Genomic DNA, 94,755 nt, shown 5'->3' with positions numbered 1-94,755 from the left:
GCTATACCCTTATCTCCAAGGTAGAAGCCCATCCGGTTAAGGTTCTTCTGATCGGTTTGCACCGCGGATGGGCTGAGTCCTCTGGTGCTGCAGAGGAGGGCAGGCAATTGCTGCTTGCCCTGCCGATTTTACGGGGAGGGTGAGATAGTGTCGTTGACCTATGTCCGGTTTTGACCTACCCCAAACCAATGGTTATATTCACCAGCCAACCATTCGAGAACCACTTATGAAAAAACTGACAGCCGCTATCCTCGCCGCAGCACTGCTGCCTGGGTGCTCCCAGCGAGTCATTGACTTCACTGTCCTGTCTACCAAGAACATTGACCTGAGTCGCAGCGCAGACCTGAAGAGGGTTCAGAAGCGAGTGAAGGGTGAGGACATCGTGCCGGTCGTCCTGCTCCCGTTCGGCATCCCGAACGCCAAGACGGCCATCGACAAAGCCATAGAATCCACGCCTGGGGCGGTGGCCTTGACAGATGGTGTGATCAATCAACGGATCACCCTTTTCTTCGGAATCACGGGGTTTGAGGTTGAAGGCACCCCGCTGGTTGACCCCAAGCAGGCAGCGGGGAAGCTGTAATCAGCGCTCCTTCCTATTCACCCTCCTATTCACCGAACCTTCGGAGACCGCATGAAATCTGCTCTTCCCCTGCTCGCCTTTCTATTCATTCCGCTGGTCACCCACGCGGACATACCCATCTGCTACAACCCGAACACGGGCAAGGCCCGGCTCGTGGCCAAATGCAACGCCAAGGAGCAGAGACAGATGCTGGTGACAGCGGGAGCGGATGCGCCGGCGCCAGGTGGAAGTCTGCCGGTGTGGGCGGTGAGGAAGGAACTGACAGTGAAAGCGGGGACAGCTGCACAGGAGACGATAGTCGGGCCGGCCTGCAGCCCGAAGGGGACCATCGGTATGAGCAGCATCGAGGTGCGACAGCCTGCCGGTACAGAAAGGTGGGTGCGGTGTGACAGGGCAGTCCCCTGGCGGTTCGCCGATCTCCCCGGCTATAGCTACGGCACCCCGGAGTATGACCCGGAGCGGGTCGACCTCAACTGCTTTCAAGGGAGCGGGTACGACGATCAAGGTAGGCTCCTATACCTGCCAGTTCCTGAAGATAAACAGGTTCTGATCACCCTGCTCTGCCTCGGCGAGTAAGAGCAGATAGCAGAGGGAAGAGCCCGCTTCGCGCGGGCTTTTTCATGCGCAGTGGGTTCGGACAGAAGGTCTTTCCGCCTCTTACCTGAGCCGGCCGACTCAGTCCTCCACCCCGAATTCCTCGCAGAAGCTGGCGCTCTGGTCAGCCCCTCCGAACTCTTTCCGCAGAAGCTGGCGCTCATGCAGAGGAAGGCGTCTTCATGTCGGCATGGGACAGCCTCTGGCACCTGCCGCTGCCGGAGCAGGAGCCGGTCCTGAAACGGATGCTGGACGCCCTGATGCCGGGCGGTGTCTGCCTCTTCACCATGGGCGGGCTGGATGCCCCGCAGGAAAAGGTGGATTCCGCCATGGGGCCCCGGATGTATTACAGTACCCTGGGCATTCCCGGAATGCTCGGCGTGTTGTCGGACGCCGGCTGCAGGTGCCGGCACCTGGAATATGACCAGTACCCGGAACCGCATCTTTATGTCATCGCGCAAAAACCGTGACCGGGTGTCCGGAATCGCTCACCCCATGCGCCGGGCGGTCAAAAACCCAGGCTCTCGGCTCGTCCACCACGCGATAACCACAACCATGAGCCAGACAACTTGAGGCATGCATGCCGGTACCAGGATTTCAGGATATGACCCTTCCCATGCTGAAGCTTGCTGCAGATGGCACCACGTGGTCACTCGCCGATGCGCGTGCTCGCCTGGCTATAGGCTTCCAGCTGTCCACTGAAGAGCAGGAGGAGCTTTTGCCCAGCGGCAAGCAATCACGGTATGCAAACCGGGTGGCGTGGGCCAAGGTCTATCTGGAAAGAGCCGGCCTGATTGCGTCTCCCGCGCGAGGGAAGTTTGCCATTACCCAGCGTGGCCGGGAAGTTCTGCAACATCCACCAGAAAGCATAACAATAGAGTTCCTTGGCCAATATCCGGAATTTCAGGAATTCCGCAGCCGCTCGACAAACCAGGCACAGGAGAAACAGCAACAGCCCGACAGCGTCCAGTCGCCTGAAGAGGCACTTGAGTCGGCATATCTCACCATTCGCCAGAATCTGGCTTCAGAAATTCTGGCAAGGGTCAAATCATGTAGCCCGCGCTTCTTTGAAAACCTTGTCGTTGAACTGCTATTGCAAATGGGCTACGGGAAGGCTGGCGGCAACGGTGAACGGGTGGGTCAGTCTGGGGATGAAGGCATTGATGGCATCATCTCTGAGGACAGGCTTGGCTTGGAAATGGTTTATCTGCAAGCAAAGCGCTGGGAGGGAACCGTCGGCCGACCGGAGATCCAGAAATTCGTAGGCGCCCTCCATGGCAAACGCGCCCGCAAGGGTGTCTTTATCACAACAGGCAGTTTCTCGGCAGAGGCTGTCAGCTATGTACAGCATATTGACCCCAGAATAGCGCTCATTGATGGCGCCCAGCTGGCGGACTTCATGATTGATGTCGGCGTGGGTGTCTCCTCATCCCGCACGCTTGAATTGAAGCATATCGATTCGGACTTCTTCGAGGAGCAGGACGCATAACAAGGTTTGCGCTTGCCGCCAGTCATGCGGTCATGCCCCTCTGCCGGCGGTATAGGACCTGGCCGCCGGCCTCCTCGACGAACCCCACCTGATCCAGACAACACCTGAACGTGGCCACCATACGTTTCGCACGGGTCGGCAAGACCTATCCCAACGGCTGCACGGCCATTTGCGGACTGGATCTGGAAATCCGCGACGGGGAGCTGATGGTGGTGGTCGGCCCCTCGGGCTGCGGCAAGTCGACGTTCCTGCGCCTGCTGGCGGGTCTGGAAGCCATCAGCAGCGGCACCTTGTTGATCGACGGCGCGGTCGCCAACGACCTGACGCCGCAGGCCCGCAACATTGCCATGGTGTTCCAGGACTACGCCCTGTATCCGACCATGACGGTACGGGAGAACCTCGCATTCCCCCTGAAGATGCGCCGACTGCCGCCGCCGGAACGGCAGCGCCGCGTGCGCTGGGCGGCGGAACTGCTGGACCTCGGTGGCGTACTGGAGCGGTTGCCCCGCGAGCTGTCCGGCGGACAGCGGCAGCGGGTGGCCATGGGGCGGGCGCTGGTGCGCGAACCTTCGGTGTTCCTGCTGGACGAGCCGCTGTCCAACCTGGACGCCAGGCTGCGCACCCAGGTGCGCACGGAAATCAGCGACCTGCAGCAGCGCACCGGCACCACCATGGTCTACGTCACCCACGATCAGGTGGAAGCCATGACGCTGGGCCAGCGCATCGCCGTGCTGAATCGCGGCGAACTGGAACAGCTGGCCGACCCGCAGACGCTGTATGACGCACCCGCCACCCCCTTCGTCGCCGGTTTCATCGGCAGTCCGCCAATGAATCTGTTCCGGGCAAGCCTGCTGCCGGCAGCGGATGGCGCCGGGCGGGTGATGGTCGGCGACCAGCCGGTCGCCACGGCCAGTCCCGAGCAAACCAGCGCCCTGCTGCACCGGCTGCCACCGCCCGGCATGGCGCCGCCTGTCTGCCTCGCCGGCATCCGCCCGGACCATCTCCGGGCGGCCGGGGCGGACGAGGCGGGCTTCACGGTCGAGGTGATCGCCAGCGAGTATCTCGGTCACGAAACGCTGGTGCACTGCCGGCCGGCCAGCGAACTGCCGGCCGCACCGGATGCCAAGCCCTGGATCGTCCGCTGGCCCGGCGGCGCGGCACCCGCTCGCGGCGCGCGGCTACGGCTGGCGCGGGTCGCGCCGGCCCATCTCAGGCTGTTCCCGCTCGCAAGCTAGCCGTCCACCGCGACGCGGACGGCAGGCTCAGATGCCGCCCTCGTGATCGCGGATGTACTCGATCAGGGCCTGAACCAGCCGCCACGAGGCATACAGCATGACCGCATAAATGGCCCACTCCTCCAGGGAGACGGACGTGGGATCGCCATCCAGCAGCGACATGCCGATGGCGCCGGCAACGATCAGCAGGACATAGTTGAGCATCTTCATCGTCGGTCATGCGTTGGGTCGGTCACAGCGAAAACCTTTCAGCCCACCTTGCCCAGCACCCAGTCCAGGGCCCGCGTGGGCAGGACGCGCTTGAGGGCGCCGAACAGATAGGTGGGAAAGGTCACATAGTAACGGGCCTTCGGCCGTGGCGACTCCAGCGCGTGGATCACCTTGGCGACCACTGCCTCGGGTCCCAGCGTGAAGGGCACGGCCGGCCCCGTCTTCTGCAGGCGCGCCTCCATCGCGAGATAGGTCTCGCGGTGCGGGCTGTGCGTCGGGTCGATGTGCTGCCGGTACTTGGCGAAGGCATTGTCGCGGAACCGGCTCAGTATCGGTCCCGGCTCCACCAGCGACACCTGCACGCCGCTGCCGGCCAGTTCCAGCCGCAGCGTGTCGGCCAGCCCCTCCAGGGCGTACTTGCTGGCGTTGTAGGCGCCGCGGAAGCGCATCGCCGCAAAGCCCAGCACCGAGCTGTTCTGGACGATGCGACCGCCACCCTGGCGGCGCATGACCGGAATGACGCGCTGGGTCAGTTCATGGGTACCGAACAGGTTGGTTTCGAACTGTTCGCGCAGCACTTCGCGGCTGAGGTCCTCGACGGCGCCGGGCTGGCCATAGGCGCCATTGTTGAAGAGTCCGTACAGCGTGCCGCCGGTCGCGTCCAGCACGGCCTGCACGGCGGCCTGGATGGAGGCCGAATCGGCCAGGTCCAGCCGCACCGCCTCGAAGCCGAGGTCGGCCAGGCGTCGGACATCCTCGTCGCGGCGGGCCGAGGCAAAGACGCGGAAGCCACGCGCGCGCAGGCCGTGGGCGGCGCACAAGCCGATGCCGGAGGAGCAGCCGGTAATGAGAACGGGTCGGGGCGTGGTCATGGCAGTCAGACAACAGACACAATCAGAACAGATCGTCGGCGGATGCTGGGGATTTCGCGGGCTTGCCGCCGCAGCTGGCGCTGCGGTCGGGCTCGGTGCCCTGCCGGAAAGGCAGGCGGATGACGCCCGGGCAGCCTTCCGCGGAACGGCCGCCGCGCTGGGCATCGACCCACAGGAGATCGACGTTGTCCGGCCGGTCGAGTTCCAGCGGTTCGCGGCTGACCCGCTGCATCACCGTCGCCCAGATGCGCAGCGCGCCCTCCGCGCCGGTGTAGCCGGTCGGCTGGTTGTCATCCCGACCGATCCAGACCACGCCCAGGTAATCGCCGGTGAAGCCAGCGAACCAGCTGTCGCGGAGGTCGTTGGTGGTGCCGGTCTTGCCGGCCGGTTGCAGGCTGGCCGGCATCAGGCTCAGCGCCGGCCGGCCGGTGCCGCTGCGCATGACCTCCTTGAGCAGGGTATTGAGGATGTAGACCGTGGCGGCGTCGAAGGCCTGCCGCACGTCGAGACCGAAGCGCTGCAGGAGCTTGCCCTCCGGCGACACCACGGCCTGGATGGCCCGCAGCGGGGTGACGAAGCCATCGCTGGCCAGGGTCTGGTACATCTGGGCGACCTCCAGCGGCGAGAGCGTGGCCGTTCCCAGCAGCAGCGAGGGCACCATCTCGACCGGCCGCTCGACCCCCAGCCGGCGCAGGGTCTGCGCGGTGTGGGCGATGCCAAGGTCCATGCCCAGCCGCACTGTGGCCAGGTTGTAGGAATGGGCCAGGGCGCGGAACAGGGGGACGGCGCCATGCTCGCGGCCATCGAAGTTCTTGGGCGTCCAGATGGAGCCGGGGATCTTCAGCTGGATGGCGGAATCCTGCAGCAGGGTGGCAACCGTGTAGCGGTCGGATTCCTCCAGCGCGGTCAGGTAGACCACCGGCTTGTACAGCGAGCCGATCTGCCGCACGGCATCCAGCGCCCGGTTGAACCCGGTGGACTCGGGATCGCGGCTGCCCGCCAGCGCGGCGATCTCCCCGGTACCCCGGCGCGTGAGGATGGCCGCGGTTTCCAGCGGGGATGCCCGCCGGCGCTTGTCCAGCGCATCGAGATTGGCCGTGATGGCGAGTTCGAGCTGTCGCTGGAGATTCACGTCCAGCGTCGTGAAGATGCGCAGGCCCTCGGAGGTCAGGTCCTCGGGGCGGTACTCCTTCTGCAGTTGCCGGCGGACCAGATCCATGAACGCCGGGTAGCGGGTGACCGACTGGTGCGGGTCGGCGACCACGTCCAGCGGATGCGACTTGGCCTCCGCCGCCGCCTCCGGCGCGACATAGCCCTGCGCCACCATCTCGTCGAGGATCAGGTCGCGACGTTTCTGCACCCGCTCGGGGAACCTGTAGGGGTCGTAGTAGGAGGGCCCGCGCACCAGCGCCACCAGCAGGGCGATATGGTGCAGGTCCAGCTCCTCGACGGAACGGCCGAAGTAGTACTGGCTGGCGAGGCCGAAGCCATGTACCGCGCGACTGCCGTCCTGGCCCAGATAGATTTCGTTGAGATAGGCTTCGAGTATCTCGTCCTTGGAGTAGCGGGCATCCAGGATGATGGCCATCGCGATCTCGTTGAGCTTGCGCCACCAGGTGCGCTCCGAGGACAGGTAGAAGTTCTTGACCAGCTGCTGGGTCAGGGTGCTGCCGCCCTGGACGATGCCGCCGGCGCGGACATTGGCGAACAGGGCGCGCAGGATGCCGCGCAGGGAAACGCCGGGATGGCGATAGAAGTCGCGGTCCTCGCTGGCGAAGAGGGCATTGAGGAGATTCTTCGGTGCCTGGCCGAGCTGGATGAGCACCCGGTCCTCGCGCCGGGCCGGATAGAAGCTGCCGATCTGCGGCGGCTCCATGCGCAGCAGGGCAACGGATTTGCCGCTGTTCATGTCTTCCAGCAGGATGATCTGCCCGTCGGTGAACTGGGCCCGTAGCTCGCGCGCCGGCTCCGGCTTGTCCGGGAACTGGAACTCGCGGGTCTTGAAAACGACTTCGTCACCCAGGCGGACATAGCTGCCCTGGGTCGCCAGCTGCGCGTCCCGGCGGTACTTCAGCTGCCCCAGCAGCCACTCGAAGCTGTCGGCATCGTAGGCGGCGCCGACGAAGATCTCGGCCGGGCTGGCATAGACGCGGGCCGGCAGGGCCCAGCGCTTGCCCTCGAACTGTTCACGGACCAGCCGGTCCTGGTAGTCGACATAGGCGGCCAGGGCGGCAAGCAGGAAAGGTAGCGGATACAGCAGGAGACGCGCGAAGTCCCCCAGGAACGAGCGTCTCCGCCGGGGCGGACGGCGGGCGGGCGGGCGGGCGGCGGTCCTTGCGGCGCGCATCGTCAGGCGACCGGAGCCGGGGGCGCGCGGCGGGACGGTTGTCCGTCCCGGCTGGCAGGCCGGCAGGCCGATGGGCGGGGCGGGCCGGCCACGACAGGCCTAGCGGTTGATGAGGTTGAGAAACTCGGAGCGGGTGCTGATCTGCCGGCGGAACAGGCCCAGCATGGACGAGGTGGTCATCACCGAATTCTGCTTTTCCACGCCGCGCATCATCATGCACAGGTGCTTGGCCTCGATGACCACGGCGACGCCGGCGGGATTGATGGCGGTCTGCAGGGCCGTGGCGATCTGGTTGGTCAGCCGCTCCTGGATCTGCAGGCGGCGGGCGTACATGTCGACGATGCGCGCCACCTTGGAGAGCCCGATGACCTTCCCCTTGGGCAGATAGGCGACATGGCACTTGCCGATGAAGGGCAGCAGGTGGTGCTCGCAGAGGGAATACAGCTCGATGTCCTTGACGATCACCATGTCCTCGGTATCGGCCTCGAAGATGGCGTTGTTGAGGACATTCTCCAGGCTGCGGTTGTAGCCGTTGTTGAGGAAGCGGAACGCGGCCGCCGCCCGCTTGGGCGTGTCGAGGAGACCTTCGCGGGTCACGTCCTCGCCGATACCCTGGATCAGCCGGGAGAAGAGTTCTTCCATTTCCGTGTTTTGCATCTCTATCACCTTGATGGGAAGGGCGGTCAGTATACCCCGCACGGCTCGCCGGCTGGCTGCGAGACCGGGGCGGCGCGAGGGTCCGCCGGCAGCACCGCGAGGATATCCGCCACGCCGGCATCCTTGCGTGTCGCGGCCTCGCCCAGCCGCCGGCGCCAGAGGCGACCGCCGGGCTGGCCGTGATACAGGCCCAGCATGTGGCGGCTGATGGCATGCAGGCGGGTTCCGCGCTCCAGTTGCCGCTGGATGTAGGGCAGCATGCGCTCGACCACCTCGCGCCGGGAGGGCGCGGGGTCGCGCCTGCCGAACAGCCTGCCGGCTTCCGCCAGCAGATAGGGGTTGTGGTAGGCGGCGCGGCCGATCATCACGCCGTCGAAGGTCTCGAGGTGGCGGGCCGCCTCGTCGAGGTTCTGGATGCCGCCATTGAGCACGATCTCCAGCCCGGGAAAATCGCGCTTGAGCGCGGCGGCCATGTCGTAGCGCAGCGGCGGAATCTCGCGGTTCTCGCGGGGCGAAAGGCCGCTCAGCCAGGCCTTGCGGGCATGGATGACGAAGGTCTGGCAGCCAGCGGCGGCCACGGTGGCCACGAAATGAGCCAGTTCCTCGTAGGAATCGCGCGCGTCGATGCCGATGCGCGTCTTGACGGTCACCGGGACCGACACCGCCTGCCGCATGGCCGCGACGCAGTCGGCAACCAGTTCCGGCTCGGCCATGAGGCAGGCGCCAAAGCGCCCCTGCTGGACACGGTCGCTGGGGCAGCCGACGTTGAGATTGATTTCCCGGTAGCCCCAGGCCTCGCCTATCCGCGCGCAGGCGGCCAGATCGGCGGGGTCGCTGCCGCCGAGTTGCAGGGCCAGCGGCTGCTCGTCGGGATCGAAGCCCAGCAGGTGCTCGCGATTGCCGTGCAGGATGGCGGCGGTGGTCACCATCTCCGTGTACAGCAAGACCTGCGGCGCGATCCGTCGCAGGAAATAGCGGCAATGCCGGTCGGTCCAGTCGAGCATGGGCGCCACGCAAAGGCGCCGGGAGAGGCCGCTGGCCTCGATGGCGGGGGAATTCAACACAGCCTGGCGTTGCGTTTGTCGATGCGGCGCCCACCGGCCGATGGCCGGGTGCTCTGGGGGAATCAGCCGGTGCGCCGGTTCCGGGGCAGCAGGGCGGTGCGCGGGCGCGCGGGGTTCTTGAGCGCCGGCGTGGCGCGATGGGCGAGCCAGGAGCGGGCGGCCAGGAAACCGCCACCGGCAACCAGTCCGGTCAGGCAGAGATACAGCAACAGGCGCAGGCGCGAGATTTCCCGCAGCAGCTCGCTCTGGCTGACGACCGCCGCCACGGCGCCCGCCGCTTGGTAGCGGGGATGCTCGCGGCCGGCATCGTCGAGGCCGGCGGGACCATACGCCTCGCTGTAGCTTTCCAGCGCCTTGAGATCCTGTTGCAGCGTCTGGAACAAGGCCAGATCCTCGGCATTGATCCTGCCCGAGGACAGGCTGCGCTCAAGCGACTTCAGCCGCATCTCCACGGAGTCGGCCATGAGTCCGTGCAGCCGCTCGCGCAGGACGCCCATCTGCCGGCCCATGGCCTGCAGCCGCTCGCCACCGGCCGGCTGGCTCAGCAGGCGCGCCTCCAGCGTGTCCAGCTGGGTATGGAACTGATACAGCAGGCCGAGCAGCGCGAACAGGACCAGCAAGCCCAGGGCAAAGGCCCGGAAGCTCCGGGCAGGTGCCGCCAGGCGCGGCGCCGACAGATGGCGCACGGGGCGATGGCCCGCGGCTTCAGACTGGTGACGTGGTTCAGGCATGCCTTTGAGGACGGCGCAGTTCGCGGGACGGCGCGGCAGTGACGGCGCAGGGTCCAGAACCGGATCTCCGCACCCGCGGAGGACGCGGTCTGGCGCGCCATTGGGTTGCCTCGCCGGAAAAGCCGTGCGGTCTCCGAGTACCCATTGAATGGTCAACTATCCCAGAAGCCCGGGCGGGGGTCAATCAAATGGCCGACCGGGCCGTCTGCATGATGGCCTTCATGTCGCGCACGGCCTGCTCCAGCCCGGAGAACAGCGCCCGGGCGATGATGGCATGGCCGATGTTGAGTTCGCGAAACTGCGGGATGCGGCAAATCCCGGCAACATTGTGGTAGTGCAGGCCATGGCCGGCGTTCACGCTCAGCCCCAGACCGGCGGCCTGCTCGGCGGCCTGGCGCAGGCGATCGAGCTCGGCCATGGCGGCTTCGGGAGTGGCCGCATCGGCATAGTGGCCCGTATGCAGTTCGATCACCGGCGCGCCCGCTTGGTGGGAGGCCTCGATCTGGTGCGGCTCGGCATCGATGAACAGCGACACCTCGACGCCGGCGGCGCCTAGCTGCCGGCAGGCCGACGCGATACGCGGGAAATTGCCGGCGACATCCAGGCCACCTTCGGTGGTCAGCTCCGCGCGCTTTTCCGGGACCAGGCAGCAGGCGCCCGGCCGCACCGCCAGGGCGATTTCGACCATCGCGTCCGTCACCGCCATCTCCAGGTTCAGGCGGGTCTGCAAGAGGCTCGCCAGCAGGTAGATGTCGCGGTCCTGGATATGGCGCCGGTCTTCCCGCAGGTGCGCGGTGATGCCATCCGCGCCGGCCTGTTCGGCCAGGAGCGCGGCATGGACAACCTCGGGGTACCGGGTTCCCCGCGCCTGGCGGACCGTGGCGATGTGATCGATGTTGAGGCCTAGGTAGATGGGCGATCTAGTCTGCACGTCGGTATCGGGTCGGGTCTGATTGAAAGAGTTCGCGGCTTTTCAGCGGTCGGCCGTCCAGATGGTGCTGGATGACGGCGCGCATCAGGCGCTTGGCCTCGCCCTGCTGGCCGGCGCTCAGGGGCGCCCGCTGCCACAGGGCCAGGAGCGTGCCGCCGGCGACGGCATCCGGCTGGTTGGCGGACGCCGCCAGCGCACCCTGCTCCGGGTGATAGCGATAGCGCCGCCCGGCCTGGATCGGCAGGCCCTCGGCGTCGGTATCCAGCTGCAGTCCGTAACCGAGCGCCTCCAGCAGGGCCAGTTCGAAGTGCCGCAGACAGCCCGCTTCGTCATCGCCGGCTGCCAGCCGGACCAGGACCTCCAGGCTCAGGGCCAGAACCATGGGCTGCGGATCGCCCAGCGGCAACAGGCGGTGCAACAGCTCGCCGATGTAGAACCCGCAATAGAGCGCCCGGCCCTGCAACGGAAGAGCCGGCTCGGCGGCCTCGACCTGGGTCAGCAGCGGCAGTTCGCCTCGCCCCAGCCAGCCCAGCCGGACCGGATTCAGCGGCCGCAGGATATGCGATTGCGGATGCCGGCCCCGGCGTGCGCCCCTGGCCAGGCAGCGCACCCGGCCATGCCGCTCGGTCAGCGCCTCGACCAGGAGACTGGTTTCCCGGTGGGGCCGCACATGCAGGACCAGCGCCCGCTCGAACCCTTCCCGTTCCACCCCGCTCAATCCGCGTAGCCGAGGCTCCGCAAGGCCCGTTCGTCATCGGACCAGCCTTCCTTGACCTTGACCCACAGCTGCAGGAACACCTTGCCCTCCAGCATGCGCTCCAGATCATGGCGGGCACGCTCGCCGACCTTCTTGAGCACTTCGCCCTGCTTGCCGATGACGATGGCCTTCTGGCCCGGGCGCTCGACCCAGATCAGGGCGCTGATGCGGGTCAGCGCGCCGTCCTGCCGGAACTGCTCGATCTCGACGGTGATGGCATGCGGGACTTCCTGTCCCAGCGCCCGCAGCAGCTTCTCGCGGACGATCTCGGCGGCCATGAAGCGCATGGAGCGGTCGGTAACCTGATCCTCGGGGAAAATCGGATCACCCTCCGGCAGCAGGTCCATGATGGTGCGGTCCAGTGTCTCCAGATTGGTACCCTTGAGCGCCGAAAACGGGATCATGGCCGCGAAATTATGGCTGGCGGCGGCCTGCTGCAGGAAGGGCAGGAGCGCATCCTTGTCCTCCAGCCGGTCGATCTTGTTGATCGCCAGGATCACCGGCACACCGGCGGCCTTGATCCGCTTCAGCACCAGTTCATCCTCCGGCAGCCAGCCGGCGCGATCGATCAGCCAGACGACCAGGTCGACATCGCCCAGCGCCGAACCGGCGGTCTTGTTGAGATAACGGTTCATGGCCCGCTTCTCGCTCGCATGGATGCCGGGGGTATCGACATAGACCGCCTGCCCCGCCTCGGTAGTCTTGATGCCATGAATCCGGTGCCGCGTGGTCTGGGGCCGCCGAGAGGTGATGCTGATCTTCTGCCCGACCAGATGATTCAGCAGGGTCGACTTGCCGACGTTCGGCCGACCGACGAGGGCGACAAATCCCGCTTTCATGCTTGCAACCCCGCGTTCAAGCTATGGCTCACTGTGTTGATTCCAGAATGTGTGTGGGTGCAGAGGTGGCTGCTGCGCATGAATCAGAGCATAGCACGGCTGCATCCACCCCCCTCCGCCGCAACCACCGCCGACGCCAGAAGACGGGCAGGACGCTTGCCCCGGGATACCACCCGACCGGACATGAGCATTCTGATGCTGGACCCATCCGGAACCCGCCCCTAACATCTTGCCCTGGCGGCCATCCGGCAGCCTGCGCAGACCCCTGAATGCCTACGGAGAAACCATGCAACGTCTCGTCCTCGCGCTCGCCGCCTCGTGGCTGCTGAATCCGCAAGCTGCCAGCGCCGACCCCGTCCTGGCGGGAACCCAGTGGCCAGTGAAGATGAACACCGATCTCGTGCTGAAGAAGACCTGCCCCAACGCCGCGAAGCGCACCGCCAGCAGCGTGAACGGTGCCCGCGGCAGCCTGGCGTTCCGCGCGGATGGAACCTATGCCTTGAGCTTCCCGCCCGGCAACGTCATCAACGCCGGTCGCTATGTGCAGGAAGGTGACCGGGTTCTGCTCAAACCCGACGGCGACTGGCTCACGCTCAACGGCATCGGCGGCTATCCGGGTGGCCAGGGCATACTGCTGGCCGCGCGCCGCTACACGCCGGCCAGGCGCAATCCGCCAGCCATCGCCGAAACCTTCGAGGGCGACATCAGCGAGCCCCTGCCCGGCATCAGTCACCTCAACCTCGCCGAACAGCGTCGCTACCGCTACAGCACGGGCAATGCCCCATCCACCTGCATGACCCTGCTCGAGCTGAACGAGGATATCGGCGGCGTCCTGACGCTGCCGCCAGCTCCCTGAGCGGCTGGCAAGGCTCAGGTCTTGAGGCCGAATTCCTCGGCCAGCTTGGCCAGCATCTTCTCGGCAGAGGCCTGCTCCGCCCGCTTGCGCGAGGAACCCCGCCCCTCGCAGGTCTCCTCGGTCAGCGATACCCGGCATTCCACCACGAAGCTCTGGTCATGCGGCTGGCCCACGACCGAGCGCAGCGTGTACATGGGCAATTGCAGGCCGCGGGCCTGCATGGATTCCTGCAGGCGGGTCTTCGGATCCTTCTTCCAGTCGCGGATGGACAGTCCCTCGATCTGCTCGGCAAACAGCTTGAGTATCCACGTCCGGCAGGCATCCATGCCCTGATCCAGCAGCAAGGCGCCGATCAGCGCCTCCAGCGCGTCCGAAAGGATGGAATCCCGCCGATAGCCGCCGCTCTTGAGTTCGCCGGAGCCCAGGATGAGATGGTCGCCCAGGTGCAGCTGCCGGGCGATGTTGGCGAGCGCGGTCTGGTTGACCAGCGTGGCCCGCAAACGGCTCAGGACACCTTCATCGGCACCGGAAAACTTCTGGTACAGCCGCTCGGCGATGACGAATCCCAGCACCGAGTCACCAAGAAACTCCAGCCGCTCGTTGTTGTCCGCCGCCGCACTGCGGTGGGTGAGCGCGCGCCGGACCAGGTCCGGATCGGAGAACCGGAGGCCCAGCTTGCGGGCCAGCTTTTCGGGTTCGTGCGTCAACGCGGTTCCGCCTCGATCGCGTCATCGAAATGGACGAGCAGTTCGATGTTGCGGATAAACGGACGAGCGACATCGTAGGCGATGCGCACCCGGGTCAGGCGACCCTCGCTGCTGATCGTCACATCGGGTGCTGTCACGTAGGTGACGGAATCGACCTCCCAGCGCTTCTGCAGCGTGGCGAGGACTTCCTCCCGCGAACGCGACGGCCAGTCCGGCTGGGCCTGCAGCGACTCCAGAGCCGCCACGACCTTGAAATGGTCGAGGTAGACCGGTAGCAGGCTCAACAAGAGTTTGCCGACCAGGGCGGCCACGGCCGCCAGCAGCAGAAAGCCGGTCAGGGTGACACCCGCCTGTCGCCGACCGGGCGAACGGTCACTCATTCCAGGATGGTGCCGATGCGGTTGAAGGCGATGCCGGGCTTGCCGGAATCCCAGCTCATCCAGATGAAGAATGCGCGCCCGACCAGGTTGGCCTCGGGCACGGCACCCCAGAAGCGGCTGTCGTTGCTGTTGTCCCGGTTATCACCCATGACGAAATAGTGCCCCTCCGGCACCACGAACTCACCCTCGCGGGCCGAGGGTTCGCCAGCCCGAACCAGGATGTCGTGATGGACCGCGCCAAGCTCCTCGTTCAACAGGGCCTCGCCGTCCATGCTGCCGCCCTGGCTGCCACCCGAATAGACGCCCAGCGGCGTCTGCTTGATGGCGGTGCCGTTGACGAAGACCTGCTTGTTGTAATAGCCGATGCGGTCTCCCGGCAGGCCGATCACGCGCTTGATGTAGTCGACGGTCGGATCCTTGGGAAAGCGGAACACGACGATATCGCCGCGCTCGGGCGCGCCATTTTCGATGATCTTGGTGTTCAGTACCGGCAGGCGCACGCCGTAGGTGAATTTGTTGACGAGGATGAAGTCGCCCACCAGCAGCGTCGGCATCATGGATCCGGAGGGGATGCGGAACGGCTCGACCAGGAAGGACCGCAGCAGCAGCACGATCAGCACCACCGGAAAGAAGGACCGCGCGTATTCCACCAGTACCGGCTCAGGCTGCCCTGCCTCGACCAGCCGGTAACGCTGCATCAGCGCATACACACCCCAGACGATGCCGGTGACAAAGGTCCCCAGCACCAGGAAGAAGGAAAAATCGTAGTCCATCTATGAGTCCTTGTTGACGCGCAGCACGGCCAGGAAGGCTTCCTGGGGAATGTCGATCTTGCCCACCTGCTTCATGCGCTTCTTGCCGGCCTTCTGTTTTTCCAGCAGCTTTTTCTTGCGGGTGATGTCGCCGCCATAACACTTGGCGAGGACGTTCTTGCGCATGGCCTTGACCGTGGAGCGGGCGATGATCTTGGAGCCGATCGCCGCCTGGATGGCCACCTCGTACATCTGCCGCGGAATCAGATCCTTCATGCGCTCGACCAGATCGCGGCCGCGGGTCTGGCTGATATCACGGTGGGCAATCAGGGACAGGGCGTCGACCCGCTCGGTGTTGATGAGGATGTCCAGCTTGACCAGGGGCGCCGCCTGAAAGCGCAAAAACTCATAGTCGAAGGAAGCGAAGCCACGACTCACGGATTTCAGCCGATCGAAGAAATCCAGCACCACTTCGCTGAGCGGCAGCTCGAAACTGATGGCTACCTGGCCGCCCATGAACTGCATGCGCCGCTGCACGCCGCGCTTCTCGATGCACAGGCTGATGACGTTGCCCAGATAGTCCTGCGGCACCAGGATGTTGGCCTCGATGATCGGCTCGCGGATCTCGACGATCTCGTTAGGTGGCGGCAGCTTGGACGGATTGTCGATCTCGATCGTCGTCTCGTCGGTCTTCAGTACCTCGTAGACCACGGTCGGCGCGGTGGTGATCAGGTCGAGGTCATACTCGCGCTCCAGCCGCTCCTGGATGATCTCCATGTGCAGCATGCCGAGGAACCCGCAGCGGAAGCCGAAGCCCAGCGCCTGGGAGGTCTCCGGCTCGTAGTGCAGCGCCGCGTCGTTGAGATGCAGCTTGTTCAGCGCCTCGCGCAGATCCTCGTAGTCGTCGGAGTCCACCGGATAGAGTCCGGCAAACACGCGCGGCTGTACCTGCTGGAAGCCGGGCAGGGGTTCCGCGCAGGGCTGATCGGCGGCGGTGATGGTGTCGCCCACCGGTGCGCCGAAGATGTCCTTGATACCAGCGATGACGAAGCCGACCTCGCCCGTCTCCAGTGTCTCCTTGTTCAGCGACTTGGGCGTGAATACCCCCAGCCTGTCGGCCAGATGACTCTTGCCGGTCGACATCAGCAGGATTTTCTGTTTGCGATGGATCGAGCCGTTGACCACCCGCACCAGCGACACCACACCCAGGTAATTGTCGAACCAGGAATCGATGATCAAGGCCTGCAAGGGTGCGGCGGGGTCGCCCTTGGGCGGCGGCACCTTGGCGACCAGTTGCTCCAGCAGTTCGTCGACGCCGAGACCGGTCTTGGCGCTGATCTTCAGGGCCTCGTCCGCCGGCACGCCGATGATCTCCTCGATCTCGGTGCAGACCCGCTCCGGCTCGGCCGAGGGCAGATCGATCTTGTTGAGCACGGGGATGACTTCCAGCCCCTGCTCGATCGCGGTGTAGCAGTTGGCGACGCTCTGCGCCTCCACGCCCTGGGCCGCGTCGACGACCAGCAAGGCGCCCTCGCAGGCAGCCAGGGAACGCGACACCTCATAGGAGAAGTCCACATGCCCGGGCGTATCGATCAGGTTCAGCTGATAGGTTTCGCCATCCCGAGCCTGGTACGCCAGGGTCACGCTCTGCGCCTTGATGGTGATGCCGCGCTCGCGCTCGATGTCCATGGAATCGAGCACCTGCGCCGACATTTCGCGCTCGCTCAGGCCGCCGCAGGTCTGGATGAAGCGATCCGCCAGGGTCGATTTGCCATGATCGATGTGGGCGATGATGGAAAAGTTGCGTATGTGCTGTTGATCCGCCACCGGCTCAATCCTTCAGCTTGATGGCAAGGAACTGCGAGCCAGCCCGGCGCTGCACCAGCACGGCGACGGTCTTGCCCTTGGGCAGGCCGTTGACCAGGTCGGCCAGGTGCTTGGCATCGCGGACCGGCTGATCCTGCACGCGGAGTATGACGTCGCCGCGACGGATGCCGGCCTCGGCGGCAGGTCCCGGCTTCACGCCGGTGATCAGGGCCCCGCCGGTCTTGGGCAGTTCCAGCTGCTCGCGCTGCGCGTCGGTCAGGTCGGCAAGGGTGACGTTCAGGCGTTCGACCTTGTTGCCGGCACCGCTTTCCTCGGCGCCACCGGCTGCCGGTGGCTCCTCGTCGGGCAGCATGCCGATCTTGATCGGCACCTCCATGCTCTTGCCCTGCCGCAGCACCTTGAGTTTGGCGGTCTCGCCGATCTTGGTGGCGCCGACCATCGGCGGCAACGCGGCGGAGGATTCGATCTCGCGCCCGTTGAACGCCTCGATGATGTCGCCGATCTGCAGCCCGGCCGTCTCGGCCGGGCTCTTGGGCAGAATCTTGGCCACCAGCGCGCCCTGCGGCTTTTTCATGCCGAAGGATTCGGCCAACTCCCGCGTCACATCCTGGATCTGCACACCCAGCCAGCCACGGGATACCTTGCCCTGGCTCTTGAGCTGTTCGACCACCTGCATGGCCACATCCATGGGGATGGCGAAGGACAGCCCCATGAAGCCGCCGGTGCGGCTATAGATCTGCGAATTGACGCCGACCACCTCACCGTCCAGATTGAACAGGGGCCCGCCGGAATTGCCGGGATTGATGGCCACGTCGGTCTGGATGAACGGCACGTAATTGTCGCTCGGCAGGCTGCGGCCCTTGGCGCTGACGATGCCGGCGGTCACGGAGTGATCGAAGCCGAACGGCGAACCAATCGCCAGGACCCACTCACCGACCTTGAGATCCTCGGAGGAACCCAGTTTCACCACCGGCAGTTCCCTGGCCTCGACCTTCAGCAGGGCAATGTCGCTGCGCTTGTCGGAACCGACGATACGGGCCACCAGCTCGCGGCGATCCTGGAGCCGGACGACAACCTCGTCGGCATCCTTGATCACATGATGATTGGTGATGATGTAGCCGTCCGGCGAAATGATGAACCCCGACCCCAGCGACTTGGACTCGCTCGGCTCGCCGCCAGGCCCGCCAGGTCCGCCGGGTCCTCCCGGCATGCCGGGCACGCCTTCGCCGAAATAGCGTCGCAACAGGTCATCGAAAGGTGTTCCTTCGGGAATTTCCATGCCCTCGGGAAGCTGCGGCTGCAAATCGTTGGCCGCCACTTTCTGGGTCGTGCTGATGTTGACCACGGCAGCATTGTTCTGCTCGACCAGGGCGGTAAAGTCGGGAAGCTGCGCCTGTCCGAAAGGCGCGAACAGCGTCACGGACACCAGCAGCAGGACTCGGGACCAGTGGGCTTTAGGCATAGTAGGGTAGCTCTGGAGAGGCACGGAAGGAGGGCTATGGAAATACGGGATCGAACGGCTGTCCATCGACCGGCAGGTTGTCAGGGAGACTCCGGGCCCCGGGAATCAGGGCGCCGGCGCCTTCGGCTGTATGCCGCTGGCGATGAGCCCTACGGTCTTGGCCGGCACTTCGCCCATCACCGTCACGACATGGTCGCTCAGGGCGGCGGTCTCAACGTTGACGGCGCCCAGCCGGTAAGCGCCGGCATTGACGGGATTGCCGCGCTTCTCGATATACACGGAGACGGTCGAGAAGCCATCGCTCAGCAAGACATGTTCGATGGGCTGGTTGGCCGGAGGCCGCATGAACAGGGAATAGGAGACAATCTGGAAGCCCTCCGGCACCCGGCGCAGCGACCAGTTGAGGCTCTCCAGCGGCCGCGCCTCACGGTGGCTGACCTGGGTCACGGCGGATTGCGTCCGGGACGAGGGCTGCAAATCCTCCGGGGCGATCGGGTTCCGGGTGTCGATGGTGGTGAAGACCATCTGCTCGACCGACTGGCCATCCTCGTTCAGCACGTCCAGCTTGAGCGGCAGGCAGGTTTCGGTGTCGATCCACAGGAGGCGGCTGTAGCGGTAGCCATCCTTCGGCTCCAGGGCAACCACCTGGGTCAGTGCCCCGGCGACATATTCCCGGCCCCGCAGGTGAACGCGATAGAGGCGTTCCAGGGTTGCCGAGTCCTCGGGAAGGTTGATCAGGACGGACTGGCTGGCGGGCTTGGTCTCGACCACCACCCGCTGGTTCTCCCCCGTGTAGCGGGCCAGGTTGCCGTCCGTGCGAACCACCTCGCGGTAGGGGCTGTTCATGGCGACCAGTCGCTCCTGTTCATGCCCGTCCCGGACCTGATGGTAGAGCTTGAAGCTGTCGACCTGCTGGTCCTTGATGTAGGCGACCACGCCCTGATAGGTCAGTGTGCTGGCCGCCTTGCGCATGCCGGCCAGCCACTCCAGGCCGGATGCCGGTGCTGCGGCGTGATCTTCTCCGGCCAGTGCCCACAGGGGGATCAGCACCAGCATGAGGCCCAGAAAGGTTCCTCGGGATTGTTTTGGCAGCCCGCGCATCACGTGGAAGGTTCCCGAATGACTCAATGTCCGGACTGACCGCTTACCAGCCGGACCGAAGGCAGCATGCCCTGGGCGCCCGAAAGATAGGTGGATTCGTTGTGCAGGGCGACGAAGTCCTGCAAGTCCGGGTCCACGCCGGCCCTGACGACTGGCGCACTGAGCGGGGCCTGCGCCAGCATTTCTCCGCCCTGCCAGGGCGCATGCTGACTGATGGAGCGCCCCACCAGCAGGGCCAGCGCCGCCACCGAGGCGGCCAACGCCAGCGTCGTGACCTTCTCGCGGTAGCGGGACCGCCAGCTGCGCGGCGCGAGCACGACCGGTTCGTCCGCCAGAGCCGCCTGCACACGGTCGGCGAACCCCGCATCCGGCACCAGGGCGGAGGAGGAGCGCATCAGTTCGCGGGCAACCGCGTAGCGGTACAGCTTGGCCGCGACCTGCGGGTCCGCCTGCACGCGGGACATGACGCCCAGCGATTCGTGGTAACCCAGCTCATCGTCCAGGTACGCGCTCAAGTTTTCTTGCATGTCGTTGTTCATGGTCGTTCACCTAATCAAGGGTTCGAGGCGCTTGTCGATGGCTTCGCGCGCCCGGAAAATTCGCGATCTGACAGTACCCACGGGACACCCCATGACCTTGGCAATCTCGTCGTAGCTCAAGCCGTCGAACTCCCTGAGCGAGATGGCCATGCGCAGCTCTTCCGGCAGCTTCCTGAGGGCATCCTGAATGGCAGCCGCGATTTCCTCGGTCAGCAGCATCCCCTCGGGTGTCTCGTAGTTTCTGAGACGCCCCCCCGATTCAAATTGTTCCGCGTCCTCGATCTCGATCTCGTCATCCGTGGGGCGACGGCTGCGCATCGAGAGGTGATTCTTGGCCGTATTGATCGCGATTCGATACAGCCAGGTGTAGAAGGCGCTGTCCCCGCGAAACCCCGGCAAGGCGCGATAAGCCTTGATGAAGGTCTCCTGCGCGACATCCAGCGCCTCGTGCTGGTCCTTGATATAGCGATTGATGAGTTGCGCGATCTTGTACTGGTATTTGCGAACCAGGCTGTCGAAGGCCTTCTTGTCACCCTGCTGAACACGTCTGACCAGTTCCTCGTCGAGTTCCTCTCCCATCCGGGAAACCTTCCTGACCTAAATGAGCCCGTTGATTTTGGTGTGTCGCCGAGGTGTTTCAGCACAAAGCCTGCTGGACAGCCGGCCGATCACCCGGAATGGTCCAGCGCGTTCCGGACCCTGACAGGGTTGAGCATGGCAACGAATGCGTCATTATCTTTGTTTGTTGCCTGCCATTCAATCGAAACCGCCGCCACGGGGACGCCCCGCCCCTCGCCCCGACGATGGCCGGGGATTTTTTTTTACAGTACGATGAAATTCCGATTCATCCAGCGACCGCGCGCATGCCCTCCCCCTGGTACGACGTTCTCATCATAGGCAGCGGTGCCTCCGGGCTGAGCCTTGCGTTGCGGCTCGCCGACCAGATTTCGGTCGCCGTCATCTCCAAGACGGCACTGATCGAATCGAACACCCTCTATGCGCAGGGCGGCATCTCGGCGGTTCTCGACGCCGAGGATTCGATCGAATCGCACATCCAGGACACGCTCGAGGCCGGCGCCGGCCTCTGTGATCCGGACACGGTCCGGCTGGTCGTTTCGCACGGCAAGGCCTGCATCGACTGGCTGCTGGACCAGGGCGTTGCCTTCACGGAAGTCGCATCCGACAGCGGCATGCATCAGCTGCACCTCACCCGCGAGGGTGGGCATACCCATCGGCGGGTCGTCCATGCGGCCGATGCCACCGGGCGGGCCGTGGAAACCTCGCTGGAACGACGCGCGCGCGAACACCCCAACATCCACCTGTTCGAGTACCACAACGCCATCGACCTGATCACGGGAGCGAAACTGGGCCTCGGCGACCTCGGGGTATTGGGCGCCTACGTCCTGAACGGCCAGACCCAGCAGGTGGAAACCTTCCGCGCCCGCTTCGTCGTGATCGCCTCGGGTGGCGCCAGCAAGGTCTACCTCTATACCAGCAACCCGGACATCGCCACCGGCGACGGCATCGCCATGGCCTGGCGGGCCGGCGCCAGCGTGGCCAACCTGGAATTCATCCAGTTCCACCCGACCTGTCTGTACCACCCGCATGCCCGCTCCTTCCTGATCTCGGAGGCGGTGCGCGGCGAAGGCGGGCGCCTGCTGCTGCGCGACGGCACGCCATTCATGCAGCGCTTCGACCCGCGCGCCGAGCTGGCCCCGCGCGACATCGTCGCCCGCGCCATCGACCACGAGATGAAGCGGCTGGGCGCCGACTGCGTGTTCCTGGACATTTCCCACCGGCCGGCCGACTTCATCGTCCAGCATTTTCCGACCATTCATGCGCGCTGCCTGGAACTCGGCATCGACATCACCCGCGATCCGATCCCGGTCGTGCCGGCCGCGCATTACACCTGCGGCGGCATCCTGAGCGACCATCGCGGCTGCACCAGCGTGGCGGGACTGCTGGCGATCGGCGAAGCCGCCTGCACCGGCCTGCACGGCGCCAACCGCATGGCCAGCAACTCGCTGCTGGAGTGCCTGGTGTTTGCCAGGCAGACCGCGGAATACATCCAGGCCAACCTGCACCAGCGCCCGCCGCCACCGCCCCTGCCGGACTGGGACGAGTCCCAGGTGACGGATTCGGACGAGGAGGTGGTGGTGGCCCACAACTGGGACGAAATCCGCCGCTTCATGTGGGATTATGTCGGCATCGTCCGCACCGACAAGCGCCTGCAGCGAGCCTTGCGGCGGGTGGAACTGCTGAAGCAGGAAATCGCCGAATACTACGGCAACTTCCGCGTGACCAACGACCTGCTGGAACTGCGCAACCTGGTCATCGTCGCCGAGCTGATCATCCGCTGCGCCCTGATGCGCAAGGAGAGCCGCGGGCTGCACTTCACGCTCGACCATCCGGAGACCGACACCTCCGCGCCGCCGCGCAACACGGTCCTGCATCCCCGCAAAGCCTGAGCGGACATCCATGCCGGTACCCGCCATCCCTGCACGCATGCGCGCCGTGGCCGTCGACTTGCCCGGCGAGCACTATGCCCTGGCGTGCCGGGACGAACCCGTGCCGGTGCCCGGACCCGACGAGGTCCTGATCTGGGTTGCGGCGGCGGGCGTCAACCGGGCGGACATCATGCAGGCCCGGGGGCTTTATCCGCCTCCGCCGGGCACACCGGCCACGCCGGGACTCGAGGTCGCGGGCACGGTGGTCATGACCGGCCCCGGCGTCCACCAGCCAGCCGTCGGCGAGCGCGTCGCCGCGCTGCTGCCGGGCGGTGGCTATGCCGAGTATGTCCGCGCCGCCGCCGCGCTGTGCCTGCCGGTGCCGGACAGCGTACCCCTCGCGGAAGCGGCCGCGCTGCCGGAGGCCCTGTTCACCGTCTGGGCCAATGTCTTCGAGAGCGGCGGGCTGCGGACCGGCGAAACCCTGCTGATCCAGGGCGGTGGCAGCGGCATCGGCACCACCGCGATCCAGATGGCGCGGCTGGCCGGGGCGCAGGTCATGGCGACGGCGGGCGGCGCCGAAAAATGCGCGGCCTGCGAGCGGCTGGGCGCCAAAGCCATCGATTACCGGCACGATGACCTCAGGACGCGGGTGCTCGAGCTGACGGAGGGCAGAGGCGTCGACGTCATCTTGGACATCGTCGGCGGCCCCTCTCTCAAGGACCATCTGGCCATCCTGGCGCCCGGCGGACGCCTGTCCCTGATCGCCGTGCAGGGCGGCCCCAGGGCCGAGATCAACCTCCTGCCGATCCTGCTCAGGCGGCTGACGATCACCGGCTCGACCCTGCGCTCGCGCTCGCTGGCGGAAAAGGTCCGGCTGGCCGCGGTCATCCGGAAACGTGTCTGGCCCTGGGTGTGCGACGGCCAGCTGCGCGCCGTGCTCGATCGCCGCTTCCCCCTCGCCGGCGCCGACGACGCCCACCGTTACCTGGCCAGTGGGCAACACTTCGGCAAGCTCGTCCTGACCCTGGAGGGCGACTGATGCGATGCGCACCGTTCTGGCCGGGGCTAGCGGGACTTTTCCTGGCCACCGGACTCGCTGCGGCCGATTTCGCCAAGGGCATGGCTGCGGTCGAGGCTGGCGACTGGGACCGGGCCCTGGCAGAATTCCGCCCACTGGCAACGCGCGGGGATCCGGACGCCCAGGTCAACCTCGGCAACCTGTACATGCGCGGACTGGGCGTGGAGCAAAGCTACGAAAACGCCCACCAATGGTATGAGAAGGCCGCCCGCTCGGGACAGCCGGTGGCCTTGGGCAAGCTGGGGCTCATGCACTTCTACGGGCTGGGTGCGCAGGAGGACCACGCCGAGGCCGCGCGCTGGTTCCGCCAGGCGGCCGATGCGGGAAACGCCGACGCCGCCCTGATTCTGGCGGAAATGTATCGGCAGGGTGACGGCGTCGGCGCCAACCGGTCCGAGGCCTATCTCTGGTATTCGGTCGCCGGCGAACTCGGCAAGGACGAGGCCAGGACGCCGCGCCAGCAACTGGCCGAACAACTGTCGCCGTCCGAGCTCAACACGGCATTGACCCATCTGGAAGTCTGGCACCAGCAGCACCGCCACCGGGACGCCATGCGGTCGGAAGCGACGGTGGAATCGACCACGGCACCGGCACGGACGCCGCCCCGCCCCAAGGCCAGCGCACGCCAGGCGGCTTCACCGGCGACACCGGCAAAATCCCGGCGCTAGGCCACGCCCGATGGGCCGTCTGGAGTCACTCGCCGAAGTGGCAGACGTAGTCCAGCAACTCGATGGTCTCGATATCAAAACGGCTGTTGCCCGGAATACTGAACGATTGGCCGGCGCCGTACGCCTGCCAGCCCGTCTCGCCATCCAGGCGAACGCGGCAGCGGCCGGCCACAACCTCCATCACTTCCGGCGCCGCCGTGCTGAAAGTCAGGATCGAGGGAAAGATCACGCCCAGGGTCTTGCGGCTGCCATCGGCGAACAGCACGGTATGGCTGACGCACTTGCCATCGAAGTACACATTGGATTTCTTGACGACACTGACCTGTTCGAACTGCGACATCGATACAACCTCGTGAGGATGGGTGGATAACTCGGGTTTTCCAGGGTAACAATCGAAAGCCTGGCTGAGACACCGGCGCCGGCATCAGATCAGGATGACCAGCAGCCCCAGCAGGATGAGGCCCGCCAGCAGCCGGTAGGGCCAGGCCAGTTCGCCCCAGGCCAGCCGGACTTCCAAGTAGCGAAGCCCGGCCCAGCGCTTGAGTCGCGGCCAGAGCGTCCGGCGGCCGTACCGCCAGCCCCAGCGGACGGCCAGAAGGATGAGGACGATCTTCAACGGCGTGAGCCCGATCGCCGTTGTCACCTCGGAGTAGCGATGGGCATCCTGGGGGAAGTGCTGCTTGAGCCAGTCGGCCAGCAGATCCTCCAGCATCTCCTCGGGTGCCTCGATGAGCACCAGCCACAAGGTCTCGATGACCTCCAGCACGATATCGAGGAAGAATTCGCCCAGTACGATCAGCACCGTCAGCGCGCCAACGAACCAGTACAGCGGTGTCCAGCTTGGCTGGACACCCTCGGCGGAGAGCTCGCGCAGCCCCTCTGTCGGCGTGGTTTCGTGCAGGTCAGGCTCGGTCATGCTCGTCGCGACTTGTGGGAGAATCCAAGGTGTCCGGCCGGTGCGCAAGCGCCCCGGCACCCGTCCCGGCGGACCCCCGACGACCGTCATCCACAGCGGGAAGACGGGGCCTTGGGGCCAATTCTAACTATGATATAGTTCCCCGCCGAAAATTGCTGGATGCGCAATTTCCCGACCGACGAGCGCGACTGCCGATCCCGGACATCAAGGCTTCCCCAAGAGAGCTAGAGGCGTTCAACAGCCCAAAACCTAAACCATCCCATCGAGAGCTTCATGGAAATCAAAGAGTGGCTGCAGGTTTGGCAGTTTGAACACAATCCCTTCGTCATCTTCGACGCCGACCGGGATCCCTACCTGCAAACCTCGATGGTGGAGAACACCTCCCTGCGATCGGTGCTGCTCCATATCGACAAACCCAGCCCCTATGTGATTTTCGCCATTCGCGGCGCCGGCAAATCGTCGATGCGCATCGACACCGAGCGCTATCTGAACGATTACCGCGACCAGGTGCTGGTCATTTCCTACGTGGAGTTCAACGAGCTGCTGGCCGAGGTGGCACGACCGCGCAACCTGCCGATTGGCTATGCCGCCGACAAGTCGGCCCTGGCACGGCTCTTCAAGCGCAAGAAGCAGATCCCCTTGGGCCGTGAAACCAAGATGACCCTGGACGATCATCTGGACTACATCCTCAAGCTGGGCATCGAGGAACTGTACCGGACCATCGTCGACACGCCGCGCGAGGACCTGCTGAAAAACAACCGGGAAATCGCCGAGAAATTCCTCCTGCTGGCGGCGCTCTACTACGCACCCAACGATCTTTCCAGCAAGGTGGCGACCCTGCGCAAGCTGATGGGCATCGCCAGCTACGAGAGGAAAGTGCCGTTCTTCATGAACAAGCAGGCCAAGATGCTGGCTGGCGAGATCTACCGCCACATCCGCGGGGTACCGGTTTCCCTTGAGGGCATGGTCAAGACCATCCAGGAAATCGGCGTGGGACTGTTCGAGTTCCACGGCATCCCGCGCAACACGGAAAACCGTTTCACCTTGCTCAAGAGCTTCATGGAACTGGTGCGGTATTTCGGGCTGTCCGGCGTCTACCTGCTGGTTGACCGTGTCGACGAGCCGACCAGCATCAAGGGTGATCCGGAAAAGATGCGCGAGCTGGTCACCCCCATCCTCAACGACCAGCTGTTCCAGATCGACAACTTGGGCATCATCCTGTTCCTGCCCTACGAACTGCACGATCTCAAGAAGTATTACCGCAGCGACCGCATCAAGACCATCTCGTCGATCAACTGGTCGCCCGACAACATGATCCGGCTGATCGAGAAACGGATGAATGTCGGCCGCAAGCCCGGCAGCCCGCCCATTCACCTGGCCGACCTGTTCGAGGAAGAGGGTGGCAGCAAGGCCAACTTCATCGTCCGCCAGCTGACGCCGCGCAATGCCTTCCGCCTGCTCAGCATCATTCTCGAGGAGCACTGCCAGACCGTGGTTTACGGCGTGAAGATCTCCACCGAAGTCTACGAGTCCGCCGTGCAGCGCTACCTGATCGAGAAGGAAGGCTACTGATCGTCCGCCGGGCGGCCCGCCAACCAGAGACGCAGACGGATTCCCCAGGAGGAGGTATAGCCGCTCGCGACGGAGCGGATATCGCCTTGCCGGTCGATGAAGAACAGTGCCGGAACCCCGCGAATCCCGAACCGTCGAGCGATCCGACCATCCTCATCGACCAGGGTCGGCACATGAAAATCGTGTGCGGCCATATAGGCGGACACGGTGGCACGATCCCCCGACTGCGTCGCCACGGTAACGAGTGCGTGCGTCTTGGCCAGTTCGTTGAGCGTACCCTGCATCGCCCGACAGACACCGCACCAGCTGGCCCAGATGTAGACCAGGGCCGGCTTGGGCAGTTGCGCGATTCCGGCAAAGACCTGCCCGTCCGTCTGCTGCCCGCCCAGCGCCGGCACCCTGCCGCCATCCACCATGCCGCGGGTCAGGAAGGCCTGCAACAGGCCGATCAAGGCCAGGGTGATTACCCAACCGAGGACCGATCTCGCCCCCCGGCCAGCCCCTCGACCGCTCATGCAAATCGCCGCAACAGCGCAACGCCATGCTGCTTCAGCCAGGCTCGGCGGCGGGGCCAGTCCGGCAACAGCTCGGACACCAGCATCCAGTAGGCTTCGGAATGATTGCGGTGGCGGATATGGCAAAGTTCATGCACAACGACATACTCCAGCACCGCCGGCGGCGCAAAGGCCAGCACCCAGTTCAGGTTGATATCGTTGGCGGGGCCACAGCTGCCCCAGCGCGTGCTCATGCGCTTGATGCGTATGGCTCGCGGCAGCAATCCCGGCTCCTCGCCATGCCATGACGCCAGCCGTCGCGCCTCGCCCTCCAGCCAGCGCCGTATCCAGGCAAACAGGGCTGCCCTGACCTGCTGCTCGGCGCTGCCGGAATACCCCGCCGGCAGCGTGATTTCGAAGGCTCCATCATCGCGGCGAAGGATTTGCAGACGCCGGGACAATGCCGAGGGCGTGACAATCAGGGGCGTCGCCTGCCCCTGAAAGGGCACGGCGCCTCCCCGCGCCAGCGGCGCATCGGGCTCGATCCGCGCCGCGCGTTCGCGGATCTCGGCCAGCTTGCGCTCGGCCCAGGCACGATGACGCTGGAAGAATGCCAGCGCCTGGGTCTCGCCGATCCCATCCGGGATCACCAGCTCGATTCCCTGGGGTTTCACCACCAGGCGCAGCTGCCTGGCGCGCGGACTCCGGCGCAGCGTGACCCCGGCAGGCGCGCTCACCGGCGTCAGCCTCCGTTGATCGCCAGGATTTCCAGCTCCCTGTCGCCGGCCGGGCGCCGCCAGGTCACCACGTCGCCGACACGGGCATTCATCAGCGCCTTCGCCAGCGGCGATACCCAGCTGATGCGCCCGGTCGCGACATCGGCCTCGTCCTCGCCGACGATCACCACCGTCATCCGCTCACCCGTGGCGTCCTCGACACACACGCTGGCGCCAAAGTGGACGGCATCGTCCGCCATCCGGGGTTCGACCCGCACGGCCCGACTCAGGCGCTCACTGTAATAGGCCAGCTCCCGGTCCAGCTCCCGCAACGCCGGCTGACTGGACAGATCCTCACGCCCCGCCAGCGTTTGGCGTGCCGCAGCCAGCTCCTCGACCTTCTGCCGCAACAGCGCCAGCCCCCTGGGCGTGACGTAATTGATGTGCGGGCTCTGCGGCCGGACCGGTGTTTCACGGTCGGCCTGGTCATCCTGCTCCTTGACGAATGCGCGGCTCATGCGGTGCTTGCCAATGTCAGAAAAAAGTCGAGACGAAACGGGCTGGCCCGGGACACTCAGGATGCCGGCGCCCTGCCGAGCAGTCTGGCCGCCAGTCGCGCCAGCTCGGCCGAGCCGTCGCGATTCCCCAGTTTCTCGCGAATCGCCCGCAGCTCGGTCCGCATCCGCTCCGCATAGGTGGCATCCGTGAGCAGGCGTCGGACCTCGGCCGCAATATTGTCGGGCGTGGCGTCGGCCTGGATGAATTCCCGCACCACACCGTGGCCCGCCAGGATGTTGGGCAAGCCGATGAAGGCCACCTTGACCAACAGCCGTCCCAGCCAGTAGCTCAGCGGCGACAGCTTGTAGACGATGGCCATGGGCACCCCAAGCAGTGCCACTTCGAGGGTGGCGGTACCCGACACGGTCACGACCGCATCGCAGCATTGCAGGACATCGTAGTCCTGGCCACGGATGACGCGAATGGTCAGCGCATGCTGCGCCAGCGCCGCCTGCAGGGCAGCATCATCGACCGAGGGTGCCTGAAAGAGCAGGAAACGGGCCTGACCGAATTCAGCCGCCAGACGGTCGGCCGCCGCCAGGACCACCGGCAACAGGCGCCTGATCTCGTTGCCGCGACTGCCCGGCAGCAGGCCGATGACGGGCACGCCCGCCTCCGCGCCCGGCAAGTCGTATTGCCGCCTGGCCGCCGCCACGGACAAGGCCGGTTTGACCTTGCCCGCCAGCGGGTGGCCAACATAGGTGGCCGGCACGCCATAGGCCTCGTAGTAGGGCAGCTCGAAGGGAAAGATGAGCGCCATGTGATCGACGATGCGGCCATAGGTGCGAACCCGTCCGGGGCGCCAGGCCCACACCTGCGGGCTGACATAGAACAGCACCCTGATGCCGGCGGCCTTGGCGGTCTGCGCCAGCCGGAAGTTGAACTCCTTGTAGTCGACGCAGATGAGCAGGTCCGGCCGGTACTGGTGCAGGGCGCGCCGCATTGTCGCCAGGGCGGCACGGATTTCCCCGTAATGCCGGAGGATCTCGGCAAGACCGATCACACCGATGCCCGAGGAGTCGACGCACAGCTCGACACCCGCTTCGCGCATGGCCGAGGCCCCCATGCCGACGCCCCGGACACCGGGCAAGAGCTGGCTGAGTTCCCGGAACAGCGTGGCACCGTGGCGGTCGCCGGAGGCCTCGCCGGCGGAGATCATGACCAGCGGCGAGTGACCGGCTCCCGCCTGCACGGGATTCCCGCCGGCAGCCATGGCCGGGTCGGCGCTAGGCATTCAGGGCCGAGCGGATCGCCTGCACCACGTCCCGCACCTGCTCCTCCGTCAGTTCGGGGAAGATCGGCAAGGACAGGCAGCGGGCCGCGACCGCCTCGGTATGCGGCAGCGCCACACCCCGGCAGGCATCGGCGAACACGTTCTGCCGGTGCAGCGGCACCGGATAGTAGATGGCGCAGGCGATACCGGCACCTTGCAGCGCGGCCATGATAGCGTCGCGATGGTCGGTCAGCAGCGTGTACTGGTGATAGACATGCACGCCCACGCCATCCTCGAAAGGGGTTTCCAGCGGCAGATCGGCCATCCCTTCGGTGTACAGCCGGGCGGCCCGGCGGCGACCGGCATTGAAGCGGTCGATGTGTTGCAGCTTCACCCGCAGCACCACGGCCTGCAGCTCGTCCAACCGGCTGTTGTAGCCGATCGCATCGTGGTAGTAGCGCACCTCGGAACCGTGGTTGCGCAGCTTCCTGACCTGGGCGGCAATGGCATCGTCATCCGTTGTCACCAGACCACCGTCGCCATAGGCGCCCAGATTCTTGCTGGGGAAGAAGCTGAAGCCGGCCGCGAGGCCGAATCCACCGGTCTGCCGCCCACCGATGGTCGCGCCGAAGGACTGGGCACAATCCTCGATGAGCTTCAGGCCATGCCGCTCGGCAACGGCCAGGAGAGGCGCCATGTCGCAGGGCTGGCCGAACAGATGCACCGGCATGATGGCCCTGGTCTTCGGCGTGATGGCGGCCTCGACCCGGGCGGCGGTGATGTTGAAGGTTCTGGGATCGATGTCCACGAACACCGGCGTCGCTCCCACGTAGCGGATGGCCTCGGCGGTGGCGATGAAGGTAAAGGCGGAGGTGATGACCTCGTCGCCCGGCCCAATGCCGGCGGCAAGCAGGGCCAGATGCAGGGCCTCGGTACCGTTGGCCACACCGATGGCGTGCCTCACGCCCAGATAGTCAGCGACTTCCCGCTCGAACGCCTGGACGTTGGGCCCCATCACGAAGGCGGTATTCTCCAGCGCTGCCAGCAGGCCGGCATCGATCTCATCTTTGAGCTGGTGATACTGGGTCTTCAGATCGACCATTGGGATCATGATGAAGGGTGCTCCTTGTGTTGCGGGAAGAGGTCGGTTACCGGAGGGGACGAGTTGCAGGTACCCGAGGGCCCCGGCAGGCCGGGCGGGGTCCTCACGCCCTGAGCAGGCGCGTGATCTCGATGGCCGTAGCCAGGGCCCGGCGCCCGGCGACGCCCGACACCAAGGGATCTCGGCCGGCGCGGATGCAGGCGACGAAATGCCTGATTTCCTCCATCAGGGCATCTCCGTTCTCGAACACCGACTCCTCGCTGAGAATCTCCGGCACACCCGGAAACATCTCGCGCTCACCCTTGCGGTGCTGGGCCAGCACCCGGTTCTGGAAATCCACCGAAAGGTAACGGTTGGGCATGAACATGCGCATCTTCCGCTCAACCTTGAGGCTGGCGCGGCTGGCCGTGACATTGGCGACGCAGCCGTTGCGGAAGGTCAGTCGGGCATTGGCGATGTCGGTGTCGGCAGTCAGGACCGTCACCCCCTTGGCGTCGATGCGTTCGACCTCGGAGTCGACGAGGTCGAGGATGATATCGATATCGTGGATCATCAGGTCCAGCACCACGCTGACATCGTTGGCGCGCGGATTGAAGGGCGCCAGCCGGTGCGACTCGATGAAAAGCGGCTTTTCCTGAACCAGGTCCAGCCCGAGCAGGGCGGCGTTGAAACGCTCCAGATGCCCCACCATCAGCCGCCGATCGTGTCGCCGGGCCAGCTCGATGAGTTCGTCCGCTTCCTCCAGGGTCACCGTGATGGGCTTTTCCACCAGCACATGCGCCCCGGCGGCGAGGAAATCGCGCGCGACAGCATGATGCAGGCGGGTAGGCACGACGACGCTGACGGCGTCGACCTGCCCGAGCAACGAACGGTAGTCGGTCAGGGCGCGGGTCCCATGCTTCCCGGCAACGGCCTGTGCGGCCTCGGGGTCGACATCGACCACCGCCACCAGCTCGCAGTCCGCCAGCGCGGCATATTTTTCAGCGTGGAAGCGGCCCAGATAACCGGTACCGACGACGGCACAGCGCAGTCTGGAATCCGTTTGTGACATCAGATGCCTCCCTCGCCACCATGGCGATACCCGTCAATCCTCATCGCGGCTCCTGGCCTCGATGAAGCCCAGCCAGCCACCCCGCCTGGAACCTGCGGCCAGCCAGGCGCGCAGATACCCGAGTTCAGGGGTCTCGGGTAAACCGTCCAGCGACTGCCGGGCCTTGATCCGGCGAAAGGCGGCGGATACCGCCTTCAGGCGGTCCCCGTCGACGCCGGCTCGCCGCAGACCGACAAGGTTGAGCCGGTAATGCTTGCCGGGACGGCCACCCACCATCGCGAACGGCAGCACATCCTTGTTGATGCCCGCGAGCCCCTGGAGGATGGCGAAGCTGCCGACGCGGCAGAACTGGTGCACCATCACCCCGCCCCCCATGAAGACGCGGTCGCCCACCTCGACATGCCCTCCCAGGGTGGCGCCGCTGGCCAGGATGTTGTTGTCGCCGAGCGTACAGTCGTGCCCCACATGGCTGTTGTTCATGAAATAGTTGCGGGACCCCACGCGCGTGGCGGTTCCCGCCCGGGTGGCCCGACTGAGGGTGACGCCCTCGCGAAAGACATTGCCGTCGCCAGCCTCGAACCAGGTCTCGGTGGCGGGATCGAAAGCCAGATCCTGCGGCAGTCCACCCAGTACCGCATGGGCGTGCACGCGATTGTCGCAGCCCAGCCGCACGAAGGGGCGAATCACCGCATGCGGGTCGATCATGCAGCCAGGGCCGAGATGGGCGGGGCCTTCGATCACGGCAAAGGCACCTACCGTGACGCCGGCGCCCAGTTCGACAGCGGGACCGATGAGGGCGGTGGGATGAATCATGGCGTGGCGGAGGCAGGCGGGCGGCGGTCGGTTTCAACCACGGGGATGACAGCGGGCATGCAAGTCCTTCAAACGTTCCTGGGCGACGTGAGTATAAATCTGTGTGCTGGACAAGTCGCTATGCCCTAGCAACAGCTGAACCACGCGCAGGTCGGCGCCATGGTTGAGCAGGTGGGTGGCGAAGGCATGCCGCAGCGTGTGCGGCGAAAGCGGCTTGCGTATGCCGGCCTGGATGGCGTAGCGCTTGATGAGATGCCAGAACGCCTGCCGGGTCATGGCCGCCCCCCGCGCCGTGACGAACAGGTCGTCGCTCTGCCGCACCCCCAGCAACGCCGCCCGGGCCGTGGCGACATAGCGCCCCACCCAGTCCTCGGCTGGCTCGCCCAGGGGCACCAGCCGGTCCTTGCTGCCCTTGCCGAGCACACGCACGACGCCCTGGCGCAGGTTCACCTGGCCGAGTTGCAAGGAAACCAGTTCGCTGACCCGCAGGCCAGTGGCATAGAGCAGTTCCAGCATGGCACGATCCCGGCAACCGAGGGTATCGGCAACGTCCGGCGCCGCCAGCAGCGCATCCACGTCGGCTTCGGTCAGGGTGGCGGGCAGCGGCCTGCCGGTGCGCGGGGGCTCTATCCCCAGCGTCGGATCCTGGCCGAGGTCGCCCTCGCGGACCAGATAGCGGAAGAATCTTCGCAGGCTGGAAACCAGTCGCGCCATGCTCCGGCTACTGGCGTTGTCGCGATATTTGCCGGCCAGATAGGCCTCGATATCCGCTGTCTCGACGCCTTCGGGCGAGTGTCCCCGTTTCTGTTCGGCCCAGCCGAGAAACTGCACGAGGTCGCTGACGTATGCCTTGCGGGTGTTCTCGCTGAGCCCGTCCTCCAGCCACAGCGACTCCTCGAAGCGTCGCACCAGCGGATACTCAGCCGGCATCCGGGACATCCGCCCGATAGCCTTCGTGACGCAGCAGCCAGCGCTTGATATCCAGCATCGGGCCAGTCCGTGCGCCGCAATAGCCACCGAGATCGTGACGCGCGACCACGCGATGGCAAGGCACGATGATCGGAAAGGGATTGGCCCGGCAGGCCGAGGCTACTGCCCGCGGACCGCTTTGCTCCTGGGCGGCCAGAGCGGCATAGCTGCGAACCTCGCCTACCGGGATAGCGCGCAAGGCCCGCCACAGCCGCTGTTGATAGGCCGTGCCCAATTCCGCGAGAGGCAGATCGAACACGCAGGCCGGCTGCGTGAAGTAGCGCTCGAACTGCCGTATCACCTCGGCCAGCAGGGCATGCTGCGGCCGGCGCTCGGCCTCCGGTCTGGCCACGTCGGCCGGATGCAGGTCGATGCCGGTCAGCCGCTCGTCACGCGCCTCGAATGCCATCCAGCCAAACGGGGTTTCCATCCAGGCCTGGCTGACGGGCCCGGCGGGCAGCGTTTCAGCCATCCGGACAGCAGACGCACAGAAGGGCGGTCAAGCCGCCCTTCCGCAGAAACGATCGAACCGCGCGCGCCACGCGCCGTGATAACTAGATCTTTTCCTTGATGCGCGCCGCCTTGCCGGTGCGATCGCGGAGGTAGTAGAGCTTGGCCCGGCGCACGTCGCCCCGGCGCTTGACCAGGATCTCCTGCACCTGCGGGCTGTAGGTCTGGAATACGCGCTCGACGCCTTCGCCATGGGAGATCTTCCGCACGGTAAAGGCCGAATGATAGCCGCGGTTGCGCTTGGCGATGACGACGCCCTCGTAGGCCTGCAAGCGCTCGCGGTTACCTTCCTTGACCTTCACCTGGACAACGACGGTATCGCCAGGGCCAAAGGCGGGAATGACCTTGCCGGCCATCCATTCGGTTTCAAGTTGCTGAATGATGTTTGACATAGCAGTTCTCTTTATCTCAGTTCCTGTCGGTCAAGCCGTTCCGTTCCAATTCCTCAAGCAATGCCCGCTGTTCACGATCCAGGCTGGCCTTCCCCAGCAGATCCGGGCGACGGAGCCGCGTCCTTTGCAGCGATTCGCGCAAGCGCCATCGGCGTATCGCTTCATGGTTGCCGGACTGCAGCACCGCCGGCACGCCCCGCCCGTCAACGACCTCGGGCCGCGTGTAGTGGGGGCAATCCAGCAGTCCGGCCATGTGCGAATCCTGCCGTGCCGATTCGGCATCTCCAAGCACCCCCGGTAGCAGCCGTACGACCGCGTCGAAAACCACCAGCGCCGCCAGCTCCCCGCCGCTCAACACGTAATCGCCGATTGACCACTCTTCGTCGATCTCGCTCTCGATCAGGCGCTCGTCGATACCCTCGTATCGCCCTGCCACCAGAACCAGGCGGGGACAACGCGACATCTCGATCACGGCGGCCTGATCAAGGAGCCGACCTTGCGGGCTCATGTAGAGCACACGGGCCGGATTCTCGCTGTCCCGCCTTGCTGCCCGGATGGCGTCGCGCAGGGGCTCGACCTTCATGACCATCCCCGGACCACCGCCATAAGGGCGGTCGTCAACCGTGCGGTAGCGATCCTTCGCAAACGAGCGGGGATCCCACAATCGCAAGTCAACCAGTCCCCGGGCGACAGCCCGCCCCGTCACGCCCTCGCCGGTCATGCGCCGGACCAGATCGGGAAACAGGGTGACGATATCAAACCGCATCGCAGCCCCGCGCCATCAGAAATCCGGATCCCAATCCACGACCAGCCGGCCCGAGTCGAGGCAAACCTTCTTCACATACTGGCCCTGGACGAAGGGAATCAGGCGATCACGATCGCCTCGCACGTCCAGCACATCGTTGGCCCCTGTCTCCAGCAGGCCATGCACCTGTCCCAGCGACTGGCCCGATTCGGTCAACACCTCGAGTCCGACCAGATCCGCCCAGTAATAACGGCCATCGCTCAAGCGCGGGAAGCGGTGCCGGGGAACGCTGATGGAAACGCCCCTGAGCGCGACCGCCTCATCCCGAGTCTCGACACCCTGCAGCTGGACAACAACGAAACCACCGTGGACGCGCCCCGCCATGACCCCGACCGTCTTGGCCTCACCGCGAAGGTCCAACAGCCAGGGCGAGTAGCCGAGGATGTTCCCAGGAGGGTCGGTAAAACTTCTGATCTTGACCCAACCCTGCACACCAAAGGCACCGACCACATCGCCGACCTTGACCGGCCTGGACACAGCGCCAACCCAGCCGGTGGGCGATCAGGCGGCAACTGCCTCGCTTGCCTTGCGGAATTCCTTCAAGAGACTGTGAACACGATCGGTCGCCTGTGCGCCATGACCCAGCCAGTACTGGATGCGCTCCTCGTTCAGCGACAGACGCTCGGCCTTGCCGGTTGCCACCGGATTAAAGAAGCCCAGACGTTCGATGTAGCGGCCGTCACGCTTGTTGCGGCTGTCGGCAACCACCACATGATAAAACGGACGCTTCTTGGCGCCACCGCGAGACAATCGAATCGTAACCATCAGTTTCCCTCAAACAAGTACGGCACGGCCGAAAAATCCGCGCATTATAGCCAAAAAAAACGAAACACAGAAGCCCTCGCGATCCGTGACCACATCCGGGAGCCTGCGGGGAACGAAACCACCCACTCACACGCGACAAGGCAACAGCTTGGCGCATGGCGGCGGCCACCCAGGGGAATGGCGGAGAGAGAGGGATTCGAACCCTCGATAGAGCTTTTAACCCTATACTCCCTTAGCAGGGGAGCGCCTTCAGCCTCTCGGCCATCTCTCCGAATAGGGGAATTGCTTACTGTCGACCGAGCCTGCCAACCGGAAAGACCGATCAGTCGTGCTGATCGCCACCTGCCTCGTCGGCATGGTGCTCTCGCTTGATGCGCTCGTATATCTCCTCGCGATGCACCGAAACATCCTTGGGCGCATTGACACCGATACGCACCTGATTGCCCTTGACACCCAGGACCGTCACGGTGACATCGTCACCTATCATGAGCGTCTCACCGACCCTGCGCGTCAATATCAGCATAAAACCGTCCCTTTGAGTTTCGAGCGCCTGCCTGTCGATGCCACGCCCGGCTACGGGAATTCTGCGATCGACGTGTCACGCACCGAACGAGAGCGCCATTGTAGCACTTTTCGGCTGGCCGAAAATGATTATTTTCTCAGCCCGACACAGCCGCCTTGTCCAGTTCGAAGGCTTCATGCAGCGAGCGCACCGCCAGCTCCAGGTATTTTTCGTTCAGCACCACGGAAATCTTGATCTCCGATGTCGAGATCATCTGGATATTAATGCCCTCGGCGGCCAGGGTATCGAACATCTTGGCTGCGATACCGGCATGCGAGCGCATGCCGACACCGACGATCGAAACCTTGACGATGGAATCATCACCCAGCACCTCGCGGGCGCCCAGCTCGGCGCTGATCGTCCCGAGGATCGACAGGGCGCGGGCATAGTCGCCGCGGTTGACGGTGAAGGTGAAGTTCGTGGTGCCATCCTCGGACACATTCTGCACGATCATGTCCACCTCGATATTGGCCGCGGCGACCGGCCCCAGGATGCGCGAGGCGATCCCCGGCCGATCCGGCACCCCGAGCATCGTCAGCTTGGCCTCGTCGCGATTGAAGGCTATCCCGGAAATCAGGGGCTTTTCCATGCTGTCATCCTCATAGCTGATCAAGGTGCCGGCGCCTTCCTGGAAACTGGAAAGCACGCGCAGGGGCACATTGTATTTGCCGGCAAACTCCACCGAGCGGATCTGCAACACCTTGGAGCCGAGACTGGCCATTTCCAGCATCTCCTCGAAGGTGATCCTCTCGAGCCGGCGGGCCTTGGGCTCGACACGCGGATCGGTGGTGTACACGCCGTCGACATCGGTATAGATCAGGCATTCGTCCGCCCGCAACGCCGCCGCCAGCGCCACCGCCGTGGTATCGGAACCGCCCCGCCCCAGCGTGGTGATATCGCCCGACTCGCTCACCCCCTGAAAACCCGCCACCACGACCACCCTGCCAGTCGCGAGGTCGGCCCGTATGCGCTGTGTGTCGATGTCGAGAATCCGGGCCTTGGTGTGCACCTTGTCGGTCACGATCGCAACCTGCCCGCCCGTGTAGGACGTGGCCTGACACCCCCGCTGCTGCAGCGCCATCGCCAGCAGCGCGATGGTGACCTGCTCGCCAGTGGCCAGCAGGACATCCATCTCGCGCGGATCGGGAGCGGGCTGTATCTCCCTGGCCAGGGTAACCAGACGGTTGGTCTCGCCGCTCATCGCCGAAACGACGACGACGATATCCTCGCCACGCTGCCGCGCCTGGATGACATTGTCGGCCACATGCTGTATGCGCTCGGCACTGCCGACCGAGGTGCCGCCATATTTGTGTACGTATAAGGCCATGGTATCCGATGGTTTCCGCGTCTGCTCCGTCAGGCCAGGGCCTGCCTGACCCAGTCCTGGACACTCGCAAGGGCGGCATCGAGGCATGCCGGGTCGGTGCCACCCGCCTGGGCGAGGTCCGGGCGCCCGCCGCCCTTGCCGCCAACCTGGGTCGCGACCGCATTGACGAGCTCACCAGCCTTGATGCGCCCGGTCTGGTCCTTGGAAACACCGGCAATCAGGCTGACCTTGCCGTCGGTCACACTGCCGAGAACCACCGCCGAGCTGCCCAGCTTGTTGCGCAGCTGGTCCACCAGCTCGCGCAGCGCCTTGGCATCCATGTCGTCCACGCGCGCCGCCAATACCTTGAGGCCATCCAGCTGTACCGCCTGCGTCGCCAGATCATCGCCCGAGGCGCTGGCCAGCCGGCCTTTCAGTCGTTCCAGCTCCCTCTCCAGGCCACGATTCCGCTCCAGTATCTGTCCGAGCTTTTCCTCCAGCTGCTCGCGCCCCGCCTTGACCCGCTCGCCCAGCGCGACGATCAGCCGCTCGCCCGACCTGACCCATTCCCAGGCTCCGGTGCCGGTCACGGCCTCGATGCGACGCACCCCGGACGCCACGCCCGATTCGCCGACGATCTTGAAGAAACCGATATCCCCGGCCCGCTGCGCGTGGGTGCCACCGCACAGCTCGGTGGAAAAATCGCCGATGCGCAACACGCGCACCTGATCGCCATATTTCTCGCCGAACAGGGCCATGGCCCCGACCTTGAGCGCCTCGTCCTTGGCCATGACATCGGCCCGGACCGGGCTGTTCAGGCGAATCTGCTCGTTCACCAGGCGTTCGATGGTCTCGAGCTGTGCCGGCGTAACCGGCTCGAAGTGAGAAAAGTCGAAGCGCAGCCGCTGCGCGGAAACCTGCGAGCCCTTCTGTGCGACATGCTCGCCCAAGAGGCGCCGCAAGGCCGCGTGCAGAAGATGCGTAGCGGAATGATTGAGCGTCGTCGCCAGACGATTGTCGGCATCCACCTCGGCGCTGACCTCGTCGCCGACACCGAATGCGCCCACCGTGACACGCCCGGCATGCACGATGACATCCGCCCCCGGCTTCTGGGTGTCGGCCACCTCGAAGCTGGCGGCAGCCGAGCGGATCATGCCCCGGTCGCCGGCCTGGCCGCCCGACTCGCCATAGAAAGGCGTTTTCGCCAGGATGACGGTGCCGCTCTCGCCTGCCGACAGGCGCGCCACCACCTGCCCCTCGCGATACAGGCCGACGATCCGGGTATTCTCGCGCAGATGCTCATAGCCGGTGAATTCGCAGGGCTTGTCGACATGCACCTCGTGCGAATAGTCCACGGCGAAATGGCTGGAGGCACGCGCCCGTTCGCGCTGCGCCGCCATGGCCTGCTCGAAACCGGCGAGGTCCGCCACCAGCCCGTGCTCGCGGGCGATGTCGGCGGTCAGGTCCATGGGAAAGCCATAGGTGTCGTAGAGCTGGAACACGATGTCACCCGGAATCATGCCCCCCCGCACCTGCCTGAGCTGGCTGTCGAGGATGCGCATGCCCTGCTCCAGGGTCTCGGCGAAGCGTTCCTCCTCCTTGCGCAACACCTGCTCGACTGTCGTTCGCGCCGCTGCCAGTTCCGGATAGGCCGACCCCATCAGCTCGCACAGCGGCGCCACCAGGCGGTGGAAGAAATTTTCCCGTATGCCCAGCTTGTAGCCATGGCGGATGGCGCGGCGAATGATGCGCCGCAGCACGTAGCCGCGCCCCTCGTTGGACGGCAGCACACCGTCGGCGATCAGGAACGAACAGGAACGGATGTGATCGGCCAGCACCCTCAGGGAACTGTGATCCGTGCCATCGAGCCCGGCCAGGCGCGCGGCAGCCGCCACCAGCGGCCTGAAGAGATCGGTGTCGTAATTGCTGTGCACGCCCTGGACGACGGCGGCGATGCGCTCCAGCCCCATGCCCGTGTCCACCGAAGGCTTGGGCAGCGGCGTCAGGATTCCGTCCGCCGAGCGGTCATACTGCATGAAGACGAGATTCCAGATCTCGATGTAGCGGTCGCCCTCTTCGTCGGGAGAACCAGGCGGCCCACCCGGAATGTGCTCGCCATGATCGTAGAAGATCTCGGTGCAGGGACCGCAGGGACCGGTATCGCCCATGCTCCAGAAATTGTCCCTGGTGCCGATGCGCGAGAAGCGCGCGGGATCGACCCCCACCTCCTGCAACCAGATACGCTCGGCCTCGGTATCCTGGTCGTAGATCGTGACCCACAGGCGCTGCGGCGGAATCCCGAGCACGTCGGTGAGGAACTCCCAGGCATACTGGATGGCCTCGCGCTTGAAATAGTCGCCGAAGCTGAAATTCCCCAGCATCTCGAAGAAGGTGTGGTGACGCGCCGTGTAGCCGACATTCTCGAGATCGTTGTGCTTGCCGCCGGCGCGCACGCAGCGCTGGGAGGAAGCTGCCCGCACATAGGGCCGTTCCTCGCGCCCCAGGAAGACATCCTTGAACTGCACCATGCCCGCGTTGGTGAACAGCAAGGTCGGGTCATTGGCCGGTATCAGGGGGCTCGAGGCCACGGGCTTGTGCCCGCGCGCCTCGAAGAAGCGTATAAATAGGTTCCGCAGTTCCGCGCTGGTCATGGTTCAGCCGTTAGTCCTTGTTGATGCTGGCGTCAATCGTCTGTGCCGCCTTCGCGCAGCCGCCGAAAGAGGCGTCCTATATCGTCTCGGGAAAATCCCCGCCGCAGCAGATAGCGCTCGCGCGCGGCCCGCTCCTGTGGCGATTGTGGCACGCCATCGCCATAGCGGCGGCCATGGACGCGCTCCAGCAGCCCTTCGCCCGCCTCCGCCCAGGCCGCCGGCTCGACGAAGGCCCGCGCGTCGATGCCGCGTTGCCGCAGCTCCTGCTCGATCCGCAGGCGACCATAGCCACGGGCCAGACGCGCGCGGACGAAGGCTTCGGCAAAGCGGCGATCGCTCTGCAGTCCGCGTTGCTGAAAATCGGCCAATACCTCGTGGATTCGGGCCGCGGGATAACCCTTGTGAACCAGTTTCTGCATCAGCTCGCGCGCGCTGTGCTCGCGACTGGCCAGATACCCGAGACAGGCGTTTCCGATCGCCTGCCTGAGTTCGTCCGCCTCGGTCAGAAATCGCCCTCCGGCTCGGCGGCCACCGCCGCAGGGCCCGCCGGCCGGACCGCCGTGGTACCGAAGGCCTTCTCGCGAATCCTGCCCTCCAGTTCGCTGGCAAGATCGGGGCGCTCCTTCAGGTAGGCGCGGACATTGTCCTTGCCCTGCCCGATCCGATCGCCGCCATAGCTGTACCAGGAGCCCGACTTCTGCACCAGCTCGTAGCCGACCCCCAGATCGACCAGTTCACCCTCGCGGGAAACACCCTCGCCGTAGATGATCTCGAATTCGGCGTTGCGGAAGGGTGGCGCGACCTTGTTCTTGACCACCTTCACGCGGGTTTCGTTGCCCACCACCTCGTCACCGCTCTTGATGGCGGCCAGCCGGCGGATATCCAGCCGCACCGAGGCATAGAACTTGAGCGCATTGCCGCCCGTGGTCGTTTCCGGGCTGCCGAACATGACGCCGATCTTCATGCGGATCTGGTTGATGAAGATCACCAGGGTATTCGAACGCTTGATGTTGGCGGTGAGCTTACGCAGCGCCTGCGACATCAGGCGCGCCTGTAGGCCCACGTGGGAGTCGCCCATCTCGCCCTCGATTTCCGCCTTGGGCGTCAGCGCGGCCACCGAATCGATGACGACGACATCGATGCCGCCGGAGCGAACCAGCATGTCGGCAATCTCCAGCGCCTGCTCACCGGTATCGGGCTGGGAAACCAGCAGGTCACCCAGGTTGACGCCGATCTTCTCGGCGTAGCCCGGATCCAGCGCATGCTCGGCATCGATGAAGGCCGCCACACCGCCGAGTTTCTGCGCCTGGGCGATGACCTCCAGGGTCAGGGTGGTCTTGCCCGAGGACTCGGGGCCGTAAATTTCGACGATGCGCCCGCGCGGCAGTCCGCCGCAACCCAGGGCGATGTCCAGCGTCAGCGAACCGGTGGGAATCACCTCGAGGTCGCGGTTGGCCGGGATATCGCCCATGCGCATGACCGAACCCTTGCCGAACTGCTTTTCGATCTGGGACAGGGCCGCGTTGAGCGCTCTTTGCTTGTTCTCGTCCATCGAGATGACTCTGGGCTGGGTGATGAGGAGGCGAAAAAAGAATTATGTCACAGGGTCTTGGCCACCGGGTATCCCTGCGCCTGCGCCGCCGGCAAGACGCCAGCTGTCGAGGCAGCGGTAACGCGCGCCATCCGGCTGCGGGGCCGACTGCACCAGGCGGAAGCCGCGAATAGCCAGCGCGATCGGCTCGACCGGGGGCTCGTCGACGGTTGCCGGCCGGACGTCGCGCGCCAGCGTCAGGTGCGGACGATAGGAGCGCCCCTCCGGTGCGCGACCGGCCTCGCTCAACCCCGCCTCGAGCCGCCCGACCAGCAGCGCCAGCTCTGCCGGCACGTGCGTGGGCGTCAGGCACAGGGCCCGGCCGCGCCCCCAGCATTCGAGCCGATCCAGCACCAGCGCAAAAGCCGGCACGGTGATGGCCCCCGCCAGTTTGCGCAAGCCCGGCAACCCGGCCGCCGCGACCGGGCCCAGGAAAACCAGCGTCACATGGCAATCCTCCGCCCGCAGCCAGCGACCGGCGATCTGGCGCCGCAGGGCCGCGCGGCGCAGCGCGAGGCGAGCCACCGCCGCCGGATCGGGCCACAGGGCGAAGAACAGCCGCAGGGGCTCAGCCGCCCGGCCCGACATGTTCCAGCACGCCATGCAAGGCCATCGCCACGGCCTGTCGGCGCACGGCCCGGCGATCGCCGCCGAATCGCGCGCAGCGGGCGAGCGGCTCGCCGCCGGCCCGCTGCCAGGCCAGCCACACCGTTCCCACGGGCTTCTCCGGTGTGCCGCCGCCCGGCCCGGCGATACCGCTCACCGCCACCGCCAGCTGTGCCCGGCTGTGATGCAGGGCGCCGGCCACCATGGCCCGCACCACCGCCTCGCTGACCGCGCCCTGCGATTCGATCAGCTGCGGCGCGACGCCCAGCATCGCCGTCTTCGCCGCATTGCTGTAGGTCACGAAACCGCGGTCGAACCAGGCCGAGCTGCCGGCGATGTCGGTCACGCACTGGGCGATCCAGCCGCCGGTGCAGGATTCGGCCGTCGCCAGCATCAGCCCAGCCCGCACCAGCACCGCCCCCACCCGGTCGGCGAGGTCATACAAGTCTTTCGCATCGTCCACCCGTTCCTCCCTTCCCGCTCCCGCCGGATGCAACCGGCAACGGCCAGCCATCCGGCCACCCCGGCCCGGCAGCCCGCATCGAAGCCGGTAAGCCGGACCTATAGAATACCCACCCAGCCGCCGCAGCATTGCCAAGCCCCAGCCAGCCCTGTCCACATGCGCACGCCCGAGAAGCCCCAGCCGTCGCCCCAGCATACCCCGCTGATGCAGCAGTACCTGCGCATCAAGAGCGAACACCCGGACCGTCTGGTCTTCTTCCGCATGGGCGATTTCTACGAACTGTTCTACGATGACGCCCGCAAGGCCGCCCGGCTGCTGGACATCACACTGACCACGCGCGGGGAATCGGCCGGTCAGCGCATCCCGATGGCCGGTGTGCCCTACCACGCGGCCGAGGGCTATCTGGCCCGGCTGGTGAAGCTGGGCGAATCGATCGCCATCTGCGAGCAGATCGGCGACCCGGCGACCGCGAAAGGCCCGGTCGAGCGCCGCGTGACGCGCATCGTGACACCCGGCACCGTGACCGAGGAAGCGCTGCTGGAGGACCGTCGCGACAACCTGCTGGTCGCCGTCGCACCGCTGGGGAAAGTCTTCGGCCTGGCGGCGCTGGATCTTGCCGGCGGCCGCCTCACGGTACAACAGCCGGAAACCGCCGAGGCACTGTTCGGCGAGCTGGAACGGCTCGATCCGGCCGAGCTGCTGGTCAGCGAGGACTGGCCGCTGCCGGCGGCGCTGTCGCAGCGCCGCGGCCTCGCCCGCCGGCCAGCCTGGCACTTCGAGCCGGAAAGCGCCCGCCAGCTGCTGCTGCGGCAGTTCAGCGTGCATGATCTGGCGGCGTTCGGCTGCGCGGATCTGCCGGCGGCCATCGCCGCGGCGGGCGCGCTGTTGCAGTATGTCCGCGACACCCAGCAAGCCGCGCTGCCGCATGTCCAGGGCATCCGCCTGGAGCGCCACACGGAGGTAATCACCCTCGACGCCGCCAGTCGCCGCAACCTGGAGCTGGACACCCACCCCTCCGGGCGAACCGACCTCACCCTGTTCGGCGTGCTGGACCGCACGGTGACCGCCATGGGCGGGCGGCTGCTGCGGCGCTGGCTGCACCGCCCGCTGCGCGATCAGGCGACGCTGCGCGAACGTCACGACGCCGTCGCGCTGCTGCTGGACACTCTCCAGTATCCGCGCCTCAGGGACAGCCTGCGGGCGATCGGCGACATCGAGCGCATCGTCTCCCGCATCGCCCTGAAATCGGCGCGCCCGCGCGATCTCGCCACCCTGCGGCTGACGCTGGCCAGCCTGCCGGCCCTGCATGACATGCTGGGAAGCCTGGAAGCGCCCCGACTGCAGACGCTGGCCATGGCCATGCCGCCGCAACCGGAGCTGGCCGATCTGCTGGGCCGCGCCCTGATCGACAACCCGCCCATGCTGATCCGCGATGGTGGCGTGATCGCGCCGGGCTACGATGCCGAATTGGACGAGTTGCGCCACCTCAGCCACAACCACGAGCAGTTCCTGCTGGAACTGGAGCAACGCGAGCGCGAGCGTACCGGCATCGCCACGCTCAAGGTCGGCTACAACCGCGTGCAGGGCTTCTACCTGGAGTTGTCCCGCGCCCAGGCCGACCGGGTGCCGGTGGACTACGTCCGGCGCCAGACCCTGAAAGGGGTGGAACGCTACATCACGCCGGAACTGAAGCAATTCGAGGACAAGGTGCTGGGCGCCCGCGAACGCTCGCTGGCCTGCGAAAAGGCGCTGTACGAGGCCCTGCTGGACCGGCTCGGCGGGCATATCACCGAGCTTCAGGCAACGGCGCAGGCACTGGCCGAGCTGGATGTGCTGGCCAATTTCGCCGAGCGGGCCGAGAGCCTGCGCCTGTCGCGGCCGCAGCTGAGCGACGAGACCGGCCTCCGGATCACCGGCGGCCGCCATCCGGTGGTGGAGGCGGTGCTCGACACCCCGTTCGTGCCCAACGACCTGGAGCTGTCGCCCGAGCGGCGCATGCTGATCATCACCGGCCCCAACATGGGCGGCAAGTCCACCTACATGCGGCAGGCGGCGGTCATCGTGCTGCTGGCGCATATCGGCAGCTTCGTACCCGCCGAGCATGCCGCGATCGGGCCCGTCGACCGCATCTTCACCCGCATCGGCGCCGCGGACGACCTGGCCAGCGGCCGCTCGACCTTCATGGTGGAAATGACCGAGACGGCGCACATCCTCCACCATGCCACACCCAGCAGCCTGGTACTGATGGACGAGATCGGCCGCGGCACCAGCACCTTCGACGGCCTGTCACTGGCCATCGCCACCGCCGAGCAGCTGGCGCGGCAGATCCGCGCCCTGACGCTGTTCGCCACCCACTATTTCGAGCTGATCACGCTGGCGGACGACTACCCGGAAGTGCGCAACGTGCATCTGGACGCCATCGAGCACCAGGACGGCGTGGTGTTCCTGCACGCCGTCAAGGAAGGACCGGCCAACCAGAGTTACGGCCTGCAGGTCGCCGCCCTGGCCGGGGTGCCCCCGGTCGTCGTGCAGCGGGCGCGGGAGAAGCTGGCGCAGCTGGAGCGCCAGTCGCAGGCCGAGCACCCGCCCCGCACCCGGCAACTGGATCTCTTCGAACAGCCAGCGGCAAACCCGGTGCTGGCCCTGCTGAAGACCAGCGATCCGGATACGATGGCGCCGCGCGAGGCGCTGGACCTTCTCTATCGGCTCAAGGCCCTGCAGAACGGCCAGCCGGACATGAGCTGAGCGATATCACGCAATCATCTGCGCCATATGGCGCAATCCGCCCCGCCCATCTTCGCCGGTGCGTCGGCACAGGCTGGCCGGCCGCCGGGGTCGCCGCCCCCGACGCCGAGCCGGGCGAGCAATGCTCGCTGGCTGGCTGATTCAGGCATCTTTCATGCTTGGGGTCCCGCGGCAGCCGTACCGGCTGCCTCCACCTCATCACGCAGCCAAGGAAACCACCCTGCATGAAACGACGCCTGCCTCCCCGCCGACCGTCCTGGCTCCTTTTGTTCTGGCTGCCGCTGTGCGCATTGCTGCTGCCGGGCCTGGCCCGGGCCCTGACCCACGCGGAGCTCATGATGCTCCAACCCCAGCCGAACGTGAAACAGCACGGGGTCGGCATCTATGTCTACAACGGCATGAACGCCATGGATTTTCTCGGTCCCATGCAGGTCTTCGGCGCGGCCGGACTGAAACCTTTCCTGATCGCCAAGGACACGCGCCAGCCGGTCGTCGCCAGCAACGGGCTCAGCATCAACGTCAGCCGTTCGATCGCCGAGGTGTCGCAGCTGGATATCCTGGTGGTGCCGGGCGGAACCCTGGAAACGGCCGCGCAGACCCGCGACGAAGACCTGCTGGACTGGATCCGGCGGATCGACCGGACCACCGTCTACACGACCAGCGTCTGTACCGGTGCCTGGATTCTGGGAGCCGCCGGACTGTTGAAAGGCAAGCAGGCCACCAGCAACTGGTATCGCGCTGCGGAAATCCTGACCAAATTCCGGGCCATCCCGCGCCCGGGCCAGCGCTATGTCTTCGACGGCAAGCTGGTCACCGGCGCCGGCGTGACCGCGGGCATCGACATGGCGCTCGCCATCGTCAAGCAGCTCTATGCCCATGACGGCCATGGCGGCAGAGACTACACGCAGGCCGTGATGCTGGAGCTGCAATACGACCCGCACCCGCCGGTGCGCGGCGGCAGTCCGGCCAAGACCAACCGCTTCGTCCGCAGTGCCATGCAGGAGATGTACGACATGTTCCTCTACAACCCCGATGTTCCCGGCTATGACTGGGCCCTGAGGCTCGCGCCGCTGCCCTGACGGAATCCGGGGGCGCAGCGCGCCGGCGCGGCCGTCGCCGCGGATGCTTTCTCTCCCGGCCTCCCGGGAGACTCACAGCAGGCCGTGCTCGGCGAACGAGTAGGCGTGCTCGCCGTCGCCGACGATGAAGTGATCCAGCACCCGGATATCGACCAGTCCCAGTGCCTGCCGGAGCCGCTGGGTGATGAGCCGGTCGGCCTCGCTGGGTTCGGCGACGCCGGAGGGATGGTTGTGGGCAAAGATCACCGCGGCCGCGTTGCAGGCCAGTGCCGTCTTAACCACCTCGCGCGGATAGACGCTGGCGCTGTCGATGGTACCGCGGAACAGTTCGCGGAAGTCGATGACCCGGTGCTGGTTGTCGAGCAGCAGGCAGGCGAACACCTCGTGCGGATAGGCACGCATCTGGGCGGCAAGATACTGGCGGGTCAGGTCCGGGCTGGTGAGGGCGTTGCCGCGCTGCAAACTCTCCCTGAGATGGCGGCGGGCCATTTCCAGCACCGCCTGCAACTGGGCGTACTTGGCCATGCCAAGTCCCGGGCTCTGGCGGAAACGGGCGAAATCGCTTTCCAGCAGGGCGCGCAGCGAGCCGAAGTCCTTCAGCAGGTCGCGCGCCAGATCGACCGCAGTCTTGCCCGGAATCCCGGTGCGGAGAAAGATCGCCAGCAGTTCGGCATCGGACAGGCTGCCGGCTCCCCGCGCCAGCAGCTTTTCGCGGGGGCGTTCCGCATCGGGCCAGTCGGTGATGGGCATAGGCTTGCTCCGCCGTTCGGTATCCGTCAATCGGCCTGAAGCATAGAAGGCTCGCGGCAAACTTGCCATAATGCCGCCCCCGTCATCATCCCTTCCGGACCCTTAGCGTGAGCCCCCTGAGCGGCCAGAACATCCTGCTTGGCGTCACCGGCGGCATCGCCGCCTACAAGGCGGCCGAACTGCTGCGCCTGCTGCGCGGCGCCGGCGCCGAGGTGCGCGTAGTCATGACCCCGGCCGCGGCCGAGTTCGTCGGCCCCCTGACCTTCCAGGCGCTCTCCGGCCATCCGGTATCGAGCGAACTGCTGGACCCGGCGGCGGAATCGGCCATGGGTCACATCGCCCTGGCACGCTGGGCCGACCGCATCGTGGTGGCCCCCGCCTCGGCCGACGTCATGGCCCGGCTGCGGGCCGGCCTGGCGGACGACCTGCTGACCACGCTCTGTCTCGCCGCCACGGCGCCGGTGATCCTGGCGCCGGCCATGAACCAGGCCATGTGGCAACACCCCGCCACCCGGGAAAACGCCGCCGTCCTGCGCCAGCGCGGCATCTGCCTGCTCGGCCCGGCCACCGGCGAGCAGGCCTGCGGCGAAACCGGCCCCGGCCGCATGCTGGAACCCGCCGCGATCCTCGCGGCTCTGATCACAGCGGAGCCTTCCGGCCGGCTCGCCGGCGTGCGCATCCTCATCAGCGCCGGACCGACGCGCGAGGCCATCGATCCGGTGCGCTACCTGACCAACCGCAGCTCGGGCAGGATGGGTTACGCGCTCGCCGCCGCCGCGACGGCACAGGGCGCGCGGGTCAGCCTGGTCAGCGGGCCCACCGCCCTGCCCCGCCCCGACGTCGAGCGCCACGTCGCCGTGGAATCCGCCGCCGAGATGGCTGAAGCCGTGCTGGGACTGGCACCCGCCAGCGACATCTACATCGGGACCGCCGCCGTCGCCGACTACGCCCCGGCACCATCCGCGGACAAGATCAAGAAGGACGCGGACACGCTGACCCTGACGCTCACCCGCACCCGGGACATCCTGGCGGCGGTGGCCGGCCTGCCGGAGCGTCCGTTCACGGTGGGCTTCGCCGCCGAGACCCGCGATCTCGAAACCTACGCCCGAGCAAAACTGGCGGCCAAGCGGCTGGACATGGTGGCCGCCAATGCCGTCGGCGCGGGGCTGGGCTTCGAGGTGGACGACAACGCCCTGCACGTCTGCTGGCCGGATGGCGAAACCCGCCTGCCGACCGCGCCCAAGACCGTACTGGCCCATCAACTCCTGGACCTTATCGCCGACCGTTACCATGCACACCATCCAGCTCAAGATCCTCGATGACCGCCTCGGCCGCAAGATTCCCCTGCCGGACTACGCCACACAGGGCTCGGCGGGGCTGGATCTGCGCGCCTGCCTCAGCGAACCGCTGACCCTGCAGCCGGGCGAGACACGGCTGATCCCGACCGGCCTCGCCATCCACATCGACGACCCCAATCTGGCCGCCGTGCTGCTGCCGCGCTCCGGCCTCGGCCACAAGCATGGCATCGTGCTCGGCAACCTGGTCGGCCTGATCGACTCCGACTATCAGGGGCAGGTGTTCGTGTCGTGCTGGAATCGCGGCCCGGTGGCCTTCGACATCGGCATCGGCGACCGCATCGCGCAGATGGTATTCGTGCCGGTGTTGCAGGTCCAGTTCGAGCGGGTCGAGGCGTTCACCGCCAGCCATCGCGCCGAGGGCGGCTTCGGCCATACCGGCCACCGCTAGGCGTCCCTTCCACCCACGTCAGGAGCATCCGTGCAGAAACAAGCCGCTCTGGAAACCGAATCCGCCGCCCGCATCGCGCATGTCCTCATCGAGGCGCTGCCCTACATCCGGCGCTTCAAGGGCAAGACACTGGTCATCAAGTACGGCGGCAACGCCATGACCGACGACCGCCTCAAGCACAGCTTCGCCCGCGACATCGTGCTGCTCAAGCTGGTCGGCATCAATCCCGTGGTGGTGCACGGCGGCGGGCCGCAGATCGGCAACCTGCTGCAGCGGCTCGGCAAGACCAGCCAGTTCGTGCAGGGCATGCGGGTCACCGACGCCGAGACCATGGACGTGGTCGAGATGGTGCTGGGCGGCCTGGTCAACAAGGAGATCGTCAACCTCATCAACCAGCATGGGGGTTCGGCCGTGGGCCTGACCGGCAAGGATGGCGATCTGGTCCGGGCCGAGAAGATTTCCGTGACGCAGCGGTCGGCGGAGACCGACGAACCGGAAATCATCGACCTCGGCCATGTCGGCCGGGTGCGCAGCATCGATCCCGGCATCGTCGACACCCTGATCCAGAGCGACTTCATCCCCGTCATCGCGCCCATCGGCGTCGGCGACGACGGCTTCTCCTACAACATCAACGCCGACCTGGTGGCCGGCAAGATGGCCGAGGTATTGCGGGCCGAGAAGCTCATGCTGCTGACCAACACCGCCGGCATCCTGGACCGGCAGGGCGAACTGCTGACCGGGCTGTCGCTGCCGGAGGTCGACGACCTGATCGCCGACGGCACCATCAGCGGCGGCATGATCCCCAAGGTCAACTGCGCCACCGATGCCCTCAAGGGCGGCGTCAAGAGCGTGCACATCATCGACGGCCGCATCGAACACGCGGTACTGCTGGAACTGCTGACCGACCGCGGCATCGGCACCCTGCTGATGCCGTCCCGCATCGGCGCGCTGTCGGCCTGGGTCTGAGCCCCCGCCGCCGCCACCCGCAGATCAGGGCGTCGTCACACCCGGTCGCGCGGTGCCGGTGGCGGCGCCCGCCGCCGGCAGGGCCATGGATGCCCGGAAGCGTTCGTGCAGCTCCCGCGCACGCTCGCTCTTGCAGAGCTGTTCGCCGATCGTCGTCGGCCGGCAGATGACATCCATGAACACCATCTGGTGGGGGTTCCCGGGGATGCGGGTGATGGTGATGCCGAAATCGGTTTCGTTGCGCGGATAGGGGGTCTGCAGGATCTTGTCGGTATCGACCGATACCCGATAGCCATACTCGCGGCCCAGCAGTTCCCGCGCGAGTTCCCAGTAGCGGTCGCACTGGCGCGTGTCGGCGCACTCGACGGCACTGATGAGGATGTCGCTGTTGCTGTCGCCGCTGGCCTTGACCACGGCATGGGTCCAGTCGGCATTGGGATTTTCGTTGCGCGCCTGCATGGCCCTGATGGCCTGGAAGCGCCGCAGGTCGCGATTGTAGCGGTCGACGGTGGCCAGCTTCTCGTTCTCCAGGCGCTGCATCTGCGCGCGGTAGGCATCCAGGCGCCGGCCCAGAGCGTGCAGGGACTGGCGCAGGGGTTCCGGAACCGGCTGCCCCCGGGCCCCCAGGTCGCGGACGCGCTGATCCTGGACCCGCAGGTGGGCCTGGTCGCGCTGGAGACTGGCCTCGGTCAGCTTGATGCTGCCATCGAGGCCATCCAGCTTGATCTTCAGCGCCGCGAGAATCTCGTCGCTGCTGCGATAGGTCCGCATCAGCGCCCTGTCCTGCTCGCGCTGCTCGCTGAGAACCTTTTCCTGCTGCGCCCGCAGCTGCTGCAGCAGCTGTTCGCGCTGGAGCTGCTCGCGCGTCTTCGGCGCCTCCAGCACCTCCACCTCGAAGCCCAGCGAATTGATCCGGGCGCGGCGATTTCTGGCCTGCTCGGGCGGCACGCGATCGGAATAGTTCACGCCACCCCTGTCGTCCGTCCAGCGATAGGTGTCGGCCGGGGCCGCGGCCGGCAGGAGGGACAGAACCGCGGCGGCCAGGCATCCCGGCCGCGACGGTCCCGGCACGCTCATGACAGGCCGGCTCCGGCCCGATAGCGGCGTATCGCGGCCAGTTCGGTCTCCCTGCCACTGACATCGAGATAGGCGACGATGTCGGCCAGCCGGATGATGCTGTAGACGGGCGTGCGATAGAGCGCCGCCACTTCCTCGACCGCGGACTGCGCGCCCTGGCCGCGCTCCTCGCGGTCGAGCGCGATCAGCACCCCGGAGGGCGTCGCCCCCGCCGCGCGGATGATGTCCACCGATTCCCGCACCGAGGTACCGGCGGTGATGACATCGTCCAGGATCAGCACCTGTCCCTGCAGCGGCGAACCGACAAGGGTGCCCCCCTCGCCATGATCCTTGGCCTCCTTGCGGTTGAAGGCGAAGGGAATCTCCCGGCCGGTGCGACGCGCCAGCGCCATCGCCGTGGCGCAGGCCAGGGGAATGCCCTTGTAGGCCGGGCCGTACAGGACATCCGCCTGGATGCCGGCGTGCAGCAGGGCTTCGGCGTAGAACTGGCCCAGACGGTCCAGGCGGGCGCCGGTGTTGAACAGACCGGTATTGAAGAAATAGGGGCTGCGCCGCCCGGACTTCAGCGTGAAATCGCCGAAACGCAGGACCTGGCAATCGATGGCATAACGGATGAAGGCTTCTTGGTAGGGCTGCACGTGAACTCCGGCAAACGGTTCGGGGAAAGCGGTCAATCCTCAGGGCACGGCAACCCGCCGCAGCAACTCGCGGATCACCCGGTCGGCATCGACGCCATCGGCCTCCGCTTCGTAGCTCAGGATCAGGCGGTGACGCAGCACATCGGGCGCGATCGACTGGATATCCTCGGGGAGGACGTAATCCCGCCCCTGCAGCCAGGCGCGGGCGCGGGCGCCGCGATCCAGCGCCAAGGTGGCGCGCGGACTGGCCCCGTACTGAAGCCAGCGGCCCAGGCTTTCGTCGTAGGCGCTGGGATGGCGCGTCGCCAGCACCAGCTGCAGCAGGTACTCCTCCAGCGAATCGGCCAAGTAGAGATCCAGCACTTCCTGTCTGGCGGCAAACAGCACGCTCTGCGGCACCGGCGTGAAGGTGCCGACCGCCTGGCGCGCGCCCCGTTTCGCCTCCTCGCGCACTAGCCGCAGGATGGCGCGCTCATGCCGGGCCTCGGGGTAGCCGATGCGGACATAAAGCATGAAGCGGTCCAGCTGCGCCTCCGGCAGGGGGTAGGTGCCTTCCTGCTCGATCGGGTTCTGGGTCGCCATGACCATGAACAGCTCGGGCAGCGGATAGGTGGTGCGCCCCACGGTGATCTGCCGCTCGGCCATGGCTTCCAGCAGGGCCGACTGCACCTTGGCCGGAGAACGATTGATCTCGTCCGCCAGCACCAGGTTATGGAACAGGGGGCCGGTCTGGAAGTGGAAGGAGCCATCCTGCGGGCGGTAGATTTCCGTGCCGGTCAGGTCGGCCGGCAGCAAGTCCGGCGTGAACTGGACACGGTGAAAATCCCCTTCGAGGCCACGGCTCAGCACGTGGATGGCGCGGGTCTTGGCCAGACCCGGCGCGCCCTCGACCAGGATGTGTCCGTCCGCCAGCAAGGCGATCAGCATGCACTCGACCAGCCGCTCCTGCCCCAGCACCTGGCTGGAGACGTGGTCGCGCAGCCGCTGGAGCTGAATCTGGGCCTCGCTCAGGGGCCTCTCGGATGTCGCCATCTCGGCACTCATGTCGTCCCTCGAACTCTCCATCACACATTCCGTGGCAATACCCGCGCCTCGGTGCCTAGCCGCGACCCAGCGCGCGATGGCCGATGTCGCGCCGGCAGTAGGCATCCGGCCAGTGGATGCGTCCCACCTGCGCATAGGCCTGCGCCTGGGCCTCGCGCAGGCTGTCGCCCAGGGCGCTGACGCAGAGCACCCGGCCACCGGTGGTCACCACCCGGCCATCGACCAGCGCCGTGCCGGCATGGAACACCTTGACGCCGGGCGCCTCCGCATCCGGCAATCCCGCGATGACATCGCCCTTGCGATAGTCGAAGGGATAGCCGCCGGCAGCGATCACCACGCCCAGGGCCGGGCGCGGGTCCCAGTCGACGCGGGCCTCGTCGAGCCGTCCCGCCAGGGCCTGCAGGCAGAGGGCGGGCAGGTCGCTGCGCAGCCGCATCATGATGGGCTGGGTTTCGGGATCACCGAAGCGGCAGTTGAACTCCAGCACCTTGATCGAACCATCCGGCGCCACCATCAGCCCGGCATAGAGAAAACCGCTGTAGGGCGTGCCGTCAGCCGCCATGCCGCGCAGGGTCGGCAGGATCACATCGTCCATGGCGCGCCGGTGCACCTCCGGCGTGACCACCGGCGCCGGCGAGTAGGCGCCCATGCCGCCGGTATTGGGGCCGGTATCGCCGTCGTCGCGGGCCTTGTGGTCCTGCGAACTGGCCATTGCCAGGGCATGCCGGCCATCGGCCATGACGATGAAGCTGGCCTCTTCGCCGTCCAGGAATTCCTCGATGACCACGCGATGGCCGGCGGCACCGTAGGCATTGCCGGCCAGCATGTCACGCACCGCGCCCTGGGCCTCCGCCAGGCTGTGGGCCACCACCACGCCCTTGCCGGCCGCCAGGCCATCGGCCTTGACCACGATGGGCGCCCCCTTCTGCTCCAGATAGGCCAGCGCCGACTCGATGTCGGTGAAGGTCTGGTAGTCCGCCGTGGGGATGCCATGGCGGGCCAGAAAGTCCTTGCAGAAGGCCTTGGAACCCTCCAGCCGGGCGGCGGCCTGGGTCGGGCCGAAGCAGTTGAGCCCGGCGGCGCGGAAGGCATCGACGATGCCCAGCACCAGCGGCGCTTCCGGGCCGACAATGGTGAGGTCGATGGCCTCGCGCTGGGCGAAGGCCAGAAGACCGCGCACATCCTCGGCGGCAATCGGGACGTTCTCGAGATTCGGTTCGCGGGCCGTGCCGGCATTGCCGGGGGCCACGAAAACCCGCTCGGCCTGGGTTGACTGGGCGGCCTTCCAGGCCAGGGCATGTTCGCGGCCACCGCCGCCGACGACGAGAATTCTCATGGGAAAAGCGTGATGAATGGCTGATGCGGGATGATACCCGCTCCGGTGGTGCATGGTCACGGCCGCCGCGCCCCGCCAGAGGCCTGGCAGCCTTGCCAGCGGCGCGCCGGCCCCCCCGATGCGCCGGCACGGCAATCCTCCGGCGCTTGCCGCGGCGCGATTTCCCGCGCCGGCATCCGAATACCTTTTATCGGCGGGTGGACGGAGTCCCAGGAAAGCCATGCCGCAGCGATGCAAAACCAGTCCCGCAGTGCCCCGTTCGCCGGTATTGCACTCGCATGCCGCGCTCGCCACAATGACGCCGCCGATACGTTTCGGCCGGATTTTCAACAAAAACTAGATTACGGAGAGCATACATGAAAAGAACCATGGCAAATGGTCTCTATTCCCTCATCCTGACCACCTGCGCATCCACGGCATGGGCAGCCTGCTCGGACATCAGCTACGAAATGCTCAGCAACGCCGCCTCGACCGTGAAGAATACCGAGTCGGCGCTGACCGGGGGCCTGAGAAACAATATGTGGGTAACCTTTGTCGATGAAACCGGCAAGGTCTGCAATGTCGTCAATACCGCCGGAGTCGGCCTGAACAGCGGCAAAACCTGGGGGGTCAGCCGCAATATCTCGGCCCAGAAGGCCAATACCTCGGCCATGTTGAGCCTTGACGCCACCCTGCTCGGCGGCCAGATCCAGGCCTGGGCTTCCGGCGCCCTGCTCCTCGCGACCCAACCCGTCCTCGACCCGGCAACGGGCAAGGTCGCGGCCAGCGTGGGCAACCTCCAGGGCACCCTGTGGGGACTCCAGGCCAGCAACCCCGTCAATCCGGCGATCGCCTATGCCGGCAACCCGAATCAATACGGGACCAAGAACGATCCGATGAAAAACAAGCGGATGGGCGGCATCAACGTCTTTGGCGGCGGCCTGCCCATCTACACCAAGGGTCTGGTAAAGGTCGGGGCGATCGGCGTCTCGGGCGATACCTCGTGTACCGATCATGCCTTTGCCTGGCGGGTTCGCGAAAACCTGGCCAAGATTCCGGGAGGCCAGCTCGCGGGCGCCGAATTGATCGAGGCCAATAGCGCCACCAGCGAAATCCTCGACATCACCGGGCTCAGCTACCCCGATTGCATTGCCGGCATCACGCCCAAGGAAAACATGCTGAACGGCCTCAAGTAGACCCCGTCCGGGGCCTGCGCCAGTCAGGCCCCCTCCTGCGTCCCCGCTCCGCCCGCCGATGATCGCCACCCGCCTGAAGGCCATGGTCCGCCTGCTGCTGGTGGGCACGCTCATCCTGGCGAGCGCCCGCCATGCCGCCATCCGGACGGACATGACGGCCGGCACCCGGGCATCGCCGCGGGCCATCCCCGGACCGCCCCCCATCGACTACGCCAGCCTGCTGCAACGACTCTCGACACCGCCGCAACTGACGCCGGCGCAGCGCGAGGAAGACCGGCGCATGGACCGGGAGATGGCAGCCGCCGCGATAGCCGAACTCGGCAGTCCGCGGGAGGCGGATCGCGTCGGCGCCGCGGAGCAGCTGGGCGCCTATCCCGTGCCGGCGGCGGACATCGCCCTCGCCAGAACCCTGAGGACGGATGCCAGCGCCGCCGTCAGGCTGGCCTGCGCGATCAGCCTGGCCAACTTCGACGAACTTTCCCGCGCCGCGCTGGCGGCGCTGCAAGGTGCCCTGGTAGATGGCGACGAAAATGTGCGGGGCGCCGCGTTTTCGACCTTGCAGGCCTATCTGGAAACCCGGTCACCCGACTCGCCGGCCCTCAAATCCACCGTCAAAGCGCTCGGCAAGCTGACCCGCTCGCAAAAACTCGACCCTGAAACGCGGCAGCTGGTACGGGAATTACTCGCCGGCCGGTAGCGCAACGCGACGATGGTCTGCGCGGCAACCCTGACCCAGGCCTACCGGGAGACGGACTACCGGGTGCTGGGCGAGACGCCGATGACGCTCCGCATCGGCGAGCACAGCCCGGCGCTCGCCGCCCTGATGGCTCGCCACGGCGTCGCCGCCTGCGCCTTCATCACCGCCTGCAATCCCCGCAGCCAGCTGCTGGACGAAGCCGAGAATGCTCGCCGCCAGCAGGCGCTGGCCGCGGAGCTGCGGGCCCGCAAACTGCCCTGTCTCGCGGGTGTCGGCGAGCATCCGCGCGGCGGCTGGCCGGGCGAGCCCAGTTTTCTGGTGCTGGGGCTCTCGCGGCAAGCGGCAGACGAACTCGGCCAGCGCTATCAGCAGAACGCGGTGGTCTGGTGCGCGGCGGATGCCGTGCCGGAGCTGCTGCTCCACCCCGGCTGACCGCACGCCGGCGGCAAGCCTTGGCCGATGGCTTCAGCGCGCCGCCGGATCGCCCTGCTGCAGGTGCAGCAGCAGGATGCGGCGCACCTCCTCGATGGCCAGCGGATGCCCCTGGGCCGAGTGGCCGGTGCGCACGATGAATTCCGACGCCATGCCGTCCAGGTGCGCGCTGCGATACTCGACCACGCCATCGTTGCCGGTCTTGATGTCCATGCCCGGCAGGACGGGAATGATCGAGTGCCCGGTGATGCCGGGCGCCAGCGGCAGCCGGGCCATAGCCTGGGTCACCGGATTGTCGGCCGACATGCCGTCCACGCTGGTGGGCATCTTGTCGCGCAGGCTTTCGGGCAATTTCAGCTGCCGGGTAAATTCGCGGAATTTCTCTGCGCCGTCGGTGACCAGCGAGATGGGCAGGGTCAGCGCCTGTCGGGCCAGCTCGCGCACCCAGTCCTTGGTCAGGAAGCTGCCACGATGCGGAGTGGAGATGAACACCACCCGCCTGACGAACGGCAGGTGTTCGAAGAACAGCGCCCGCCTCAGTCCCGCCTTGAGGACGGGATCAATGTCGAGGCTCTCGAAGGGCTGGTCGCTGATGGCGCGCCACAGCCGGTTGCCGGGATCGACCGCGGTGAAGCGGGTCAGCAAACCGCCCTGGCTATGGCCGATCACCACCATCTGCCGTAGCGCCGGATCGCGGCGGGCGGGGTCCAGGCGCGCGACCATCCCGGTCAGCGCATCCCGCAACCCGGCTCCCGAGGTCGCCACCGGCTTGTTGCTGGTGTATTCGTAGAACCAGAACTGGTAGCACTTGCGGATGAGCGGATCGTTTTTCAGCGTGTTGACCATCTCCGCCCACCAGACGGGGCTGCTGCCGGTGCCATGCACCAGCACCACGGGAATGCGGCCCGGCTGGTAGGGCTGGATGAACAGCAGGTTGCTATCGACCTCGTCACCGGTGATGAAGCGCCAGAGCCCGGCATGCCAGAGCGTCGGGTCGTTGAGCCGATAGGCCAGCGGCGCCGTGGTATCGGACTGCAGGGGAATGGCCTGGCCGTTCACCACCACCTGGTGGTCGTCATAGCTGGAATACAGCTCGATCGTCGCCTGGGCGCGCCCGGCGGCCAGTTCCCGGAATCCGCCGTCGATACGCAGGAAGGCCGTCAGGGGAATGGCACCGCCGTTCGGTGCGGCCGTGGAATTGCGGGTGACGCCGATGATGGGCAATCCCAGCCCGGGTGTCCGGTTGTGCAGGGTGAAGCCATAGACCTCGTAGGCGTCGGCCGGATGGAAGGCGGCGAAATCCCCGCGCTTCCAGTTGAGCTGGGCGGCCTCCAGGCGAATGGGCAGCGGCCCCAGTGGCAAACGGCGCTGCTGGGGCGCAAGCGCCAGGCTGTCGCTGCCGGCAGCCCGGAATGCCAGGTCCAGGCTGCGGTTGTACAGCTCGCAGGCCTCGCGAAAGCGGGCGTCGTAGGGACTCGGCGGCGGCTGATCGCTCTTGCCCAGCAGATACAGGTAGGCATAGACGGCAGCCTGCAGGTAGGCATCGCGCGCGGGCGGCTGCGCCATGCCCGGGTCGGCCACCTCCGGGAGCTGTCCGCCCCAGTCGTAATTCATCTCGGCCAGGGCGAACAGGATGTCGCGGCGGCCGTCCCTGAGCGCGACCCGCTGCAATGCGGCGATGGCTGCACGCGGGCTGTCCTGGTAGCTGGCCAGCAGGTTGTGGCGCTGCAGGACCGCCGCGGCGGCATGGCTCAGTCCGTCGTCCGCCAGCACATTGCGGGTGGCGTCGCGGTAGGAGTCGACCGGGGTCACCCGCGTCACGCCGATCGGCTGGCCGCAGGCCGAGAGTATCAGCAAGGCGGCCAGGATCGGCACCAGCCGACCGGCGGATACGCAAGCGGCGGCACGGCGCGGCAGTAGCGCGGGCCGGGTGGCGGCATTCGGCGGCATGATCTCACCCACGGCATTCATGACTTAATTTATTGATGATACGGGCAACCGACCGGCATGCCGGGCACCGTCTCCTGCCCCAGCGGCGCGGCAGCGACATGCCCGGGGCCGTCCTCAAGCGGCGGGCTCGGCGAACAAATCCAGCTGCGCCCCCGGCGGCCGGCCGCGGGGCATCAGCGACGAGAAGCTGACCCCCAGCAGCCGTACCGGCCGCAGTCCCGCCTCGGTCTGGTCCAACAGCGCCACGAGGTGCGGCATGGCGTCGCCGATCTGCAGCAGCGGCTGGCCCGGCGTGCGGCTGCGGGTAACCTGCGCGAAGTCGGCATAGCGCACCTTGATGGTCAGCGTGCCCGCACACTGCCCGGCTGCCGCCAGCTTGTCCAGCACCCGCCCGGCGAGCCGGACCAGCTGCTCCAGCATATGCCGGGGATCGTCGATATCGGTCTGGAAGGTCGTCTCGGCACCGAAGGATTTGCGCGGCCGGTCGGGATTCACCGGCCGCTCGTCGATGCCGCGCGCGAGACCGGCATAGTATTCGCCCGCCTTGCCGAAATGCTCCCGCAACCGGCTCAGGGGCGCTCGCGCCAGATCCTCGCCGGTGTGGATGCCCAGCGCGCGCATGCGGCCCTCGGTGGCCCGGCCGATACCGTGAAAGGCGCCGATGGGCATGGCGCGGAGGATCGCCGGCGCCTCGTGGGGCAGGATACGGCAGAAGCCGTCCGGCTTGTCGCGGTCGGATGCGAGCTTGGCAAGAAACTTGTTGCAGGATACTCCGGCCGAGGCGGTTAGTCCGGTCGTGGCCTGGATGCGTTGCTTGATGGCAAGGGCGATCAGCGTCGCCGACCCCCGTAAGGCCTGGCTGCCGGTGACATCCAGATAGGCCTCGTCCAGGGAAACCGCCTCGACCCGCTCGGTGAAATCGAGCAGGATGCCGCGAATCTCGGCCGAGACGGCCCGGTACACATCGAAGCGCGGCCGCCGGAAGACGGCGTCGGGACACAGGCGCCGCGCCTGACTGGCCGGCATCGCCGAACGGACACCGAACGCCCGGGCCTCGTAGCTGCAAGTGGCGACCACCCCGCGGCTGTCGGGCAGGCCACCGACAATGACCGGTCGACCACGCAGGCTCGCGTCGTCGCGCTGCTCGACCGCCGCATAAAAGGCGTCCATGTCGACATGGACGATCTTGCGCGCGGCGCTCCGCTCCGCCGCCATGACGGCCAGCCTGCCGGCGTCTCCGTCCGGCTCGGAGCGGTGGTTGCGCGCCCCCGGGGCGCAGCGATGCTCGACCATGCTGCGCCGCTGGCGGCGGGCACGCCGGCTGCCCGCTTTCCTCAGGGCTGCGCCAGCATCTGGCGGCGGATCTCCTTGTCCAGGGTCTGGATCCAGGCGTTGTAGTCCTTGTAGATCATGACGGGCTTGCCAGCCTTGGCGGAATAGTCCAGGTTGGCGCTGTTCAGGTACTTGATGCTGTAGAGCGAGGGACTGAAGTCGATCGAGACCTCGGCCACCATGTCGTCCTGATAGAGCTTGCCGTTGACCTGGCCGGGCTTCACGGTCCGCATCTGCCAGCCAAGGTTGGTGCCGGCGCGGACGATGGCCTTCTCGACGTCGCCAAGACCGTAGTGCTTCTTGGCCATGTGTACCGGTGCGCCCTCGATGTTCTGCAGCGGCAGGGTCTGGCAAGCGGCCAGGGCAAGTGCCCCGGCCGCCAGAAAGGCGAGTTTCTTCATGTTCGTGATCCTCGGGTGTGAATGGGCCAACCGGCCGTGCCACGGGTTCGGCGCCACACTGGCCGGCGCCTGACATCGGTCGGGCCAGCCGATTGTAGTACGGTCACCCGCGGGTGTCGCCGGCTTGCGGCAGGGCTGACTCAATCCTCCTCGCGGGGCCGGTAGGCTTCCGTAAGCTTGCGCTGCACCGCCGGCGGCACGACATCGTGATGACTGAAAGTCAGGGTGTAGGAACCCTGGCCCGCCGTCAGGGACTTCAGCCGCGACGGGAAATCCAGCAGTTCCGCCAGCGGCGCCCTTGCCGAGAGCTGCGCCATGCCGGCACGGGCGCTGGACTGACCGGTGATCTGCCCCCGGCGCGCCGCCAGTTCGCCGCTGACGTCACCGATGGCGGTTTCGGGAATGGCCAGCGCGATACCGACAATCGGCTCCAGCACGATGGGCGATGCCCGGGCGATCGCGTCGAGGAAGGCCTTCCTGCCGGCGGTGACGAAGGCGATTTCCTTGCTGTCGACCGGATGGGTCTTGCCGTCGTGAACGATGACACGCACGTCCTGCAGCGGAAAACCGGCGCTGGCCCCGCTCGCCAGCACCTGCCGCACCCCCTTTTCCACCGCCGGGATCAGGGAGGCGGGAATCGCGCCGCCCTTGACCTCGTCGACGAATTCGAAGCCCGCCCCCCGCGGCAGCGGTTCGATGCGTAGGAACACCTCGCCGAACTGGCCCGCGCCACCGGTCTGCTTCCGGTGGCGGCAATGCCCCTCGGCCGGCAGGGTGACAGTTTCCCGGTAGGGCACCTGGGGAACGTGGGTCTCCACCTCCAGCCGGTATTGCTGGCGCATCTTCTCCAGCACGCTGGCGAGATGGATTTCGCCGAGGCCCTGCATGACCTCCTCATGGGTGGAAGCGTCATAGGCCACCTTCAGGCTGGGGTCCTCCTCCTCCAGCCGGTGCAGCACTTCCGACAGCTTGTGCTCGTCGCCCCGCCGCCGGGGCCGGATGCTCAGGCCGAAGACCGCCGGTGGAAACTCCAGCGGGCGCAGATGGATGTGATCGTCCTCGGGCGCATCGTGCAGGACCGAATCGAAATGCACGTCTTCCAGCTTGGCCAGCGCGCAGATCGTGCCCGGCACCGCGCGCTCGATCGGGATGTGCTGCTTGCCCTGAAGCAGAAACAGCTGTCCGACGCGCACCGGCTTGCGCGATTCGCCGACGTACAACGCGGCGTTGGGCACCAGGGTACCCTGATGGACCCGAAACACGGCGATCTTGCCGACATAGGGATCCATCTCGACCTTGAAGACATGTGCCAGCACATGGCGCTCGGCATCGGGGCTGGCTGCGAAGGGGACGGCATCGCGCCGTTCGGCGTTCGACGGCCAGCGCTCGAACAGCGGCGGGTTGCTCTCGGCAGGGCTGGGCAGCCAGCGCACGATGTTGTCGGCCAGTTCGGCGACACCCGCACCGGTACGCGCGGAGACGAAGCAGACGGGAATGATGTGACCCGCGCGCAGCGCCGCCTCGAAGGGTGCATGCAGTGCCTCGGGGGCCACCTCGCCCTGTTCCAGGTAGCGGGTCATCAGGCCCTCGTCAACCTCGACGACCTGGTCCACCAGGGCCCGATGCGCCTCGGCCACGGACCCGAAATCGGCCTGCCCCTCGGCGTTGAAGAAGCAATCGACCACCCGCGCACCACGCTCGGCCGGCAGGGTGACGGGCAAGCATTCCTTGCCGAAGGCGGCGCGGAGCTCCTCCAGCAGCTGTGGCAATGTCTGGAGCTCGCCCTCCATCTTGTTGACGACAATGAGGCGGCAGAGCTGCCTGGTCTCCGCCCACTGCATCATGCGCCGGGCGGTGATTTCGATGCCGTTCTGGGCGTTGATGACCACCGCAACGGTGTCGACGGCATCCAGGGCACAGAGCGCCTGCCCCATGAAATCCGGCAGACCCGGCGTATCGAGCAGGTGCACCAGGGCATCCTGATGCCGGAAATGGGTAACCGCCAGTTTCACGGAGTGCTGATGGGTCTTTTCCAGCGGATCGTAATCGCAAACGGTCGTACCCCTGGCAAGATCGCCCGGGGTGTTGATCATCCCGGTGTGATGCAGGAGGGCCTCGACCAGGCTGGTCTTGCCGGCCCCGTTCTGGCCGACAAATGCCAGGGTGCGGGTGTGTGCGGTAGCGGGAATATCCATGGCGGGTCTCCTGTGTGCGAAATTCTGCCGGGCGGCGCGGTTCCGGAGATGTCTCCGGAGATGAGGAAAATCGCGTCGCGGCGGACTATCTTTAGTTCATATTCGTCCAGGCCGGAGACAACTTCCAGCGCGGCTTGCCGGCAGCCGCCACAAACGAGCCCGATGCCCCATGCCAGAAACCTGGGAGCTCTTTCCCCATGCGGCCGACGTTGGCGTTCGCGGCTACGGTGCCAGCAAGGCCGAGGCCTTCGAGCAGGCCGCCACGGCGTTGACGGCGGTCATCACCGATCCGGCCCGTGTCCGGGCACGGCAAGCCGTGCCGGTGCGCTGCGAGGCGCCGGACGACGAGCTGCTGCTGGTCGACTGGCTGAACCGCCTGATCCTGGAAATGGACACCCACCATCTGCTGTTCGGCCGTTTCTCGGTCGAACTCGGGGCAGGGTATCTGAACGCCACGGCCTGGGGCGAGCCGCTGGACCGGGAGCGGCACTGCCCGGCGGTCGAGGTCAAGGGCGCCACCTACACGGCATTGCGGGTCGCCTGCGAACAGGGCCGCTGGCTGGCACAAACCGTAGTCGACGTCTGATGCCCAACCGGGAGGAGTCGCCTATGGATACCGGACGGTTCATCCAGCGCACCGCACATGCATGGGAGATTCCCCGCCAGGGGGCCATGCGCGTACCGGCACTGATCTATGCCAGCGAGGCGCTCATCCGTGCGATGGACGAAACGGTCTACCAGCAGATCGCCAACGCCGCCACCCTGCCGGGCATCGTCCGGGCCGCCTGCGCCATGCCGGACGCACACTGGGGCTATGGCTTCCCCATCGGCGGCGTGGCGGCCTTCGCCGCCGAGGATGGCGGGGTGGTCTCGGCCGGCGGCGTCGGTTTCGACATCTCCTGCGGGGTGCGCTGCCTGCGAACCGGCCTGACCCGGACGGAGCTCGAACCATTGCGGGAAGCTCTGGCCGACCGGCTGTTCCGGCACATTCCCGCCGGTCTCGGCTCGACGGGCGCCACCCGGCTCGCCGGCCGGGAGATGGAACGAATGCTGACGGGCGGTGGCGCAGGGCTGGGGAAGCGCGGCGGACCTGGAGCGCATCGAGGAGCGTGGCCAGATGGCCGGCGCGGAACCGGCCTTCGTGTCCGAGCAGGCCAAGCTCAGGCAGCGCGACGAAATGGGCACGCTGGGCAGCGGCAATCACTATCTCGAAGTCCAGGTGGTGGCGGCGGTCCATCATGCTCCCAGCGCCGACGGCTTCGGCCTGCGAACGGGCGACATCGTGGTCATGATCCACTGCGGCTCGCGCGGGCTCGGCCACCAGATCGGCACCGACTACCTCAAGTCCATGGCCGTCGCCGCCGGCCGGCACGGCATCCGGCTGCCCGATCGCGAACTGGCGTGCGCGCCCATCCACTCCAGCCTGGGGCAGCAATACCTCGGCGCCATGCGGGCCGCCATCAACTGCGCCCTGGCTAACCGGCAGATCCTGACGCACCTGGTGCGGGACATCTTCGCGGAGTTGCTGCCCATGGCGCGGCTGGAGCTGCTCTACGATGTCTCGCACAACACCTGCAAGGTCGAGCAGCACCGGATAGACGGGGAAGCGCGGCGGCTGTATGTGCATCGCAAGGGCGCAACGCGAGCCTTCGGGCCGGGCCATCCCGAGCTGCCGGAAGCCCTGCGGCCGACCGGCCAGCCGGTGCTCATCGGCGGTTCCATGGGCACGGCCTCCTATGTACTGGCGGGGCTGCCGGAGACCGAGAATCCGGCTTTCGCCTCCGCCTGCCACGGCGCCGGCCGCGCCATGAGCCGGCATCAGGCGACGCGCACCTGGCAGGGGCGCAAGATCGGCGCCGAACTCGCCGGGCGCGGCATTCTCATCCGCAACCCCTCGCTGCGCGGCGTGGCCGAGGAAGCGCCCGGCGCCTACAAGGATGTGTCCGCGGTGGTGCTGGCGGCGGAAGCGGCCGGACTGGCGCGCCGGGTGGCCAGGCTGGAACCCCTGATCTGCATCAAGGGCTGACAGGCCGGCCCTGCCGCGGATCGTCCGGATCCTGGCGGCATCATGCCTGCCCCCGGCGGGAGCAACTCGGCGTCCTCACCTTGCGGTGGGCTTGAGGGATGACAACCGCGCCTGCTGCTCGGCGGTCAGAACGGCATTGATGTCCCGCCGGGTTTTCAAGGCTGTCTCCAGCAACTCGTCGAAGGCAGCCGTGTGCGCCCGGGCAGCCTGGCGTATGGCGGCCTCGTCCTTGGCGGGATCCAGAAACATGCGGTGGGCCCAGCGGGTCGCATCGTGCAGTTTCTTGTTGATGCCCTGGATGCGCTGCTGGTTGGCCTGATGCAGGCGGTAGATCCGGCCCATCTGGTCATCCGTCAGCCGGAGTTCCTCGGCATGCTGCAGGAGGACATCGCCGTAGCTCTGATGGTCGCGGATACCCTCCTCGATCAGCCGTTCCATCCAGCCCTGCAGGCCCGGATTGCCGGCGCCATCGGCATCCCCCGCGGCCTGGGGTTCGCCGGTGGCTGGTGCGGCGGAAAGCACGAGCATGAGACTGGCCAGCAGGGCGAGCAGTTGTGTTGGAATTTTCATGGTCGACCTCGAGTGGCAGTGACGAAAACCGCTGGCGGATTCAGGCATCCCGGCACCAGCGGACGCGCAGCAGATATTCGCCGTCCTGATAGTGGTAATCCAGTTCGCCGTCGTAGGCGCTCTGCAGGGCCTCGCCCACACCGCGGGTCAGGTGGGGATCGGTGAACGTCAGTTCCACGGCGCCATCCTCCTGTTCGTTGATGGCGATCAGGCGCTTGAGCGGATGCTCGGCCTGCTGGCGCTCGACGTAATGCCTGACGAGCTGCTCGATCTCCTGGCGGTGCCCGGCCAGGAATGCGCCGCCGAGGCGCAGATACCCGGCGGGATCATGCGCCTGGATGCGCTGGCAGGCGGGGCACCGATGCGCCTCGGCAGCGGCGGGCGCGGCCCCCCGCTGCCAGCGGCCATCCTGGAAAATCGCCCCGCAATCAGGGCAATGGGTAGGTTCGGACCATTTGCGCCGGGCATGATAGGGATCATGCTCCCATTCCGGCAGCATGCGGATGGGATGGCCCTGTGGGGCTTTCCGATAGGGATTCTGGCTCATGGGGATGCTCCTCGAGATGTGTTGCCCCGGCAGGGCCTCATGACCGCAAGCAAGACCTGCTGGCAGGCCGCCGACGGGCGGTTACTCGACCTTGATGGCCTTGGGGCTATAGCCCGCGACCTTGGGCAGGTGCAGTTCGAGCACCCCGTTCCGGAATGTCGCCTTGGCTGCCTTTTCGTCGACGGGCGCCGGCAAGGCCAGGGTCCGCCGGAACTCTCCCCGCCGCAGCTCGCGCCGGTGGTATTTCCCTTCCTCCGTTTTCGCCTCCTGCTCGACCCTGGCCTGCAGGGTCAGGAGGTTGTCGCTGAGAGTGACCTCCAGGTCGTCCTTTTTCACGCCGGGAAGCTCGGCCTTGACGAAGATCTCGTCGTTGCGGTCGATAACATCGACCTTGGGAATGCGTCCATCGAAGGCCGTGGGGATATCCGGCCATCCGTGACCGAGAAGGCTGTGCGACAGCCAGCGCCTCTGCAAGGCATCGAACCACTCGTCCATGTCGTCGAAGGGACTCGGCCAACCGGCTGTCCTGGATGCCGGTGCGGTGACGTTTTTCTCTTCTTGGGTCATGACACGTTCTCCTCGGTTTCTGGATTCGGTGCCCCTGACCGCGAGCAAGGCCGGGGCAGGCGCTACCGAATATGATCAGAAGTTTGGGAATATCCAATATAGCAAGCGCGGATCATTGTTCAAGGGATATGCCGCCGAAAGGCCGCGGCTGGGACAATCGGAGAATTGCCGGCACATCCGAGCTGTCCCGGGCATAGAATGTCGCCCTTGCGCTTCCGCCGGAGAGGACCCTGCCATGCGCCAGTTCAACCGTGTTCCTTGCATCGTCTTTGTCTGGCTTGCGATAAGCCTCGCCCTGTTGCCGTCGATCGCCCGGCCATTGACGCGGGACGACCAGCAACGGCTGGATGAGCTGGCCCGACGCATCCTGTCGCACAAGGATCAGGTGGCAGGCTATCCGGTCAATCAGGAAACCGATCTCGACGGCTTCTACGCCTGGTATACCCGGCTCGGGCTGCAACGCAGCGTCATGAACAATGTCGGCGATCCGCGCAAGACCAGTCCTTACAGTCTCAATACCCATGCGTTCGAAAACGAGGTCATCGACGACTTTGCCGAGCTGTATGGCTTTCAGCCAGGAAAATACTGGGGCTTCGTGACGGCCAGCGGCACCGATGGCAATAGCCACGGCATCTATTTTGGCCGCAAGGCCCTGGCGTCGAAGGCACAGCAGGCACCGATCCTGTATGTCTCCGAGGAAGCCCACTATTCGATCAAGAAACTCGCGGATGTGCAGAATCTGGAACTGCGCCTGATCAAGGCCCTGGAAATGGGGCAGATGGATATCCGGGACTTCGAGAGGCAGCTGGACCCGGAGCGTCCCGCCCTGGTCGTCGTCGCCATGGGCACCACCTTCAAGGGCGCCATCGATGATCAGGCCGCCATCCGTCGCGTCCTCGCCACCCGCCACCGGGGCCCCCATTACATCCATCTGGACGCCGCCCTGTTCGGCGGGTTCCTGCCCTATGCCAGCGGTGACGGCTGGCAACTGGTCCATCAGCAGATCCAGCGCTTTGACTCCATCGCCGTGTCAGGCCACAAGTTCTTCGGCTTCGATGAGCCCATGGGCATTTTCATCACGACCCAGGACACCTTCCGGCGGCTGAATCCCTTCCATGTCCCCTACCTCAACGATGCCGTGCCGACCATTTCCTGCTCGCGCAGTGCGATCAGCCCGCTGAAGTTCTGGTGGAAACTGCATGCAACCCCCCTCTCGGCCCTCCGGCAACAGGCGAACGAGATGCTGGACGGCGCGGAAACCTTGCTGGCGCGACTGCGCGAGACGGGTATCCGGGCCTGGAAAAACCCCTATTCCAACACCGTGTTCTTCGAGCGGCCGGACGCCGGCGTGATGCGGGATTACGACCTGGCGCCGGAGGAAGATCCCGCCTTCGGGAAGGTCGCCCATTTCGTGGTCATGCCGCATGTGGACGCTGTCCTGGCTCCGTTTGTCGCCGACATGAAACGCTGGAAGGCGCGGACCAGCAGCCCCGCCAGCACGACGCTCAGTCCGCGGGCGACGCCTCGAACCGCGAGATGAACCAGGCCAGCAAAACAAAGACGGGAAAAACCGGCAGCCACAGGGGCGCGGCCAGCAGCAACAAAGCCAGTTTCCATCCTCCCGTAGGGCTATCGTCGGACGCAGGGTTGCCGTCAAGCATGGCTGTCACCGGTAACGGATAAATGAAGTCAGGCCCAGTCTAGCGTGCCCACCCGATTGCATTGCTGCCAGGCAGCGGTAAAGGCCCAGAATCGCGTGCCCGGTTTCAGGCGCCCCGCGGGCTAGTGGACGCTTGGCAATTGACAAAATTATGGGCTAGCATCGAATTGACCCTGGACGCATCCAGGGCAGGGCCGCGAACCCTGCCAACGAAGGCGCAATGAGCGTGCATCCCAGACGCTCACACTGTCCGTCGCTTCATCCATGGCGGCTGGCATGGGCACCCCTCGGGTGGCCGGTTCCTTCGTCCGGTTTTCGCGACCCGTGCCAGCCCGCCACCCAAACCGCGAAAATCCGGTGGCGGATTCCGGAATATAACGAAGGCCTCCGACCATGTCAGATATCCACTTCCCCCTGAACCCCGACGGCAAACTCAGCGCCCTGCCAGGAACCACAGGCTGGGGCGGCATCCCGGCCGTGCTGGTCCTGCACCATACCTGCCAACGCCGAAGGACGGGCGAATTCGGCTGGCTGTACCAGACCGACCGGGCCGGAATGGAGGCCATGATCAGGGCTGCCGAGGCGGCATCGGACGCGATCAACGAGGGGCTCTTGACCCTCGCGGCGCTGATGGCCTGTTGCGATGGCAAGGGTATGGCGATGGACGCCAGCGAACGCGTCCAGCTGAACTGGTTCCTGCATGGCGTGGCCGAACTGCGGCAAAGCCTGGACCATGCCGCCTTCGAGGCGCGCTTCGGGCTGAAGGAGGGACTGTACCTGGCCGATGCCGCACGCAGCGGGGAATGACCAGCCGGGGCGGCATCTGTCCGGTCGCCGAAACGAGTACCAGTTCCCCCCATAGCGCGCGACGACCGGCCAGCGGGGTTCTCGTCGAGCAGGCGTCCCGGCAACCAGCCCTGCCCTGACGGCCAGGCGCGGGCAGATCACTGCCCGCGGTCTTCGCGCATATCGAAGACCGCCACAACCCTGCGCGGCGAGAATCCGCCGCACATGCCCGAATCACGCAGCCCGGGCCGGGTTCCGCCCGTGCGCGGGAACTCGTCGCACATGGCCGGGTCAGCAGGTGGGCAGGCGGTTTGACCCGGTCGCAGACCCCACGGACAGGCCTGCCGGCCCCGTGGTCCGCAGGTTTCGCATCAACAACAGACAGGCTTGCTAGAATTCGCAGCCACGTCACCCCATCGACCGGCCCCCACGCACAAGGCAATGCCCATGAACTGGTCCGATTTTTTCAACATGGGCGGTTATGCCCTTTATGTCTGGCCGTCCTATGGCCTGATGGCAGTGATCCTGCTGGTCAACCTGTGGCTGCCGTGGCGGCAGCGCGCGGCGGTGATCGAACGCATCAGACGGCTGCTGGCCCAGACGGAGAAACGCGGATGACACCTCGCCGGAAACGCATGCTGGTGGTCGGGCTGGTCCTGCTCGGCGTCAGCGTCGCGACCTTTTTTGCCCTGACGGCCTTCCAGAAGAATCTCCTCTATTTCTTCACCCCGGCCCAGGTAGCGGCGGGCGAAGCCCCCAAGGGCCACCCCTTCCGCGTCGGCGGTCTCGTCGTGCCGGGCACCGTGCAGCGCGAGCCGAACAGCCTTGCGGTGCGCTTCTCGGTGACGGACGGCCAGGCGACCATCCCGGTGAGCTATACCGGCATCCTCCCGGACCTGTTCCGCGAGGGCCAGGGCATCATCTCCATCGGCAGGATGAACGAGCAGGGCGTCTTCGAGGCCAGCGAGGTGCTGGCCAAGCATGACGAGAACTACATGCCGCCGGAAGTGGCCGACTCCCTGAAGGAGACTGGCCAGTTGCCCGCAAACTACAAGGATTATCAGCGATGACCGCGGAACTCGGGCACCTGGCGCTGATTCTGGCGCTGTTCATGGCTCTGCTGCAGGGAACCTTCCCGCTGGCCGGCGCGGCCCAGGGCATTCCGGTGTGGATGGCGGTCGGGCGCGCCGCCGGGCGGGCACAGAGCCTTTTCCTGGCGGTATCCTTCGCCTGCCTGGTCGACAGCTTCATCGGCAACGACTTCTCGGTACTGTACGTCGCCGAGCACTCCAACAGCGACCTGCCGCTCTATTACCGGATATCCGCCACCTGGGGCGCGCATGAAGGCTCCATGCTGCTGTGGGCCCTGATCCTTGGCCTCTGGACCTTCGCGGTGACGGTGTTCAGCCGCAGCCTGACGGAGGAGTTCCAGGCCCGGGTGCTGGGCGTCATGGGCCTGATCAGCGTCGGCATCCTGCTGTTCATCCTGCTGACCTCCAATCCGTTCGAGCGGCTGGTGCCGGTACCGCCGGACGGCAACGACCTCAACCCGCTGCTGCAGGACTTCGGCATGACCATCCATCCGCCGATGCTCTACATGGGGTATGTCGGGCTGTCGGTTGCCTTCAGCTTCGCCATCGCCGCGCTGCTGGGCGGCTCGCTGGATTCGGCCTGGGCGCGCTGGTCGCGCCCCTGGACGCTGGTCGCCTGGATCTTCCTGACCTTCGGCATCGTGCTCGGCTCCTGGTGGGCCTATTACGAGCTGGGCTGGGGGGGCTGGTGGTTCTGGGATCCGGTCGAGAATGCCTCCTTCATGCCCTGGCTGGTGGCAACCGCCCTGCTGCATTCGCTGGCGGTAACCGAGAAACGCGGCGCCTTCAAGGCCTGGACCGTACTGTTGGCCATCTTCGCCTTCTCGCTCAGCCTGCTCGGCACCTTCCTGGTCCGCTCCGGCGTGCTGACCTCGGTGCATGCCTTCGCCTCCGATCCGGCACGCGGGCTGTTCATCCTGATCTTCCTGGCGCTGGTGGTGGGGACATCGCTGCTGCTCTATGGCCTGCGGGCACCGTCGATCCGCGATACCGGCCGCTATACCCTGATTTCCCGGGAAAATCTGCTGTTGCTGAACAACGTCCTGCTGGTGACAGCGGCCGCCAGCATCCTGCTCGGGACCCTCTATCCGCTGGTGCTGGATGCTCTCAAGCTGGGCAAGATATCCGTCGGCCCCCCGTATTTCAGCAGCATCTTCGCCCCACTGATGACGCCCATCGTGCTGCTGGCAGGCATTGCCCCCCTGTTCGGCTGGCGCGAAGCCGACGGCAGCCGGCTGTGGCGGGTCGTCCGCTGGCTGGCGCCGCTGTGCCTGCTGCTGGGCATTGTCGCGACCGCCCTGTTCTGGACGCTCAGGGACATCAAGACGCTGGCGGGACTGAGCCTGGCGTTCTGGCTCGTGGGCAGCGCCGGACTGTCGCTGTGGCAACGGGTGCGACTGCGGGAGTCGCTGCTGGCAGGCTTGCGCGCGCAATCGACCAGTTACTACGGCATGACGCTCGCCCATGCCGGCATCGCCGTTTTCCTCGTCGGGGTCGTGCTGTCGAGCAGCCACAGCGAGGAGAAAATCGTGCGCCTGGCGCCGGGCGACAGCGTGCAGCTGGCCGATTACCGCTTCCACTTCCAGGGTGTCAGCGACGTCGCAGGCCCCAACTTCCAAGCCCAGGAGGGTACCTTCACGGTGGAGAGGGACGGCGTGGTGCTGGCCGAGCTGCGGCCACAAAAGCGCGTGTACAAGGTGCAGCGCAACACCATGACCGAGGCCGCCATCGATCCTGGTCTGACCCGCGATCTCTACGTGGCGCTGGGCGAGCCGATGGACGGTGGCGCCTGGAGTGTACGGGTCTATGTCAAGCCCTTCATCCGCTGGATCTGGCTGGGCGGGCTGTTGATGATGGCCGGCGGCTTCTGCTCGCTGGCCGACCGCCGCTACCGCATCGCCCTGGCGCGCGTGCGGGATCCCGATCTCCTGTCGGCGACGGCTCACAAGGCCTGACGCGATACTGCCACCCCACGCCAACCTGCCGTCACCCCCATGCGCTTCCTGATCCCGCTGGCCGTCTTCGTCATCATGGTCATCTTCCTGGCGGTCGGCCTGACGCTCGACCCCCGCGAGGTACCCTCGCCCCTGATCGGCAAGCCGGCACCCGGCTTCAGCCTGCCGCAAGTCGCCGATGCCGGCAAGACCCTGGCCCCGGCAGACTTCAGGGGACAGGTCGCGCTGGTCAACGTCTGGGCCTCGTGGTGCGTCTCCTGCCGCCAGGAACATCCGGTGCTGCTGCAACTGGCCCGGCGCGGCATCGTGCCCATCTACGGACTCAACTACAAGGATCGACGCGACGCCGCACAAAGCTGGCTGAACCAGTATGGCGATCCCTACGCCGCCAGCGCCTTCGACGCCGACGGCCGGACCGGCATCGACTGGGGCGTTTACGGCGTGCCGGAGACCTTCGTCATCGACAAGGCCGGCCTGATTCGCCACAAGCACACCGGTCCGGTCACCGCCGAGGCCCTGGAGAAGGACATCCTGCCCCTGGTCCGTCAGCTCCAGGGTGAAGCCCCATGACCCGTCGGCTGCTGATCGGCCTGCTGCTCGCCTGGGCGGCTGGCGCACAGGCGGTGGAGGTGCGCGAATTCGACAATGCCGAGCAGCAGGCACGCTACGAGCGGCTGATCGGGGAACTGCGCTGCCTGGTCTGCCAGAACCAGTCGCTGGCCGATTCCGACGCCGATCTCGCCCGGGACCTGCGCGACGAGGTCTACGGCATCATCCAGAGCGGCAAGGACGAAGCGCAAGCCATCCAGTTCCTGACCGATCGCTATGGCGATTTCGTGCTCTACCGCCCGCCGGTCAGGCCAGTTACCTGGCTGCTCTGGACCGGACCACTGCTGATGCTGCTGGGCGGCATGGCGTTCCTCTGGCACAGGCATCGGCAACAGCGCGCGGCGCCGGAGACCAGCGACGATGACGCGGTCGGCGCCGCCGTGCGCGAGCGCCTGGAACGCCTGAAGAACAAGCCGCAGGACGAGAACCACTGATGACGCTTTTCTGGATCACCGCCGCCCTCCTGCTGGGCTTGGGTTACTTGCTGTTCGTGCCCGCCCTGCTTGGCAAGACACGGAGGGACAGCCTCAACCGGGCGCGACTCAACCTCGTCCTGCACCAGCAGCGCCAGGAGGAACTCGCCAGCGACGCGAGTTCGGAGGAAGCCCGCCACCGGCTGGCCGTGGAGTCCGAACGGAGCCTGCTGGGCGACCTGGAGACGGCCGCCGACGGGACAGCGGCACCGCTAAAGGCGGGGCGAACACCGCTGTTGGCGGCATTGACCCTGGCGCCCATCCTGGCCATCGGCGCATACCTGTGGCTGGGACGCCCCGACCTGGTCGCCGCGCCGCCGCCCGCCAACCCGATGGCCGACACCCAGAAAGCCATCGAGGGGTTGGCCCTGCGGTTGCAGGAGAATCCCAACGATCTGGAGGGTTGGGTCTTGCTGGGCCGCTCCCTGCAGGCCACCCAGCAGGCGGAGCGGGCCGTGCGCGCCTTCGAATTCGCCCTCAAGCTGGCGCCCCGGAACCTCGACCTCAAGGGCTACTATGCCGAAGCGCTGGCGGAAGCCAACCAGGGTTCCATGCGCGGCAAACCGGCCGAGATCGTCGCCGAGATACTCAGGCAGGACCCCCGGCACAAGGCAGGACTGTGGCTGGCCGGCATCGTGGCCAGCGAGGAGGGCGACGGCGCGCGGGCGGTCCGGCACTGGCAGGCGTTGCGGTCGCAGTTCCCCGCCGACAGCGAAGAGGCCCGGCAGATCGGCGCCTTCATCGAGCAGGCAGGTTCCGCCGCGCCGGCCGACGCGATGCCGCCCGCCGCCAGCGAACCTGCCGCCACGGCGCCCCGCAAGCGCCTGAGCGTACGGGTGACGCTGGCCGACGCCCTGAAATCCAGGGCCAACCCCGACGACACGGTCTTCGTCTTCGCCAGGGCGGCGGAAGGCCCGCCCATGCCGCTGGCGGTGGTGCGCAAGCAGGTCCGCGATCTGCCACTGGACGTGGTGCTGGACGACTCCCAGGCCATGATGCCGGGCATGAACCTGTCGGCCTTCGAGCGACTGGTGATCGGCGCCCGCATCTCCAAGTCCGGCCGCCCGGTCCCCTCGCCCGGCGATCTGGAGGGCCTGACCGGACCGGTAACCCCGGCGCCCGGCCAGACCGTCCACTACGACGTTGCCATCGGCCAGATCGTCAATGGCAGCACTCCCTGAGCCGCAAGCCAAGACAACACGCCCGGCAGCCGGGCGAACATCTCAACGCGCGCTGCCACCGGTCAGCAGAGCGACCCACAGCAGCAGGGTGAAAGGCACCAGTGCGATGCTCCGGAAGCGGGCGGTCAGCGCGACCATCGCGGCGCTGACCAGGTAGGCCAGGCAAAGCAGAAGCAGGTAACGGCTGCCGACCGCGGCGGGTTCCGGCTCGCCGCGCAGCCGCCGGTGCAGGCTGTGGGCAATGAACGTCACGGTTCCGGTCAGGGCGTTGGTCGCGACGCCGGGAATGCCCAGGACGATGACAGCCAGCGCCTGCATGCCCATGCCGAAGGCCGCCAGCATCAGCAGGCCGGTTTCGCCGCCGGGCCACTCACCCGGCCCGCCCCGCGCCATCCAGGCCAGGGCGAACACCAGCAGGACGAACGCCTCGGCCAGCAGCAGGGGCCGGCTCAGCCGCCGCGTCCCGGGTGGGTGGCGCCGGACCAGCTCGGCTCCCGCGACAGCCCCGCCGACAAATGCCAGCAAGGCCACCAGCGCATTCGCCAGCAGGCTCCAGTCCCGCTGCCCGAGCGCGATCCCGCAGAAGAGCACGTTGCCGGACATGAACGAGGTGAAGACCTTGCCCAACCCGAGGAAAGACAGCGCATCCACCCAGCCCGCCACCAGGGTCAAGCCGAACAGGCCGGCCCGCAAGCGGACCGGCACAACCTGGATCCGGGCTGGCGCGGCAACGGCACCCGCCTGCGATGGCGAAAGGGCGGTCGGACGGCGAGGGTGCACCATGACGATTCTCCTGTGAAGGCGGATCAATCCCAGAGAGACAGCTCGGTAACATAGTCCGAGGCGTAGAGCGTTGCGCAGCCGCCTCCCGCCACGCGGCACGAGGCACCCGGGACGGCGGTGATCAGCCCTTGGGCATCCGTCTCCAGCGCCAGAGGCACGCCCGGCTCGGAAGCTTTCTCGAACAGCAGTTGGACCCGAAGCCGGATGCGGTCGAATTTCTTGCGATCCGCATAGAAGACGATGTCGCGAGTCACCGATTCCCCGGGCGACAGTTCCGCGGGCGAGCCTCCGGGATGTGCGCCGGCAAAGAGGATCGCATGCCTCAGGATCGCCTCCTGCCGGGCTGGCTCCGCATAATATTTGGCCGCGCTCACCGAGGTCGCGGCGGGATCGATCTCGGCAAAGGCCGGATTGATCGTCTCGCCGGCGAGAAAGTTTTCCCGGATGCCGATGGCGTTGTAGGTCAGGGCCAACACCCGGACGCTATTCTGCCCGGCATTGGCGCGCGTCAGCGTCGCCCGGATGGCGGTCATGTCGCCGTGACGCCCCACCTTCTCGAGGGTGCTGGTCAGCGATACCGTCGGCGGCGCCAGGCCGGGTGCGATCTCCGACTGGTAGACGAAGGTGTAGACCGCCCAGATGCCCGCGCCGATCAGGGCAATGGTCTGGACGATATTGTTGACGGTATCGGCCTCGAGGCGGAGGGTTCCCCAGCGCCCGGGCACCGGCTTATGCGCCATGGCGGGCCCGGGCGGCGGCACGGCAACGGACGGGACCATCCCCCATGCTCAGTCGCCCCACAGCCAGGCCGCGCCCCGGACACCGCTGGAGTCGCCATAGCGGGGCGGCAAAAGCCGGGTGTCGACGCGATCGGAAAAGACATGGCGCGTCCAGCGCGTGGGGATACGGGTATACAGGCGCCCACAGTTCGAGAGACCGCCTCCCAGCACGATGGCGTCGGGATCGAGCAGGTTGATGACATGCGCCAGGGCGCGCGCCAGACGCTCTTCATACCGCTGGAAGGCTGCCTCGCAATCGGCATCGCCGGCCTCGGCGCCCGCCAGGATCTGCGGCCCCGCCAAGGAACGGCCGCTGACCCGCGCGAAGTCGAGCGCAAACCCCGGCCCCGAGAGAAAGGTTTCGATGCAGCCCCGCCGGCCACAGTAGCAGTCAGGACCCGGCCATTCCCCCCGATCGGGCCACGGCAGGGGGTTGTGCCCCCATTCCCCGGCGATGGCATTGGGACCCTGCAGAAGCTGGCCGCGCACCACGATGCCGCCACCGACCCCGGTGCCGAGAATCACGCCGAATACCACGGGCAAACCCGCTGCCGCACCATCGCGGGCCTCCGAGAGGGCGAAACAGTCGGCATCGTTGGCGATGCGGACCGGCCGCGCCAGCACGCTTTCGAGATCCTCCCGCAGCGGCTGATCGTTCAGGCAGACTGAATTGGAATTTTTCAGCCGCCCGGTTGCCCGCGAGACGGCACCGGGGGTACCGATGCCAACGCTGCCGCGAGCCCCCAGGACATGCTCGGCCTGCCGCACCAGCCCCTGAATCACGGTCAGGGTTCCCCGGTAATCGCCCTGGGGCGTCGGCTCGCGCCGGCGCCAGACCTCGCGGCCCGCACCATCCAGCGCGATCAGCTCGATCTTGGTGCCACCCAGATCGATGCCCAGCATCAGCTCATGCTTCATGTCTCTCGTTCAGCACAGTCTCGGCATTGTCCCGGCAAGGGCCTGTCAAGTTGAGGTACCCCCATCACCCGGAAATCTCCGGAGGATCGGGGCAATCCCGCAAAGAACCCGCCAGTACGGGAGGCAGCGGGTTCAGGGTTCGGGGTCCAGCGGCCAAATGGCTGGAGTCGGACATTGAGCCTAGCGGGCTTCCTGAGTAACGGTGGTAACGTAATTTTCCTGTACCTGCAGGTAGGCCCTGACCTTGTTTGTCTTCAGCGCGAAGCGGCAATGTGTCAGGCCACCGCCCGAGGAAGCATTCCATCCGGCAATCCAGTCCGTCACGCCCGGCTCCAGCGTCTTGGTATTCTTGTAGGACACCTCGCCTTTCCCGTTGAGCAATTCGGCCACAACTTCCTGCGACTTCGTCGTCAGATTTTCCGCGACGCACCAGATCACCCGGTTTATGCCTTCGGTTGTCGCTGTGGCGACCGGCCCGGTATTGAGGGTCAGGGCGAAGGCGTCCGAACACAATATTGACAGGGGTAACAAAACCCATCCGATCAGCTTTTTCATGGCGTCACCTCGCTGGCATGGCCTGAGAATCAGGAGGCTATCGGCCCAGGGAAATCCGGTAACCGATAGTTCATGCATGGCAAATGTTTTGCCACCTGTCAAATATGACCAATACAGAAACCTCGAGGCAAGTCGCCAACGCTACCCGGTACGGCGCCCGGGCGCCCTTGCCGTTCCGGTGATCGGGGTGCAAAGCAAAGGCCGACCAAAGCGAACCGGCTGCGACTCAAGCCGAGCCAGGGCGCCAGACAGCAAGAATGCGCCCTGTCCAGGGCAGTGCGCGGCACCAGCCCTGCCGTGGCGGATGGTGATGCGGCGCGCGCCGTTCGTCGATGACTGAGCGATTGGTTGGCCGACCCGGGCAAACCCGGGTCGGACGCGCCACATCAGTCGTAATGCACCAGCTCGGTCGGCAGCTGCGGTTCGCGGCCAGCCGCGAGGTCGGTCAGAAACTTCCAGAACACGTCGGCCGACGGGGGGCAACCGGGCAGGACGTAATCGACCTTCACGACCTCATGGATGGGATGAACCTTGTTGAGCAGCAGCGGCAGCTCCGGGTCGCTGGGAATCTGCGGATTCACCACGCCGACGGCATCGAGATAGGCTTCCTCCAGGCACTCTTCCAGCGGGATGTGATTGCGCATCGCGGGGATGCCCCCATTGATGGCGCAGGCACCGACCGCGACCAGAATCTTGCAGTGGTTGCGGAACTCGCGCAGGGTATGGACGTTCTCGGCGTTGCACAGCCCGCCCTCGACCAGGCCGATGTCGACCTGTTCGCTGCACTGCTTGATGTCGGTCAGCGGGCTGCGATCGAACGCGGCAACCTCGCACAGGGCGAGCAGACGCTCGTCGATGTCGAGGAATGACATGTGGCAGCCGAAGCAGCCCGCCAGCGAGGTCGTGGCAACCTTCAGTTTCTCAGCCATGGCGGCCTCCCGCCTCGGCCTGATCCTGTTCCAGGGCCACCTCGGCGATGCTCTCGCGGTCGTACAGGCGCTCGCCGATAGGGTGCCGCCAGGCGGTGCGCTTGACCAGGATCGCGCCAACTGGACAGACATGGGCGGCCTTGTCGGTGGCGGCGATGGCGGTATCGGCCAGCCGACCGCTGTCGGCATTCACCACCAGGTGGCTCTGCATGCCACGTCCGGCAATCCCGAACACTTGCTTGCCGTCGACGTCACGGCTGGCCCGGACGCAGAGCTCACAGAGAATGCAGCGGTCGAGATCGAGCATGACGTCGGGATGCGAGGCATCGACGTTGCGGCTGGGAAAGAAATGCGGGAAATGGGTGCCCAGCATGCCGACGTAGTAGCCGACCGCCTGCAACTGGCAGTCCCCGGATTTCTCGCAGCCCGGGCAGAAATGGTTGCCCTCGACGAACAGCATCTGGGTAAGGCTGCGCCGCGCATCGTTCAATTCGCGGGTGTTGCTGAGTATCTGCTGTCCCTCGGCAGCCGGCATGGTACAGGCCGAACAGCTGCGGCCATTGACCTGCACCGTGCAGAGCTTGCAACTGCCATGCGGCTTGAAATCCGGGTTGTGGCAGAGGTGCGGGATGTAGATATCGGCCGCGGTGGCAGCCTCCATGATAGTCTGCCCCGGCGTGAAGGGAATGTCCTGTCCGTCGATGTTGATCGTCTTGGGCTTCATGAGAACACCTGATCCGGTTTGCGGTTATCCGACTTGTTCGAGGTGGGCATGCGCGTCGTCGCGACCGGTCAGCCGGCGCGCGGTCGAGAGGGCGCCGTCGAGGTCGAAGCCTGGCTCGAAGCTGATGGCCTTGAGACGACGTTCGTACAGATCCGGATAACGCTCCAGCGTGCTGAGAATGGGATTGGCTGCCGTCTGCCCCAGCCCGCAATGGCTGGTGCTGCGCACCAGCTTGGCCATGCGCGTGAGTTCGACCAGGTCGTAGGGCGTGCCGTGCCCGGCGCAGATCTTGTCCAGCAGATCCCTGAGCAGAGAGGTGCCGACCCGGCAGGGTGTGCAGAAACCGCAGCTCTCGTGGGCGAAGAAGTGCGTGAAGTTGCGGGCAATGTCGAGCACGTCGCGCGTGGCATCGAAGACGATGAAGGAACCGCCGGTCGCGAGGTCCTCGAACGCCAGCCGGCGGTCGAATTCCGTCATGGCGACGAAGGTGCCGGAAGGCCCGCCGACCTGCACGCCAAAGGCATGGCCGCCGCCGCAGTCGTCCAGTACCTGCCGGATCGTCGTGCCGAAGGGATATTCATAGATGCCCGGACGGGCGCAATCGCCGGAAACGCTGAGGATCTTGGTGCCCCTGGACTTGTCGGTGCCGGCGTTCGCGAACCACTCGCCGCCCTGGCGCGCGATATGCGCGGCGGCCACGAAGGTCTCGACATTGTTGACGATGGTCGGCTGGCCGAGATACCCGTGCGTAACGGGATATGGCGGGCGATTGCGGGGATTGCCGCGCTTGCCCTCCAGCGACTCGATGAGGGCGGATTCCTCGCCACAGATATAGGCGCCCGCGCCGAGGTGGATGCGGATATCGAAATCGAAGCCTGTCTGCCCGAGGATGGCCTGCCCCAGCAGCCCCTGCCGGCGCCGTTCCTCCAGTACCTGCAACAGGGGCTGGTGCAGATGCAGGTATTCGCCGCGCAGATACAGGAAACCCTGGCTGGCTCCGGTCAGCGCCGCCGCGACCGTCATGCCCTCGAACACGTCATGGGCATGGCGGTTGAGCAACACCCGGTCCTTGAAGGTACCAGGCTCGCCCTCGTCGGCATTGCAGACGACATAGCGCTGCTGCGTGCCCTTGTCGATGGGGCAGACCGGATCCTCTTCCGGCCCCTCATAGCAGAGGCGCCATTTCCAGGCGGTCTTGAAGCCCGCGCCGCCGCGGCCACGCAGACCGGATCGATCCAGTTCCTCGAAGATGGCCTCGCGACCGCGCGCCAGGGTTTCGCGGATCGCCGCGCCTGCCACCAGCGGGCCATCCAGCAGCAGGTCGCGCCGGTATATGTTGTCGGCCACGGCAAACCAGTCCGCCGGCCAGGCGGACAACGGCACGCCATCGTTCACCAGCTCGGCAAGCCGGTCCAGGCGCACCCGGTCCAGACGCGTCAGGGCCAGGCCGTTCACCAGCGCGGCAGGCCCCTGGTCGCACATGCCGGTGCAGGCGGTATAGGCAAGGCTCACCACGCCATCGGCACGGGTCTTGCCAAATTCGACCGCCAGCCGCTGGGAGGCATATTCACCCAGCTGGCGGCTGCCGAGCATGTGATCGGTGATGGAATCGCTAAGCCGGATATCGTAGCGGCCGACCGGCTCGGTGGAGAGGAAACTATAAAACTCGGTGACCGCCTGCACCTGGGTCAGGGGCAGCGCGAGCCGGTCGGCGATGAGGCGCATGGCGGCGCGGGAAACATGCCGCTGGCTAGCCTGTACCTCGCGCAGTATCTGCAGCAGCTCGGGCGGCATGGCGTCATGGCGGCGGATGGCGGCTTCGACGGCGTTGGCATCGGTCGGGGTCATCGTGGCCATGAATATCTCCTGCGTGAATCCGGTTCCAACTATAGCAGTTGCATCATGAAAAGCATGTGATCGGGCGGGAATGGTGTATCCCTGCCGGATAAAGGCGGCCACACCCCCGGTTGCGGCTGCCGGGTACCCGCTTATCCCTTACAATTGGCTCATTCACCCATGGACCGAGACCACCGCGATTTCGGTCCCGGCCCGATCCCCGGCACAACGAACGACCTTTCCTTCAGAGGCTCTCCGCGATGGCGAACTGGAAACGCATCCTGATCATACTGGCCCTGACGCTGCTGGGGCTGGCGGCCCTGCTGCTGGGGGTCGGCCTCGCTTTTACCGACCTCATCGTCGACTGCTGGTGGCACCTCGAACTGGGGCTCGGCGAGTTTTTCTGGCTGAAGCTGCTGTACCGCTACATCCTGTTCGGTGCGGTCACGCTGTTCTTCCTCCTGGTTTTCTTCCTGAACTTCTGGGCGGCCTCGCGTTATCTCGGCGTCGACACCGAGCAGCTGGAACGCCTCGGACGCGCCGAATCCACCCGCCGGCAGCGGTTCCTGGAACTGTTCCAGACCGGCTCGATGCGGGTCTACCTGCCGCTGTCGCTGGTGCTCGCGGTCGGCATCGCCATTCCGTTCTACCAGGACTGGCATGCCGCCCTGCTGTTCGTGTTCGGCCCCAAATCCGGGGTCAAGGACTTCGTCTTCGGCCAGGACGTCAGCTTCTTCATGTTCTCGTTTCCGGTCTTCCAGCTGATACAGCGGGAGATGCTGATCGCCTTCTCGATCCTGACCGGCGCGATCACTCTGCTCTACTATCTGGAGCACCGCATCATGGCGGGCGGCAGCAAGGAATGGGCACCGGGCGCCAGGGTTCACCTGTCCGGACTGGGGCTCCTGACGGCTTTCATCGTGGCCTGGGGCTTCATACTGGAGCGCTACCAGCTGCTCTACACCGAGGCGCATGAACCACAGTTCTTTGGTCCCGGGTTCGTCGACATCCGCTATACCCTGCCGATCATCTGGCTGTCGGTGGTGAGCCTGGTCGGTCTCGCCTTCTCCACGCTGCTGCTGGTGCATCGCCAGCGCGGCCAGCTCGCCACACTCGTGCTGGGCCTGACCTTCCTGGGTTCCGTGGGCATCCGGCATATCGACGCCATTCCCCGGGCCATCGATCGCTTCATCGTCAAGCCCAATCCGGTGAAGACCGAACGGCAATCGATGAAGAACAACATCGATGCCACCCTGACCGCCTACGACCTCAACAACATCACCAACATCGACATCACCCCCGGCCTGCCCGACGAGGACGTGCTGGACCCGGAACTGCGCTCACACCTGTACAACATCCCGGTCTGGGATCCGGAATTCCTGGACGACGTCTACCAACAGCTTCAGGGCATCCGTCCCTACTATCACTTCAGCAATGTCGATACCGATCGCTACATGGTCAACGGCCGGCTGGAGCAAGTGAACCTGGCCGCCCGGGAAAACAACATCAGCCTGCTGCCACCGGAGGCGCAGAACTGGGAGAACACCCACCTCCGCTATACCCATGGCTATGGCGCAGTGGTCACGCCCGCGGCCCAGGATGGCCAGACGCCGATGCACTGGTATCTGCAGGATCTGACCATGCGGACGGACAACAACTTCGAGGTGGTGGACAGACCGGATATCTACTATGGCGAGGAAGACCTGACCTATGCGATCGTGCCGAACAGCCTGGAACTGGTCGGCATACCCAGCGCGGACGAGGAATCCAGCTTCAACTACACGGGTTCGGGCGGGGTACCGATTTCCACGCTGTTCCGGAAACTCCTGTTCGCCATTTATTTCCGCGATGAACGGCTGTTTTTCTCGGTCAACATCTCCAGCAAGAGCAAGGCACTGTTCCACCGGAACATCATCGAACGGGTTCGCACCCTGACGCCTTTCCTCAGCCTGGACCACGACCCCTACATCGTCATCACCCCCAAACGTATCTTCTGGGTCATCGACGCCTACACCACCTCCGACTGGTATCCGGTTTCGAAGCGCAGTACCTACCGCTTCAACCGCGATGACGAAGAGCGGCAGTTCAATTACATACGCAACTCGGTCAAGGTGGTGGTGGATGCCTTCGACGGGCGGGTCGACTATTACATCAACGATTACAGCGACCCCATCATCCAGGGCTACCGCAACGCCTACCCCGGACTGTTCAAGGACATCAGCACCATGCCGCCGATGCTCAAGGAACACCTGCGCTATCCCAAGGATCTGTTCGGGAACCAGATGAGGATCTATGCCCGCTATCACCAGACCGAACCCGAGCTGTTCTACGAGCAGGCCGAAACCTGGGAGTTTGCCCGTGTCAACGATGCGGCGGTCAAACCCTATTTCCTGACCACCGCGCTGGAAGGCTTCCAGAGCGATCAGCACAACTTCGTCCTGATCAACCCCATGACCCCGATCGGTCGCAGCAACCTCAGCGTACTGGCGGTGGCGGGCACCTTCAAGGGCGGCGCCCAGACGGCCATGACATCCCCGGGCAACGGCAAGCAGATCATCATGTACCGCTTCAGCCGCGAATCCCAGGTCGAAGGCCCGGCACAGGTCAGCGCCCTGATCGACCAGGATCCGGAGATCGCGCGCCAGCTGACGCTGTGGGACCAGCGCGGCTCGCGGGTGCTGCGCGGGCGCATCATCGTCCTTCCGGTGGGGCGCTCGGTCCTGTACGTGCAACCGGTCTACATTGTCTCCACCAGCGGAACCCGCATCCCGGAACTGCAACGCATCATCCTGTCGATGGGCAATGTGGTGGTCATGACCGCGTCCCTGGAAGACGGCATCGTGGAACTCGAGCGACGCCTGAAAACCCTGCGGGAGACGATGCCGGGCCGCTTGCCCGCCAGCAGGCGCCCTGCCACGACGCCAGCCGGCCCGTCCCTGTCGCCGATGTAGGCGCCACCGGGGGGATGGCGGCCCAGCGACCGAAACCCGGTCCTGCCGTATCCCCCCGGGCGACAACCCGGGCCGACGGCCGATAAATGGCAAAATCAACGGCCATGGGCAACAAAATCATCGGTCAGGATTGAAATCGGGCTAGCCTTGCCCAACATTCGGACCTGTGTTTATTTCGCCAGAGATCGAGAGTGCATCCATGAGTAAAGCCAAGGCTTCCGTGAAAAAAACCGCCTTTGTTCCCCCCGCCTTGAACGATGCCAGCCCCATGGCGGAAAAGCTGCAATCCATCTACGGGCTCATCAGCTCCGGACACCTCCCTCCGGCAGATACCGTCACCAAGGACGGTCAACCTACCTGGAGCTTTGACAACCTGGCCTGCATTCTGGGATGCGACGCCGACGAACTCATCCAGTTGCTGCGCAGCAAAACCGCCCGCTTTTCGATCGAGCCCGGCGCCCGTCACTGACAGCGGGCCAGCGCGGCATCCACCCCCGGCATGGCATCGCCGGCACCCAGGTACCCGACGATATCCGCTCGGCAACCGTCGGGTGGGGGCGCGCCCGGTTTCTCACCCCGCGTACAGCGATGCGGGGAGTACCCCGCGATCTTCCTGACCAGCTAAGACCAGGGCGCAGAGCGGCGCCGGCGGCTCGCGGCTGCATCAGAGGTTTGATTCGCCAAGAAAGCGGACACCCGCTCGCGTCGTGCAGGCGACGGTTCGCCCCGCCGGCTGGCACCGGGGTGGCGGAACGGATTCCGCTTCCGGTTGCGACCGGTGAACGACAGGCAAAAAAAGAGGTGCCTGGCGGCACCTCGACAAAAGAGAGGTTAGTTGCGCACTCGTTTCAGCGTGGGGTCTGATGAAACCCGAAAAGCTCAGCGAGTGGAACCATATTAATAACCGCGAATATCCGGCTCAATGCGGTATTTTGTCGCAGGGGAATTGCGGCAAATGCCCCTGAAATTCGCGGCAAATCACCTACTTACAGCCCCGGCAAGCCTATAGACAGAACCGCCGCAATCCCCTCACCAATCGGCGTCGTTGGCGTGCACCCGCATTTCCTTCAGCAGCCTGAGCGTGCCGACCAGCAGGGAAACCGCCCCGGCGACGAACAGGGGCGCATGCCCCGTGAGCACGCCTGGCGGCAGCAGCAGTAAACCGAACATGATCAAACCGGTTGCCTTCATCGTCACCACCCTGATGCCATGATGATCGGATCGACCGATCGTTGCGCGTGTGACAAGACGCGCCCGGAATCGTGCCCGGCACAACCGGACTAGGCCAGAAAAAACATCATGACAGCCAGGCTGGACAGGGTAACGGGTATGCCGATACGGGCATGCGCGGTCCAGCCGATCGGCTCGCCATGCCGGGCAGCGACCTCGGCCACGATGAGATTGGCGATGCTGCCCATCAGGATCAGATTGCCCGCCAGCGTGCTGGACAGCGCCAGCCGGGTTCCGCCCGCCTGCCCCTCGGTCAGCGGCAGCAACAGCATCACGGCCGGCACGTTGGAAATCAGGTTGCTCAACAGTACCGATGCCACCATCAAGGGGCCGGCGGCGTGCGGATCGAGACCCCGCGCAACCAGGAATGCAACGGCCTGCGCAGGCAGACCGGTTTCCTGCAGTGCCCGGTTGATGACGAAGAGACTGGTGAAGAGCACCAGCAGCAACCAGTCGACCTGCCCCAGCATGTCGCGGGAATGAAGCCGGCGGGACAGCAACAGCACGCCGGCACCGGCCAGGGCCATCAGGCCGTGAGGCCAGTCGCTGGCGAGAAAACCCGCAAACAGGAAACCCGCCACCGCCAGCCCCTTGACGGATTGCCAGCGACTGAAAACATGATGCGCGTGATACGCGATCGCGGGCCGCTCGGCGATATGCCAGCGCTGCCGGTAGGCCAGCAGCAGCACCAGCCAGCTGAGCAGCAGGGAAAGCAATACCGGTCCGGCGGCTTGCCGCAGATAGGTGCCGAAGGACAGGGCCAGCGTCTGGCCGATCAGCATGTTCTGCGGATTGCCGATCAGGGTCGCCGCCGAGCCGATGTTGGCGGCGCATGCAAGCCCGATCAGGAAGGGCGTGCTGTGCAGGGAGCGGACCCGGCAGATGTCGACCAGCACCGGCGCCATCGCCAGACAAACGACATCGTTGCTGAACACGGCGGACAACAGCGCCGCCGTGCTCATCATCAGGGCCAGGACAATGGGCGCGCGCAGCGGCAGGGCGCCGACAACATCCGCGACCCGCACATAGAATCCGCCCAGACGCAGCTGGGCCGACACGATCATGAAGGCGAACAGGAGACTCAGGGTGGGGACATGCACAGCGCCTACCGCCGCCGCCAGGCTCATGCTCCCGCTGGCCAGCAAGGCGATGGCGCCGAGCAGGGCAACCCCGGTCCGATCCAGCCGCAACCCCGGCAGGCCCCCCATAAACAGCCCCAGGTAGACCACGCCAAAGATCAGCGGCGTCACGGCCGGCATGGTGAAAGCGAACCTCCCTGGTTAAGCTAAGGCCGCCGAACGATCGGCGATTATCGGAAAACATGGCATGAACCTGCTACCTGTCACGACGCTCACCGCCACCCTGCTGGGCCTTGCCTATGTCGGCCTGGCCTGGCGGGTCATCCACCTGCGCCGTCGCCATCGCGTGCCGATCGGCGACGGTGGGCACGACGCCCTGACGCGGGCGATCCGCGCCCATGGCAACTTCGCCGAATACGTGCCGATCAGCCTGATCCTGCTGCTGCTCGGGGAGCTGAACGGCCTGTCCGGGTGGCTCCTGGCCGGTTTCTCGGCCCTGGTCGTCACCGGCCGCATCTACCATGCGCGGGCATTCCTGAGCGATGGCGCACACCTCCGGCAGCGTGTGCTCGGCATGCAGCTGACCTTCCTCGGGATTGCCGGCCTCGCCATCGGCAACCTGATCTGGCTGACGATGCGCTGGCTGGCACCGCCTGCCGGGTGAGGGGCCAAAACCGTGCGTTCGGCAGCCCTGCGGCTGACCACATGATGGCACAGCGACGGCAACCGGCCGCGCCACCTACCCCACTCCGGCGGGGCACGGGCTGACGCCCGCCTCCGCCAGTGCCAGCAATCCGACCTCCAGGGCGACGGCATCCGCCGCCGTGAAGCGGCTTTCAGCCAGATGGCGCAGGGCCCTCGCCGGCAACGCGGGAAAACGCCACATTCCCGCCAGCATCGCGAAGAACGCATGCAACTGGCGGCGGGAGCACACCGACAGACTCTCCGCCGGTCCCTTGCCCTCCTGTCGCAGCCAATGCTCGATCAGCACGGCATGCAGATAGCGCAGGCCATGTACCGGATGGGTATTCATGTCGCTGATCAGATAGTCGAAGCGGTCGGCAAAGGCGGGATCGTCCAGGAACGGGGCGAAACAGCCACCGGCATGCGCCTGCTGCAGAAGACCGAAAAAGAGCCGCTGCAAGCGGAAGCTCCGCGCCTCGCCGCAAAACTTCCAGGCATGCTCCAGATCGTGAACCAGAAACGCAAAGCCGTTGGCCTTGCCGAGCACGGGCTGGCGGGCACGAGGCAAAGGGATCAGGGTCACGGGACGCTCGCCGCCGGCCTGCATGGCCAGAACTTCACCCGGGGACGGGATGCGCAGCATCAGGCGCAGCGGCCACGCATCCAGCAGCCAGCCCCGCAGCGCGCCAGACACCGGGGGTGAGACATGCAGGAAACGGTAGTGCGCCAGCCAAAGCGCCAGCGCCTCCCGCAGCTCGGCACCGGCCTGGAACAGCAAGGTTTCCCGCCAGGCAAGCGGATCAGGCCCGACGACATGCCGGGTGGTGCGGAAAGCGAACGAACGGCCATGAACATGCAGTTGCCAGAGCAGGAAATAGCTGGCGGCATAGGCGGCATCAGGCAGCTCGCCGGCATCCCAGCGCCGCTGCTGATGCCGCAAATCGCCCTCCAGGCGATCAGCAGTCTCCGCATCCATGCCCTTATCCACGGTCAGCCACGGGGCATCACCTGGCCAGCCCCCCGTCAATTGCCTTGACGCCATCCGCGCGATGCAGTAAAGGGAATCTACTTGGAGAGAACGAACAAAGAGAGAAGGATTGGGGCACTACAACTCTCCAGGCGAACCATCGTCCCAGGCCACAAGCACTCTCGAGCAACTCCGGAGAAACGACCATGTTATCCCGTATGCCATCGTTCGTCGCCGCAGCGCTGCTGGCCCTGCTCGCGCTGACACCCATCGGCGCCCATGCCGCCGAGCCGGCGGGTTATTACAAGCCCATCTCGGGACCGGTCAGCATCAAGCTGGCTGTCCCGGGCATCGTCAATGCCACGATCAAAAGCCCCAACATGGGTGTGATCGGCGGACTGCTAGGCATGACACTGCAATTCGACAGCCCCTCCGGGACGCCGGAAAACTTCGCCATGCACATGAAGCTGCTGGACACGCCGATCAAGCTGGGCGGCATGTGGACCGCCAGGCCCGCCAGCAAATTCATCGTCAAGACCGACCTGCAGTCGCTGCTGCCCCTGATCGAGGAAATGGGCGGCACCGCCACGATCACCAAGGACAGCTTCACAGGGCAGGTCATGGCCAATGGCAACATCAAGGCCAATTTTGCCCTGGGCGTGAAGATCGCCATCCTGGGCATCAACATCAAGCTGGACATGTCCGGCTCGATGGTCGGCGCGCCCGGGGCACCGCCCGCCGACGAGCAGGCCGCGAACGCCACGGAACATGCCGGCGACGGCCAGGGTGCGACGCTTGACCCGCGCATCACCCTGCAGGAATTCCTCGCCCGGCAGGTGCAGACGGTCCTGAACCAGAAACAGCCGTAGGTTCCCCCAGAGCGGCCATCACCGATAGGGGCGGCGGTTCCCCGGACCCGCCGCCCATTCGGGGGATTACCCCCGCCTTATCTACTGAATCCCCTGCCCCACCGTCCGCGCGATGATGCGACCCTCGACCCGGGCCGACACCTCGCCCTGGCGCTGGAGAAAGTCGTGCAGCGCGCCGAAACCGGAGACCGGCGTCAAGGCCACGGCCCCTGGCGCAATCACCCGGGCCGCCAGCAGCGCCGTGCCGATCAGCCGGGGCGTCGCAACCGAATAGTACCGATCAGGTTCCAGCGGCTGCCCGCCCACCTGCAGGCTGTCCGGCAACAGATGCGTGCGCCTGACATCCTCCAGCGGCGCAGGATCATAGGCATAGCGGATGCCGGACACCTGCGGCGCGTAATCCGGCCCCGCCACCCCCAAGGGCAACCCGGTCAGTTCGCCCGGGATGGCCAGTTCGATCCGCGTTCCCGTCTCCAGGATGTCCAGCAGGGTCCGCCCGCTGACCCGCAGCCTGACCAGACTGTCGCCATGGACGCCGGGCTGCGTTACCGGGGGTGCGCCGTAAGGCAGCACGCGCAGGACATCGGCAGGCACCATCGGTCCTGCGAACAGCGGCTGAGCGATCAGGCCGCGCACCATGATCGCGGCGTCGGTCCCCAGCGCCTCCCGGAAGGCGTCCGCCACCAGATTGCCGAGTGGCGTATCCCGGGCCATGGGCCAGCGTTGATCGCGCTGATTGTCGATGTCGAACCGGGCTTGCCCCAGCACCTGCAGGAAAACCGCCCCGTAACGTGCCTCGATGCCGGCCACGAAGCGCCCTATCAGCCGCGCCATGGACCTTTGCGGCAGAACATCGCCGTCCACCGGCAACAGCCGGTAGGTACGCTCCACGATGGCGAACCGGCCATCGGGCTGCCGTTCCAGCAGCAGATCGAGCTTACCGAGATAGCGGTAATGCGAACCCGCCTGCACGATCAGGGTACAGCCCCCGCCTGGCCGGCAGACATCCTGCGGCTGGGCCAGCGCAACGTGATCATGGCCCCCGACGATCACGTCGATGCCCTCGACACGCCGGGCTATCGCGGTATCGCGCGCCAGCCCCAGATGCGAGAGCAGGACGATCGCCTCGGCGCCCTGGCGGCGCAGGCGCGGCACGTGGCGGCTGGCCACACTCACGGTGTCAGCCAGCACCGCAACGCCATCGAGAGCCAGCCTGGGGATATCGGGCGTGGTCAGACCCAGGATGCCGATGCGCAAGCCGTTGCGCTTCACGAGCGCGGAAGGCCGCACCCGCTGACCGAGCTTGCGTGCCTCCCTGAAACCGGCGTCATAGCTCAGATTGGCGGCCAGCAAGGGGAATGCCTGCCGTCCCGCGCCCCAGGCCCTGTCCAGCGACAGGTTGAGTCCACCGGCATCACGGTCGAACTCGTGGTTGCCCAGCGTCAGGGCATCCACCCGCAACCGGCGCAAGACGCGCAATTCCGGCATGCCGGCGTAACGCTGGGAGAAGAACGTCCCGGTCAGGAAATCGCCCGCGTGCAGCAGCAATGCGCCGGGATTTTCCCGGCGCAGCCGGTCGACCAGGCTTGCCAGGCGTGCGGCGCCGCCATAAGGCGGCGCCTGCAACGGATCTTGCCGGGGACCGAACGGCGTCAGCTGGGAATGGCTGTCGTTGACATGCAGGATGGTGATCCGCGCGCGTTCCGCCGCCACGACCGGCGACATTCCCCAGCCGATCGCGACGGCCAGGGCAAGGAGACCACGCCGGGCGGCGAACCGGGGCGACGGCCCGCCACCACCCCGGCCGCTGCCATCAGGCGTCGCGCGACTGGGCATCCGCCAACAGCTCCAGCCAGTGTCTGACAGGCAGGGTTGCCGCCGAGCAGAGGTGGGTCAGGCAACCGATATTGGCCGTGACGATCTGCCCGGCGCCCGAGGCCTGCAAGGCGGCCAGCTTGGCATCCCGCAGCCGTGTGGCCAATTCGGGCTGCAACACGGAATAGGTCCCGGCCGATCCACAGCAGAGATGCGCGTCGGCGACCGGCAGCAGCCGGAAGCCAAGCCGGGCCAGCAGCGCCTCGACCACGCCGCCCAGTCGTTGACCGTGCTGCAGGGTACAGGGCGACTGAAACGCCAGCGGAACAGGCGCCACCGGCTGCAGCGGCGACAGATCCTCCCGCGCCAGGACCTCGCCGATGTCCCGCACCAGCCCGGCGAGGCGCGCCGCCTTGTCCGCGTACCCGGGGTCGTCGCCCAGCACGGCACCGTAATCCTTGAGCATGACGCCGCAACCGCTGGCCGTGCTGACGATGGCCTCCGCCCCTTGCTCCACCCAGTCCCAGCAGGCGTCGATGTTGCGGCGCATGAACGCCCTGCCTTCCTCGTGCGCGCCGAGATGGTAGCTGAGCGCCCCGCAGCAGCCGCTCTGCCGGACCTGCACCAAGCTGATGCCGAGCCGGTCCAGCACCCGGGCGGCGGCGTAATCTATCGCCGGCGCCAGCACCGGCTGCACGCAGCCCTCGAGGATCAGCATCCGCCGCGCATGACGGGGCGCCGGCCAGACGAGCGCGCGGGCGGGCGGCAGAGGCGGCAGGGGCGACAGCTGGGACCCGAGCGACCCGGGCAGCCACCGGCGGATCACGCCCGCCGCGTGCAGGGCCCGGCGAAAACGGCCGGGTCGGGCCAGCACGCGACGCAGCAGCCCGCGCGCCAGACGCTCGCGCCAGGGTCGCCCGGCCCGTTCCTCGATGGCACCCCGGGCGATATCGAGAAGTCGGCCATAGCGCACCCCCGAGGGACAGGTGGTCTCGCAAGCCCGGCAGCTCAGGCAGCGATCCAGATGGCGGCGGGTCAGGTCACCGGCGGGCTCGCCCTCCAGCAGCGCCTTGATCAGGACGATGCGGCCACGGGGGCCATCCAGCTCGTCGCCAAGCTGCTGGTAGGTCGGACAGGTGGCATTGCAGAAACCGCAATGCACGCAACTGCGGAGGATAGATGCCGCCTCGCGGCGCTCCCCCGCCGACAGCGGCCCGCCCGGCGGATCGGCCCGCATCAGGCGGCGACCACGAGGCCGGGGTTGAACACGCCCTGCGGATCGAAGGCCGACTTGACCCGCCGGTGCAGGTCCAGCAGGGCAGACGGCAGGCCGGCGTGGGCCGGCACGGCGACGGGATCGCCGCGAAACAGCCGGGCATGCCCGCCCGCCTGCCCTGCCGCTGCATGAATAACGGCCGGCGGCGCATCGGAGCGCAACCAGCGCAGGGCACCGCCCCAGTCGTAGAGCCAGTGCCCGGCCAGGGCCGGCACGGGAGTCGCCGGCGCGAGTGACAACCGCCACAGCCGCTGCCCCAGCGGCGGGTAACGGAAGAAACGGCAGCTCTGCTCGCGCAGTGCCTGCCAGAACGGTGCGTCGCCAACGACCCAATCCCCCCCCAGAGCCGCCTGCGTCGCCTTCAGGGCCGACTCATGCCCAGCCAGGCGGACATAGGTCCAGCCGTCCAGGTGGGCCAGTGCCGAAATCGGCCAAGGCTGGCCGGACCAGCGGTTCATGCTCGTGATGGCCAACCCGGCATCCATCGGCAACGCCAGCGTCCGCTCGCACTCGGGACGCGGCACCACCCGCAGGGAAACCTCCAGCAGGACCCCCAGGGCGCCGCGCGCGCCTGCCATCAGGCGGGCGATGTCAAAGCCGGCGACATTCTTCATGACCTGCCCGCCGAACGACAGCACCTCGCCCCGACCGTTGATCAACCGGCACCCCAGGACATGGTCGCGCACCGAGCCGGCGAAGGGACGCCGGGGACCGGACAGGCCACTGGCAACGGTGCCGCCCAGCGTGGCGCCGGAACCGAAGTGCGGCGGCTCGAAAGCCAGCATCTGCCCCGCCCCGGCAAGGGTGGCCTCGATCGCGGCCAGGGGAGTGCCGGCGCGTGCGGTCAACACCAGTTCGGCGGGATCATAGTGCAGGATGCCGGCATGACCGGCGACATCGAGCCGATCGCAGACCCCGGCGGCGGCGAAATCCGGCAAGGTCAGAAAATCCTTGGTACCCGCTCCGGCGATGCGCAGGCAGCGGCGCGCGGCCAGCGCCGCGATGACGGCCTCGCGCAACGCCTCGGTCCGGTCGGCTTCCATCAGGACCACGGCACGGCCGGGTATCGGGGGCAGCCGGCGGCATCGGGCGGAATGCCGCCGGTCGCGCTGGGCGCCATCAGGGGGCCGGTGGCGAGACCGGCCCGATCAGCCGCTGATAAAGCTGCAAATCGCCGATCCGCTTCTCGAATTCCGCTTGCAGCGCCACTATGCCGGCGGGATCGTCGGGCCCCGCCACGATGCCGGTCATCCGCGGCAGGGTAGCCGGCTTGCCCTGTTGCCTGCCGGCAAAGTCAGTAATCTTTTGCAGGCGCGCCTGGCACACGTCGGATGCCCGCGGCGCCGATGCCTGGGGACCGTATGCATTGACGACGGCAAACACGCGCGACTCGGAGGGCGCATCCTGGTAGCGGGACAGGCGAATGTCCAGATCCTTCAAGCGGTTGGCGATCACCGTGACGTCCTCCCGTGCGCCGGCCTGACAGCAACGTTCGCTGGCGGCCCTGATGCCGGCAAGATCGGCGTCCAGCGACTGGTTGAAGTCGGCGACCATCAGCGATGTCTCGATACCGGTGAGACACTTGTCCTGGCCAATCGCCCGCAAGCGCCGCACCACGGTGTCGTTGGCCTTGCCCCTGAGCGCGACGGCTTGGGCCGCCACATAGCCGGCCCGCCGCGCCGGGTCCTCCAGATCCCGCAGCGAGACCTCCCCGCCGCCGCTGCCAAGATTGAGGGCAGCGCAGCCGCCCAGCGCATGCAGGCCGGCCAGCGACACTATCCTGAACAGGGATCGGTAAGGCATGGCGTTCTCCAGAGGATGGTCGGTCGAAGTCAGGGCAGACAGCTTATGCGGGATACAAACCCGCTTCATAATTCAACACGCTTTCGGACGGACTGCGCAAGTTGATCGTCACCGGCAGCGGCCCCCGTTGCGAACCACCTCTCCCCTTACCTCACCTATCCGGAACCCGACCCCATGCTGAAATGGCTCACCTCACTGTTCGGACACCCGCATGACGAAAACCTGGCCGCGCGACAGGAAGACTACCGACGCTTCCGCGAACTGGCCCGGCGTCACAACCTGGTGCTCGTCAAGCAACTGCCACCCGCCGCCCTGCCTGAATGCGGCAAGAAACTGGGCCTGTACAAGGCCGGTACGCTGATCCTGAACCAGGACGACGAAATCGCGGTGGCCTACGATTACTGCCTGCATCACCACCGCCGCGGCGGTAGGAACCTGATCGAACGCATCCTGGCCCAGCAGCCACCGGCTGAGGGGACGGACGAACTGCGCTACCTCCAGGCTCTCGCCGGCGCCCGATTCTCGCTGTTCCGGATCGCGGAAATCCTGCCCCACCAGGGTGCGCGCCTGATCGACCTGCTGACCGACCAGCCGGTGGACATCCATGACATGGGCCTGCAATCCACCGGCCAGCCCGGCGTGATCGTAGCCGGACGCCTGCTCGATTTCGGCGACTTCAGCATGTCCTCCGGAACCCTGATTCCGATCCCGGGGACCGTCTTCGAAGCCCGTATCCAAGCGGTCATGCGGAAATTCTGGCCCGGGCTTCCGGCCGACGATACCCCGCTATCCCCGGCGCTATCCCCGGCGCAAACCGCGGCTTTCGAGGCGCAGATACTTCGCATTGCATTACACGCCGAGGAAGATATGAGTTTTTATACGGACATGGAAAACTGAGGCGCCAATCCGGCAGATATTGATACGACGCCACTGGACAATCCCGGGCGACACACCTACACTCGCATAGCCTTTGTCGAAAAGCGGATTACACCAACCAAAACCTGCCTTTTTACTCAGGAATACCGGCGCATCATAGGGTATCAATAGCCTTTCCCAGAAAAATAAGAATCATTCCCAAATGATCACGCCCTAAGACATCAAAAAGAACCATATCACGAGACACAACAATGGTTTAAGGGAAGACTTCATTTGCATTAATATCAGGAGGCATATCATGTACCTCACACGCTTTTGCCTGACAGCCCTGATGGTGCTGTCCCTCGGGTGGCCAGCCATCCCGGCCCAGGCCGCCCCCTCACCCACCGAACTTCAAGGCAAGGTAGCGGCACAGGTCGATCCGTTCCTGCTGTTGCGGAACCTCGCCCGACTGTCACCGGAAACCTTCAAT

General features: G+C 66.1%; 97 protein-coding genes, 1 tRNA gene and 1 pseudogene. 33 read left to right on the top strand and 66 right to left on the bottom strand.

What is annotated here, in order from left to right:
* The first annotated feature begins 226 nt into the window (after window positions 1-226).
* From ACYQ1H_RS03560 to ACYQ1H_RS03540, 5 genes are all read left to right on the top strand, one after another.
* Window positions 227-580, top strand: coding sequence for a hypothetical protein (locus ACYQ1H_RS03560; protein WP_460026685.1), 354 nt, complete (start codon window positions 227-229; stop codon window positions 578-580).
* A gap of 51 nt (window positions 581-631) precedes the next feature.
* On the top strand, window positions 632-1,156 hold the full coding sequence (locus ACYQ1H_RS03555; RefSeq protein WP_460026684.1) for a hypothetical protein: 525 nt from the start codon (window positions 632-634) through the stop codon (window positions 1,154-1,156).
* A 200-nt stretch (window positions 1,157-1,356) separates the two neighbouring features.
* Entirely contained in the window at window positions 1,357-1,644 is a 288-nt protein-coding gene (locus tag ACYQ1H_RS03550) for a class I SAM-dependent methyltransferase (protein ID WP_460026683.1), read from the top strand.
* A 110-nt stretch (window positions 1,645-1,754) separates the two neighbouring features.
* On the top strand, window positions 1,755-2,663 hold the full coding sequence (locus ACYQ1H_RS03545) for a restriction endonuclease (RefSeq protein ID WP_460026682.1): 909 nt from the start codon (window positions 1,755-1,757) through the stop codon (window positions 2,661-2,663).
* Between the two features lie 110 nt (window positions 2,664-2,773).
* The gene (locus ACYQ1H_RS03540) at window positions 2,774-3,898 is read left to right on the top strand and encodes an ABC transporter ATP-binding protein (protein ID WP_460026681.1); all 1,125 of its coding nucleotides are present in this window, start codon (window positions 2,774-2,776) and stop codon (window positions 3,896-3,898) included.
* Window positions 3,899-3,925: 27 nt separating this feature from the next.
* On the opposite strand, the gene ACYQ1H_RS03535 is transcribed toward ACYQ1H_RS03540, so the two are convergent.
* From ACYQ1H_RS03535 to era, 9 genes are all read right to left on the bottom strand, one after another.
* Complete coding sequence (locus ACYQ1H_RS03535; RefSeq protein WP_460026680.1) at window positions 3,926-4,108, bottom strand: hypothetical protein; 183 nt, start codon at window positions 4,106-4,108, stop codon at window positions 3,926-3,928.
* Between the two features lie 38 nt (window positions 4,109-4,146).
* On the bottom strand, window positions 4,147-4,980 hold the full coding sequence (locus ACYQ1H_RS03530) for an SDR family oxidoreductase (RefSeq protein ID WP_460026679.1): 834 nt from the start codon (window positions 4,978-4,980) through the stop codon (window positions 4,147-4,149).
* A gap of 22 nt (window positions 4,981-5,002) precedes the next feature.
* The gene (gene mrcB / locus ACYQ1H_RS03525; protein ID WP_460026678.1) at window positions 5,003-7,327 is read right to left on the bottom strand and encodes a penicillin-binding protein 1B; all 2,325 of its coding nucleotides are present in this window, start codon (window positions 7,325-7,327) and stop codon (window positions 5,003-5,005) included.
* Window positions 7,328-7,426: 99 nt separating this feature from the next.
* Window positions 7,427-7,984 carry a GTP cyclohydrolase I FolE gene (gene folE / locus ACYQ1H_RS03520; protein ID WP_460026677.1) on the bottom strand — a complete coding sequence of 186 codons (558 nt, stop codon included), beginning with the start codon at window positions 7,982-7,984 and terminating at the stop codon, window positions 7,427-7,429.
* A gap of 26 nt (window positions 7,985-8,010) precedes the next feature.
* Window positions 8,011-9,048: a tRNA dihydrouridine(20/20a) synthase DusA gene (gene dusA, locus ACYQ1H_RS03515; RefSeq protein WP_460026676.1), complete on the bottom strand. Its 1,038-nt coding sequence runs from the start codon at window positions 9,046-9,048 to the stop codon at window positions 8,011-8,013.
* 62 nt (window positions 9,049-9,110) lie between these two features.
* Window positions 9,111-9,779 (bottom strand): hypothetical protein, encoded by a 669-nt coding sequence (locus tag ACYQ1H_RS03510; RefSeq protein ID WP_460026675.1) that lies wholly within the window; start codon window positions 9,777-9,779, stop codon window positions 9,111-9,113.
* 184 nt (window positions 9,780-9,963) lie between these two features.
* A complete protein-coding gene (gene pdxJ, locus ACYQ1H_RS03505; protein ID WP_460026674.1) occupies window positions 9,964-10,710 on the bottom strand; it encodes a pyridoxine 5'-phosphate synthase in 747 nt (248 codons plus the stop codon).
* Window positions 10,700-11,419, bottom strand: a complete 720-nt coding sequence (gene recO, locus ACYQ1H_RS03500; protein ID WP_460026673.1) for a DNA repair protein RecO — start codon at window positions 11,417-11,419, stop codon at window positions 10,700-10,702. The genes pdxJ and recO overlap by 11 nt, the downstream gene beginning before the upstream one ends.
* Window positions 11,420-11,424: 5 nt before the next feature.
* Window positions 11,425-12,306, bottom strand: a complete 882-nt coding sequence (gene era, locus ACYQ1H_RS03495) for a GTPase Era (protein WP_460026672.1) — start codon at window positions 12,304-12,306, stop codon at window positions 11,425-11,427.
* Between the two features lie 286 nt (window positions 12,307-12,592).
* On the opposite strand from era, the gene ACYQ1H_RS03490 reads away from it, so the two are divergent.
* Window positions 12,593-13,162: a hypothetical protein gene (locus ACYQ1H_RS03490; RefSeq protein WP_460026671.1), complete on the top strand. Its 570-nt coding sequence runs from the start codon at window positions 12,593-12,595 to the stop codon at window positions 13,160-13,162.
* Window positions 13,163-13,176: 14 nt separating this feature from the next.
* Here the strand turns inward: ACYQ1H_RS03490 and rnc are convergent, their stop codons facing one another.
* The 8 genes from rnc to rpoE all read right to left on the bottom strand — a co-directional run bounded on the left by rnc (window position 13,177) and on the right by rpoE (window position 20,509).
* Window positions 13,177-13,869, bottom strand: coding sequence for a ribonuclease III (gene rnc, locus ACYQ1H_RS03485; protein WP_460026670.1), 693 nt, complete (start codon window positions 13,867-13,869; stop codon window positions 13,177-13,179).
* Entirely contained in the window at window positions 13,866-14,249 is a 384-nt protein-coding gene (locus tag ACYQ1H_RS03480; RefSeq protein WP_460026669.1) for a DUF4845 domain-containing protein, read from the bottom strand. Before ACYQ1H_RS03480 ends, rnc begins: the two co-directional genes overlap by 4 nt.
* Entirely contained in the window at window positions 14,246-15,022 is a 777-nt protein-coding gene (gene lepB, locus ACYQ1H_RS03475) for a signal peptidase I (RefSeq protein ID WP_460026668.1), read from the bottom strand. Before lepB ends, ACYQ1H_RS03480 begins: the two co-directional genes overlap by 4 nt.
* Entirely contained in the window at window positions 15,023-16,828 is a 1,806-nt protein-coding gene (lepA, locus tag ACYQ1H_RS03470) for a translation elongation factor 4 (RefSeq protein ID WP_460026667.1), read from the bottom strand. It lies immediately after the preceding gene.
* A 4-nt stretch (window positions 16,829-16,832) separates the two neighbouring features.
* Entirely contained in the window at window positions 16,833-18,290 is a 1,458-nt protein-coding gene (locus ACYQ1H_RS03465) for a DegQ family serine endoprotease (protein ID WP_460026666.1), read from the bottom strand.
* A gap of 105 nt (window positions 18,291-18,395) precedes the next feature.
* Complete coding sequence (locus ACYQ1H_RS03460; protein ID WP_460026665.1) at window positions 18,396-19,391, bottom strand: MucB/RseB C-terminal domain-containing protein; 996 nt, start codon at window positions 19,389-19,391, stop codon at window positions 18,396-18,398.
* Between the two features lie 23 nt (window positions 19,392-19,414).
* Window positions 19,415-19,930 (bottom strand): sigma-E factor negative regulatory protein, encoded by a 516-nt coding sequence (locus tag ACYQ1H_RS03455; protein ID WP_460026664.1) that lies wholly within the window; start codon window positions 19,928-19,930, stop codon window positions 19,415-19,417.
* Window positions 19,931-19,936: 6 nt separating this feature from the next.
* Window positions 19,937-20,509 carry an RNA polymerase sigma factor RpoE gene (gene rpoE / locus ACYQ1H_RS03450; RefSeq protein ID WP_460026663.1) on the bottom strand — a complete coding sequence of 191 codons (573 nt, stop codon included), beginning with the start codon at window positions 20,507-20,509 and terminating at the stop codon, window positions 19,937-19,939.
* A gap of 284 nt (window positions 20,510-20,793) precedes the next feature.
* Here rpoE and nadB point away from each other — a divergent pair, with 284 nt between their 5' ends.
* From nadB to ACYQ1H_RS03435, 3 genes are read left to right on the top strand one after another with little or no spacing between them, the layout of a single operon-like run.
* The gene (gene nadB / locus ACYQ1H_RS03445; RefSeq protein ID WP_460026662.1) at window positions 20,794-22,398 is read left to right on the top strand and encodes an L-aspartate oxidase; all 1,605 of its coding nucleotides are present in this window, start codon (window positions 20,794-20,796) and stop codon (window positions 22,396-22,398) included.
* Window positions 22,399-22,435: 37 nt separating this feature from the next.
* Complete coding sequence (locus ACYQ1H_RS03440; protein ID WP_460026661.1) at window positions 22,436-23,419, top strand: NAD(P)H-quinone oxidoreductase; 984 nt, start codon at window positions 22,436-22,438, stop codon at window positions 23,417-23,419.
* Entirely contained in the window at window positions 23,419-24,126 is a 708-nt protein-coding gene (locus tag ACYQ1H_RS03435) for a tetratricopeptide repeat protein (RefSeq protein ID WP_460026660.1), read from the top strand. The genes ACYQ1H_RS03440 and ACYQ1H_RS03435 overlap by 1 nt, the downstream gene beginning before the upstream one ends.
* Window positions 24,127-24,151: 25 nt before the next feature.
* Here ACYQ1H_RS03435 and ppnP read toward each other — a convergent pair whose 3' ends face one another.
* Both ppnP and ACYQ1H_RS03425 read right to left on the bottom strand, forming a co-directional pair.
* Window positions 24,152-24,466, bottom strand: coding sequence for a pyrimidine/purine nucleoside phosphorylase (ppnP, locus tag ACYQ1H_RS03430; RefSeq protein ID WP_460026659.1), 315 nt, complete (start codon window positions 24,464-24,466; stop codon window positions 24,152-24,154).
* Window positions 24,467-24,550: 84 nt separating this feature from the next.
* Complete coding sequence (locus ACYQ1H_RS03425; RefSeq protein ID WP_460026658.1) at window positions 24,551-25,042, bottom strand: hypothetical protein; 492 nt, start codon at window positions 25,040-25,042, stop codon at window positions 24,551-24,553.
* Between the two features lie 273 nt (window positions 25,043-25,315).
* Between ACYQ1H_RS03425 and ACYQ1H_RS03420 the strand changes: the two genes are divergently transcribed.
* On the top strand, window positions 25,316-26,614 hold the full coding sequence (locus ACYQ1H_RS03420; protein WP_460026657.1) for a hypothetical protein: 1,299 nt from the start codon (window positions 25,316-25,318) through the stop codon (window positions 26,612-26,614).
* Here the strand turns inward: ACYQ1H_RS03420 and ACYQ1H_RS03415 are convergent.
* The 21 genes from ACYQ1H_RS03415 to pncC all read right to left on the bottom strand — a co-directional run bounded on the left by ACYQ1H_RS03415 (window position 26,608) and on the right by pncC (window position 43,181).
* The gene (locus ACYQ1H_RS03415; protein WP_460026656.1) at window positions 26,608-27,066 is read right to left on the bottom strand and encodes a protein disulfide oxidoreductase; all 459 of its coding nucleotides are present in this window, start codon (window positions 27,064-27,066) and stop codon (window positions 26,608-26,610) included. The genes ACYQ1H_RS03420 and ACYQ1H_RS03415 overlap by 7 nt on opposite strands.
* A gap of 59 nt (window positions 27,067-27,125) precedes the next feature.
* Window positions 27,126-27,845: a M48 family metallopeptidase gene (locus ACYQ1H_RS03410; RefSeq protein ID WP_460026655.1), complete on the bottom strand. Its 720-nt coding sequence runs from the start codon at window positions 27,843-27,845 to the stop codon at window positions 27,126-27,128.
* A 5-nt stretch (window positions 27,846-27,850) separates the two neighbouring features.
* Window positions 27,851-28,342 carry a GreA/GreB family elongation factor gene (locus tag ACYQ1H_RS03405; protein ID WP_460026654.1) on the bottom strand — a complete coding sequence of 164 codons (492 nt, stop codon included), beginning with the start codon at window positions 28,340-28,342 and terminating at the stop codon, window positions 27,851-27,853.
* Window positions 28,343-28,398: 56 nt separating this feature from the next.
* Window positions 28,399-29,616: a lipid-A-disaccharide synthase gene (gene lpxB, locus ACYQ1H_RS03400; protein ID WP_460026653.1), complete on the bottom strand. Its 1,218-nt coding sequence runs from the start codon at window positions 29,614-29,616 to the stop codon at window positions 28,399-28,401.
* On the bottom strand, window positions 29,609-30,706 hold the full coding sequence (locus tag ACYQ1H_RS03395; RefSeq protein WP_460026652.1) for a DegT/DnrJ/EryC1/StrS family aminotransferase: 1,098 nt from the start codon (window positions 30,704-30,706) through the stop codon (window positions 29,609-29,611). Before ACYQ1H_RS03395 ends, lpxB begins: the two co-directional genes overlap by 8 nt.
* A gap of 94 nt (window positions 30,707-30,800) precedes the next feature.
* A complete protein-coding gene (locus ACYQ1H_RS03390; RefSeq protein ID WP_460026651.1) occupies window positions 30,801-31,748 on the bottom strand; it encodes a Gfo/Idh/MocA family oxidoreductase in 948 nt (315 codons plus the stop codon).
* 33 nt (window positions 31,749-31,781) lie between these two features.
* Window positions 31,782-32,561, bottom strand: a complete 780-nt coding sequence (gene lpxA, locus ACYQ1H_RS03385) for an acyl-ACP--UDP-N-acetylglucosamine O-acyltransferase (protein ID WP_460026650.1) — start codon at window positions 32,559-32,561, stop codon at window positions 31,782-31,784.
* Between the two features lie 33 nt (window positions 32,562-32,594).
* Window positions 32,595-33,491 carry a site-specific tyrosine recombinase XerD gene (gene xerD / locus ACYQ1H_RS03380; protein WP_460026649.1) on the bottom strand — a complete coding sequence of 299 codons (897 nt, stop codon included), beginning with the start codon at window positions 33,489-33,491 and terminating at the stop codon, window positions 32,595-32,597.
* Window positions 33,481-34,002, bottom strand: a complete 522-nt coding sequence (locus tag ACYQ1H_RS03375; protein ID WP_460026648.1) for a methylated-DNA--[protein]-cysteine S-methyltransferase — start codon at window positions 34,000-34,002, stop codon at window positions 33,481-33,483. The genes xerD and ACYQ1H_RS03375 overlap by 11 nt, the downstream gene beginning before the upstream one ends.
* 82 nt (window positions 34,003-34,084) lie before the next feature.
* Window positions 34,085-34,432: a 50S ribosomal protein L19 gene (gene rplS, locus ACYQ1H_RS03370; RefSeq protein WP_460026647.1), complete on the bottom strand. Its 348-nt coding sequence runs from the start codon at window positions 34,430-34,432 to the stop codon at window positions 34,085-34,087.
* 16 nt (window positions 34,433-34,448) lie between these two features.
* Complete coding sequence (gene trmD, locus ACYQ1H_RS03365) at window positions 34,449-35,198, bottom strand: tRNA (guanosine(37)-N1)-methyltransferase TrmD (RefSeq protein ID WP_460026646.1); 750 nt, start codon at window positions 35,196-35,198, stop codon at window positions 34,449-34,451.
* 15 nt (window positions 35,199-35,213) lie between these two features.
* The gene (gene rimM, locus ACYQ1H_RS03360; RefSeq protein ID WP_460026645.1) at window positions 35,214-35,714 is read right to left on the bottom strand and encodes a ribosome maturation factor RimM; all 501 of its coding nucleotides are present in this window, start codon (window positions 35,712-35,714) and stop codon (window positions 35,214-35,216) included.
* 24 nt (window positions 35,715-35,738) lie between these two features.
* Window positions 35,739-36,002, bottom strand: a complete 264-nt coding sequence (gene rpsP, locus ACYQ1H_RS03355) for a 30S ribosomal protein S16 (protein ID WP_460026644.1) — start codon at window positions 36,000-36,002, stop codon at window positions 35,739-35,741.
* Between the two features lie 178 nt (window positions 36,003-36,180).
* Window positions 36,181-36,273, bottom strand: a tRNA-Ser gene (locus ACYQ1H_RS03350).
* A gap of 51 nt (window positions 36,274-36,324) precedes the next feature.
* Complete coding sequence (csrA, locus tag ACYQ1H_RS03345) at window positions 36,325-36,525, bottom strand: carbon storage regulator CsrA (protein WP_460026643.1); 201 nt, start codon at window positions 36,523-36,525, stop codon at window positions 36,325-36,327.
* 136 nt (window positions 36,526-36,661) lie between these two features.
* Complete coding sequence (locus ACYQ1H_RS03340) at window positions 36,662-37,891, bottom strand: aspartate kinase (RefSeq protein WP_460026642.1); 1,230 nt, start codon at window positions 37,889-37,891, stop codon at window positions 36,662-36,664.
* A gap of 29 nt (window positions 37,892-37,920) precedes the next feature.
* Window positions 37,921-40,521 carry an alanine--tRNA ligase gene (gene alaS, locus ACYQ1H_RS03335; protein WP_460026641.1) on the bottom strand — a complete coding sequence of 867 codons (2,601 nt, stop codon included), beginning with the start codon at window positions 40,519-40,521 and terminating at the stop codon, window positions 37,921-37,923.
* Window positions 40,522-40,553: 32 nt separating this feature from the next.
* Entirely contained in the window at window positions 40,554-40,997 is a 444-nt protein-coding gene (locus ACYQ1H_RS03330) for a regulatory protein RecX (protein ID WP_460026686.1), read from the bottom strand.
* A 26-nt stretch (window positions 40,998-41,023) separates the two neighbouring features.
* On the bottom strand, window positions 41,024-42,073 hold the full coding sequence (gene recA / locus ACYQ1H_RS03325) for a recombinase RecA (protein WP_460026640.1): 1,050 nt from the start codon (window positions 42,071-42,073) through the stop codon (window positions 41,024-41,026).
* Window positions 42,074-42,115: 42 nt separating this feature from the next.
* The gene (thpR, locus tag ACYQ1H_RS03320) at window positions 42,116-42,700 is read right to left on the bottom strand and encodes an RNA 2',3'-cyclic phosphodiesterase (RefSeq protein WP_460026639.1); all 585 of its coding nucleotides are present in this window, start codon (window positions 42,698-42,700) and stop codon (window positions 42,116-42,118) included.
* On the bottom strand, window positions 42,681-43,181 hold the full coding sequence (gene pncC, locus ACYQ1H_RS03315; protein WP_460026638.1) for a nicotinamide-nucleotide amidase: 501 nt from the start codon (window positions 43,179-43,181) through the stop codon (window positions 42,681-42,683). The genes thpR and pncC overlap by 20 nt, the downstream gene beginning before the upstream one ends.
* Window positions 43,182-43,337: 156 nt before the next feature.
* On the opposite strand from pncC, the gene mutS reads away from it, so the two are divergent.
* Together mutS and ACYQ1H_RS03305 are read left to right on the top strand one after the other, a co-directional pair.
* The gene (mutS, locus tag ACYQ1H_RS03310) at window positions 43,338-45,926 is read left to right on the top strand and encodes a DNA mismatch repair protein MutS (protein ID WP_460026637.1); all 2,589 of its coding nucleotides are present in this window, start codon (window positions 43,338-43,340) and stop codon (window positions 45,924-45,926) included.
* A gap of 224 nt (window positions 45,927-46,150) precedes the next feature.
* Window positions 46,151-47,005: a DJ-1/PfpI family protein gene (locus tag ACYQ1H_RS03305; protein WP_460026636.1), complete on the top strand. Its 855-nt coding sequence runs from the start codon at window positions 46,151-46,153 to the stop codon at window positions 47,003-47,005.
* A gap of 72 nt (window positions 47,006-47,077) precedes the next feature.
* Here the strand turns inward: ACYQ1H_RS03305 and radC are convergent, their stop codons facing one another.
* Window positions 47,078-47,755 (bottom strand): RadC family protein, encoded by a 678-nt coding sequence (gene radC / locus ACYQ1H_RS03300; RefSeq protein WP_460026635.1) that lies wholly within the window; start codon window positions 47,753-47,755, stop codon window positions 47,078-47,080.
* A 107-nt stretch (window positions 47,756-47,862) separates the two neighbouring features.
* Between radC and coaBC the strand changes: the two genes are divergently transcribed.
* Genes coaBC through argB form a run of 3 tightly spaced genes read left to right on the top strand, consistent with a single transcriptional unit; the run spans window position 47,863 to window position 50,467 of the window.
* On the top strand, window positions 47,863-49,077 hold the full coding sequence (gene coaBC / locus ACYQ1H_RS03295) for a bifunctional phosphopantothenoylcysteine decarboxylase/phosphopantothenate--cysteine ligase CoaBC (protein WP_460026634.1): 1,215 nt from the start codon (window positions 47,863-47,865) through the stop codon (window positions 49,075-49,077).
* The gene (dut, locus tag ACYQ1H_RS03290) at window positions 49,046-49,501 is read left to right on the top strand and encodes a dUTP diphosphatase (protein ID WP_460026633.1); all 456 of its coding nucleotides are present in this window, start codon (window positions 49,046-49,048) and stop codon (window positions 49,499-49,501) included. The genes coaBC and dut overlap by 32 nt, the downstream gene beginning before the upstream one ends.
* Before the next feature lie 30 nt (window positions 49,502-49,531).
* Complete coding sequence (gene argB, locus ACYQ1H_RS03285) at window positions 49,532-50,467, top strand: acetylglutamate kinase (RefSeq protein WP_460026632.1); 936 nt, start codon at window positions 49,532-49,534, stop codon at window positions 50,465-50,467.
* Between the two features lie 24 nt (window positions 50,468-50,491).
* On the opposite strand, the gene ACYQ1H_RS03280 is transcribed toward argB, so the two are convergent.
* Genes ACYQ1H_RS03280 through purD form a run of 4 tightly spaced genes read right to left on the bottom strand, consistent with a single transcriptional unit; the run spans window position 50,492 to window position 54,562 of the window.
* Entirely contained in the window at window positions 50,492-51,544 is a 1,053-nt protein-coding gene (locus ACYQ1H_RS03280; RefSeq protein WP_460026631.1) for a DUF4124 domain-containing protein, read from the bottom strand.
* On the bottom strand, window positions 51,541-52,182 hold the full coding sequence (gene pyrE, locus ACYQ1H_RS03275; RefSeq protein ID WP_460026630.1) for an orotate phosphoribosyltransferase: 642 nt from the start codon (window positions 52,180-52,182) through the stop codon (window positions 51,541-51,543). Before pyrE ends, ACYQ1H_RS03280 begins: the two co-directional genes overlap by 4 nt.
* Window positions 52,183-52,221: 39 nt before the next feature.
* Window positions 52,222-53,226 carry an AAA family ATPase gene (locus tag ACYQ1H_RS03270; RefSeq protein ID WP_460026629.1) on the bottom strand — a complete coding sequence of 335 codons (1,005 nt, stop codon included), beginning with the start codon at window positions 53,224-53,226 and terminating at the stop codon, window positions 52,222-52,224.
* 55 nt (window positions 53,227-53,281) lie between these two features.
* Window positions 53,282-54,562: a phosphoribosylamine--glycine ligase gene (gene purD, locus ACYQ1H_RS03265; protein ID WP_460026628.1), complete on the bottom strand. Its 1,281-nt coding sequence runs from the start codon at window positions 54,560-54,562 to the stop codon at window positions 53,282-53,284.
* A 356-nt stretch (window positions 54,563-54,918) separates the two neighbouring features.
* Here purD and ACYQ1H_RS03260 point away from each other — a divergent pair, with 356 nt between their 5' ends.
* Genes ACYQ1H_RS03260 through ACYQ1H_RS03250 form a run of 3 tightly spaced genes read left to right on the top strand, consistent with a single transcriptional unit; the run spans window position 54,919 to window position 56,866 of the window.
* On the top strand, window positions 54,919-55,737 hold the full coding sequence (locus ACYQ1H_RS03260) for a heme-binding protein (protein WP_460026627.1): 819 nt from the start codon (window positions 54,919-54,921) through the stop codon (window positions 55,735-55,737).
* A 58-nt stretch (window positions 55,738-55,795) separates the two neighbouring features.
* On the top strand, window positions 55,796-56,434 hold the full coding sequence (locus ACYQ1H_RS03255; protein ID WP_460026626.1) for a hypothetical protein: 639 nt from the start codon (window positions 55,796-55,798) through the stop codon (window positions 56,432-56,434).
* A gap of 12 nt (window positions 56,435-56,446) precedes the next feature.
* Entirely contained in the window at window positions 56,447-56,866 is a 420-nt protein-coding gene (locus tag ACYQ1H_RS03250) for a DUF3293 domain-containing protein (RefSeq protein ID WP_460026625.1), read from the top strand.
* 33 nt (window positions 56,867-56,899) lie between these two features.
* Here ACYQ1H_RS03250 and ACYQ1H_RS03245 read toward each other — a convergent pair whose 3' ends face one another.
* From ACYQ1H_RS03245 to fusA, 4 genes are all read right to left on the bottom strand, one after another.
* Entirely contained in the window at window positions 56,900-58,837 is a 1,938-nt protein-coding gene (locus tag ACYQ1H_RS03245; protein ID WP_460026624.1) for an esterase/lipase family protein, read from the bottom strand.
* Between the two features lie 93 nt (window positions 58,838-58,930).
* Window positions 58,931-60,109, bottom strand: a complete 1,179-nt coding sequence (dinB, locus tag ACYQ1H_RS03240) for a DNA polymerase IV (protein ID WP_460026623.1) — start codon at window positions 60,107-60,109, stop codon at window positions 58,931-58,933.
* A 41-nt stretch (window positions 60,110-60,150) separates the two neighbouring features.
* Window positions 60,151-60,549, bottom strand: coding sequence for a hypothetical protein (locus tag ACYQ1H_RS03235; RefSeq protein ID WP_460026622.1), 399 nt, complete (start codon window positions 60,547-60,549; stop codon window positions 60,151-60,153).
* A gap of 140 nt (window positions 60,550-60,689) precedes the next feature.
* Complete coding sequence (gene fusA, locus ACYQ1H_RS03230) at window positions 60,690-62,744, bottom strand: elongation factor G (RefSeq protein ID WP_460026621.1); 2,055 nt, start codon at window positions 62,742-62,744, stop codon at window positions 60,690-60,692.
* Window positions 62,745-62,913: 169 nt separating this feature from the next.
* Between fusA and ACYQ1H_RS03225 the strand changes: the two genes are divergently transcribed.
* Window positions 62,914-63,330 carry an archease gene (locus tag ACYQ1H_RS03225; RefSeq protein WP_460026620.1) on the top strand — a complete coding sequence of 139 codons (417 nt, stop codon included), beginning with the start codon at window positions 62,914-62,916 and terminating at the stop codon, window positions 63,328-63,330.
* Window positions 63,330-64,770 (top strand): annotated as a pseudogene (locus tag ACYQ1H_RS03220) (RtcB family protein). The gene ACYQ1H_RS03225 and the pseudogene ACYQ1H_RS03220 overlap by 1 nt, the downstream one beginning before the upstream one ends.
* Before the next feature lie 75 nt (window positions 64,771-64,845).
* On the opposite strand, the gene ACYQ1H_RS03215 reads toward ACYQ1H_RS03220, so the two are convergent.
* The 3 genes from ACYQ1H_RS03215 to ACYQ1H_RS03205 form a co-directional block, all read right to left on the bottom strand.
* Window positions 64,846-65,340 (bottom strand): Spy/CpxP family protein refolding chaperone, encoded by a 495-nt coding sequence (locus tag ACYQ1H_RS03215; RefSeq protein WP_460026619.1) that lies wholly within the window; start codon window positions 65,338-65,340, stop codon window positions 64,846-64,848.
* Between the two features lie 40 nt (window positions 65,341-65,380).
* Window positions 65,381-65,887, bottom strand: coding sequence for a BCAM0308 family protein (locus ACYQ1H_RS03210; RefSeq protein ID WP_460026618.1), 507 nt, complete (start codon window positions 65,885-65,887; stop codon window positions 65,381-65,383).
* 81 nt (window positions 65,888-65,968) lie between these two features.
* A complete protein-coding gene (locus ACYQ1H_RS03205; protein ID WP_460026617.1) occupies window positions 65,969-66,454 on the bottom strand; it encodes an Hsp20/alpha crystallin family protein in 486 nt (161 codons plus the stop codon).
* Between the two features lie 235 nt (window positions 66,455-66,689).
* Between ACYQ1H_RS03205 and ACYQ1H_RS03200 the strand changes: the two genes are divergently transcribed.
* The 8 genes from ACYQ1H_RS03200 to ccmI all read left to right on the top strand — a co-directional run bounded on the left by ACYQ1H_RS03200 (window position 66,690) and on the right by ccmI (window position 74,209).
* On the top strand, window positions 66,690-67,994 hold the full coding sequence (locus tag ACYQ1H_RS03200) for an aminotransferase class V-fold PLP-dependent enzyme (protein WP_460026616.1): 1,305 nt from the start codon (window positions 66,690-66,692) through the stop codon (window positions 67,992-67,994).
* Between the two features lie 513 nt (window positions 67,995-68,507).
* On the top strand, window positions 68,508-68,921 hold the full coding sequence (locus ACYQ1H_RS03195) for a hypothetical protein (protein ID WP_460026615.1): 414 nt from the start codon (window positions 68,508-68,510) through the stop codon (window positions 68,919-68,921).
* Between the two features lie 426 nt (window positions 68,922-69,347).
* A complete protein-coding gene (gene ccmD, locus ACYQ1H_RS03190) occupies window positions 69,348-69,518 on the top strand; it encodes a heme exporter protein CcmD (RefSeq protein ID WP_460026614.1) in 171 nt (56 codons plus the stop codon).
* Entirely contained in the window at window positions 69,515-69,970 is a 456-nt protein-coding gene (gene ccmE, locus ACYQ1H_RS03185) for a cytochrome c maturation protein CcmE (protein WP_460026613.1), read from the top strand. Before ccmD ends, ccmE begins: the two co-directional genes overlap by 4 nt.
* Window positions 69,967-71,946, top strand: a complete 1,980-nt coding sequence (locus ACYQ1H_RS03180) for a heme lyase CcmF/NrfE family subunit (RefSeq protein WP_460026612.1) — start codon at window positions 69,967-69,969, stop codon at window positions 71,944-71,946. The genes ccmE and ACYQ1H_RS03180 overlap by 4 nt, the downstream gene beginning before the upstream one ends.
* 39 nt (window positions 71,947-71,985) lie before the next feature.
* On the top strand, window positions 71,986-72,516 hold the full coding sequence (locus ACYQ1H_RS03175) for a DsbE family thiol:disulfide interchange protein (RefSeq protein ID WP_460026611.1): 531 nt from the start codon (window positions 71,986-71,988) through the stop codon (window positions 72,514-72,516).
* A complete protein-coding gene (locus ACYQ1H_RS03170; protein WP_460026610.1) occupies window positions 72,513-72,989 on the top strand; it encodes a cytochrome c-type biogenesis protein in 477 nt (158 codons plus the stop codon). Before ACYQ1H_RS03175 ends, ACYQ1H_RS03170 begins: the two co-directional genes overlap by 4 nt.
* On the top strand, window positions 72,989-74,209 hold the full coding sequence (gene ccmI / locus ACYQ1H_RS03165; RefSeq protein ID WP_460026609.1) for a c-type cytochrome biogenesis protein CcmI: 1,221 nt from the start codon (window positions 72,989-72,991) through the stop codon (window positions 74,207-74,209). Before ACYQ1H_RS03170 ends, ccmI begins: the two co-directional genes overlap by 1 nt.
* Before the next feature lie 42 nt (window positions 74,210-74,251).
* On the opposite strand, the gene ACYQ1H_RS03160 is transcribed toward ccmI, so the two are convergent.
* The 7 genes from ACYQ1H_RS03160 to ACYQ1H_RS03130 form a co-directional block, all read right to left on the bottom strand.
* The gene (locus tag ACYQ1H_RS03160) at window positions 74,252-74,992 is read right to left on the bottom strand and encodes a YoaK family protein (RefSeq protein ID WP_460026608.1); all 741 of its coding nucleotides are present in this window, start codon (window positions 74,990-74,992) and stop codon (window positions 74,252-74,254) included.
* 23 nt (window positions 74,993-75,015) lie between these two features.
* A complete protein-coding gene (locus ACYQ1H_RS03155; protein ID WP_460026607.1) occupies window positions 75,016-75,732 on the bottom strand; it encodes a hypothetical protein in 717 nt (238 codons plus the stop codon).
* Window positions 75,733-75,780: 48 nt separating this feature from the next.
* On the bottom strand, window positions 75,781-76,689 hold the full coding sequence (locus ACYQ1H_RS03150; RefSeq protein ID WP_460026606.1) for an ROK family protein: 909 nt from the start codon (window positions 76,687-76,689) through the stop codon (window positions 75,781-75,783).
* A 180-nt stretch (window positions 76,690-76,869) separates the two neighbouring features.
* Entirely contained in the window at window positions 76,870-77,244 is a 375-nt protein-coding gene (locus tag ACYQ1H_RS03145) for a hypothetical protein (RefSeq protein ID WP_460026605.1), read from the bottom strand.
* A gap of 386 nt (window positions 77,245-77,630) precedes the next feature.
* Entirely contained in the window at window positions 77,631-78,173 is a 543-nt protein-coding gene (locus ACYQ1H_RS03140; RefSeq protein WP_460026604.1) for an NADH-quinone oxidoreductase subunit B family protein, read from the bottom strand.
* Complete coding sequence (locus ACYQ1H_RS03135) at window positions 78,166-78,897, bottom strand: 2Fe-2S iron-sulfur cluster-binding protein (RefSeq protein ID WP_460026603.1); 732 nt, start codon at window positions 78,895-78,897, stop codon at window positions 78,166-78,168. The genes ACYQ1H_RS03140 and ACYQ1H_RS03135 overlap by 8 nt, the downstream gene beginning before the upstream one ends.
* A 24-nt stretch (window positions 78,898-78,921) precedes the next feature.
* On the bottom strand, window positions 78,922-80,754 hold the full coding sequence (locus ACYQ1H_RS03130; protein ID WP_460026602.1) for an NAD(P)H-dependent oxidoreductase subunit E: 1,833 nt from the start codon (window positions 80,752-80,754) through the stop codon (window positions 78,922-78,924).
* A gap of 239 nt (window positions 80,755-80,993) precedes the next feature.
* On the opposite strand from ACYQ1H_RS03130, the gene ACYQ1H_RS03125 reads away from it, so the two are divergent.
* Both ACYQ1H_RS03125 and ACYQ1H_RS03120 read left to right on the top strand, forming a co-directional pair.
* Window positions 80,994-83,684, top strand: coding sequence for a UPF0182 family protein (locus ACYQ1H_RS03125; protein ID WP_460026601.1), 2,691 nt, complete (start codon window positions 80,994-80,996; stop codon window positions 83,682-83,684).
* Between the two features lie 199 nt (window positions 83,685-83,883).
* Complete coding sequence (locus ACYQ1H_RS03120; RefSeq protein ID WP_460026600.1) at window positions 83,884-84,153, top strand: hypothetical protein; 270 nt, start codon at window positions 83,884-83,886, stop codon at window positions 84,151-84,153.
* A 560-nt stretch (window positions 84,154-84,713) separates the two neighbouring features.
* On the opposite strand, the gene ACYQ1H_RS03115 is transcribed toward ACYQ1H_RS03120, so the two are convergent.
* Window positions 84,714-84,854: a hypothetical protein gene (locus ACYQ1H_RS03115; protein WP_460026599.1), complete on the bottom strand. Its 141-nt coding sequence runs from the start codon at window positions 84,852-84,854 to the stop codon at window positions 84,714-84,716.
* A gap of 110 nt (window positions 84,855-84,964) precedes the next feature.
* Complete coding sequence (locus ACYQ1H_RS03110) at window positions 84,965-86,173, bottom strand: SLC13 family permease (protein WP_460026598.1); 1,209 nt, start codon at window positions 86,171-86,173, stop codon at window positions 84,965-84,967.
* Window positions 86,174-86,240: 67 nt separating this feature from the next.
* On the opposite strand from ACYQ1H_RS03110, the gene ACYQ1H_RS03105 reads away from it, so the two are divergent.
* Entirely contained in the window at window positions 86,241-86,657 is a 417-nt protein-coding gene (locus ACYQ1H_RS03105; RefSeq protein WP_460026597.1) for an MAPEG family protein, read from the top strand.
* Window positions 86,658-86,732: 75 nt separating this feature from the next.
* Here the strand turns inward: ACYQ1H_RS03105 and ACYQ1H_RS03100 are convergent, their stop codons facing one another.
* On the bottom strand, window positions 86,733-87,653 hold the full coding sequence (locus tag ACYQ1H_RS03100; protein ID WP_460026596.1) for a hypothetical protein: 921 nt from the start codon (window positions 87,651-87,653) through the stop codon (window positions 86,733-86,735).
* Between the two features lie 197 nt (window positions 87,654-87,850).
* Here ACYQ1H_RS03100 and ACYQ1H_RS03095 point away from each other — a divergent pair, with 197 nt between their 5' ends.
* Window positions 87,851-88,513, top strand: a complete 663-nt coding sequence (locus tag ACYQ1H_RS03095) for a hypothetical protein (protein ID WP_460026595.1) — start codon at window positions 87,851-87,853, stop codon at window positions 88,511-88,513.
* A gap of 81 nt (window positions 88,514-88,594) precedes the next feature.
* Here ACYQ1H_RS03095 and ACYQ1H_RS03090 read toward each other — a convergent pair whose 3' ends face one another.
* From ACYQ1H_RS03090 to ACYQ1H_RS03075, 4 genes are all read right to left on the bottom strand, one after another.
* The gene (locus ACYQ1H_RS03090) at window positions 88,595-90,349 is read right to left on the bottom strand and encodes a bifunctional metallophosphatase/5'-nucleotidase (protein WP_460026594.1); all 1,755 of its coding nucleotides are present in this window, start codon (window positions 90,347-90,349) and stop codon (window positions 88,595-88,597) included.
* On the bottom strand, window positions 90,327-91,565 hold the full coding sequence (glcF, locus tag ACYQ1H_RS03085; RefSeq protein ID WP_460026593.1) for a glycolate oxidase subunit GlcF: 1,239 nt from the start codon (window positions 91,563-91,565) through the stop codon (window positions 90,327-90,329). The genes ACYQ1H_RS03090 and glcF overlap by 23 nt, the downstream gene beginning before the upstream one ends.
* Window positions 91,565-92,647: a glycolate oxidase subunit GlcE gene (glcE, locus tag ACYQ1H_RS03080; protein WP_460026592.1), complete on the bottom strand. Its 1,083-nt coding sequence runs from the start codon at window positions 92,645-92,647 to the stop codon at window positions 91,565-91,567. Before glcE ends, glcF begins: the two co-directional genes overlap by 1 nt.
* 76 nt (window positions 92,648-92,723) lie before the next feature.
* A complete protein-coding gene (locus ACYQ1H_RS03075) occupies window positions 92,724-93,407 on the bottom strand; it encodes a hypothetical protein (RefSeq protein ID WP_460026591.1) in 684 nt (227 codons plus the stop codon).
* A gap of 174 nt (window positions 93,408-93,581) precedes the next feature.
* On the opposite strand from ACYQ1H_RS03075, the gene ACYQ1H_RS03070 reads away from it, so the two are divergent.
* Entirely contained in the window at window positions 93,582-94,304 is a 723-nt protein-coding gene (locus ACYQ1H_RS03070; protein ID WP_460026590.1) for a DUF7986 domain-containing protein, read from the top strand.
* The last annotated feature ends 451 nt before the right edge of the window (window positions 94,305-94,755 follow it).

It is taken from the genome of Methyloparacoccus murrellii (assembly GCF_054657115.1).
Note: the sequence above shows the minus strand (reverse complement) of the source record. Positions and strands in the feature narration are given on the sequence as shown.

Coding starts and splice junctions, on each gene's coding strand:
- ACYQ1H_RS03115 (WP_460026599.1), bottom strand. CDS start 84,854: ATGTTCGGTTTACTGCTGCTGCCGCCAGGCGTGCTCACGGGGCATGCG.
- ACYQ1H_RS03200 (WP_460026616.1), top strand. CDS start 66,690: ATGCGCCAGTTCAACCGTGTTCCTTGCATCGTCTTTGTCTGGCTTGCG.
- ccmD (WP_460026614.1), top strand. CDS start 69,348: ATGAACTGGTCCGATTTTTTCAACATGGGCGGTTATGCCCTTTATGTC.
- folE (WP_460026677.1), bottom strand. CDS start 7,984: ATGCAAAACACGGAAATGGAAGAACTCTTCTCCCGGCTGATCCAGGGT.
- ACYQ1H_RS03440 (WP_460026661.1), top strand. CDS start 22,436: ATGCGCGCCGTGGCCGTCGACTTGCCCGGCGAGCACTATGCCCTGGCG.
- ACYQ1H_RS03215 (WP_460026619.1), bottom strand. CDS start 65,340: ATGAAAATTCCAACACAACTGCTCGCCCTGCTGGCCAGTCTCATGCTC.
- ACYQ1H_RS03205 (WP_460026617.1), bottom strand. CDS start 66,454: ATGACCCAAGAAGAGAAAAACGTCACCGCACCGGCATCCAGGACAGCC.
- ACYQ1H_RS03480 (WP_460026669.1), bottom strand. CDS start 14,249: ATGAGTGACCGTTCGCCCGGTCGGCGACAGGCGGGTGTCACCCTGACC.
- ACYQ1H_RS03395 (WP_460026652.1), bottom strand. CDS start 30,706: ATGATCCCAATGGTCGATCTGAAGACCCAGTATCACCAGCTCAAAGAT.
- ACYQ1H_RS03425 (WP_460026658.1), bottom strand. CDS start 25,042: ATGACCGAGCCTGACCTGCACGAAACCACGCCGACAGAGGGGCTGCGC.
- ACYQ1H_RS03095 (WP_460026595.1), top strand. CDS start 87,851: ATGTTATCCCGTATGCCATCGTTCGTCGCCGCAGCGCTGCTGGCCCTG.
- ACYQ1H_RS03235 (WP_460026622.1), bottom strand. CDS start 60,549: ATGAAGAAACTCGCCTTTCTGGCGGCCGGGGCACTTGCCCTGGCCGCT.
- purD (WP_460026628.1), bottom strand. CDS start 54,562: ATGAGAATTCTCGTCGTCGGCGGCGGTGGCCGCGAACATGCCCTGGCC.
- ACYQ1H_RS03305 (WP_460026636.1), top strand. CDS start 46,151: ATGAAACGACGCCTGCCTCCCCGCCGACCGTCCTGGCTCCTTTTGTTC.
- ACYQ1H_RS03555 (WP_460026684.1), top strand. CDS start 632: ATGAAATCTGCTCTTCCCCTGCTCGCCTTTCTATTCATTCCGCTGGTC.
- dinB (WP_460026623.1), bottom strand. CDS start 60,109: ATGGTCGAGCATCGCTGCGCCCCGGGGGCGCGCAACCACCGCTCCGAG.
- ACYQ1H_RS03145 (WP_460026605.1), bottom strand. CDS start 77,244: ATGAAAAAGCTGATCGGATGGGTTTTGTTACCCCTGTCAATATTGTGT.
- radC (WP_460026635.1), bottom strand. CDS start 47,755: ATGCCCATCACCGACTGGCCCGATGCGGAACGCCCCCGCGAAAAGCTG.
- ACYQ1H_RS03340 (WP_460026642.1), bottom strand. CDS start 37,891: ATGGCCTTATACGTACACAAATATGGCGGCACCTCGGTCGGCAGTGCC.
- ACYQ1H_RS03455 (WP_460026664.1), bottom strand. CDS start 19,930: ATGAACAACGACATGCAAGAAAACTTGAGCGCGTACCTGGACGATGAG.
- alaS (WP_460026641.1), bottom strand. CDS start 40,521: ATGACCAGCGCGGAACTGCGGAACCTATTTATACGCTTCTTCGAGGCG.
- ACYQ1H_RS03140 (WP_460026604.1), bottom strand. CDS start 78,173: ATGGCTGAGAAACTGAAGGTTGCCACGACCTCGCTGGCGGGCTGCTTC.
- ACYQ1H_RS03465 (WP_460026666.1), bottom strand. CDS start 18,290: ATGCCTAAAGCCCACTGGTCCCGAGTCCTGCTGCTGGTGTCCGTGACG.
- lepB (WP_460026668.1), bottom strand. CDS start 15,022: ATGGACTACGATTTTTCCTTCTTCCTGGTGCTGGGGACCTTTGTCACC.
- ACYQ1H_RS03545 (WP_460026682.1), top strand. CDS start 1,755: ATGCCGGTACCAGGATTTCAGGATATGACCCTTCCCATGCTGAAGCTT.
- ACYQ1H_RS03210 (WP_460026618.1), bottom strand. CDS start 65,887: ATGAGCCAGAATCCCTATCGGAAAGCCCCACAGGGCCATCCCATCCGC.
- ACYQ1H_RS03175 (WP_460026611.1), top strand. CDS start 71,986: ATGCGCTTCCTGATCCCGCTGGCCGTCTTCGTCATCATGGTCATCTTC.
- ccmE (WP_460026613.1), top strand. CDS start 69,515: ATGACACCTCGCCGGAAACGCATGCTGGTGGTCGGGCTGGTCCTGCTC.
- ACYQ1H_RS03250 (WP_460026625.1), top strand. CDS start 56,447: ATGGTCTGCGCGGCAACCCTGACCCAGGCCTACCGGGAGACGGACTAC.
- mutS (WP_460026637.1), top strand. CDS start 43,338: ATGCGCACGCCCGAGAAGCCCCAGCCGTCGCCCCAGCATACCCCGCTG.
- ACYQ1H_RS03120 (WP_460026600.1), top strand. CDS start 83,884: ATGAGTAAAGCCAAGGCTTCCGTGAAAAAAACCGCCTTTGTTCCCCCC.
- ACYQ1H_RS03130 (WP_460026602.1), bottom strand. CDS start 80,754: ATGGCCACGATGACCCCGACCGATGCCAACGCCGTCGAAGCCGCCATC.
- ACYQ1H_RS03155 (WP_460026607.1), bottom strand. CDS start 75,732: ATGGCGCATAAGCCGGTGCCCGGGCGCTGGGGAACCCTCCGCCTCGAG.
- ACYQ1H_RS03270 (WP_460026629.1), bottom strand. CDS start 53,226: ATGAGTGCCGAGATGGCGACATCCGAGAGGCCCCTGAGCGAGGCCCAG.
- ACYQ1H_RS03160 (WP_460026608.1), bottom strand. CDS start 74,992: ATGGTGCACCCTCGCCGTCCGACCGCCCTTTCGCCATCGCAGGCGGGT.
- rplS (WP_460026647.1), bottom strand. CDS start 34,432: ATGTCAAACATCATTCAGCAACTTGAAACCGAATGGATGGCCGGCAAG.
- nadB (WP_460026662.1), top strand. CDS start 20,794: ATGCCCTCCCCCTGGTACGACGTTCTCATCATAGGCAGCGGTGCCTCC.
- ACYQ1H_RS03435 (WP_460026660.1), top strand. CDS start 23,419: ATGCGATGCGCACCGTTCTGGCCGGGGCTAGCGGGACTTTTCCTGGCC.
- ACYQ1H_RS03075 (WP_460026591.1), bottom strand. CDS start 93,407: ATGCCTTACCGATCCCTGTTCAGGATAGTGTCGCTGGCCGGCCTGCAT.
- glcF (WP_460026593.1), bottom strand. CDS start 91,565: ATGCGGGCCGATCCGCCGGGCGGGCCGCTGTCGGCGGGGGAGCGCCGC.
- ACYQ1H_RS03135 (WP_460026603.1), bottom strand. CDS start 78,897: ATGAAGCCCAAGACGATCAACATCGACGGACAGGACATTCCCTTCACG.
- rpoE (WP_460026663.1), bottom strand. CDS start 20,509: ATGGGAGAGGAACTCGACGAGGAACTGGTCAGACGTGTTCAGCAGGGT.
- ACYQ1H_RS03255 (WP_460026626.1), top strand. CDS start 55,796: ATGATCGCCACCCGCCTGAAGGCCATGGTCCGCCTGCTGCTGGTGGGC.
- ACYQ1H_RS03105 (WP_460026597.1), top strand. CDS start 86,241: ATGAACCTGCTACCTGTCACGACGCTCACCGCCACCCTGCTGGGCCTT.
- ACYQ1H_RS03420 (WP_460026657.1), top strand. CDS start 25,316: ATGGAAATCAAAGAGTGGCTGCAGGTTTGGCAGTTTGAACACAATCCC.
- lpxB (WP_460026653.1), bottom strand. CDS start 29,616: ATGCCTAGCGCCGACCCGGCCATGGCTGCCGGCGGGAATCCCGTGCAG.
- rpsP (WP_460026644.1), bottom strand. CDS start 36,002: ATGGTTACGATTCGATTGTCTCGCGGTGGCGCCAAGAAGCGTCCGTTT.
- ccmI (WP_460026609.1), top strand. CDS start 72,989: ATGACGCTTTTCTGGATCACCGCCGCCCTCCTGCTGGGCTTGGGTTAC.
- ACYQ1H_RS03100 (WP_460026596.1), bottom strand. CDS start 87,653: ATGGATGCGGAGACTGCTGATCGCCTGGAGGGCGATTTGCGGCATCAG.
- ACYQ1H_RS03510 (WP_460026675.1), bottom strand. CDS start 9,779: ATGCCTGAACCACGTCACCAGTCTGAAGCCGCGGGCCATCGCCCCGTG.
- glcE (WP_460026592.1), bottom strand. CDS start 92,647: ATGGAAGCCGACCGGACCGAGGCGTTGCGCGAGGCCGTCATCGCGGCG.
- ACYQ1H_RS03390 (WP_460026651.1), bottom strand. CDS start 31,748: ATGTCACAAACGGATTCCAGACTGCGCTGTGCCGTCGTCGGTACCGGT.
- ACYQ1H_RS03225 (WP_460026620.1), top strand. CDS start 62,914: ATGCCAGAAACCTGGGAGCTCTTTCCCCATGCGGCCGACGTTGGCGTT.
- ACYQ1H_RS03180 (WP_460026612.1), top strand. CDS start 69,967: ATGACCGCGGAACTCGGGCACCTGGCGCTGATTCTGGCGCTGTTCATG.
- ACYQ1H_RS03150 (WP_460026606.1), bottom strand. CDS start 76,689: ATGAAGCATGAGCTGATGCTGGGCATCGATCTGGGTGGCACCAAGATC.
- dut (WP_460026633.1), top strand. CDS start 49,046: ATGCACACCATCCAGCTCAAGATCCTCGATGACCGCCTCGGCCGCAAG.
- lpxA (WP_460026650.1), bottom strand. CDS start 32,561: ATGATTCATCCCACCGCCCTCATCGGTCCCGCTGTCGAACTGGGCGCC.
- ACYQ1H_RS03170 (WP_460026610.1), top strand. CDS start 72,513: ATGACCCGTCGGCTGCTGATCGGCCTGCTGCTCGCCTGGGCGGCTGGC.
- xerD (WP_460026649.1), bottom strand. CDS start 33,491: ATGCCGGCTGAGTATCCGCTGGTGCGACGCTTCGAGGAGTCGCTGTGG.
- trmD (WP_460026646.1), bottom strand. CDS start 35,198: ATGCGGTTTGATATCGTCACCCTGTTTCCCGATCTGGTCCGGCGCATG.
- era (WP_460026672.1), bottom strand. CDS start 12,306: ATGAAAGCGGGATTTGTCGCCCTCGTCGGTCGGCCGAACGTCGGCAAG.
- ACYQ1H_RS03535 (WP_460026680.1), bottom strand. CDS start 4,108: ATGAAGATGCTCAACTATGTCCTGCTGATCGTTGCCGGCGCCATCGGC.
- ACYQ1H_RS03530 (WP_460026679.1), bottom strand. CDS start 4,980: ATGACCACGCCCCGACCCGTTCTCATTACCGGCTGCTCCTCCGGCATC.
- fusA (WP_460026621.1), bottom strand. CDS start 62,744: ATGGATATTCCCGCTACCGCACACACCCGCACCCTGGCATTTGTCGGC.
- ACYQ1H_RS03405 (WP_460026654.1), bottom strand. CDS start 28,342: ATGAGCCGCGCATTCGTCAAGGAGCAGGATGACCAGGCCGACCGTGAA.
- ACYQ1H_RS03375 (WP_460026648.1), bottom strand. CDS start 34,002: ATGGCTGAAACGCTGCCCGCCGGGCCCGTCAGCCAGGCCTGGATGGAA.
- ACYQ1H_RS03460 (WP_460026665.1), bottom strand. CDS start 19,391: ATGCGCGGGCTGCCAAAACAATCCCGAGGAACCTTTCTGGGCCTCATG.
- ACYQ1H_RS03245 (WP_460026624.1), bottom strand. CDS start 58,837: ATGAATGCCGTGGGTGAGATCATGCCGCCGAATGCCGCCACCCGGCCC.
- ACYQ1H_RS03125 (WP_460026601.1), top strand. CDS start 80,994: ATGGCGAACTGGAAACGCATCCTGATCATACTGGCCCTGACGCTGCTG.
- ppnP (WP_460026659.1), bottom strand. CDS start 24,466: ATGTCGCAGTTCGAACAGGTCAGTGTCGTCAAGAAATCCAATGTGTAC.
- recA (WP_460026640.1), bottom strand. CDS start 42,073: ATGGACGAGAACAAGCAAAGAGCGCTCAACGCGGCCCTGTCCCAGATC.
- ACYQ1H_RS03110 (WP_460026598.1), bottom strand. CDS start 86,173: ATGCCGGCCGTGACGCCGCTGATCTTTGGCGTGGTCTACCTGGGGCTG.
- ACYQ1H_RS03550 (WP_460026683.1), top strand. CDS start 1,357: ATGTCGGCATGGGACAGCCTCTGGCACCTGCCGCTGCCGGAGCAGGAG.
- ACYQ1H_RS03280 (WP_460026631.1), bottom strand. CDS start 51,544: ATGAGCGTGCCGGGACCGTCGCGGCCGGGATGCCTGGCCGCCGCGGTT.
- ACYQ1H_RS03490 (WP_460026671.1), top strand. CDS start 12,593: ATGCAACGTCTCGTCCTCGCGCTCGCCGCCTCGTGGCTGCTGAATCCG.
- ACYQ1H_RS03195 (WP_460026615.1), top strand. CDS start 68,508: ATGTCAGATATCCACTTCCCCCTGAACCCCGACGGCAAACTCAGCGCC.
- thpR (WP_460026639.1), bottom strand. CDS start 42,700: ATGTCGGGCCGGGCGGCTGAGCCCCTGCGGCTGTTCTTCGCCCTGTGG.
- ACYQ1H_RS03260 (WP_460026627.1), top strand. CDS start 54,919: ATGAAAAGAACCATGGCAAATGGTCTCTATTCCCTCATCCTGACCACC.
- ACYQ1H_RS03090 (WP_460026594.1), bottom strand. CDS start 90,349: ATGCCCAGTCGCGCGACGCCTGATGGCAGCGGCCGGGGTGGTGGCGGG.
- ACYQ1H_RS03560 (WP_460026685.1), top strand. CDS start 227: ATGAAAAAACTGACAGCCGCTATCCTCGCCGCAGCACTGCTGCCTGGG.
- ACYQ1H_RS03070 (WP_460026590.1), top strand. CDS start 93,582: ATGCTGAAATGGCTCACCTCACTGTTCGGACACCCGCATGACGAAAAC.
- csrA (WP_460026643.1), bottom strand. CDS start 36,525: ATGCTGATATTGACGCGCAGGGTCGGTGAGACGCTCATGATAGGTGAC.
- mrcB (WP_460026678.1), bottom strand. CDS start 7,327: ATGCGCGCCGCAAGGACCGCCGCCCGCCCGCCCGCCCGCCGTCCGCCC.